Annotated in this window: 87 protein-coding genes and 1 riboswitch (1 of these 88 running past the window's edge); of the genes, 34 read left to right on the top strand and 53 right to left on the bottom strand. The window is 43.2% G+C overall.

Annotated elements, in window-relative coordinates:
• Both AC1XUE_RS01550 and AC1XUE_RS01545 read left to right on the top strand, forming a co-directional pair.
• Nucleotides 1–149, top strand: the end of a protein-coding gene (locus AC1XUE_RS01550) for a ThuA domain-containing protein (RefSeq protein ID WP_483354171.1). 937 nt of this gene lie to the left of the window's left edge; 149 of the gene's 1,086 nt are visible here — the last part of the coding sequence; the start codon falls outside the window, past its left edge; its stop codon occupies nt 147–149.
• Nucleotides 150–381: 232 nt separating this feature from the next.
• Nucleotides 382–3,495, top strand: a complete 3,114-nt coding sequence (locus tag AC1XUE_RS01545; protein ID WP_483354170.1) for a PAS domain-containing hybrid sensor histidine kinase/response regulator — start codon at nt 382–384, stop codon at nt 3,493–3,495.
• Between the two features lie 15 nt (nt 3,496–3,510).
• Here the strand turns inward: AC1XUE_RS01545 and AC1XUE_RS01540 are convergent, their stop codons facing one another.
• A complete protein-coding gene (locus AC1XUE_RS01540) occupies nt 3,511–6,885 on the bottom strand; it encodes a DEAD/DEAH box helicase (RefSeq protein ID WP_483354169.1) in 3,375 nt (1,124 codons plus the stop codon).
• 9 nt (nt 6,886–6,894) lie between these two features.
• Nucleotides 6,895–7,692 carry a 5'-nucleotidase, lipoprotein e(P4) family gene (locus AC1XUE_RS01535; RefSeq protein ID WP_483354168.1) on the bottom strand — a complete coding sequence of 266 codons (798 nt, stop codon included), beginning with the start codon at nt 7,690–7,692 and terminating at the stop codon, nt 6,895–6,897.
• A gap of 93 nt (nt 7,693–7,785) precedes the next feature.
• Between AC1XUE_RS01535 and AC1XUE_RS01530 the strand changes: the two genes are divergently transcribed.
• Together AC1XUE_RS01530 and AC1XUE_RS01525 are read left to right on the top strand one after the other, a co-directional pair.
• Nucleotides 7,786–8,241 (top strand): RpiB/LacA/LacB family sugar-phosphate isomerase, encoded by a 456-nt coding sequence (locus AC1XUE_RS01530; RefSeq protein ID WP_483354167.1) that lies wholly within the window; start codon nt 7,786–7,788, stop codon nt 8,239–8,241.
• A gap of 57 nt (nt 8,242–8,298) precedes the next feature.
• Nucleotides 8,299–8,643 (top strand): hypothetical protein, encoded by a 345-nt coding sequence (locus AC1XUE_RS01525; protein ID WP_483354166.1) that lies wholly within the window; start codon nt 8,299–8,301, stop codon nt 8,641–8,643.
• Between the two features lie 41 nt (nt 8,644–8,684).
• Here AC1XUE_RS01525 and AC1XUE_RS01520 read toward each other — a convergent pair whose 3' ends face one another.
• Nucleotides 8,685–9,209 carry a DinB family protein gene (locus tag AC1XUE_RS01520; protein WP_483354165.1) on the bottom strand — a complete coding sequence of 175 codons (525 nt, stop codon included), beginning with the start codon at nt 9,207–9,209 and terminating at the stop codon, nt 8,685–8,687.
• A gap of 464 nt (nt 9,210–9,673) precedes the next feature.
• On the opposite strand from AC1XUE_RS01520, the gene AC1XUE_RS01515 reads away from it, so the two are divergent.
• Nucleotides 9,674–11,869, top strand: a complete 2,196-nt coding sequence (locus AC1XUE_RS01515; protein WP_483354164.1) for a T9SS type A sorting domain-containing protein — start codon at nt 9,674–9,676, stop codon at nt 11,867–11,869.
• Nucleotides 11,870–11,945: 76 nt separating this feature from the next.
• Here AC1XUE_RS01515 and AC1XUE_RS01510 read toward each other — a convergent pair whose 3' ends face one another.
• The gene (locus AC1XUE_RS01510; protein ID WP_483354163.1) at nt 11,946–12,326 is read right to left on the bottom strand and encodes a hypothetical protein; all 381 of its coding nucleotides are present in this window, start codon (nt 12,324–12,326) and stop codon (nt 11,946–11,948) included.
• Between the two features lie 257 nt (nt 12,327–12,583).
• Here AC1XUE_RS01510 and AC1XUE_RS01505 point away from each other — a divergent pair, with 257 nt between their 5' ends.
• Nucleotides 12,584–14,980, top strand: coding sequence for a mechanosensitive ion channel family protein (locus tag AC1XUE_RS01505; protein ID WP_483354162.1), 2,397 nt, complete (start codon nt 12,584–12,586; stop codon nt 14,978–14,980).
• A 6-nt stretch (nt 14,981–14,986) separates the two neighbouring features.
• Here AC1XUE_RS01505 and AC1XUE_RS01500 read toward each other — a convergent pair whose 3' ends face one another.
• Together AC1XUE_RS01500 and AC1XUE_RS01495 are read right to left on the bottom strand one after the other, a co-directional pair.
• Nucleotides 14,987–16,213 (bottom strand): sensor histidine kinase, encoded by a 1,227-nt coding sequence (locus AC1XUE_RS01500; RefSeq protein WP_483354161.1) that lies wholly within the window; start codon nt 16,211–16,213, stop codon nt 14,987–14,989.
• Between the two features lie 302 nt (nt 16,214–16,515).
• On the bottom strand, nt 16,516–17,043 hold the full coding sequence (locus tag AC1XUE_RS01495) for a DinB family protein (protein WP_483354160.1): 528 nt from the start codon (nt 17,041–17,043) through the stop codon (nt 16,516–16,518).
• 160 nt (nt 17,044–17,203) lie between these two features.
• Here AC1XUE_RS01495 and AC1XUE_RS01490 point away from each other — a divergent pair, with 160 nt between their 5' ends.
• Both AC1XUE_RS01490 and AC1XUE_RS01485 read left to right on the top strand, forming a co-directional pair.
• Nucleotides 17,204–17,848: an SDR family NAD(P)-dependent oxidoreductase gene (locus AC1XUE_RS01490; protein ID WP_483354159.1), complete on the top strand. Its 645-nt coding sequence runs from the start codon at nt 17,204–17,206 to the stop codon at nt 17,846–17,848.
• A gap of 139 nt (nt 17,849–17,987) precedes the next feature.
• Nucleotides 17,988–19,223: a DUF819 family protein gene (locus tag AC1XUE_RS01485; protein WP_483354158.1), complete on the top strand. Its 1,236-nt coding sequence runs from the start codon at nt 17,988–17,990 to the stop codon at nt 19,221–19,223.
• Here AC1XUE_RS01485 and AC1XUE_RS01480 read toward each other — a convergent pair.
• The 5 genes from AC1XUE_RS01480 to ruvC form a co-directional block, all read right to left on the bottom strand.
• On the bottom strand, nt 19,220–20,794 hold the full coding sequence (locus AC1XUE_RS01480; RefSeq protein WP_483354157.1) for a DHA2 family efflux MFS transporter permease subunit: 1,575 nt from the start codon (nt 20,792–20,794) through the stop codon (nt 19,220–19,222). The genes AC1XUE_RS01485 and AC1XUE_RS01480 overlap by 4 nt on opposite strands.
• Nucleotides 20,795–20,859: 65 nt before the next feature.
• Nucleotides 20,860–21,960, bottom strand: coding sequence for an HlyD family secretion protein (locus AC1XUE_RS01475; RefSeq protein ID WP_483354156.1), 1,101 nt, complete (start codon nt 21,958–21,960; stop codon nt 20,860–20,862).
• A gap of 36 nt (nt 21,961–21,996) precedes the next feature.
• Nucleotides 21,997–23,334: a TolC family protein gene (locus tag AC1XUE_RS01470; protein ID WP_483354155.1), complete on the bottom strand. Its 1,338-nt coding sequence runs from the start codon at nt 23,332–23,334 to the stop codon at nt 21,997–21,999.
• Nucleotides 23,318–23,956, bottom strand: coding sequence for a TetR/AcrR family transcriptional regulator (locus AC1XUE_RS01465; RefSeq protein ID WP_483354154.1), 639 nt, complete (start codon nt 23,954–23,956; stop codon nt 23,318–23,320). The genes AC1XUE_RS01470 and AC1XUE_RS01465 overlap by 17 nt, the downstream gene beginning before the upstream one ends.
• A 219-nt stretch (nt 23,957–24,175) precedes the next feature.
• Entirely contained in the window at nt 24,176–24,772 is a 597-nt protein-coding gene (gene ruvC, locus AC1XUE_RS01460) for a crossover junction endodeoxyribonuclease RuvC (protein WP_483354153.1), read from the bottom strand.
• Here ruvC and AC1XUE_RS01455 point away from each other — a divergent pair.
• Together AC1XUE_RS01455 and AC1XUE_RS01450 are read left to right on the top strand one after the other, a co-directional pair.
• Nucleotides 24,771–25,775: a lysylphosphatidylglycerol synthase domain-containing protein gene (locus AC1XUE_RS01455; RefSeq protein WP_483354152.1), complete on the top strand. Its 1,005-nt coding sequence runs from the start codon at nt 24,771–24,773 to the stop codon at nt 25,773–25,775. The two genes, ruvC and AC1XUE_RS01455, sit on opposite strands and share 2 nt — an antisense overlap.
• Nucleotides 25,776–25,787: 12 nt before the next feature.
• Nucleotides 25,788–26,930 carry a glycosyltransferase family 2 protein gene (locus AC1XUE_RS01450; RefSeq protein WP_483354151.1) on the top strand — a complete coding sequence of 381 codons (1,143 nt, stop codon included), beginning with the start codon at nt 25,788–25,790 and terminating at the stop codon, nt 26,928–26,930.
• Nucleotides 26,931–26,989: 59 nt separating this feature from the next.
• Here the strand turns inward: AC1XUE_RS01450 and AC1XUE_RS01445 are convergent, their stop codons facing one another.
• Both AC1XUE_RS01445 and AC1XUE_RS01440 read right to left on the bottom strand, forming a co-directional pair.
• On the bottom strand, nt 26,990–29,053 hold the full coding sequence (locus AC1XUE_RS01445) for a choice-of-anchor A family protein (RefSeq protein WP_483354150.1): 2,064 nt from the start codon (nt 29,051–29,053) through the stop codon (nt 26,990–26,992).
• 343 nt (nt 29,054–29,396) lie between these two features.
• A complete protein-coding gene (locus AC1XUE_RS01440) occupies nt 29,397–30,215 on the bottom strand; it encodes an XRE family transcriptional regulator (RefSeq protein WP_483354149.1) in 819 nt (272 codons plus the stop codon).
• Nucleotides 30,216–30,344: 129 nt separating this feature from the next.
• On the opposite strand from AC1XUE_RS01440, the gene AC1XUE_RS01435 reads away from it, so the two are divergent.
• The 5 genes from AC1XUE_RS01435 to AC1XUE_RS01415 are packed head-to-tail and all read left to right on the top strand — an operon-like array spanning nt 30,345 to nt 34,686.
• On the top strand, nt 30,345–31,229 hold the full coding sequence (locus AC1XUE_RS01435) for a MerR family transcriptional regulator (RefSeq protein WP_483354148.1): 885 nt from the start codon (nt 30,345–30,347) through the stop codon (nt 31,227–31,229).
• 3 nt (nt 31,230–31,232) lie between these two features.
• The gene (locus AC1XUE_RS01430; RefSeq protein ID WP_483354147.1) at nt 31,233–32,738 is read left to right on the top strand and encodes a phytoene desaturase family protein; all 1,506 of its coding nucleotides are present in this window, start codon (nt 31,233–31,235) and stop codon (nt 32,736–32,738) included.
• Entirely contained in the window at nt 32,735–33,571 is an 837-nt protein-coding gene (locus AC1XUE_RS01425; RefSeq protein ID WP_483354146.1) for a phytoene/squalene synthase family protein, read from the top strand. Before AC1XUE_RS01430 ends, AC1XUE_RS01425 begins: the two co-directional genes overlap by 4 nt.
• A 48-nt stretch (nt 33,572–33,619) precedes the next feature.
• Nucleotides 33,620–34,192 carry an isopentenyl-diphosphate Delta-isomerase gene (idi, locus tag AC1XUE_RS01420; RefSeq protein ID WP_483354145.1) on the top strand — a complete coding sequence of 191 codons (573 nt, stop codon included), beginning with the start codon at nt 33,620–33,622 and terminating at the stop codon, nt 34,190–34,192.
• A gap of 23 nt (nt 34,193–34,215) precedes the next feature.
• A complete protein-coding gene (locus tag AC1XUE_RS01415) occupies nt 34,216–34,686 on the top strand; it encodes a sterol desaturase family protein (protein WP_483354144.1) in 471 nt (156 codons plus the stop codon).
• Between the two features lie 77 nt (nt 34,687–34,763).
• On the opposite strand, the gene AC1XUE_RS01410 is transcribed toward AC1XUE_RS01415, so the two are convergent.
• The 4 genes from AC1XUE_RS01410 to AC1XUE_RS01395 are packed head-to-tail and all read right to left on the bottom strand — an operon-like array spanning nt 34,764 to nt 38,531.
• Complete coding sequence (locus AC1XUE_RS01410) at nt 34,764–35,891, bottom strand: NAD(P)/FAD-dependent oxidoreductase (RefSeq protein ID WP_483354143.1); 1,128 nt, start codon at nt 35,889–35,891, stop codon at nt 34,764–34,766.
• A 3-nt stretch (nt 35,892–35,894) separates the two neighbouring features.
• Nucleotides 35,895–36,584: a methyltransferase domain-containing protein gene (locus tag AC1XUE_RS01405; RefSeq protein WP_483354142.1), complete on the bottom strand. Its 690-nt coding sequence runs from the start codon at nt 36,582–36,584 to the stop codon at nt 35,895–35,897.
• Complete coding sequence (locus AC1XUE_RS01400; protein WP_483354141.1) at nt 36,577–37,659, bottom strand: type III polyketide synthase; 1,083 nt, start codon at nt 37,657–37,659, stop codon at nt 36,577–36,579. Before AC1XUE_RS01400 ends, AC1XUE_RS01405 begins: the two co-directional genes overlap by 8 nt.
• Nucleotides 37,656–38,531, bottom strand: coding sequence for a UbiA family prenyltransferase (locus AC1XUE_RS01395; protein ID WP_483354140.1), 876 nt, complete (start codon nt 38,529–38,531; stop codon nt 37,656–37,658). The genes AC1XUE_RS01400 and AC1XUE_RS01395 overlap by 4 nt, the downstream gene beginning before the upstream one ends.
• 192 nt (nt 38,532–38,723) lie before the next feature.
• Between AC1XUE_RS01395 and AC1XUE_RS01390 the strand changes: the two genes are divergently transcribed.
• Together AC1XUE_RS01390 and AC1XUE_RS01385 are read left to right on the top strand one after the other, a co-directional pair.
• Complete coding sequence (locus AC1XUE_RS01390; protein WP_483354139.1) at nt 38,724–39,203, top strand: Lrp/AsnC family transcriptional regulator; 480 nt, start codon at nt 38,724–38,726, stop codon at nt 39,201–39,203.
• Nucleotides 39,204–39,209: 6 nt separating this feature from the next.
• A complete protein-coding gene (locus tag AC1XUE_RS01385) occupies nt 39,210–40,151 on the top strand; it encodes an EamA family transporter (RefSeq protein WP_483354138.1) in 942 nt (313 codons plus the stop codon).
• A 70-nt stretch (nt 40,152–40,221) separates the two neighbouring features.
• Here the strand turns inward: AC1XUE_RS01385 and AC1XUE_RS01380 are convergent, their stop codons facing one another.
• The 9 genes from AC1XUE_RS01380 to AC1XUE_RS01340 form a co-directional block, all read right to left on the bottom strand.
• On the bottom strand, nt 40,222–41,664 hold the full coding sequence (locus AC1XUE_RS01380; RefSeq protein WP_483354137.1) for a choice-of-anchor A family protein: 1,443 nt from the start codon (nt 41,662–41,664) through the stop codon (nt 40,222–40,224).
• A gap of 69 nt (nt 41,665–41,733) precedes the next feature.
• Nucleotides 41,734–43,230 carry a carboxypeptidase regulatory-like domain-containing protein gene (locus AC1XUE_RS01375; RefSeq protein ID WP_483354136.1) on the bottom strand — a complete coding sequence of 499 codons (1,497 nt, stop codon included), beginning with the start codon at nt 43,228–43,230 and terminating at the stop codon, nt 41,734–41,736.
• Between the two features lie 29 nt (nt 43,231–43,259).
• On the bottom strand, nt 43,260–44,675 hold the full coding sequence (locus tag AC1XUE_RS01370; RefSeq protein WP_483354135.1) for a CsgG/HfaB family protein: 1,416 nt from the start codon (nt 44,673–44,675) through the stop codon (nt 43,260–43,262).
• A gap of 75 nt (nt 44,676–44,750) precedes the next feature.
• Complete coding sequence (locus tag AC1XUE_RS01365) at nt 44,751–45,170, bottom strand: curli production assembly/transport component CsgF (RefSeq protein ID WP_483354134.1); 420 nt, start codon at nt 45,168–45,170, stop codon at nt 44,751–44,753.
• A 21-nt stretch (nt 45,171–45,191) separates the two neighbouring features.
• Nucleotides 45,192–45,701: a CsgE family curli-type amyloid fiber assembly protein gene (locus AC1XUE_RS01360; protein ID WP_483354133.1), complete on the bottom strand. Its 510-nt coding sequence runs from the start codon at nt 45,699–45,701 to the stop codon at nt 45,192–45,194.
• Nucleotides 45,698–46,216, bottom strand: a complete 519-nt coding sequence (locus AC1XUE_RS01355) for a hypothetical protein (RefSeq protein ID WP_483354132.1) — start codon at nt 46,214–46,216, stop codon at nt 45,698–45,700. The genes AC1XUE_RS01360 and AC1XUE_RS01355 overlap by 4 nt, the downstream gene beginning before the upstream one ends.
• Before the next feature lie 23 nt (nt 46,217–46,239).
• Nucleotides 46,240–46,647 (bottom strand): hypothetical protein, encoded by a 408-nt coding sequence (locus AC1XUE_RS01350; protein WP_483354131.1) that lies wholly within the window; start codon nt 46,645–46,647, stop codon nt 46,240–46,242.
• Nucleotides 46,648–46,730: 83 nt separating this feature from the next.
• The gene (locus tag AC1XUE_RS01345) at nt 46,731–48,527 is read right to left on the bottom strand and encodes a hypothetical protein (RefSeq protein ID WP_483354130.1); all 1,797 of its coding nucleotides are present in this window, start codon (nt 48,525–48,527) and stop codon (nt 46,731–46,733) included.
• A 70-nt stretch (nt 48,528–48,597) separates the two neighbouring features.
• Nucleotides 48,598–49,662: a hypothetical protein gene (locus tag AC1XUE_RS01340; RefSeq protein ID WP_483354129.1), complete on the bottom strand. Its 1,065-nt coding sequence runs from the start codon at nt 49,660–49,662 to the stop codon at nt 48,598–48,600.
• Nucleotides 49,663–50,423: 761 nt separating this feature from the next.
• Between AC1XUE_RS01340 and AC1XUE_RS01335 the strand changes: the two genes are divergently transcribed.
• Nucleotides 50,424–51,011, top strand: a complete 588-nt coding sequence (locus tag AC1XUE_RS01335; RefSeq protein WP_483354128.1) for an RNA polymerase sigma factor — start codon at nt 50,424–50,426, stop codon at nt 51,009–51,011.
• Between the two features lie 45 nt (nt 51,012–51,056).
• On the opposite strand, the gene AC1XUE_RS01330 is transcribed toward AC1XUE_RS01335, so the two are convergent.
• A complete protein-coding gene (locus tag AC1XUE_RS01330; protein WP_483354127.1) occupies nt 51,057–52,241 on the bottom strand; it encodes a cysteine desulfurase family protein in 1,185 nt (394 codons plus the stop codon).
• An 81-nt stretch (nt 52,242–52,322) separates the two neighbouring features.
• A riboswitch (SAM riboswitch) is annotated at nt 52,323–52,417 on the bottom strand.
• Between the two features lie 100 nt (nt 52,418–52,517).
• Between AC1XUE_RS01330 and AC1XUE_RS01325 the strand changes: the two genes are divergently transcribed.
• The 8 genes from AC1XUE_RS01325 (at nt 52,518) to AC1XUE_RS01290 (ending at nt 66,030) form a co-directional block, all read left to right on the top strand.
• On the top strand, nt 52,518–53,093 hold the full coding sequence (locus tag AC1XUE_RS01325) for an HD domain-containing protein (RefSeq protein WP_483354126.1): 576 nt from the start codon (nt 52,518–52,520) through the stop codon (nt 53,091–53,093).
• 90 nt (nt 53,094–53,183) lie between these two features.
• Nucleotides 53,184–53,336 carry a chryseobasin-related MNIO class RiPP peptide gene (locus tag AC1XUE_RS01320; RefSeq protein WP_483354125.1) on the top strand — a complete coding sequence of 51 codons (153 nt, stop codon included), beginning with the start codon at nt 53,184–53,186 and terminating at the stop codon, nt 53,334–53,336.
• 18 nt (nt 53,337–53,354) lie between these two features.
• Nucleotides 53,355–54,485 carry a multinuclear nonheme iron-dependent oxidase gene (locus tag AC1XUE_RS01315; protein WP_483354124.1) on the top strand — a complete coding sequence of 377 codons (1,131 nt, stop codon included), beginning with the start codon at nt 53,355–53,357 and terminating at the stop codon, nt 54,483–54,485.
• Between the two features lie 574 nt (nt 54,486–55,059).
• Nucleotides 55,060–57,375 (top strand): S9 family peptidase, encoded by a 2,316-nt coding sequence (locus AC1XUE_RS01310; protein WP_483354123.1) that lies wholly within the window; start codon nt 55,060–55,062, stop codon nt 57,373–57,375.
• A gap of 34 nt (nt 57,376–57,409) precedes the next feature.
• Complete coding sequence (locus AC1XUE_RS01305) at nt 57,410–60,922, top strand: PVC-type heme-binding CxxCH protein (RefSeq protein ID WP_483354122.1); 3,513 nt, start codon at nt 57,410–57,412, stop codon at nt 60,920–60,922.
• Nucleotides 60,923–61,047: 125 nt separating this feature from the next.
• Nucleotides 61,048–64,044 (top strand): SusC/RagA family TonB-linked outer membrane protein, encoded by a 2,997-nt coding sequence (locus tag AC1XUE_RS01300; RefSeq protein ID WP_483354121.1) that lies wholly within the window; start codon nt 61,048–61,050, stop codon nt 64,042–64,044.
• Nucleotides 64,045–64,066: 22 nt separating this feature from the next.
• Nucleotides 64,067–65,650, top strand: coding sequence for a RagB/SusD family nutrient uptake outer membrane protein (locus AC1XUE_RS01295; protein ID WP_483354120.1), 1,584 nt, complete (start codon nt 64,067–64,069; stop codon nt 65,648–65,650).
• A 65-nt stretch (nt 65,651–65,715) separates the two neighbouring features.
• Nucleotides 65,716–66,030 carry a hypothetical protein gene (locus tag AC1XUE_RS01290; protein ID WP_483354119.1) on the top strand — a complete coding sequence of 105 codons (315 nt, stop codon included), beginning with the start codon at nt 65,716–65,718 and terminating at the stop codon, nt 66,028–66,030.
• Between the two features lie 259 nt (nt 66,031–66,289).
• Here the strand turns inward: AC1XUE_RS01290 and AC1XUE_RS01285 are convergent, their stop codons facing one another.
• Nucleotides 66,290–67,849, bottom strand: a complete 1,560-nt coding sequence (locus AC1XUE_RS01285; RefSeq protein ID WP_483354118.1) for a GNAT family N-acetyltransferase — start codon at nt 67,847–67,849, stop codon at nt 66,290–66,292.
• 459 nt (nt 67,850–68,308) lie between these two features.
• On the opposite strand from AC1XUE_RS01285, the gene AC1XUE_RS01280 reads away from it, so the two are divergent.
• On the top strand, nt 68,309–70,456 hold the full coding sequence (locus AC1XUE_RS01280; RefSeq protein WP_483354117.1) for a hypothetical protein: 2,148 nt from the start codon (nt 68,309–68,311) through the stop codon (nt 70,454–70,456).
• A gap of 203 nt (nt 70,457–70,659) precedes the next feature.
• Here AC1XUE_RS01280 and AC1XUE_RS01275 read toward each other — a convergent pair whose 3' ends face one another.
• A complete protein-coding gene (locus AC1XUE_RS01275) occupies nt 70,660–72,387 on the bottom strand; it encodes an FAD/NAD(P)-binding protein (protein WP_483354116.1) in 1,728 nt (575 codons plus the stop codon).
• Nucleotides 72,388–72,494: 107 nt separating this feature from the next.
• Here AC1XUE_RS01275 and AC1XUE_RS01270 point away from each other — a divergent pair, with 107 nt between their 5' ends.
• On the top strand, nt 72,495–73,307 hold the full coding sequence (locus AC1XUE_RS01270; protein WP_483354115.1) for an MOSC domain-containing protein: 813 nt from the start codon (nt 72,495–72,497) through the stop codon (nt 73,305–73,307).
• Nucleotides 73,308–73,309: 2 nt separating this feature from the next.
• Here AC1XUE_RS01270 and AC1XUE_RS01265 read toward each other — a convergent pair whose 3' ends face one another.
• The 10 genes from AC1XUE_RS01265 to AC1XUE_RS01220 all read right to left on the bottom strand — a co-directional run bounded on the left by AC1XUE_RS01265 (nt 73,310) and on the right by AC1XUE_RS01220 (nt 84,169).
• Nucleotides 73,310–74,254, bottom strand: coding sequence for a glycoside hydrolase family 43 protein (locus AC1XUE_RS01265; RefSeq protein WP_483354114.1), 945 nt, complete (start codon nt 74,252–74,254; stop codon nt 73,310–73,312).
• Nucleotides 74,247–75,221 (bottom strand): ABC transporter permease, encoded by a 975-nt coding sequence (locus AC1XUE_RS01260; RefSeq protein WP_483354113.1) that lies wholly within the window; start codon nt 75,219–75,221, stop codon nt 74,247–74,249. The genes AC1XUE_RS01265 and AC1XUE_RS01260 overlap by 8 nt, the downstream gene beginning before the upstream one ends.
• A gap of 71 nt (nt 75,222–75,292) precedes the next feature.
• Entirely contained in the window at nt 75,293–76,804 is a 1,512-nt protein-coding gene (locus AC1XUE_RS01255; RefSeq protein ID WP_483354112.1) for a sugar ABC transporter ATP-binding protein, read from the bottom strand.
• Between the two features lie 59 nt (nt 76,805–76,863).
• Nucleotides 76,864–77,496, bottom strand: a complete 633-nt coding sequence (locus tag AC1XUE_RS01250; RefSeq protein ID WP_483354111.1) for a DUF2291 domain-containing protein — start codon at nt 77,494–77,496, stop codon at nt 76,864–76,866.
• 3 nt (nt 77,497–77,499) lie between these two features.
• Complete coding sequence (locus AC1XUE_RS01245) at nt 77,500–78,459, bottom strand: substrate-binding domain-containing protein (RefSeq protein WP_483354110.1); 960 nt, start codon at nt 78,457–78,459, stop codon at nt 77,500–77,502.
• 57 nt (nt 78,460–78,516) lie between these two features.
• A complete protein-coding gene (locus AC1XUE_RS01240) occupies nt 78,517–79,926 on the bottom strand; it encodes a DUF1593 domain-containing protein (RefSeq protein ID WP_483354109.1) in 1,410 nt (469 codons plus the stop codon).
• Nucleotides 79,927–79,963: 37 nt separating this feature from the next.
• Nucleotides 79,964–80,935, bottom strand: coding sequence for a transketolase family protein (locus tag AC1XUE_RS01235; protein ID WP_483354108.1), 972 nt, complete (start codon nt 80,933–80,935; stop codon nt 79,964–79,966).
• 32 nt (nt 80,936–80,967) lie between these two features.
• Nucleotides 80,968–81,792, bottom strand: coding sequence for a transketolase (locus AC1XUE_RS01230; protein WP_483354107.1), 825 nt, complete (start codon nt 81,790–81,792; stop codon nt 80,968–80,970).
• Nucleotides 81,793–81,857: 65 nt separating this feature from the next.
• Complete coding sequence (locus AC1XUE_RS01225; protein WP_483354106.1) at nt 81,858–83,327, bottom strand: L-fucose/L-arabinose isomerase family protein; 1,470 nt, start codon at nt 83,325–83,327, stop codon at nt 81,858–81,860.
• Between the two features lie 74 nt (nt 83,328–83,401).
• Nucleotides 83,402–84,169, bottom strand: coding sequence for a DeoR/GlpR family DNA-binding transcription regulator (locus AC1XUE_RS01220; RefSeq protein WP_483354105.1), 768 nt, complete (start codon nt 84,167–84,169; stop codon nt 83,402–83,404).
• A 228-nt stretch (nt 84,170–84,397) separates the two neighbouring features.
• Between AC1XUE_RS01220 and AC1XUE_RS01215 the strand changes: the two genes are divergently transcribed.
• From AC1XUE_RS01215 to AC1XUE_RS01205, 3 genes are read left to right on the top strand one after another with little or no spacing between them, the layout of a single operon-like run.
• A complete protein-coding gene (locus AC1XUE_RS01215) occupies nt 84,398–86,131 on the top strand; it encodes a PA14 domain-containing protein (RefSeq protein WP_483354104.1) in 1,734 nt (577 codons plus the stop codon).
• A 5-nt stretch (nt 86,132–86,136) separates the two neighbouring features.
• Nucleotides 86,137–88,113 (top strand): plastocyanin/azurin family copper-binding protein, encoded by a 1,977-nt coding sequence (locus tag AC1XUE_RS01210; RefSeq protein ID WP_483354103.1) that lies wholly within the window; start codon nt 86,137–86,139, stop codon nt 88,111–88,113.
• Between the two features lie 42 nt (nt 88,114–88,155).
• Complete coding sequence (locus AC1XUE_RS01205) at nt 88,156–88,914, top strand: 3-keto-disaccharide hydrolase (RefSeq protein ID WP_483354102.1); 759 nt, start codon at nt 88,156–88,158, stop codon at nt 88,912–88,914.
• 324 nt (nt 88,915–89,238) lie between these two features.
• Here the strand turns inward: AC1XUE_RS01205 and AC1XUE_RS01200 are convergent, their stop codons facing one another.
• The 7 genes from AC1XUE_RS01200 to AC1XUE_RS01170 all read right to left on the bottom strand — a co-directional run bounded on the left by AC1XUE_RS01200 (nt 89,239) and on the right by AC1XUE_RS01170 (nt 103,313).
• On the bottom strand, nt 89,239–90,342 hold the full coding sequence (locus AC1XUE_RS01200) for a hypothetical protein (RefSeq protein ID WP_483354101.1): 1,104 nt from the start codon (nt 90,340–90,342) through the stop codon (nt 89,239–89,241).
• Nucleotides 90,343–90,398: 56 nt separating this feature from the next.
• Entirely contained in the window at nt 90,399–93,134 is a 2,736-nt protein-coding gene (locus tag AC1XUE_RS01195) for an alpha-d-galacturonidase (RefSeq protein ID WP_483354100.1), read from the bottom strand.
• 62 nt (nt 93,135–93,196) lie between these two features.
• A complete protein-coding gene (locus AC1XUE_RS01190) occupies nt 93,197–94,672 on the bottom strand; it encodes an alpha-L-fucosidase (protein WP_483354099.1) in 1,476 nt (491 codons plus the stop codon).
• Nucleotides 94,673–94,706: 34 nt separating this feature from the next.
• The gene (locus AC1XUE_RS01185) at nt 94,707–96,734 is read right to left on the bottom strand and encodes an aceric acid hydrolase (protein ID WP_483354098.1); all 2,028 of its coding nucleotides are present in this window, start codon (nt 96,732–96,734) and stop codon (nt 94,707–94,709) included.
• A gap of 34 nt (nt 96,735–96,768) precedes the next feature.
• Entirely contained in the window at nt 96,769–98,625 is a 1,857-nt protein-coding gene (locus AC1XUE_RS01180) for a six-hairpin glycosidase (protein WP_483354097.1), read from the bottom strand.
• Nucleotides 98,626–98,696: 71 nt separating this feature from the next.
• Nucleotides 98,697–100,109 (bottom strand): RagB/SusD family nutrient uptake outer membrane protein, encoded by a 1,413-nt coding sequence (locus AC1XUE_RS01175; protein ID WP_483354096.1) that lies wholly within the window; start codon nt 100,107–100,109, stop codon nt 98,697–98,699.
• Between the two features lie 57 nt (nt 100,110–100,166).
• Nucleotides 100,167–103,313, bottom strand: coding sequence for a SusC/RagA family TonB-linked outer membrane protein (locus tag AC1XUE_RS01170; protein ID WP_483354095.1), 3,147 nt, complete (start codon nt 103,311–103,313; stop codon nt 100,167–100,169).
• 420 nt (nt 103,314–103,733) lie between these two features.
• Here AC1XUE_RS01170 and AC1XUE_RS01165 point away from each other — a divergent pair, with 420 nt between their 5' ends.
• Entirely contained in the window at nt 103,734–104,285 is a 552-nt protein-coding gene (locus AC1XUE_RS01165) for an isochorismatase family protein (RefSeq protein ID WP_483354094.1), read from the top strand.
• Nucleotides 104,286–104,356: 71 nt separating this feature from the next.
• Here the strand turns inward: AC1XUE_RS01165 and AC1XUE_RS01160 are convergent, their stop codons facing one another.
• Both AC1XUE_RS01160 and AC1XUE_RS01155 read right to left on the bottom strand, forming a co-directional pair.
• Nucleotides 104,357–104,653 carry a hypothetical protein gene (locus tag AC1XUE_RS01160; RefSeq protein ID WP_483354093.1) on the bottom strand — a complete coding sequence of 99 codons (297 nt, stop codon included), beginning with the start codon at nt 104,651–104,653 and terminating at the stop codon, nt 104,357–104,359.
• Between the two features lie 5 nt (nt 104,654–104,658).
• Complete coding sequence (locus AC1XUE_RS01155) at nt 104,659–105,048, bottom strand: YchJ family protein (RefSeq protein ID WP_483354092.1); 390 nt, start codon at nt 105,046–105,048, stop codon at nt 104,659–104,661.
• Between the two features lie 390 nt (nt 105,049–105,438).
• Between AC1XUE_RS01155 and AC1XUE_RS01150 the strand changes: the two genes are divergently transcribed.
• Complete coding sequence (locus AC1XUE_RS01150) at nt 105,439–105,978, top strand: pyridoxamine 5'-phosphate oxidase family protein (RefSeq protein ID WP_483354091.1); 540 nt, start codon at nt 105,439–105,441, stop codon at nt 105,976–105,978.
• Between the two features lie 101 nt (nt 105,979–106,079).
• On the opposite strand, the gene AC1XUE_RS01145 is transcribed toward AC1XUE_RS01150, so the two are convergent.
• Nucleotides 106,080–107,672, bottom strand: a complete 1,593-nt coding sequence (locus AC1XUE_RS01145; RefSeq protein ID WP_483354090.1) for a DUF5060 domain-containing protein — start codon at nt 107,670–107,672, stop codon at nt 106,080–106,082.
• A gap of 33 nt (nt 107,673–107,705) precedes the next feature.
• A complete protein-coding gene (locus AC1XUE_RS01140; RefSeq protein ID WP_483354089.1) occupies nt 107,706–109,193 on the bottom strand; it encodes an FGGY family carbohydrate kinase in 1,488 nt (495 codons plus the stop codon).
• A 196-nt stretch (nt 109,194–109,389) separates the two neighbouring features.
• Here AC1XUE_RS01140 and AC1XUE_RS01135 point away from each other — a divergent pair, with 196 nt between their 5' ends.
• Nucleotides 109,390–111,699 (top strand): DUF5703 domain-containing protein, encoded by a 2,310-nt coding sequence (locus AC1XUE_RS01135; RefSeq protein WP_483354088.1) that lies wholly within the window; start codon nt 109,390–109,392, stop codon nt 111,697–111,699.
• An 11-nt stretch (nt 111,700–111,710) separates the two neighbouring features.
• Here the strand turns inward: AC1XUE_RS01135 and AC1XUE_RS01130 are convergent, their stop codons facing one another.
• The 3 genes from AC1XUE_RS01130 to katG form a co-directional block, all read right to left on the bottom strand.
• Nucleotides 111,711–112,175: a hypothetical protein gene (locus tag AC1XUE_RS01130; protein WP_483354087.1), complete on the bottom strand. Its 465-nt coding sequence runs from the start codon at nt 112,173–112,175 to the stop codon at nt 111,711–111,713.
• 46 nt (nt 112,176–112,221) lie between these two features.
• Entirely contained in the window at nt 112,222–112,812 is a 591-nt protein-coding gene (locus AC1XUE_RS01125) for a TetR/AcrR family transcriptional regulator (RefSeq protein WP_483354086.1), read from the bottom strand.
• Between the two features lie 180 nt (nt 112,813–112,992).
• Nucleotides 112,993–115,257 carry a catalase/peroxidase HPI gene (katG, locus tag AC1XUE_RS01120; RefSeq protein WP_483354085.1) on the bottom strand — a complete coding sequence of 755 codons (2,265 nt, stop codon included), beginning with the start codon at nt 115,255–115,257 and terminating at the stop codon, nt 112,993–112,995.
• Between the last annotated feature and the right edge of the window lie 86 nt (nt 115,258–115,343).

The raw sequence follows: 115,343 nt of genomic DNA, 5'->3' as shown, positions 1-115,343 counted from the left end.
ATATTCAAGAAGATAATAATATAGAATTTGTGGGACCATACAATCCAACCAAATTTAATTTTGATGGCTACAAAACCAATGTTAAACCAAGTGATCTTGCGGATTGGAACTCCCTGATCATGCCTGGCGAAGTATTCAAAAAGAAATAGCTTGTGGTATTATACTGATGTCTCGGCTTGAGTGAGGTGATTGAATTCGATGTGTGATTCAGTCACCTTTCTAATTGATGGACATTCGATTATTCTGCAGACTCCATACATTTTATGGAACTAGTTGTAAATTAATATTCCTAATGGGACTAGATGCAGTAATTAAATTACTATGTATCTTGTCGACCAATAGCTAGATTATATCGTTTTGCCATTTCCTACACTTCTATAGATGAACTATCCTACGGAAAAGTTATTTCAAAAAATAACCGGGGACGAAATCTTTATTGACTTTATCAGAACCTATGCAACTGAGGGGCTGATCTATCCGGATAGTAACCAATCTGAAGTATACCAGTCCGATCCATGTTTCCTAAAGAAGCTTAAGGCATTTGGGCTCGATCATTCTGATATTGTCCCCACCATTCTGCAGTCACTTAAAAGGATACAAGATGAGGCTGTCCGCTTTTTGGATAGAGAGAATCGCTTTTTTGAAAACAGCTTTAAGTTCAATCTTAGAGAAGGGAAGTATTTGTCTTTCACAGGAACAGCAGCTCAACTGGATGCCGGAGAAACCGAATTTCCTATATGGGGTATCAGCGGGCTCAATTACTCATTACATGCTGAAGAGCCGGAATTACTGCTTTCCGCGAAAGAATTACTATCTGTAGTAAACAATGCACGTGATGTCTTGTTTATCATTAACAGTGATGGTACCTTTTCCTACATCACACCTAACTGGACAGAATTTTATGGTCATGATTTAAAACATAGCATCGGGCAATCCTTTGCCAACTACATTCATCCGGAAGATCTGGATCTATGCTTGCAAACATTGCGGCATGTAGTGTTGACCGGTGATGCGCTTCCTGGTGTAGAACACCGGATAATGCATAGCAATGGCAAGTGGTCGTGGAGTCTTACAACTGCTAAAATAGATCTGCAAACCAATAAGATAATTCTCACCAGCCACGACATCACTCAAATTAAGGAGTCACGTGAACAGATGCGTGAACTAGCACTTGTCGCTTCCAGCACCAGGGATTTAATTGTAATAGCCGACGGGGCCGGACTCATCACCTGGGCGAATGATGCGTTTAAACAAAAAATGGGAATAAACGATGCGGAGCTGAAGGGAAAAAATCTCGTGACACTCTTCTCAAATCCTAAAAACAATCCCGCGATATCCGACCATCTTAAAACGATTTTTGAAAAAGCAGAAATTATCACGGATGAAATCATTTTATCCACGTTGCTGGGAGATACATTTTGGGCAGATGTGACGCTTACTCCGGTATATGATGAAAGCGGATTACGAACTAACCTGATTGCTGTTTGCCGCGATATATCTGTCAGAAGGAAATCGGACGAGGAACTACAAAGAACCCGTGAAATGCTGGAGCAGACCAATCGTGTTGCAAAAATGGGTGGATGGCAGTATAATCTGGAAACCGGGGAAGTATTCTGGACTCCCACGCTCAAACAGCTCCACGAAGTAGACCTGGATTTTACCCCAACTCTGGAGTCTGCCATGTCTTTTTATCGTCCCGGAGAACAAACGGAACGCTTAAGGACAGCATTCAGAGACTGTATAGAGCATGGAACCAGTTACGATATTGAATTGGAGATTATTACGAAGAATAATAACTCGGTCTGGACACGTACAATCGGTGCCCCTGTTTTCGTGAATGGAAAATGTGTGAGGGTCTATGGTAGCTCACAGGATATTACAGAGCATAAATTGCTTGAGCTGCAACTGAGCACAGCGCGTGAAAACGCAGAAGCGGCCAGTAAGTCAAAATCTGAATTTCTGGCTAACATGAGCCATGAGATTCGTACGCCACTAAACGGCATTATTGGTTTTTCAGACTTGTTGATCAAGACCCATCTTGATTCATCCCAACAACAGTATATTGCTATGGTGCAGCAGTCTGCCAGTTCGCTGTTAGACATTATCAACGACATTCTCGATTTTTCGAAGATTGAAGCTGGCAAGCTCGAATTACTTCATGAAAAAACCGACTTACTCGATTTATGCGGGCAGGTTACAGATCTGATCACATTTCCAGCGCATCAGAAGGACATTGAAATCCTTCTTGACATATCGGCTGATGTCCCTCATTTTGTTTACACTGATAAAATACGGCTCAAACAAATATTGCTCAATTTGATGAGTAACGCTGTGAAGTTTACAATTCATGGTGAAATAGAACTACGGGTAACTGTCCTTGCTTCTGATGAGCCGAAAAACTGGAAATTCCGTTTTTCTGTCAGAGACACGGGCATTGGTATTGAATTACATAATCAAAAAAGAATTTTTGAAGCGTTTGCTCAGGAAGATTCCTCTACTACTAAGCGATTCGGAGGAACGGGATTAGGTATTAGTATATCCAATAATTTACTTGGACTGATGAAGAGTTCCCTTCAACTGGTAAGCGAACCGGGCAAAGGCAGTGAGTTTTTCTTTGATGTAAATCTGGAACCGTCCAATGCTGACGCTCATCTTGGCTGGAGCTATGGTGGGAGCATAAATCGGGTTTTAATACTTGACAAAAATAAGCGGAACGGACAGATTTTATCAGATATGCTATCTCACAAAGATATAGAATCAGATTACTCTGATGATTTAGCCAAGGCTCTCGCGCAAGTGGAACAAGGTACACATTATGATGCCGTTTTGATGGATTTTTCGCCTGACATAGCTGTCATATCTGAGGATGAAAACAGCAGAGCCTTTGTTAAAAAAATTCAAAATATCGCACCTCTTATTCTTTTGAATCGCCCTTCAGAGGTCAACGAGCTCATCAGTATAAAAGAGCTTACAAGCCAAAAGTATCGTCTTTTAAAGCCTGTTAAAATTCAACAGCTGTTTAACGTGCTAGGTGAAATCGCAGACGCAAAGGATGACAAACACTTTAAAGAAAACCAGTTGGATATAGGGCAGGTTATTTCTTCCGTGCCTTTACGGAAACAGTCAGTTACAATATTGGTTGCGGAAGATCATATGATTAACATGTTACTGATCAAAACCATGTTAACAAAGATTAACCCTGATTATAAAATTATCGAAGCGAAAAATGGTATAGAGGCTGTCAATGCATTTAAGAAAAACAAACCTGACATGATTCTGATGGATATCCAAATGCCGGAAATGAATGGGTACGAAGCCAGTGCAAAAATCAGAAAAATGAAGAGTGGCACTCATGTACCTATCATTGCGGTAACAGCCGGCATCGTTATGGGTGAAAGAGAAAGGTGTATTGAATCCGGCATGAATGATTACTTGTCGAAGCCCGTCCTGAAAGAAGTGCTGGAAGAATGTATCAGAAGCTGGCTTCACCTGTAAATGGTACAGGCTCTGCTAGTGACTCAACAACGAAAGCAAATCCTGTCTGCCTAGATTCTTTAGAATGGAAGCATCCGTTTTGACAAGATCATCTGCCAGGTCTTTCTTTGTTTCCTGCAGTGTGAGAATTTTTTCTTCGATCGTGTCAGGGCATATAAGTCTTACTGCGATCACATTTTTTTTCTGGCCGATCCTGTAACTTCTGTCAATCGCCTGGTTTTCGACCGCCGGATTCCACCAGGGATCAACCAGATACACATAGTCTGCTTCTGTCAGGTTCAGCCCTGTCCCTCCTGCTTTTAAGCTGATCAAAAACACCCGTATCTGGTCGTCAGACTGAAATCGTTCAACCCGTTCCTGTCGATCGGTGGTCTGTCCAGTTAAATATTCATAACGGATATTGCTGGTATTGAGCTCATTCCTGATCAGATCCAGCATAGTCACAAACTGTGAAAATACCAGTACTTTGTGATAAGGAGATTTAGCCTGAATCTGTTCTATAAGTACATCAATTTTGGCGGATGCATTACCATAATACAGATCGTCGTTCAACAGTGCAGGTGAGTTGCAGATTTGTCGCAGCTTGGTAAGTCCTTGCAGTACGTGCAAACTCTCTCTTGGGATATCTATTTCCTGCGTTGTGTTCAGGTAGTTGTAAAATTCCCTTTCGTAGGCGTTGTACAATTTGCGTTGCTCCTCTCCCATCTCACAGTACAGAATCATTTCTGTCTTTTCCGGAAGCTCGCTTGCAACCTGTTTCTTGGTTCTTCTGAGGATAAATGGATTGACACGTTTTTGCAGTTCGCGCGCTTTCTCAACATCCTGAAACCTGTCAATCGGCACTGAAAAATAGTTACGGAATTGATTTTTTGTGCCCAATAATCCAGGGCAAGCAAATGAGAGTTGACCATACAAATCAAACGTATTATTTTCAACAGGTGTCCCCGTGAGCACGATCCGGTTCCGTGCCTGTAAAAGCAGTGCCGCCTTATACCTTTGGGAATCAGGATTTTTAATGGATTGCGATTCGTCAAGGAAAATGTAATTGAACCGATACTTTCTCAGATAATCAATATCCATCAGCATGGTTCCGTAAGATGTCAGCACCACTTCATAATGATCAAAATCCTCACTTTCACGAATACGACCCGCTCCGTAGACTGTCAGCACACGAATGGAAGGCGCAAATTTCATAATCTCTGCCTGCCAGTTGAAAATCAGAGAGGTTGGTACAACAATAAGGTTCGTATTAGTTATTTGCTTTTTTCTTTGGGTGAGTATAAAGGCGATGATCTGAACCGTTTTTCCTAATCCCATATCATCAGCCAGGCAACCTCCGAAACCGAAGTCGTCGAGGAAGTTCAGCCAGTTTAGCCCTTCCTGCTGATAGTGCCTTAGCGTAGCATTCAGCTCTTCAGGCGATTTAACTGATTCAATTCCGCTAAAATCACTGAACTTATCATGAAAGAAATCAATCTGAGCTTTCACTTCTCCGCTGAGTGCCTCGGCTTCATACATCTCCTCAATAGCGGCAAACCTGATTTTTTCTGTTCTGATATGCTCTCCTGAAACCTGTCCGGCATCAAAATAGGAAGTAAATCTTTCCAGCCATATTTGTGGTAAAATACCTGTTGTGCCGTCATCAAGCGTGACGTAACGCGTCCTGTTCTTCACTGCTTTGTGAAGATGTTTAAGTGAGACCTTCTGTTTTCCAAAACGGACATCTGCTGTGGTGTCGAACCAGTTGATTCCGCTATTCACATGAACGCTCACCTTGGCTTTATTCATATTCAAACGTTTCTGAGTAAGATTCCCAAAGCCCAAAATTTCAATTCCCTGGTTATTCCATTCCTCGAACGCATCCAGAAACCAATTTTCATTAAGAAGATCCTTTTTATGTAACCAGAAAAATTCTTTCCCCAGTTGCTCTTCAAAATCTCTGTGCTGTTGAAGCAGTGCTGAGATAAATCGTAATTCTTCGTCATCATCGCGTCTGACTTCAAACGGATTGCCGTGTGAATCAACAGCATATACTTGTTTTTTTGAAAATACCGAAACTTCAACATGGCCATATTTCATCACCGGTGTAATCATCACATTGTCTCCGAAGTCTTCCAGATAAAGTAAGCGTTTGGGAAGCGTATTGAACCCATTCTCCTCACGTTGCGCAGGAGTCGCCGGTTTAAGAAAAGAATAGGTAAGCCGGATTTTGTTTTCCAGTCTGGACAAAATTTGCTTCCTGAACTCATCAAACTTCGATTGATGAACTACAATTTTCTGATGATACTGCTTAAAAAAACTGATTACTTTCAGTGCATCAGCGTTTTCAATCAAATGGAGCCCCCCTTCCAGATACAGGAAGTAGTCATATTTAAGAACAACCTTCTCAAGATCCAGAGCTCTATCGTTCAAAACAAGCTTACCGGATATCTCGTAGAAAACACCTCTTCGATCTACGTGTATATGCAGGTCCACAATCGACCTGACCATTTTCACTGCTGTTATGGATGTTGCACTGATATTCTCCGATGATGCGATATTGTGCATGTAGCATTCGATTTCATCCGGGTTATCAACGATTGCACGCAAACCCTCAATATCGGTGTGTTGGGCTGGTTCCCTGTGCGCGTTCTGGAAGCGTGCCACGGCCGACAAGTATTTTAGTTGCGCGGGAGTTTGCGCCTGCCAAAGCAGGTCCAGCGGATTGACGGGCACTAACGGATTTTTGACCCTACCATCTTTGGTGAGTTGCGCATCAAAAATAGATAATTGAAAATGACTGTAATACTTGTGTTGACCAATTACCAGTATTCTTTGCAGAGCCGGTGCGTTGCCGATTTCCTTGACAGGTGCGATTAACTGGCTTGTGAGTACATCAAGAGAAAATGCATTGATCGCTATCAGTTCCTTTTCCCTGGACCGGATTTCCAATTTGCGGTCTTCATAATGAACTTCAAAGTACTGATCCAAATCCTCGGCAGCTTCCAAACCATAATCCTCGGCAACCTTCCTTATTCTATCTTTTCTTTTCTCTTTGTCGAAAAATACCTGTAGATCTCTTCTCTCTACTACATTATACAGTGCACGTGATTGATGTTTGCATAACTTATTTCCTGCTTCATTGCAGGAACAACTGATCCTGATATCAGTATCCTGCTGTGTTATTCTCACCTGAATTACATCAGAATACCCTGCGGCGATCAGAAAAATCACATCATCTACTCTGATCATGTCCGGTTGTAAATCAAGAAAACCTCTTTGATCTGTTTCAGGTGCATAGGCACTCCGAGCGAGAATATCCGAAGTTGACATGGATGCGATAGAATGTCCTGCCCAAACAAATACGTTTGGATCCTCTGACAAATTCAGACCGGTGAATTGGGATTGCATGAAATTCGTTTAATAGCTTTTAAGCAAACCTCTGATCACAGAATCTTTCTGTGCTTTGGTAAGGTCATACCTGAATTGGTAGAGCGTGTTTTCCCAATCTCCGTAAACCGGATTAGGCAACACTATGAATTTTTTGCCAAATTCGCCGGCCAGAGTCGCTACATTGTTATTACGCTGTGTTTCCGGTTTTTTATCGAATAATTGGCTAAAGTCTCCCAGATTGTCGCCTATAAAAAGAGCTATTTCATATTTTTCTGCGATGGACTGACGACGTATTTCTTTAGAAGATATATCAGACTTTAATATCAATTGCTCTGTAACGGCGTCTGGAAAGCCTTTGGTTTTCAAATTTTCCAGTGTGCCTGTCCGCTCACTTTCCGCCCGATTGGTCAGATAAAATATACGTACACCTTTGGAAGCGGCATATTTAAAAAAGGATAATGCACCCGGAATGGTATCAGCCTTGGCCATGGCAGTCCATTCTTCCCACGATTTTTGTTCATAATCCCTGCCTGCCAAAGACTGTTTCACATCGTATGGGCTATTGTCCAGAACTGTTTCATCTATATCCGTAACAATGGCCAAAGGCTTACCATGAGATTCGGCCAGAGCCTGGTCCAGCCGGAGCTGTGCAAGATTATACGCCTGGAAACAGAGCGCACGATATTCCCCGGACCTTTGTTGGAATAAAGAGGCGAAAAGTTTTCCATGTGTTGTGATATTATGATCTGACGCATGGTTACCAGACTGTCTGGAGCTTGAACAACCCATTACGAGGGTTACGAGAAGAATATAACCTATTTTCATGGGGCAAAGTAAAAGATAAAAACTTAATTTAATAAACGAAACTGCGTACTATAACGCTTTCAATTTTACATTACATCAAAACAAAGACATATTATGAAAATAGGAATAGCAGCCGATCATGGTGGATATGATTTAAAAGTAGCCCTTCGTGATTTTCTTGTTTCAAAAGGTTATACCATTCAAGACTTCGGAGCTTACGAGCTAAATAGTTCAGACGACTATCCCGATTTTGTAATTCCCCTGGCTAAGGCAATTGCTGAAGGTGATGTGGATCGTGGAATTGCAGTATGCGGAAGTGGCGTTGGGGCTTCTGTTGCTGCGAATAAAGTACATGGCGTGCGCGCTGCACTTATTAACGATCATTTTTCTGCTCACCAGGGTGTTGAAGATGATGATCTGAATATGCTTTGTCTGGGAGGCAGGGTGACAGGAGTTATGGCGGCTCAGGAATTAATATCAGCATTTTTAAGCGCTCGGTTTACGCACGAGGAGCGCCATTTAAGACGACTTGGTAAGGTAACTCAGATCGAAAATTCCAATCATAAGTAAAGGAGTCGGTATTCCTGGCATCATTATTGAAAGTTTGATGATAAAATATAGATGACCATGAAAAAGCTTACAAAAATACTACTGATTGCTGGTTTGTCGGGCATTCCTATACTAGGGATGGCTCAGGCACAGGATACGATCTACTATAAAAAGAAGGTAAAACGTACTACTACGGGTACAAATGTTCAGGATGTAATTAAGGATACGATTAATAAGGAAACGGGTCCTATACTGAACGACAATGGCACAATCAGCACTACTGGTACGATGGATGGTCGCAGCAGTACTGGTCGTGAGCCGGACAAACGGAACGAATCCAAGATGCGTAAGAAAAAGAAGATCAGCAGAACGGGCGATCCGATTGGTGTTGATACAACCAGAAGCAGGAAAAACCGACCATAAAAAATGCCTGTGAGAATCGAGTTTCTCACAGGCATTTTACATCAGGCTCTATCCCAGAATCCAGGGGGTTCATGCCCTAAGGCACGCATGTATACATACGCCTGACCTCTGTGATGAATTTCATTGTCAATAAGGTACAGGATCGAATTGATCACAATATCTTCATACATGCCAAAAGCTGCTTCCGTTGCTGCTGTCCTTTCTACAGTCATCTGCTTCCAGCTTTCAGCCATTTGTTCTGTTACCTTATCCCACATAGCTAATATTTCCTGCTTCGTAGCAGGTGCAGCCGTGCTGTAATCCAGTCCGGAATCCAATGGCGAAACCCAGTTACCGAATACGATCCCATTTATTCCGGGAGATGTAAGGCCAATCAACTCCATGGTCAGATCAGCGCAGGTGCGCATGCCACCTATCGAAAAAGTATAGAACTGATCCTCAGGGAAACTTTCAATTACCTTTCTCGTCAGGCGGCGATGTCCCTGCCAGTACTCCATCAATGTATCCAGATTCATGATCTCTGGTGAAATGACTACCTCTTTGTCAGACACAGTTCGATTTTCCATTTAGATTTTATTTTAACAGTTTAAAATTTAACTAAACAAATTAAAGCAGGACAGGTGACAACAGTATGTCAGCAGGCGTCTGAGAAAAACGAACTTTTTTAAAACGCCGGACTAATCAGAAAAATATGAAGCACGTTACCAAACTGCGTATATCGAATTGTATAGAAAATAATTACAAAAATTTACGTACGAATTTATGAATTACAGTAGAATGTTTGCTACATTCGCACTCAACGATGTTCTAGTGGATGGAATAGCACGTGAATATAATGTGACCCGTTACATCAATTCTTTGCTTTAATATTCCTGAACACGTTTGTCAGTTAACTACTGAATCTCCTCCCAGCTATCGTTCCAGCTTTAATGATCTTGTCGCGATGTTCGCATCGCTGCGGATAATTACGTTTCAGCAAAATTATTTCTAATCATTAATTACTGAATTATTAACAAATTTTCTACTATTTATGAAATTTCTACAAAAACTGGCCTTCACCGGGGGGATGATCGGGTCTATGGCTATGTTGTCTTTGAATGCCAATGCATTGCATCTGGGCATGACAGAGAAAATTGATTCGACAAGTATTCTCAGTCCGCTTGCTCAGTCTGTTACTATTACAAATCCATATGCTGCCGCAGCACAGTCTTTCACAATCGCTGAACCTAATGCGAGAACCGCAGAAGCCCTGGCAACTACGGTGACATGTGGCGGATATACGTGGACAGACGGACAGTTCCTTGGAACAAACAACGATAGAGAGCGACTGGAAACTGCAATAATTGAAGGAAGAATCTATATCAGAATAGGCGGGCAGATTGCCAGCAACCGTGATCACCTTTTTCACGCTCACGGCACTCCGTTCCCCTATAGCGATGCAAACGATGCCATGTTTAAAAAATGTATCAATAACAGGGACCCGAGTACAGCAGTTGAAAAATTTCTTGGTGACGTCACTAGCGAAGGTATTTATTGTAATGGCAAACTCATTAAAGACAAGATGCCTTTAGGAGTTTACATCGGAGGTGATAACGTTCGCACCTACCAGTTCGCACGCATCAACTGGGAATTAGGTATACTGAGACCTGTTGTTTGGAGGGATAATAATAATTTATGGTTACACGACCAGTCGAACACAAATATCCCCAATTATGACGGATACAGTGATGGGCTTCTTGATGCGACAGTTAAAGGCGAAAATGGTAGTTACATGTACGACAATCCTGGCCTAAAAGAGTTTAAGTATTTCGTTGGTTGTTTCTACAATGGGATTCCTGTATATCCTGATGCAGTGGTTCCTTCCTGTACACCAACCATTACAAATATCACGTCCACATCACAGACTGGTCTTACGTTTACATTTGGAGGTGATGGAGTAGCTTCTGTAAAATGGAGATTGCGACGTGCCTCAGATAATGCTGAATTGGCATCAGGCGTCGCCAACTCGTCTACTTCGAACATATCATTTGGTAGCCAGCCTTATGGAAATTACAGATTGGAAATAGAAGGAAATAACTGTTCTTCATCTCCTGTCAGAAGAGATTTCAGCATTGTACAACCTCAGCTTCCTGCTTGTACTGACGGACCAAGAATCACTGGTATAACCAATGTTACTTCTACTACTGCTACTATTAATTATGAAGGATCAAACTTGCAGCAGTTTTCCTGGAGAATCCTAAATGCAACCGGCCAGGAATTTGAAGCTGGAGAAACAGGAAGACTTTCTTCTAAATCTACCAACATTGCTATTGCACTACCTGCAGGAAATTATACTTTTGAACTTACAGCGAAAGACTGTATTGCACCGGCACCTGTAACCGCAGCATTTGTGGTCAACGGTAATGACAGTCGCGCCGCTTGTAAATTAGGCCCTGCTTTGGAAAGTGTAGTGAATTACAGCCATAGCAGTCTTGCGTTCAGATTTGATGGTGAAGATGTATTTGCCATTGACTGGAAATTGAAGCGAGGAGCGCAGACTGTAGCAGAAAGTCGCGTAAGACCAACGAGCAACACACCGGTTGTCAATTACAATACTCTGATAGATGGTCAATATACGCTTGAAATATCCGGAGGGTCTTGCAGGTCGAATGTAACAAGATCGACATTCCAATTAGGTGCTTTACCTATCCATATTGCTAATTTCAAAGGGAAGTCAGTAGAGCAGGGAGTTGAATTATCATGGGATGTAGTAAGTGAAAAAGATGGCGCAGGATTTGAAGTACTTCGTTTAGACAGTAAAGCACAGCATTCTGAAGTAATTGGTGAAATTTCATTAACTGATAAAAAGACAGGGGCGTATACCTTCACTGATAAAGCTCCTAATCTGGGAACCAACTATTATCAACTGAAACAAATTGATTTGGATGGCACATTCACCAGAAGTAACATTATCGCAGTAACTTCCGCTTCCATTTCCGGAACCATCGTAGCACCCAATCCTGCCAAAGATTACGTGGATGTACAATTCTCATCGCGTACATCAGGAAACGCTGATCTGGAAATCTACAATATTTCAGGTGTTAGGGTGCAGTCTTCAAAAATACAGATTATTGAAGGTAAGAATGTACACCGCGTTGGTGTCAGCAGATTGTATGAAGGAAATTACTTTATGAAAATTTCCCATAATGGTGAAACATCAAAACTACGTTTTGTAAAGGTTAACTAACCGCTTCACGCTTCAATTTAATATCAGAGGCCGCTCCCTGTCTATTCAGGAAGCGGCCTCTTCTGTGTAAGGAAGTCTAATTTTCTCTTCTGGAACTGGTAGAGGTTGTATCAGTACCTTCTGACGTTCCCATTTTCTTATTTTTTTTCATTTTGCCTTTTTTATTTCTTTGTTCACCCTGCATCGTATCCGTACCTCTCATCTTCTGTTGACCACGGATAAGTGTATCCTCACTTGGATTCCCTGTTTTCGGCATATTGGGCGATGTTGTTAATTCGCTAGGCCGATAAACGGGCTCCTGCTGTGGCGATACCGGGGTCGTAGTGGGTGATGTTGGAGTTGGTTGCGTAGCTGGCACCGGCTGACTTGTAGGCTGTTGAGTAGTAGGGGATGTGGTTTGTGCCTGTACTGCTGTGCAAATGCAGGCAGCGGCTATAATAGATGCTAATGTTTTCATGATATCTGTTTTTAGTGTTGGTGATTACAGGCGTTCATGTTAAAAATGTATTCCAGAGCGCAAACACAATAGTCTGGATTGTTGATAATCCTGCATGAGGAACCTGAATGCCTTATTTTAGATAACTTATCAACCCGTTTTCTGTTTCAGCTGATAGTCGAGCCCATTGATTTTCAAAAAGTTGTAGATTTTAATCCGCCGTATACTGCGTGGTCAGCTTTATCCATGATGGCGGATCTTCCGTGCCAGAGCTTACTATGGCATTATTTTTTTGGCCGACGAAGGACGCCAATTCAGATTATATGAGACAAAGTTCGGTTCGCCATCTTACAATACTACTATTCATTGCATTCACAGGGAGCAACATTTTTTTTTCAGAATTAAGTGCTTCACCACAGCAGGATTCGACTCAAAAAGTTCCAATCAAAATCATTCCTGATACATTGCTTTTTCGGATTGAGAAGGTGCAGTCAGAGATTACTGAAATCAATGCAGCCAACCGGCGCGGTTATGGGACTGCTAAGATAAAGCAGGAACTAAATAAAATTCAGACCAGTCTGGCTGAAGTGGAAACAGCCTTGCAGGTTAAGAGTCCCCTGCCCGCTTCAAAGGATTTGGTTAACTTTCGCATTATGCTCACTGATATTCAAAAAAGCAGCGGGCAGATTCGGAATACACTTACCAAATACAATTCTGAATTGCAGCAAAGGTCGGAGAACATCATCGCCTTTTCAAGCGACTCACTGCTTACACTTGAAGATAACGACACGACACAAAGGCAACTGTACGCCCGCCAGATCGGAGAGCTGAAGGATAGACTTCAAAATACCGGAGAAGTTACTGTAGCCCACCTCGACTCAGTCAGCCGTTTATTGGCAGACGTTTCGGCTGTTTACTTTTCTGCTACTGATCTACAGTCCACCATTGATAATTACCTGAAGGATCTTGACAAAAATGTACTGGATAAGGAGGCGAGCTATCTCTGGAAAGCACCTATTGTTGACAAGTCTCAGACAATGGCTAAAATGGTACAATCCTCCTATGCGGGTCAAAACCGCATTCTACGTTATTTTTTCAATTCCACCTGGGACAACAGATTCATATTGCTGTTGATGGCCGCTGGCTTTTTTGCCTGGGTTTTTGTGAATTTTCGGTTACTTAACAAACCCAAGCTGAAGCAACTCTCCACAGAATTTAAACCGCAATTCCTTAGGCGGGTACCAATATTGGCAACGCTGGTTGTTCTTTTTAATCTTACCCCCTTATTCGAACCCGACTCGCCCTCTATATATATAGAGCTAAACCAGTTATTACTTCTGGTCACATTGTCATTTCTTTTTTATTCTACATTTGACAAATCCAAAATGCGTTGGTGGTTTGTTCTTTTGTGCTTATATGTTGGCATTGTGGCACTCAACTTGGTTGTCAATGAAAGCTTTGTTCTGAGAATCGCATTGATACTTCTTAACGGCTTTTCCATTTACATCGCGGCCAGGTTTTACCGCAAAAGTGATGTAACCGGCATTCATTCTACCTTCATTAAGCCAGCCATAATTATACATATTGTCGTCGCAGCTTTATCAATCATCCTGAATGTGTTTGGTCGGCTAAGCCTAGCAAAAGCGTTTGGAATAACAGGAATAAGCAGCGTGATACAATTACTGAGTCTTGCTGCTTTTATTCAGGTACTGAGCGAGGCTATGGAACTTCATATGAAAGTCAGCGCGGCTTCCGGAAGACTGTTTGCAAGAATGAACATCAATAAAAGCAGGCACACATTCAAGCAGGTACTCACGTTCCTGTCCATTTGGGTTTGGGTAGTGGTGTTTTTGATCAATCTCAATTTACTGGGTCCGGTCGGTCGTTTTTTGAGCAATATATTAGAGAAAGAGAGAGCGCTGGGGAGTCTTAAGTTTTCATTTGAGAATGTGCTTTTCTTCTCTGTAATCATTTGGCTGGCCAACTTGATCCAGAAAAACATAGGCCTGTTTTTCGGGGAAGAGGATGTCGATTTTTCCGGTAACAGAATTCAAACGAGCACTAAGTTATCCCTTTTGCGTTTGGTCATTTTTGTACTAGGTTTTCTGTTTGCGGTTACGGTGTCTGGCGTCCCTCTTGACAAGATAACCGTGTTATTAGGAGCACTGGGAGTAGGTATTGGTCTTGGCCTCCAGAACATCATTAATAACTTCGTATCCGGCATTATTCTGATTTTTGAAAAGCCTTTTGGTATAGGTGATTTTATTGAACTGGCTGATAAAAAAGGTAAGGTGCTTGAAATTGGAATAAGATCCAGCAAAATGCTTACTCAGCAGGGCTCCAGAGTTATTATCCCTAACGGAGACCTGCTTTCCGGACGTTTGGTAAATTACTCCACGCACAATGCTCGTCTGAAGATAGAATTAATATTAAAAGTTCATGCTGACAGTAATATCGAAACTGTCAAAAAACTGATTCATGAAATTGTGGAAAAAGGCGAAGGAATTGTAAAGAAAGCTCCAAAACAAATTCTATTCAGTTCGTTGGGAGCGGATAACATTGAAATAAAAACTTTGGTGTGGGTTAATGATGTCTATGCCGAAGCTGATTTCAGAAGTTATTTTCTGGAGAATGTATTTCAAAAATTTAGGGAGAAAGAAATTAAGTTGATGTAAACGGTATCAGGCATGTGAAGGTACTTGTAAGCCACATGGCATAGCTATATAAAAACAGGTACCTTTGCCCTGAACGCTGTCAAACCATATACTTCCATTTTGAGCAGTCACATATTCATGACATAGTAAAAGGCCTAACCCTACTCCTTTTTCACCTCCGGTTCCAAAAGTCGACTTGGCGTTGAGTGAAAAGAGTTCATCCTGCCTTTGTGGCGATATGCCAATGCCCGTATCCTGAATGGTAATGATACAGTCATCATTCCGTCGTATCGACTGAACAGTTATTTTCCCTTCGGCCGGTGTGAACTTAATGGCGTTTCCTACGAAATTCCTGACTACCAATTGCATCATTTCTCTGTCGCCGTATATGGTATGGTCTTGGGGAAAATGATAGTCCAGGGTAATTCTTTTTTGAGCAGCAGCTGCCCTTTCCAATAATAAGGTACTTTCCAGTAGCTCATCCAAACGCATATTTTCACTGCTTACAACGAGACCGTGTGCTTGTGATTTGGACCATGCCAATAACTTGGCGAGCATAGATAAGGTTTCCTTTGTTGAGCTTAACAGATCCTTCTTAATCTCAACCCGCTGAGATTCTTCCAGGTCTAATCCTGACAAAAGCTCCAGATAATTTTGAATATTAGCCAGTGGTGATCGCAGGTCATGTGCGACGATGGTCATCAGCTTGTTTTTTTGTGCATTGAGTCTCTCCAGTTCCTTATTCTGCATGATGATCTGCAGATTTTTATCTTCTATTGATCTGGACTTATCAATGGTTAATTGTTTCTCATTTTCATACGCTCTGCGAATGTAATCGGCACAAAAAAATGCGAGAATCGCGATAACAATATATGCGGAGATTTCATCCACAAACTTAATGAAACGATCATCATACGTATCCGGGATATATGTGGGATTCAGGTATTCGAAAATGTACAGTCCGATAACGATGAGCACATTAATAGGTACCCATATCTTGTTCTGCTCAACAGGATTGATAGCGATGGTAATCAGCAGAAACAGCAAAAAGAACAGTGCTGTAGGTCCGTTAATACCGGAATTAAGAAAGTAATTGACCGTGAAGAGTCCTAAACCTACGAAATTGGATAGGAAAATACTGTTTTTAGTATTGTTACAAAATCGAGATTGGTAATACAGGATGACGACCAATACCAGCACCAGCGCACTGGCCAGCGCCACGGAGCGCAGTCCAACCAAATAGTTGAACGGCACGTTATAGGCCAATCCTAAAACGGAGATTAGCAGTACTGAGTGAAATATCCGAGCATGTAGCGGAAAACGTTCAGAACTACCAGATAGATTGATCCAATATTTAAAGAGTCGGGTCCTTATTGACAACACAGGTCGCATTATATTAAGATGCAAATATAATCTGATCAACAACTTAATTTACAATCGATGTAAAAATATATATAATTTTAGTAGAAAAAATTTTACAAATTTCTGCTAACATTCTAATTTTTATGTCGTTTGCTAATAGAATAAACTTCGACGAAATTTATAATCACCTGATGTTAACTCTCTAAGAGAGGAAAGTATCGTTCCCTGATTACCGTCATATGATGAATAGGATGTCCCAGAATAACAAAACCCAGTGCAAGTGCTGATATTTCACTTTTATAGGCCACACCGGACCTGAGCATCATAGGTTCGCTCATTCCGCGAAACATGGCTATTGTAGCAGCCCTTACTTGGTTAAACTCTTCCATCAGTTGTACAACCGTCCGATTTGCAGCATTGGTATTGGCAGCCAGCGTCTGCTCATCGTAACCAGGCAAAAGCGTTTTGTCATTTCTTGAAAATCTCAAGGCGCGGTATGCCATGATTCGTTCATTGTCAATAACGTGTTGCAGAATATCCGGCACTGTCCATTTACCCGGCTGATAAACACTTGTTCCTAATTTAGTTATTGTCTCCAGGTCGTCGTAAACCAGGTCAGGAGAAAATCGGGCAAAGCCATCAAACAAATCAACATCATCATCGATAAGATTGATGTATCTGTCGAAGAACATTGGCATTGGATTTATAACCGATTTTTTCATAATATGGATGTATATTTCATAATAACCCTGGCAGGGCATAGATCTGCTAAAATATAAAATGATTGCTTAATCAGATATACCGGGAATCTTTTAACGCAATAATATGTCGTAAAAAATAAGATTGTATTCTAATAATCCTTATTCAACAAGTAATTTTCATATGAGTAATTCCATCATAATAGTTGGCGCCGGTCCGGGATTCAGTACAGGAGTAGCAGAAAGGTTTGCTCGCGAAGGATTTCAGATAGGGCTGGTGAGCCGCAATGAAGAAAAATTGAAAACGCTGAGTGAAGCGCTAATAGCAAAAGGATTTTCGGCTATGTATGCCACTGCTGACGCCGGAAACCAAGAGGAACTTGAACGTGCCCTGTCTGAACTCAAAACGCGCCTCGGCGGCGTATCGGTTCTGCTTTACAATGCTGCGGCGTTGAAAAACAAGGATATATGGACTGAAACACCTGACAGTTTACTGAAAGATTTCAGGCTGAACGTGGCACATGCTCTTTACAGTGCACAGGTATTACATGATGATCTGAAGAAAAGTAACGGAGCAGTTTTACTTACCGGAGGAGGTCTTTCAAAGAATCCTAATCCCCAGTATGGCTCTCTTGCGCTTGGAAAGGCAGCTACACTGAACCTTGCCATTCAGCTGAACAAACGTTTAAAGGACGATGGGATTTTCGTGGGAACTATTACTATCAATGGGTTTACAAGACCATACAGTCCGACTCATTCACCTGAAATACTGGCGGAAAAACTATGGCGACTGTTCCGTAACCGGACAGATGTTGAAATTCAGCACTGAAAAGACAGGATATGGATTTACCCGGATACAAAGGCAACCTTCAGCCATTTGTATCCGTTTTTTATTGTCTATATTGCCGGCTTAACATGCAGTACATGCGTGAATTACTTCTAAATGTTCCCATATTCTATAACTATCAATGATTAGTAATGACGCCAGTGTCCTTGGATTACTTATGGTAATCCTGGCGGTTATTTTTTATACAGCCTCACTTACTTCTAAGGGTTGGCGTAAGTTCTATGGTGTTATACCACCATTGTTGCTTTGCTATTTCATCCCTGGTGTTCTGAATTCAATCGGTGTGATTGATGGAAATGCGTCAGAATTATCCCCGGTGGTATCCAGATACCTCCTTCCTGCTTGTCTTGTACTTTTTACAATAGGTATGGATTGGAAATCGCTAATTAACTTAGGTCCACAGGCAATAACAGCCATGCTGATAGGCACAGCTGGCATCATGATCGGAGGGCCGCTTGCCTTGTGGATTGTGGGTACAATTCATCCTCAGACTGTGGCGGGTGAAGGCAACGACGCAGTTTGGCGTGGATTGGCTACCATTGCCGGAAGCTGGATTGGAGGCGGAGCTAATCAAACTGCTTTAAAAGAAGTTTTCAATCCCAGCGATCGCTTATTTTCCCAAATGGTTGCTGTGGATGTACTGATAGCTGAACTGTGGATGGCTTTTCTGATCTATGGAGCTGGAATTGCTACCAAACTGGATTCCTGGCTGCATGCTAATAACGAACAGTTTGATCGGGTGAAGCAAAAGATAGAGCAGGATCAAAGGGGGAAAATGAAAATCCCGAATATGTCGGATTACATTTATCTGGCCGCTGTGGGACTGGGTGCATCCGGGCTCGCTCATTGGCTTGCCGAACACATCACACCCTATTTGTCAGCTAATTATCCTTCTCTTGAAAAATACAGCCTTACCTCTAATTTTTTCTGGGTGATAGGTATAGTCACATTCCTTGGCATTGCCATGTCAGCCACGCCGCTGCGGAAGTTGGAACATGTAGGAGCATCAAAACTTGGCTCTGTATTCCTTTACATACTGATTGCAACGATAGGTATGCAAATGGACCTGGGCGCCGTTGCCGACAACCCCGGTCTTTTTGCTATTGGCATAATCTGGATCTTCATTCATGCTCTCATTTTAGTCGCAGGTTGCAGATTACTTAAAATCCCATTTTTTTTCCTTGCCGTTGGTAGTCAGGCTAATGTAGGTGGTTCGGCATCCGCATCTGTAGTCGCCGCTGCTTTCCACCCGTCCCTGGCAACTGTGGGAGTACTTCTTGCCATTTTGGGTTATGCCATAGGTACTTATGGAGGTTATCTTACTGCACTAATGATGCAATGGGTAAGCACACATTAATGCACAGAGGATGTATCCACTTTACTGCTTCCGCTCTTCGTCCACAGCACAAAAGGAACGCAGATCAGAAAAAGAATACCCAGATAGAGAAATACGTCCATGTAAGACATTACCAGTGCCTGCTTGCTCACCGTGAAGTCAAGAATTTTATAACCACTTTTCAGCGCTATATCCGGGCTCATTCCTTTTGCAAGGAAACCATTTTTCAAACCTTCAACACGTTGCTGAACTATCGGATTATGAATATCCAGTTTGCTAACCAGATCATTACGATGTAACATATTCTGACGAGCGATAAAGGTTGTAATCACGGCAACACCAAAAGATCCACCCAACTGACGCATCATGCCTGTAAAAGCAGCGCCCTCCCCTATTTCACGCCCTTTCAAAGTGGACAAGGCCAGCGTTGTGATTGGTACGAATAAAAGTCCCAAACCAATTCCCCTGACAATTAACATATTAAAAAATGCGTCCTTGCCAGTGTCTGGTGTCAGAATCAGATATCCCCAGTAACTGTAAATAAAAAAGAATATCATTCCCATCGCCACAAGATACTGCTGCTTTACCCCACGTTGAAGCAGTTGCCCCACAACGGGCATCATCATTGCCGTTACAATGGCCGCGGGTACCATCAGCATCCCGGATTGGGTTGCTGTCCAGCCAAGTGTAGCCTGAGTATATAACGGGATGATGAACGTAGATCCGTATAAACCGAAACCAAGTATAAAAGAAAGGACTGTACCAACCCGTAAATTTCCATTTTTCAAGACCCTCAGATTCACAATAGGATTCTTGTAGGTAAGCTCACGCCAGATAAAAAAGAAGAGACCAAGTACAGTTGTTACAGACAGAACGGTGATTATTTCGTCGTTAAACCAATCTTCCTCCTGCCCTTTTTCCAATACATATTGTAACGAACCTACTGTGACAGCCAATAGTATAATGCCAAGATAATCAATTTCACTGGCAGATTGCTTTTGAGCAAATCTTGGACTGCGTACAAACTGCATGGTTAAAAGTGCGGCAATAACGCCAAGCGGTATATTAATGTAAAATATATATGGCCAACTATAATTATCGACAATATATCCTCCAAGCGGCGGCCCTAATGTTGGCCCCACAATTACACCTAACCCGTAAATAGCCTGCGCAATTCCACGTTTCTCAGGAGGATAACTCTCTGTTATCAGCGTCTGAGCAGTTACCAGCAGTGCCCCACCACCGAAGCCCTGGATCAATCTAAAAAATACCAGTTCCCAGATATTATCGGCTTGCCCGCATAAGAAAGAAGCTACGGTAAATATTACAATAGACGCTGCAAAGTAGTTTCGGCGACCAAATTGCTGAGATAACCAGCTTGTCATTGGTACGACAATAACATTTCCGATTGCATAAGCTGTAATCACCCAACTCACTTCAGATAGTGTTCCTCCAAGATTTCCACGCATATCGTTGAGGGCCACGTTAACAATGGTCGTATCTACAATTTCAAGCAGGGCGCATAAAACCGCGGTGATTGTGATGATCACCCTTCTAAACCCGTATTCTACGAGTGATTCGTGTATTTCCATATCAAGAAATTAGTTTCAGCTTCACTTTCAATATAGCTGGCGATGTTGTGTACTGACTATCGTTTTCAATCGAGTTCCACATCCACAAATACGTTCATTCCAGGTCGCAGTTCAGCTATAGATCGTTTATTTGAGTCGTCAAACTCAATTCTAACAGGAAGACGCTGTACCACTTTTACAAAGTTTCCACTCGCATTATCAGGCGGTAAGAGGGCGAAACGTGCACCGGTTGCAGGAGAAAATGAAGCAATTGTTGCCGTGTATTCCTGATCAGGATATGCATCTACATGCAATTTTACTTTCTGGCCCAGCTTCATTCTGGTCAGCTGCGTTTCCTTGAAATTAGCCACCACCCATGGTTTGTGTGTTGAAATGATACTGAACAAAGATTGTCCTGCCTGTAAAAATTGTCCGACCTGCGCATTCACTTTTGATACACATCCGTCTGCAGGAGCGGTAATGATTGTATAGGACAAATTAAGTTCAGCACTTGCAATTTCTGCCTGACGAACTTTGATATTGGCGTTTGCAATACTGGTCTGGCGCGAAGTAGCCTGTGTCTGTGAACCTGCTGCACGCGCCTGACGCTCTGCGGCAGATTTTTGAGCTTCAAGAACAGCAAGCTGGCGTTCAGCTTTTTGTTTAACAGCCTGTGCCTGTTCAAATTCCTGTTGTGTAATAGAACGATCCTTGATTAGATTTTCATAACGTACAAAATCCTGATTTGCTCTCCAAACGTTCACTTTCGCTTCCTCGATCTGGGCAGCCACAACGGAAACATTAGCCTGATAGGTAATACCGGAAGCTGCTGAAGCAGTTGTCGTTGCATTAGCAGCAGTCAGGCTGCCTTCTGACCCTGCCAATCCAGCACGTGCCTGTTCCAGTTTAATGATCTGATCCCTGTTGTCTAATACAAGAAGCGTATCACCTTTCTTAACCGCCTGATTATCCTTCACCCTTATTTCGCTAACGTAACCCGATATACGCGGAATGACAGGGCTGATATCCGCGTCTATCTGTGCATCATCGGTTTCCTCATGGTGCTGCCCATGGTTGTATTTGATAAATCCCCAGGTTCCTCCGCCAATAATCAGGACGGTGAGTATGATGATGAAGGAATAATTTTTCTTCTGAGGTTGGTTAGCCATTTTCTGATCCGTTTCCATCTTATTTAAATGTGTATTTTAAAGTGTTCAGCTCGCTTATTGTAATAAACCTGCTGTCTGTTCCAGTTTTTTAAATGCTACTACGGCATCAGCCTTTGCCGCTTCAAGGTTAATTTTTGATTGTAGCTGAGCCACATCTGCATCTAGTAATTCTGTTGTCGTTACCAGACTGTTTTCGAATTTGTTTTTTGTAATTCTGTAATTTTCATCAGCTTGCTCAATCGCCCTGCCATAAACTTCAATTTTTTTCTTAGCGAGTACATAGTTGTAATAAGCAGTACTCACTTCCAGGTGAATGCGGTCGGAAAGTATACCCTCAGACACCCTGAGTTGCTCTACCCTTGTTTTAGCCTGCGAGATCTTAGCTCCTGATTTCCAAAAGGATGCTATGTCGTAGCGAACTCCCAGACCTGCGTTCATTGCATTAGGTATCATCACAACTCCGGGAATGTTCAACGCTACATAACCCGCCGTCAGAGCCACGCTGGGATAGAGATCCGCCTTTGCTACCTTAATGTCAACATTCGCCGACTTTTGCCGTATGGTGTTTGCAGCGAAATCCTTACGATGCTCCATAGCGTTCTGTTCCCACTCAACTGCCGAACCTTCTTCCTTTAAAGCGTTAAAAATAGTTGAATCAGCAGAAAGAACAGTATTTTCAGGTAAACCCAGCAACAGGTTCATATGAATAATCGTGAGCTTATGATCATTTTCAGCGTTCAAAAGAGCAAGTTGAACATTGGATTCCTGTAACTGTGCTTTCATCAAATCATTTCTAGCAAGTAATCCGTTTTTTTCTCTGTTTGTAAACTCACTCACACGTTCCTGTTCCCGACGAAGGTTTTCCGATACCAAGGCCACAGCTTGTTGGGATTTGTATAAATTACTGTAAGCGGCAACTGTGTTCTCTATGATCGATGAACGTTCAAACTCCACATCCAGTCGTACGGCCTGTTCCAGAAACTTCGCAGATTCTATACCATATTTGAATCTGAATCCTGAGAATAACGGCATTGAAGCACTAACCATCCCATACATCGCCTGATGTACAGAAAGAGCTGATCCGCTTCCATTGGTACTATCCGCTCCCCTATTCATTTTAAGATCAATGTTTGGAGTATTCAGCCGGAGATACGATGCAGATAAACTAAGCGATGGAAGTTGGTTTTCTTTTATCTGTTTGATATTCAGCAATGCCAGATCTATATTTTTCTGACTAAGTTGTAGCTGTTTGCTGTTTTGCACACTGAGCGTAACGGCTTCACTCAGAGTTAATTTTCGGTTTGTTTGCCCGAACGAAGCATTAGACAACAGCATGAGTAAGATACCAACCGGTACATACAATACGTGCTTTTTACTAAGTGTGATTTTCATTGAATACTGCTGATTTAAATAAACTCTTGAGGTGTCTTTTCATTCTCATCTTTAACGAATTGCGAAATTCCTCTTCGGTTAGATCGTCTAAATTGTTAAGTGCCCTGAAGTATTCCTGTGTTGCAATTGCATGGTGTATAGTGCCATACAATGTGATAGACAAGAGACTCATATCGATATTTTTTTTGAAATGCCCCGCTTTCTGACCTTCTGTCATCAGCTTTTTCATCAACTCACTATTCCTGATTTTAAGGTCTCTTATGTATTTGGAAACCAGCGTTGTTCTCTCAGATGACAACTGTTCTCTGATCATAATCTTCTGAAACTGCTGATTATCTATGAGCCTGTCCACTGTACTGTCTATCATCACATTTATCTTTTGCAAAGGAGTCAGATCTTCCAAAAGCAGGATATGCTCGATGCGGAGACGGGATTCAGTAATACGCAATTCGAACAGGGCCTCAATCAACTTATCTTTTGAACCGAAATAATAAGAAATCATAGATACATTTACGTCGGCCATCTCAGCTATGTCTCTTACCGAAGTGCCTTCAAATCCTTTCTTTGAAAACAATTCTTCCGCTACCATGATAATTTGTAACTGCTTGGCATTGTATTCCATAGTTACCTCAATTCTTCAAAATTTACTTTCTTTTCGTTTCAGTGTTCAAACGTACAGGATAAAAAAGTATAAATCAAACGAATGTTTGATTTAGGTAAACAAACGTTTGATTTGCTCAACGTTTTATTGCTTTTATACCATTAAAATTATTTTAATCTCAACAAAAAGGTCTTGGGGAAATACCCCAAGACCTTAACAGCACGACGCACTGGAAAATGATTATTTGATCCTTCCCGGATTTTCAGTTACAAAAGCATCCCAGCCTCCTTTTTTTGATTTTTTGGTTGATTTCCCTGATGAAACTGCCGCGGGCGAGTTAGCATGGTAGTGATGACATATAGCTATTGCGATTCCGTCTGTTGCATCGAAAAATTCTTTGCTCAACTCCATATTTAATATTTTTTCCAACATATAGGCCACCTGCTCCTTCGAAGCATTACCACTTCCGGTTACCGACTGTTTTACTTTTTTTGGAGAGTATTCCACTATAGGTATATCTCTTGCCAATGCAGCAGCCATAGCAACTCCCTGAGCCCGGCCCAACTTTAGCATCGACTGTGGATTTTTACCATAAAAAGGATCCTCAATCGCCATTTCGTCCGGCAGATAATCGGTGAGCAACTGAGATATCCGCTCAAAGATTTTCTTCAACTTCAGTTCGTGAGTCGTATATTTGCTCAAATGAATTACACCGTATTGTACCAGCGTGATTTGCTGTCCTTGAATCGAAATGACGCCATAACCCATAATTTGTGTACCTGGATCTACACCTATAATCACCTTTTCCGGCAATTCGGCTTGCTGCTTTTTAATCATGGTGCAAGATAAGCAAGTCTACAATCCAAAAGAAAAAAGTAATTGGCAGAAGCTACTCTGGTTGGGGAAGCTGCTGATCACTATTCTGATTATTTCTTATATATACAGAACATTTAAAAATGAGCAGAAAGGGGCTGAAGACGTCGGTTTGGTATTTATTCAAATACTGAATAGCGGAAATGCACCGGTGCTCTTATTCATGTTGCTATTGGTACCCGTAAACTGGGCTCTGGAAAGTCTGAAATGGCAGCGCCTGGCCAGGCGAATCGTTGTTCTTAGTTTTTGGGATGCTTTTAGAGGAACCTTATCAGGGCTTGCTATCGGGGTGGCTGCACCTGCTCAGCTGGGCGATACTATTGGTAGACTTGCTGCATTAAAAACCGACAATAAACTTCACGCAATAGGAGCAGCCATTGTATCTAATGGCATTCAGTTCTATGTATCCGTTTTAGCTGGCTCGATAGGATGGTTGCTGGTAAGCAGTAAGCTGGCACTATCCGGCACTGCTACATTCTGTCTTAACGCATTATTGCTATTTACTACAGTGTCGGTATGGGTTATTATGCTATTTCGAAATAAACTGAAGGATTGGAATCCTAAACATGAATATTTGAAAAAAATGCATGCGTATTTGAGAGTGATTGGCGAATACAGTGTTGCCGATTTGCTTTCAGCTACCGGTTTCGGAGCATTAAGGTATATGGTATTTTTAGGCCAGTTTGTTTTAGCGCTTTCGCTGTTTGAATTCCCGGTGAGTATATTGCAGCTAGCGGGATGTGTCACACTGATTTTTCTTGCCAAAACGCTTATACCTGCCATCAATGTGTTAGGAGATCTGGGACTGAGAGAATTTACTGCACTTTTTGTTTTTCAACAATATAATTTGCCATCCGAGGAGATCATCACAGCCACTTTTCTAGTCTGGATTATCAATGTGTTAGGCCCTATACTCGTAGGAATCTATTTGATCTGGAGATCGAAATGGAAGAATCTTATACCCTAAATGCCATATAATATGTCGTATGCCATCAATGGATTGATCATCATTCTGTGGCTGCTTTTAGCAAGTTACTTTCTGTTTACTTTAATACTGAAGTATTTTTGGCACAGAATACGTACCTGCGCGGATCCTGCACAGTTCACCGATTTTATCACGGTGATCATTCCTGTCCGCAATGAAGAAGCCAATATTGAAAATTTGCTTCATGACCTAAGTATTCAGCGCTTTCCCAAATCTCAGTTTGAAGTACTGGTTGTTGACGACAGCTCGACGGATGCTACCGCAACGATTGTGGATCGCTGCGCGGCCCATTTACCGATTTCCATACGACTTATACAACTACCTGACGAAACGACAAGTTCTCCCAAAAAGCGTGCTATTGAAACAGCTCTGATTTCGGCCAAAGGCAATTTGATTGTCACTACGGATGGGGATTGTCGTGTGGGGGAAGGCTGGCTGGCTGCAATGGCTTCTTATCATCAGGCAACGGGTGCCAAACTGATGAGTGGTCCTGTAACTTTCAGCGAATCGAAATCGTTCACGGACCAGCTACAGATCGTTGAATTTGCGAGCCTGATTGGTAGCGGAGCCAGCTCGATTTCGTTTGGTAATCCATCGATGTGTAATGGTGCAAACTTATGTTACGAAAAGGAAGCTTTCAAAAAGGTTAATGGTTATGATGGCGTCCGGCACATTGCTTCCGGCGATGATGAATTTCTGATGCACAAAGTGGCACATCATTTTCCGGACGGAGTCCATTTTGTTAAAAAACAGGATGCAATCGTGCAGACGCAGGCGCACCAAAGCTGGACATTGTTTTTTCTTCAAAGAAAGCGCTGGGCAAGCAAATGGAAACATTATCAGAGCAAAACGCCGCTCTTACTGGCACTATATGTTTTCTCCTGTAATGCTTCCTTACTTATCAGTATCGCGCTAGTACTGGCGGGGTATATTCCTGTTAACCAATTTTGTATCCTTTGCGGTCTGAAAATCGTACCAGAGTGGCTATTTCTCGGTAGCATTCTTTCATTCTTAAAGAAGGAAAAGGCTATTTTGTATATACCTGTAACTCAGATCTTCTATCCATTCTACGTCTGTTTTTTTGGCCTGGTAGCACAAAGCAACCAATACGAATGGAAAGGCAGGAAGTTGGTTTAACAAAAAACCTGCCCGTTAACCAACAGGCAGGTTTCCAATATACTCAACAATATTAAGTGCTACCTTTTAAGAATTTTCGATGAGTGCTTACCTTCCGAATTCGTAACATTGAAGATGTAAGTGCCTTGCTGAAATCCTGTTACATCTACCTTGATTTCGTTTTGCCCCTGACCTGGTGTCGAGCTAAATATAGTCCTTCCTGCGAGGGTTATGATTTCCAATTTTGTTACGGCTGAATAACTTTTAACATAAACCTGATCTACTACCGGATTGGGGTAAAAGTCAACTGACAAACGGTTGTCGCACTGGCCTGCTTCCACACTACGAATAGTGCTGTATGCTACTGACCCGTCCAGATCAACCTGCTCCAATCTGTAATAGTAAACTTGTGCAGGTGAATTCTCAATGGAGAAAGGAGATTCAGTGTAGATATAATCATTGTTCGATGGAGTGTAGCTAAGCTGGCCAACCGTAGCAAAAGTTCTGGAATCCGTAGAGCGCTGAACTACAAAATGTGAGAAATTGCTTGCTTCGGTTACTTTCCATTTAAGCTGAACATTACAATTTACTTTCGTAGCATTGAAGCCTGTTATCTTAACCGGGAGTGCTACAGCCGGTGAAGTACGGCAGGTTGTGGTTGACTGTGGGTAAGTAATGTTTACCGTTTCAGATGTACCTACAGTTACCCGAATTGTAGCTCCCGGATCCAATAAACTGGAGAAGATATCAGTAATCGGTTCCCATTTGCCACTGTTGGCCTGTTGCCATCCCGGATATGCACTTGCAACACCATTCGCATCTACTGCTGCTCCCGGGAAAATGATAGTTCCGGAAAGGGGCTGGCTGTTGTTTGTGTGGATCACCTTTCCGTTGGCATTGATCCATTCAATTTGGGCCGATTCACCAGATGTGTTAAAGTTGGCAGTTACGTTGTAAGATACGTAAGGAACGTCCTTGATACAGGTAGGTGTTGCGGATACGGTTAGTTTTGGCGCGACCGGCTCAGCGATAGAAGGCAGGAATGGGAAGAAGTGGATTTCGCCGCCATTGTGGATCAAGCTTTTGGAGATAACCTGACCATTGATATTATTTGATCCTTTTTTCGTCAGATCAGCATGAGGAGCAAAGATTGTCCCGTTAATCTCCGTATTGCCTGCCAACTTCACTGTGCCTGTTGCATCAGGGAAATTGTAAAGTACAAGTCCACCTTTATCTGAAGAAATGCCACCGAATTGTGGGAATCTCAAATCCTCTCCTTTCGCTGCAAATGCGTCGTAGTTAATGATATTTACGATCAATCCGAAATTACCATTATATGTGGTAGTTCCCTGCTGATAGCCGTTTGGCATTCCTTCCACATTGGAATTAGAGATAATATGCCACACCTCAGCAGATACCGTCAATACATTTATTTTGTTGGGATCTACTTTAATTTTTGGATTACTCAGAATATCACTCGCTTTCAGATATGGTCCGATAAGCTTATTGGGGTTTTCCTTTCCGTTCTGATCCAGAATAGCCAGGTTGTCTTTCATACCAGCCAGTTGGGCAGATCTTGAAGAAAACTTACTGAATGCTCCTTCTATATCAATGGGGTTTGCTCCCTGGGTAAATACGTTTTCACAAACGGGGTTAGTAATGTTATCTGCATTCAGATTAAATGTTCCTACGTTAGCATTAATTTTAATCATCGGTTCAGAGCTGTATCCTTTGTCTGATCCGGTGATATGAATGGTCGAAGTGGCGTTGTTATTATCTTTATACCAAACTTTTAGAGGATTGATGCCGGATTCAGAAGGGGTGCAGTTTCCGATTTTGACATAGTTGTTACCATTTACCATGAGAGCACCGCTTCCCAACTTCACTCCTCCCCGTACCGCCAGCCCGATGGAGAGATCTTTCACTTTATATACTCCAAGCCTTGACTCAAAGCTGATTTGATATTGATTCGTGGTGAGGTTACCGCCTATTGCAATGGGCCCCTCCGATTCATGGCTGCTAAGTGTAGCATCGCCCTTTGTAAAAACATTAAAATTTAAAGCAGCGCTGGTTGGACTTTGCGCTTGAGTTTCATGGCTAAAAACAGCCAGAGACATCAGGAGAGTTAGTTTAAATGGATTCATGAACATTGTTGAATTGACTAGATTTCTTTTCAACAAATGTAGAGTGCGTGCTGTGAAGGGCTATTTTTTTGGGATAACCCCTACCAGTCTTGGGGTAAAATTGATATTACCAGTGGTTAAAAATTTGTCAAAATTGAACATTTAGAATATATACTTACTAAGTAAAATAAACCTTTATACGACCCTTCGAGAGACTTCTATAATTTGAAACATGCCTAAAACTCGAATTGACGAGTTATTTAACACATAAACAAAAATACTTCGACGAGGATACGGTGTAGTACTTCATAAATACTATACGATGTAATTTGCATTTATTTAAGTTTTCGTCATTACAACAAAGTTACTCGCGAGTTACCTTACCCGTAAGTTCCTTGATTTCAGTCTGCATATCCTGTAACATTTTAAGAAGTTGTTGCATGTCCGTTTGCGGCTCAGGTAGTTGTTTACTATGAAAGCTGTAATACTCCCATAGTTCCAAGACATCTGTAATTGGAACCGTATAGCCGAAGTATTGCTTATTAAAAGATTGCAATAACACGGTACCGTTCTCGTTGATTGTAACCTGTTTGAAAACAAAGTCCTGATCCCCTTTCAATATGACGATACAGGGTGTTTGAGGTTTGATTCGCGTCCAATCCTGAACGTACCGCGTTATAATGTCTGCACCCTCAGGAATCGGCAACATGGAGTCACCTGTGGTAGGGAACATGCGAAATGTGCCATTTCGTGGAATATTTGGCAGATTGAATTTTGGAAGTGTAGCCAGAAATTCAGGATCGCTAAATCCGGAACGATATCCGGCCTTTGCTTTTATAGGAACATACTCTACGTTCTCATTATCTTCTCTATCCACTGTTACTGCAAGAACTCTCAGATGCCCCCCCTGCATAAACAATTCACTGCCCGCTTCAAGATCCCTAAGTTTCTGATCAGACAACTTACCGAGGTCGATCTTCAACAAACTGTCAATACTCATCCTGAAAAATTCAGAAAAGTTGATCAGATCCTCAATGGTAGGGTTGGCAGTCCTGCCACTCTCATGAGCATTTAACTTAACACGGGTAATACCAAGCTTTTCTGCCAGAACTTCCTGGCTAAGTTTTTCTCGTAGACGGAGAAACTTAATGTTTACTGACCAATACATTTCCTGAGTTCTCATAACACATTGATATTTTAAAAATCAAACGTAAGATACTTACGATATCAAATGTATGCATCTATTTTTTATAATCACAAATAATCTTTGAAATTAATTTTGTTTAACTATTTTTGAAAAACGTTAAACAAAATGGGTAGCTATTCTATTAAGGACCTTGAACGTATCAGCAATCAGAAAGCACATACCATCAGGATATGGGAGCAACGTTATGGACTCCTGCAGCCCGCCCGCACGGATACAAATATCAGATTCTATGATGATGCTCAACTGAAAAAATTGCTGAATGTATGTACGTTGATCGACAGAGGTATGAAGATATCCAACATCAGCAAGCTGACGCAATCACAAATAGCAGAAGAGATTGATCAGGTTATACATGAGTCGTTGCATTCGGAAATACACATTGAAGCGCTCATTAACCAACTGCTGATAGCCATAACAACATTTGATGTTACGCTGTTTGAACAGCTCCTGGATGACTCGTTGAAACGTCTCGGTATGAAGAAGACTTATCTCCATATTACTTACCCATTGCTTGTAAGGACCGGCCTGATGTGGACCAAAGGTGATCTGTTACCTTCACAGGAACACTTTTTGTCTAACCTTATCAGGCAAAAACTATTTGCAGCTATTGACCAGCTTCCTTATCCGAAGGACTCCAATCAAACCTGGGTGCTGTTTCTGAACGAAGATGAAGACCACGAGATTGGTTTGCTTTTTGCAAATTACTTGCTTCGGCAGTATGGCAAAAAAGTGATATATCTGGGAGCAAGAGTCCCCTATCAGGATTTAAAATCTGTCGTCGAAGCATGTAAGCCGACACATATATATACATTTCTGGTAAGAAGATTTCCCGAAAGGCAGCTGAAGGCACTTTTGGAAAAACTTCAATCAGACTTCGGACAATATAACATACTGGCATCAGGCGGAGACGTATTTCTGAAAGAAGTGATGATGCAAAATGGCATTTTGGCGATCAATGATGTGGATCAACTTATTACCCACTTAACTTAACTAATGAATAATAAAACTATTAAACATCGTCATTCAAAGGTGGCTGTTATCGGATCCGGGTTTGCGGGCATGGCAGCGGCTTCAGTGCTGGCAAGCAACGGTGCTGAGGTAACTGTATTTGAGAAAAATGACATGACCGGTGGCAGGGCCAGAACTTTCCATCATGAAGGTTTTACATTTGATATGGGACCAAGCTGGTATTGGATGCCCGATGTTTATGAAAAATATTATAATCTGTTCGGGAAAACAACGTCGGACTTTTATGATTTGAGGAAGCTCGATCCTGGATTTGCAGTAATTTTTCCGGGTGATGAGGTGTGGGACATACCAGCTGATTTTGATCAGGTTTGTGAATTGTTCGAAAATATTGAAACTGGTGCAAGTGCCAGGCTTAGAGAATTTATCGCAGACGGTGAACATAAATACAATGTTGGAATGAATAAGATGGTGTATAAGCCAGGACATTCCATTACAGAGTTTTTCAGCCTGAGCTTATTCAGGGATGCCCTCAATATCGACCTTTTTACATCTTTCAATACATTCGTCAGGCGCTACTTCAAGGATTCAAGATTACTGGCTTTAATAGAATTTCCTGTATTGTTTTTAGGGGCGATGCCAAAAGACACACCTGCGCTGTACAGTCTCATGAATTTTTCCGGATTAAAACAGGGGACTTTTTACCCCATGGGGGGATTTGGCCAGGTTGCCAAGGCATTTGAAAAAATTGCATTGGACACAGGCGTGCAGATCAAAACATCTCAGGAAGTCAGGCTTTTGGAAGTAAAAGGATCAACCATTCATACCCTGCATGCCAACGGGCAGCAACACCCTATTGACGCTGTGATCGGTTCCGCGGATTATGAGCATATCGAAAGAAGTTTATTGCAAGAAGAATATCGTTCCTACTCTGAGTCTTATTGGGAAAGCCGAACATTTGCTCCCTCCTGCCTGCTTTTTTATTTAGGAATTAATAAGGAAATCAATAAATTAAGGCATCATAATTTATTCTTTGATGAGAGTTTTGAGCTGCACGCAGAAGAGATATATAAAGACAAAAAATGGCCTTCCAAACCATTGTTTTACGTTTGCTGCCCATCCCGGACTGACGACTCAGTAGCTCCTCAAGGCTGTGAGAATCTTTTTGTACTTATGCCTATTGCAATTGGTCTTACAGATACAGAGGAAATACGAAACGAGTACTTTGATAAATTGATGAGTAGATTGGAACATTTTGCTCAGGAAGATATTCGCCCCCACATTATATTTAAGAGAAGCTACGCAAAGGAAGACTTCATACAGGATTACAACGCGTATAAAGGTAATGCCTATGGATTAGCGAATACGCTGATGCAGACGGCCATATTTAAACCTAAGATGAAAAGTAAAAAGATTAAAAATCTGTTTTTTGCCGGCCAGTTAACCGTACCTGGTCCCGGCGTACCACCCTCCATTATATCAGGAAGAATTGCAGCAACTGAGTTACTCAAATCCTTAAACGGCTCACTATGAAACTTCTATTCGACAATTTATCTGCTTCGTGCAGTAAAAAAACTACCAAGCTCTACAGCACCTCCTTCTCATTGGGTATCAACTTTCTCAAAACAGATTTTCATGCGCCAATTTACGGTATTTACGGATTTGTAAGATTAGCGGATGAAATTGTCGATAGCTTTCATGACTATGATAAGTCGTTTCTGATGGAGAAAATCCGACAGGACACCGAGGAGGCCATACGTGATAAAATCAGTATTAACCCTATTTTGAATAGCTTTCAACATGTAGTTCATACCTATAAGATAGAATGGGAGTTGATTGATACATTCCTGAAGAGTATGGAAATGGATCTTCAAAATATTGTTTACAATTCTGATTCCTATGAACAATACATACTTGGGTCTGCTGAGGTGGTCGGATTAATGTGTCTCAGGGTATTTGCTGAAGGTGATGACAAGACATACAACGATCTCAAACCGTTTGCAATGAAACTTGGAGCGGCTTTTCAAAAAGTTAACTTTCTAAGGGATTTAAGAGCCGATTATCTTTTATTGGGTAGAACCTACTTTCCCGGAATTAATTTTGAAAAATTTTCGCAACGGGAGAAAGAGGCTATTCAGGCCGAAATTGAAGAGGATTTCCAGCAGGCTCTTGCAGGTATAAAAAAACTTCCATCAGGAGCACGCCGCGGCGTATATCTGGCTTACTATTACTATCATAAGCTTTTCCTGATTATCAAAAATACGCCTCCAGAGAAGGTTATGAATGCCCGGATACGTATAGCCGACCACAATAAAATAGGACTGATGTTTCGTTCTCTTTTACGTCACCAGTTCGACCTTTTGTAATGATTTTGGGGTTGAAGACAAAGAGATCCCACTTAATAATTTAGACCAATGCTATTAGCCACAGAAAACACCGATTTTAATCTTTTGAATGCTTCTGTTGTACTTGTTGATGCTGAGGATAGGCAAATCGGACTGATGCCTAAGCTGGAGGCACATCAGAAAGGCATATTGCACAGGGCATTTTCTATATTTATTTTCAATTCCAACGGGGAATTATTATTGCAAAAGCGTGCATACGGGAAATACCACTCTGAAGGACTGTGGTCAAATACCTGTTGCAGCCATCCATTGCCGGAAGAAGACACAAAAGATGCTGCTCTCAGAAGGCTGAAAGAAGAAATGGGAATGGAAGCTGAAGTAAATTTTTTATACTCCTTTTTATATAAATCGGAACTGGGCAAGGGGCTTACAGAGCATGAGCTGGATCATGTCTTTTGGGGTATCAGCGACCAAAAGCCAATTCTGAATGCTCTGGAGGTTGGAGATTACCGATACATGAAACCGGAAGATCTTGCCGACGATCTTAAAAGCAATCCTGATCATTACACAGCATGGCTCAACATCTGTTTTCAGGATGTAATGAAGAGAATTCCTCAAATAAAAAAAACGATTCTTAATTAATTGCTTAGGGGCTTAAACAGACTATGAATCAGATACTCATCAATACAGGAATTGTGGTGGCTTCCTTCATCGGCATGGAATGTGTGGCATGGCTCGCGCACAGATACCTCATGCACGGATTTTTATGGTTTTTACACCACGACCATCACCAACGTGATGATGGTGATTTTTTTGAAAAGAATGACTATTTCTTCGTCATTTTTGCTATTCCCGGTATCCTTTGCCTGCTGTTTGGACTCAATGCAGGCTTCAACTTTTTATTCTGGATCGGTGCTGGAATAACGCTGTATGGTTTTACCTATTTTGTAATACACGATGTGTTTATTCATCAGCGATTTAAGGTTCTGCGTAATACCGATTGGGTTTATCTGAGAGCCATCAGAAGAGCGCATAAAATGCATCACAAGCATTTGGGAAAACATCAGGGAGAGTGCTTCGGTATGTTATGGGTTCCGCTTAAATATTTCAGGGAGGCACAAAAAAGTGCAAAATGAATTTATGCTTACGTGTTGGTTGACATAGGAGTGTTAGCTCGATCAGCCGATGGGTAGCGATTCAATTGCGGAGGCCATCAGAATGTTTCTCCATGGGTAAGCGAAATGATTCTAGATGTCAGTCCGGGAAATTTGTCAAGTACCTTCAATGAAAGATCAGTAGTTGCATTTTTACCAAAAAGGTATTGCAAGTAGAAACCGGCTTTTATCCGCATTGAAAAATGAATATTCCAAAGCCGGTCATAATTAAAAACAGTTTGTTCCAGTTTCTGCTTTCCTGACAAAAAGGAAATGAGCTCATTCGCCAATAAATAAGAAGCACGCATGGCCATGCTCATACCATTTCCACAAAGTGGTGTAATCGATCCCGCAGCATCTCCAAGCAAAAATATACCGCCAGCGAAAGTCATTTTTTTGCTGAATGAAATATTACTGATTACCTGTGGCTGGTCAGAGACAAACTCGGATTCGGTTAAGTATTTTTTGAGAAATGGATTTTTGTATAAAACGGATTCCTCCATTGATTGGATATTCTTGCCATTTTCAAGCAAATTGCTGCTTTGGGTAAGGTAACACAAACAATACTGCCCGTCCTCAACCTGAGATATACCGCAGTAGCCTTTAGCAAAATTATGAAGCTCTATACGGTTAGAAGTCAAATCGGCTTTGATGTGGTATTTAACACCAATATAACTCGGATTGATTGTAGCCTTGGATGCCTGAATAAATGCCGGATTGTATTTTCCGTAACTGCCACACACTACCTTAGCCCAAAATTCACCTTTAGCCGTGATGATTTCCTGCAACCCATCATGAACATGTTGGACCTGGTTGACGCGACATCCATCTAATACTGTTACGCCTTTTGTTCTGGCTAGTATGCTTAATTGGTTATCCAGATAAAACCTACTGATCCCAAAACCGCCCATATCCAATTTGTGGTTAAGCATAAAGCCTTTTTGTGAACTGATACCAAGTTCATTGATTTTGGGTAACATCATTTCATTAAGTGGTAGTCCCAGCTTACACAGGAAATCCCAACTTTCCATAGAGATATACTCTCCACACACTTTATGAAACGGATAGCTATTTTTTTCGAATACCACGACCAAAAATCCCGCCTCAGCAAGCTGAATAGCGAGACACAAACCTGACAGCCCTCCTCCTACTATTGCACAATCGAATCGGTTGCTGTTTTCAGACATATCTTATTGAGGATAAACAATGACCAGATGCCGGAATGCCCATCTGTTGTGGACCATATAGTTTTTTGCTCCTGACTCTTTCAAAATAGTTATCCATTCCTTTCTCTTAAAACCCCGAAGGACAGATAACGGCGCATCGTTTTTGACCAGATATGATCTGGAGAAAAGACGCGTCAGGAATTTGATGGAGTAATAGGCTAGAGGATTGCGCTCAAGATCATTCACAATCAGAATACATTGGTGCTGAAGACAAAACTTCACCAGTTCTATTAACTGCTCTTTTGACAAATGATGACAAAAAAGGCAGGCATGAATGATGTCGGCATGTCCGATATGTTCAAAGACATTTCTGTAATCGTCACAAATAAGCTTTACGTTAAGTCCGCTCAGATTGTTTTCTGCATAGTCAATACAAACTGATTTAAGATCGATACCATGCAGACTTAATCCAAAATGTTCCCACTTATTCCATTTGGCAATTCGTTTCAACGTATCTCCTCCCCCGCAGCCAATGTCTACCAGACTAATATTTTTACCCCGAACCAATACTTTCCTGAGTCCTGAGAAGGAAATACGATATCCTCCCAGCCAGTGATTGATGAAATCTAATTCTCTCAGATTTTCATACAGGTCTGCTTCCGGAATAACATCCTGATCCAGGAGTTCCTTTTTATCAGAACGTTCACTAAACATAGGACAACTGCATTGTTTCTATACTCAATCCCGGACCAAAGGCGGCAGCAAAGATACGGTCTCCCAAACTGGATGTATTGTTCTCCGACATCTGTTTTAAAACAAATAAAATGGTTGGGGAGGACATATTTCCATAGTTTTTTAATACATCGTAAGAAGCTGCCAGCCTGTTTACGTGTAGATTCAGGGCCGTGGCAAAATCATCAAGAATACGTTTTCCACCGGGATGTATTGCCCAATGATCCACATCTCCGGCATCCAGTCTTATTGCTTTGAGCATTGCTGCAATATTGCCACTGATCAGTCCCGGTACATAGGATGACAGATTCATGATAAATCCTGTTTCAGATAGTTGCCAGGCCATATCCTGATACCCGTTATGCAATATCAATGAATCAAACCGATTGATTCGTATATTGAGTGGCGATGCATCCTGCGACTCGCTGTTTACCAGCACTGCCGCAGCTCCATCACCGAACAATAAATTAGAAAGCAGGTAGTCCTCATTGTATCGTTTTTGGAAATGAATAGTACAGAGTTCTGTGCAAACAATCAAAACCCTGGCTCCAGGTGAGCTTTTGCAGATAGCATCGGCATTCTTTAAGGCGATTACGGCCGCATTGCAGCCCATAAAATTTACACTACTGCGTTGTACTGAGGGTTTAAGATCCAAATCTCTGATCAACTCAACATCAAGTCCGGGAGCAAAAAGACCTGTGCAGGTTACAGTGATCAGGTGTGTGATCGTACTTTTAATGTGATCAAAGTCCCTTATCTTATTAACAGCTTTCAACGAAAGCTCTGTAGCATAACGTTTATACCACTCCATTCTTTTGGAAAGTGAAGGTTCCGGAAGTAAGGATTCATTAGCTGGAAAAAAAGTATAGTTCGCATAGTTTTTGTCAAAATCACTGATAACCGAATAGCGCTTTTCTATTCCGGTTTTCGAAGCGACTATACGAATCTTTCTTTGATCCGTAACATCAAAGGTGGAACCTGCATAAAATGAAGTGAGCTGCTGCTGTGTATAGCAGTGTTCGGGAACGGCTGTCTCAATAGCGGAAATATAACTCAACGAAAATGATTAATAAAAATGAGAACTATAAAACAACTATTCATGCAAATCGCAGCGATCCAGTTCATACGCATGGTATTACTGAAATTTGCAGCTGAAGTACTTTTGCTAACAGCGAAAAACCAATAAAGGAAATAGACGATTATCGGCAAAAAGAACAACTGAAGCAGATAAAAAATCATTCCATCACCAATTTTCGAAAAGTAGAGATAATAGCACAGGTTACACATCGCGAACATCAGTGCAGTAAAGACAAACGTACCTTTATATCCCAGTTTATAACTAAGCGTTACAACCCCGTCCTTCAGATCTTGTTCATGCTGGTATATCTGAGTAAGCGGATACGCGCCTGCAATTTGAAGGGTACATCCCAATAACAGGAAGATATGAGGGATAATCATAGCTAGCGGCTGTCCGGTTGCAGCCCAGTAGGACATGTAAAAGGTAAAAGCTCCCTGAAAAACGGCTACGATTAAAAAACCAGCATACGGATATTTCTTTAGCCTGATACTCCTACTGCTATAGGCCCTGGATGCCGCAATATAAAGGATCAGACATACGGCAAAAGGAATATGGATCAGTAGGGCTGACAAAATAATGGCTGATGCATCCATCAACAGGGTCAGATGAAATAAAGATTTAGTAGGCATAGGTGGTTTTTCCAGTCCACCGATGCTGCCTTCATCACGATCCACGTAACTGTTATATCCATTACTGGCAGGATAGATCAGAAAATGGATAATCAGAAATGCGATAAAAACCTGTGGATACATGATTTGATTTGCCTGACTCACTGCAAAGAGAAACAGAGGCATCAAAAAAAAGAAAAAGGGTATACGAAGCAGTTTGATCGTGTTTCTGTCAGGCAGCATGAACAAATTAAATAAATATCAACCGGAAAACATTCTTTGATTTATAAAAAGCTTTGCCAGCATGGTTACTGACTACCATTCTATGCATCGTCTAATTCTATCCACGCACCCTTCGATTACTGATTATAGAATCTTATTCGCGAATCAGATAGTAAAATTGAATATTATTCTAAAAATTAATAAACTTGCAGAATGAACAGCGAATCAGAAATTATTCTGGATAAGACGGATCTGGCTATACTCAGGCTTATGCAGGAGAATGCCCGGATTTCCAATGCCGACCTGGCACGCGAGGTGGAAATGGCTCCTTCTGCAGTATTGGAGCGTGTTAGAAAGTTGGAGCAAAAGAATGTGTTGCTCCAATATACGACTCGACTCAATCCGACTGCATTAAATCAGAAGCTATTGGCGTTTATAGCACTTCGTTCATCTGACGGTATGGGATGCAATACCACAGCTACCGAACTTGCAAAGATCCCGCAAGTGCAGGAAGTGCATCATATTGCCGGAGACGACTGCTATCTTGTGAAGGTAAGGACTGCTGATTCATCATCTCTGATGGAACTGATGCGCAATACATTCAGTAAGATCCCCAATATTTTATCAACCAGAACCACTATCGTTCTGGAAACCGTTAAAGAAGAACAACAATTAGTAATCCCGGAAAAATAGACTGATATGAATACCCAGCAGGAAAAAGCTCCTTCCACATTGATGATTGCAGCAGCATTCGCAGTCGTTTACATCGTTTGGGGATCTACCTATTTTTTCATCCATAAGGCTTTGGAAGGGTTCCCGCCATTTTTCATAGGCGCATTCCGTTTTATCACTGCCGGACTCCTCATGATGGCATGGGCAGTAATCCAGGGTGAAAAAGTATTCAGCATCAGGAATATTAAACCCGCCATTATTACAGGTCTTCTTTTGCTTTTTGTGGGAAACGGTGTCGTAATATGGGTTGAGCAATTTTTACCCAGTGCAATGGTTGCAATTATGATTTCATCTTCTCCGCTTTGGTTCGTATTGCTCGACAAACCGAAATGGCGGGAAAATTTAAGTAACAGATCTACCATTTTAGGCTTGATCATAGGTTTTGCAGGAGTAATATTGCTTTTTAGTGAGCGTGTAATGAGCACATTCACCAGCCTTAATAGCGGAAGAGATCTTTTTGCAATGCTTCTTGTCATTTTAGGCTCAATGACCTGGGCAGGCGGTTCTCTTTATTCCAAATATAATTCAACACAAAATACGGCTGTAGTAAACAGCACATGGCAAATGCTGGCGGCAGGTATCGCCTTTGTTCCGGGAAGCATACTTTCAGGTGAGCTCAGCCAACTGGATCTGTCCGCCGTTCCTATGGGTTCATGGCTGGCTGTTCTTTATTTGATCGTATTCGGATCTATTGTAGGATTTAGTGCATATGTGTGGTTACTGAAAGTACAGCCGGTAACAAAGGTAAGTACTTATGCATATGTAAATCCTGTCGTTGCCGTTTTGCTGGGCATCTTTTTCGCCGGAGAATCTATCACTAAAATGCAGATTCTAGGCCTAATCATCATTCTGTTCAGTGTGTTAATGATAAACCTAAGGCAATACAGAGCTGCACGTATTGCGGGCTGAGATAGCTAGTTGAAAAAACAAAATTGAGCAGGAAACAGTCGTCCTGCTCATTTTGCGTATTAACCTCCTGCTACTTTTTAATGAAGCGTCGTGTGGAAACACTGCCGTCAGTGGCAGTGATCCGAAGCAGATACAGTCCGCTGGACAGACTACTGACATCCACTCTTTGATTCTTTTCTTTATTGTTTAAAACCAGATTTCCTTTCTGGTTTAATACTTTCACATTGGCCACTTTACTCCAGTCCGGGAAAGTAATGTAGTCGGTGGCAGGATTAGGTCGGAGTAATGGTTCATTACCAAAGTCAAATTCAGTACTCTCAATAGAACTATATGCATAGGTGCCGTCCAGATCTACCATTTTCAGGCGATAGAGATTGATTCCGGTAAATGGATTGCGATCCGTAAACACATAACTTTCAGTTTCTCTGGTTGTTCCTTTCGCTGTTACATCGCCAATGGCTCTCCAGCCATTTTCCTGATTACGGCGTTCTACTACGAAACGACCTGCGTTAATTTCAGAGGTGGTTTTCCAGGAAAGATTCGTCATCGCAGCCTCCTTTTGAACTTTAAACTCAGCGAGCTTCACTGGTAGCGGATAAGTAAAGCAGGTATTGTTAAAATTGAGTGTGCCCGTTTGATTGATATTTCCCCCTATTACCACAGGCCCGTTAATGGCACTAGGCGAACCGATCGCCGACATATTTGAATTAGGGGCTAGTATTCCTCCTTCAAGCGTAAATCCATTCAGAAGGATCGTGTTGGCATTAGGAAAGTTCAGAAGTGTTTTAGCTCTATGTGTGGCTACCATACCTGTGCCTCCTGAAGCCAGTGATATACTGGTATTAAGTACATTGATCAGTATTCCGGATCCTGTAGGAATGTTTACAAAATTGATAGCCGTTATATTATTTCCTGTCAGTGTTACATTGAAGACATAGTTCTTAAGTGTATTATCACCTGTAAGCGTGAGAGTTGAACCGGAGGAGATTGGATCAGGGGACGAAGTCGCTGGCTGGGATTGGTATCCGGCACTCAGTGTATTGTAATGTTGCTGCATGCCGGTAAAATTAAGTCGGTTTGTCTGGTTGTTTACCGTTCCAGGCGAGGTGACAGTAGGAACGGTCGTAAGGCTACCCAATGTTCCGTAATAGAAATTACCATTCAACGAAACTTGCTGACCTGACGAGTTCTGGTATGTTCCCTGAACAATGAAGTTATCAGACGTAGCCGGGGCATCTGCGCCTACCCCTACAGTGAATCCCTGATTGGGGCTATTGAGCGTGAAGTTGCCACCAACCGCAAGCCTTCCTTCCGAAATACCGGTAACCGCAGCATAATCCCCCAGAACTATCACATTAAAATTACCATCTCCGTTGAAACCTGATCCAAACAAAGCTGATGGGATTGCCAGGTCATTGGTGCATTGTGCAAAAACGAACGAACTATGGAGAGAAGTCAGGCCTGCAGCCAACATAATGACGCAGCACTTTAAAAGCTTATTATAACTTTTCATATTCATGTTGAGGTTAAGATTAAATGCTAAATATGTAGGAATGCTGATTGTATGCCGATTTGATATAAGCTATCGCCAGTAAGGCATTTCAGCATTTTTAATAATTTCAAGTCGGTTTTCGCCGCTCAGGTCCATAGAAAAGAGGTTTTTTTCTGAAAAACCATCATTACTCGTACTTGTGAAAATGATTTTTGCTCCGTTTGGTGAGAAGCGGGCATCGAGGTCATTGGTACCTCGGGCCTTCCCGATAGATATATCCGAAGATATTCCGGTGGCAATGTCCACTGTGAAAATGCGCGAGTCGAGCTGTCGCCCTTCTATGTTTTGAAAATTGCTGACGTCCAGTGTGAACAAAGCCGTCTTTCCATCTACAGAAAAATCCGGATTGCCCATTTTACCCGGACGGCCGGTAACCAGTTTTGTCAGAACACCAGTTGTAGGATTCACCATATAGAGCTCGTTGTCATAGACAGTACTGCCCGTAACCCTGGCAATAATTCTATTTCCCTGAGAAGTCCAGTCGCAGCCTGCGAAGAACCGGCCGGCAGGCGCCTCAGCCACTACCCGTAGTCCGCTCCCATCTGTATGTACTGCGTACAGTTTGTCGTAGTAAGGATACAGAATTTCAAGTCCGTTTGGAGACCAGCAAAATGACAGATCCATCAGGGCTACACCGGCTATTGGAACGACCGTAACGCGTTTGAGCTCTTTACCTACCCGGTTTGAAATATAGATATGTGGATCTGTATTCACATTCGATATAAAGGCAACCTTTTCACGGTTAGGACTCACAACCGGACGCCAGTTTCCGCCAAGTGTTGTCAGTTGAATCGTCTCTGATCCATTTGAAGAGAATATTTGGTAATTCTGATTTACCTGTCTGCTAAATACATAAGGCAGATCCGGAACAGGTCTGGTTTTAAATGACCAGACTTCGCTGTAAACCGGTTTGTTGATACTGTCTGACGTGATTACCTGCCAGTAATAGGTAGTGGCATATTCAAGATTATTGACAGCTAGAGTATCAACGTGTAACCCGGTGACCATCGGTACAGTAGTGGACTGTCCTTCCTTAAATAGTATGACACTGTAGCGCAATGAATCTTTGTCAGGATCAGAAGATTTCCATGCAAGTACTGTAGACAATGCTACATCCTGTGCATTATGAGCAGGCTTCAATACAGTTGGTATGAGTGGTGCCTTATTCTGATTATTATCAAGTATAAGAAACACATCGACAGTTGTAGTTTTGTTTTCTACAACCTCTACGGACGCCAGGTCTGTTTTGTATTTATCTACGGTAGTCTGCACACTGTATTTGCCAACTGGCAGACTATCCACACGGAAATTACCTGCGGAATCGGGTGTGATATTTTTACCGGATGGACTGATACGTACCAATACATTCTCCAGAGGGATTTTACCATCCAGTGTAAGGACCTGTCCCGATATAGATCCGTATAATTTCGGTTCAACAAATATTTCTTCGGTGCAGCCCATCATCAGCAGCAAGATGCCAGCGAAGCAAAAACGGAGTACGATGGAAAGAGAGGTTAATATTTTCACGATGTTTGAGGAATTTAGAATTGGGGAGATTACAGGGATTTAGACTTTGACTTTTTCGCATATCCGCCGCCCAGGTAAATAGACAGCCCGACTGTAGCCCGCCAGAAAGAATCGTTAACAGATCCGCTGATCACCGAATCGAACTCATCTTTCACAAAATAGTTGTACTGACCGGATATATTCAGTCCTACGCCTCTTGCAAGCGCATATTCAATACCTAGTCCTCCATTGATCATCCTGTCTTTCTTACCTTTGAATTCAAAGAATGCACTGTTACGGGTTGCTGTAATGCCTCCGCCTATTTGTAAAAAGGGATTTATTTTTTGCAACGGTAACGTTCTGTATTGCAGATTAACCTCACTAATGGTAACGTCTCTGGAGAAGTATTGCTTGGAGGCGAGTGTTGCGGACGTGACATGTAACTGCAAATTCCAATTGCGTGTAAGCCCCACATTGAGTGCTGCGCCAAACCCAAACTTGTTCACTGGATTTGCATAATCTCCGGAATATCTGAGCAAGGAAACTTCAGGCATAATGGAAATACGCGACCGCTCAATATTATTACGGGCTCCATATACGTCAGTTTCATGCGCCTCTTTTTGTTCAATCTCATAATCCTTTAAGGCGGCACTTAACTTTTCGCCACTTTTTGCATCAGCATTCCATAATCCATCACGCACACCTTCGATAATCATGGATTGAACGGACTTTTCGATCGCTTCTGTTACAGCCATTTGTGATGGCTCGTTGGTAGTATAACCGGTTTCGGTTTCCATCAGGCGCTTAAATCTTACGAATCTGAAAAGACTGGCGTTGACCGATTGGGATAAGATAGTCTTGGAAGTGTATACTGTTTTAAGAATTTTTCCGGTTTTGGTAGCTACAGCACGGAGATACACCGTAACTCTGTCCTGACGATACTGTGCGGAGCCACCTGCACCGAAATATTTAAGTCCCGCGCCACCGGTAATAACGTTGGCGTCATAGGATACAATTCCGCCTTCCAGTATAATTCCTGCGAATAGCAATGGTGGCAAATTTTCATTTTCAGGCTTAAATTGCGCCATGCTGGAGCGTATGATCTTTCGCTCATTCAGCAGATTGCTCACGTTTTCGCGCTCGATAGCAACAAACCAACCACTTTCTTCAAGTGCCTTCAGAAGGATATTGGTTGCGCCCTGAGTCACTGCAGTCGAATAATTGATTCCGTTTTCGGAAGGTTTGTACTGCCCCGTCTGATCACGGAATTTGTATACCGCTGCGACCAGTTTCTCTGTAGGAGGTGGCAGGGTTCTTAATGTAGACGTAAGGCCGGTGTCTTCGCCAAGTCGGGCTCTTTTTTCTTTGGTAGGCTGATGGAAGTACGAGCTGCATCCGTTGAGAATCAGTAAAAAGATTCCGGACAAGACATACAGGCATTGCCTCTTCATGAGTAATGGCTTCATTTTTTAACAGGAAGAATGAGGGTTCTTAACAATTTTCTCCGTTTGGAGCGTACAAGTTCAGTAGCGAGGTTAATCTTAATAGTAAGGTACTGTTATGGAGGTTTCCCCTCCTTTTCCGTCATTGATTCTGACAACAAGACCTTCGGAGCCGGGAGAGACATCTACGACGAAATCGCCATACTGGTAGGTGCCTTCCTTGATTCCTTCTTCACCAAACTGGTTAGAAAAGAGTTGGCGGGAAAGTGTGCTGAGCAGTTGTCTGTTCAAACTACTCGTAAAATCAGCGAGTGCGTCCGTTTCTCTGCCTGTTGAGGATGATTTGGCAGCCAGTGGATCTTTGGTTTTATCCTGAACCTGAGCGGAGCTCATGAGCCAGTTGTAATTAAAAGTATCACCGCCAAAAGAAGGATTTTGTGGGCGGTACACAAATGACTGAGCAAAAGCAGCATGCTGGAGGAGGAAAGCTATAAAAAAGCTGATGTAATATTTTTTCATAACGATTGATGATTGTCTTAATTAAAAGATACCTGTTCCCGACTGGTCCTGGGTACCTAGCTGATTCTGAATTTCCTGGTAACCGATAAAATATTGCAACACATATTGTACGGCTTCGGCCACCTGTGCTTCCATGGCTTCTGAGCGTGGTTGCACAAATTGCTGCCAGACAAGTAAATCGCCTACCTTGATCGCCACCATATTACTTAAACCCGGCGAAGGAATTTCTTCCATTTCAATAATAAGTTCTTCGTTGGCTTTAACGCTTGAACTGAATTGTGCCTTTCCTAATGAGTCGAGCTGCATCCCACCCCATTGTCTGTAAAATTCCTCATACAAATCGCGGCCAATTTTAGTCTTGGTATTGTCGAGAATAAACATCGTGGAACCATTCTCATCAAAGGCAGATTCGTCCAGGGGATCCATGGAGAAAAGGCTGCTGTTGTCCAGCAACGCTTCTTCCAACTCCGCCTGGGCGTAGGCTGGTAATCCATTAAAAAGTAAAAAGATGAATAAACAAATCCGTCTCATGGCCTGCCTATTAGTGCATTGCTCTCAATGATAATCCGCATACCACCAGACTGCTCTATCTTCATGGATTCTAAAGAAGTTATACCTCCTTCAATAGTCAGGTTATTCTTTCCGTCCTTCTGGTTAACCCGTACATCCACTCCATTGGAAGTAATGTTGTTCATTTGGAGTTTGTTCTCGTTACCATCCTGTGTAAGAATATACTGACTGTTTGTTCCAACCAAATCCATATTCAGCACATTTCCATCTCCTGTCTGCTGTGTGAGCACGTTGTTTCCGTTACCGGAAAGGCTTAGATTCAGCGTATTCTGATTTCCTGTCTGAATAACACTGGCATTTGATCCGGCTCGGCCTGTACCGGGATAACCGGTGATGACAGATATTTTGGCCTGGTCAGGCAGGGCGCTCAGCGCCTGAGAAGTTGACCCGAATGAAGCTTCACCCGGGATCTGCTGTGCGTGTAATGTGCCGGAACACAGGGCGGTTGATATTAAGGCTATCAGGAATTTTTTCATAACGTTTCGTATTGAAAATGCAGTTAGTCTTCTTTTTTCTTTTCAGGAACCTGGCGTACCCTTACACTATTCCCTCCCCCACTTTGCCGAACCACAGCACGATTACCGGATCCGGATTGATGTACCTGTGTATGGTTGGTTGAATCTGCATCACCGGAATATACAACTCGGTTGCCATTTTGCTCAATGATCGTGGTTTTTCGGTTGGTGATGACAGATGTTCCTTCGGCAGACTGATTTACCTCAACATGATTTCCACTCCCCGACTGCGTCACTTTGAATCCTTCTGCAGTTACTTTAATTGTATCTTGAGACTTCTGTTGATCCGTCATAGGTTTTTCAACTTTATGCTGACTGAATGCCTGGGGTGAGAGAAAAGCAATAACTATTCCAAGTACACATGTGATATGCAACGCTTTAGTTGTTTTCATCACTTAAAATGTTTTAAAACTGGAATTGGGCGCTCCGGTATGTATTATACTCAGGAGCACCCTTTAAAAACCAGTTTTGGTAATTATGGCAATGAATTAGTTTGAACAACAATTCCAGAGTTCATACCACCTGTTTGTATTATATTGGAAACATGAGAAGAGCCAGATTGATTTAGGCGAGCGATGTTATCATCACCCGTCTGTAGCACCACTGAAGAATGCTGGGAACCATTTTGTCTAACTCTCAATACATTATTATCTCCATTTTGCCATGACTGACTTAGGTTGTCCTCTCCATTCTGACGTATAAATCCTCTGTTACCATCACCTGTTTGTGCCGCGCCATTAACGTCGGAGTCAACTGGTGCCCCTACTCCTGTCACCTTATTACCTTCACCAACTTGTCCGACATTGAACCTGTTATTATTACCGTATTGGAGTAGTTTAGCCCAGTTATCGATTCCATCCTGATTGAGTCTAGATCTATTATCATCACCGATTTGAGTTACAAAAGCTACGTTTCTTTCATTTTGATCAACTTCGGATCTGTTGCGGTCACCCTGTTGCAAAATAGTTGCAGTATTTCCAGAGTTGGTAAGACCATCCTGGTCCACATCAGATTCATTATTGTTTCCTAATTGCTTAATTGAAGCAGTATTGCGGTTATCCAATTGTTCTACGTAGGAATCATTACGATTACCGGTTTGGACTATATTGGAGGCATTACGATCTCCATATTGGTGTTCATGAGAATCATTCCGATTTCCTGTTTGTATCAGCTTGGCTGCGTTTCGCTCTCCCTCCTGATGCTGGTGAGAATCGTTACGATTGCCAATCTGATCTGTATCAGCAGTATTACGGTTACCATACTGGTGTATGTCCGCTTCATTATTGTTCCCATCCTGGAAAATATCACCTGTGTTACGGTTACCTTCCTGCTCCACATCAGCGTCGTTACGATTACCTTCTTGAAGCACGGTTGCTTCATTCAGCCCACCATCTTGGTAGACGTCTGAATCATTACGATTACCATTTTGAGTAACTTCGGCCTCATTACCAACTAAAATCGTACCGTCTTGGAAAATATCCGACTCATTGTTATTTCCGTTTTGATTCACTATCGCGGAGTTACCAAGCACGCTTGTACCTCTTTGCTCTACATCTGAGGTATTCCCATTTCCGGTCTGATTCACATCAGCATAGTTCAAAGCTCCATCCTGTATCACATCCGAGTTGTTTTCATTACCAATCTGGTCAACTTCAGCAGTATTTCCAAAGACAGTAGTACCATCTTGGTCCACAGCAGATGTATTTTTATTCCCGATCTGATTTACATCTGCTTGGTTCCCTAGTACTGTTGTTCCATCCTGATACACGGTTGATGAATTATCATTTCCGTCCTGATTAACATTTGCACCATTAAAGTTATCTTTTTGATTAACGGAAGATGTGTTCCTATTTCCGTCCTGATTTACCCAAGTATCATTGCCTCTATCTTCCTGAGTTGCTGTAGATGTGTTGAGATCTCCGCGCTGGTTAACCTCAGCATTTTGCGAGCGCCCTGTTTGAGTAGCATTGGAAAGGTTTTCTCCACCCGACTGCCAAACATCTGCAGTTTGACTTCTTCCAGTTTGGACAATATTTGACTCATTATCCCCAACAGGATTACCTCCATTTCTTTGCAATACCGTTGCGTTATTCTGTGATCCTGCAGTGGTACTAACGCCAGTTTGAGTTACGTTGGATAGTTGCGAGTTCCCCCTTTGCGTGACATCCGCATTATTGTAATTAGAATTTTGCGTAACATTAGAAGTACTATTCTGTGCAAAGAGGTAGGTCCCTGAGAGAAGGAGTGCTACGGTAAAAGTTAATTTTTTCATAATTTTAGTAAAATGAGAAAGGATTAAAAAAGTGTGAAATATGAAGTAATCTAGACTGATAGATTCAGATTTACTGATCTGCCTGGGTCACACGAGCCATGTTACCCGCCCCCGACTGAAATACGATTGATTCGCTTCCGATACCCGTCTGCGTCACGGTTTGCATGTTGTTGTTTCCAAATTGATCTGAAATGATTTTCAACCCAAAGCCATCCTGAGAAAAAATCCCGGTATTGTTGTTTCCCAACTGTAAAGCACCGGAGACGCTGGATCCTGTGATACGGTTGTCGTTACCTGACTGACGTATATGAAAAGCGTTATCGTCTCCTATCTGATTAAGCAAAATGTTGTTGCCATCTCCTTGCTGAAGCGCATTCGATGAAGCTGTTCCCGCAATTCCCACTACGCTATTGCGGTCTCCCAGTTGCGTAGCGTCGAATCTATTACTACTACCCTCAGTGATGATTCGGGCATTGTTATCATCACCACTCTGCTGGATAATACTATAATTGTCAGAGCTGTTTAGACCAATAATTTGTTGAAATGCACTGTTGCCATCTGATGTCTGCTGTATTCTGGCTTCATTATCTATACCTTCAATACGTTGCGAAGCATCGTTGTTGTTTCCGGACTGTACCACAGCTCCTTTCGAATCAATGGCCTGATGTGCAAGCTGATCAGATTGGTTACCAGCACCACCCTGACTTAAGGACAAATAGGAACCGCCGGACAATTGTCCTTCGATTCTTTGTAAACCAGCATTTTCTGACCCATATTGTTTTGAATAGGTCTCATTATTTTGGTTGAATGCGCCATCTGCACCTATGTACGCTTCAAGTGTGTTATTACCCTCCTGAATAACCATAGTAGTGTGTGAGTGACCAAATTGCTCAACTTTCGAATTACTCTCTTTGAGGTTGTAGGCAGCGATGTCTTTCTGGCTCACATCGGTCACGTTTTCTTGTGAAGGTAGAGCCGAGTTGCTCGTCTGAAGAACAGATGAGGTGTGTGTACCGGTCTGGTTGACGATACTTCTATTGTAATCTCCGGTTTGCGTTACAACCGAAGAGTTGTTTTGAGCAAGCACATGGAATCCACTCAGTAGCGTTGCCACCGTCAAGGTTAGTTTCTTCATATTTTCTTTCGTTGAGGAGAGTTAATATGCACCCCATTCTGTCGGCGCTGTTACATTAGTCGTTTCTGAAGTAGAATTCTCCTGTATTATTCCAAAAAAAAATTTAATAAAATTTAGATTTTGCTCATTTTCAGCGAGTTGTATATTGTAAAAATTGAAATAATATCACTGATATGTGTGTTAATATCTATCGTTAAGGTGAATATATTCTACTAAAATATTTCACTTCTCTCTGTTTTGATAGAAATTATTTTGTATTGATAGAATGAATTTTCATAATTGTTGATATATTTGCCAGTATAAACCCAGTTAATTCTTAATTTATTCCAAATCCTCATGTATGAAAAATTTACTATTCACTAAAATTCAACCTAAGCTGCAGATGACTACCAACTCACATATTCCCAAGTCATCCACATAGTATTTCTGTGTCTGGTCAGCCAGATCAATACTTTCGTAATTACATCAACATCCCAGCCATTCCGGCAACACAACCACTCAACGTTTCTAGTTCTACTTCATGGAACCCGCTTTAAAGGTTCTGATGATATATTTTATATGCTGGACGATGATGTAGTTGAAACAATGATCTGTAAATCCACTGTTTGCGACAGTTTGGCAAAATGATTTGATTGTGTCAAGAATTAACTTTTGATACAAAAGGAATCTGTATGCCGATACATTTCGTTTAAGTTGATTTTCCGCTGGCCGAATAATCCTATCATCAGGACACAATTCGTAACCAAACATGGAAAACCATTATGAATTATTTTCAAAGTAATTATGATGAAACAGCACTGATTCTGGCACTCAGAAATGGTGGTGTTGAAAGAGAAAAAAGTGTTAATCAGCTCATTAACGGATATAAAGGGTATATTTTTAAAATTCATTCAGAGACCGGACTCAACGAAACTGCACTGGGTGATCTATATACCGACACAGTTATGCTGGTATTAAAGCACATTGAAAATGAAACCTTTAGGGGAGATAGTCGCCTTTCTACCTATTTCTACAAAATATTATATTTTAAAACCGTTGACTTTATTCGAAAGCATGCATCAAGTAAAATTGAGTATATGGATGAGGTCCCGGAATTAGGAGATGAAGCGCAGAATATTACCGGACAAATAGAAGCCAGGGAAGAGATGGGTCAGATTATCAGGCTGTTAGACAGAATGTGCTCACCTTGCAGGGAAATAATTATGGATTGGGCTTACTGGGGATTTAAGCCCGAAGAAATTGGCAAAAAAATTGGAGAAACTGACCCGGTGAAGTACTCCAAGCTCAAGTACAATTGCATAGACAAGTTTAAAAAATTATGGCTGCAACGATTCAGTCATCTCAATTAATAACACGAGCCAGTCTGCCTGTATCGCAGACTGGCTCGTACAAGTTTATGATGCAAGCGGAATAGAAGCTTGTAATGACAGCACATCTTCTGCCTGATCAGACTGGTAAATTCTGATGATCGCTTTAATAATGTGATCCACCTCCTCCAATGTGTTAAATTTGCTAAAAGAAAATCGTACGATTTCTTTATCAGGATTTTTATATATAGCGCTGATCACATGTGAACCGCCGGTCCGCAGATTCGAACATGCACTGCCACCCGACACCGCGATTCCTAACTGATCCAGCTGGTTTACCAGGCTTCCTGAAAGTAAAGCAGGAAATGCAACACTTACAATATTAGAAAGACCTTTACTTTCAGAACGGCTTTCACCGTTGAATGTAATCCCGCCGATAGTGAGGTCATCCAAACTTGCTATCAAATGTTTCTTCAAAGTTGCTACGTGATTTTGTACAACCGCCCTGCTTTTGTAGGCCACCTCCAGTGCCTTGGCAAGGCCGACGATACCGGCAACATTTTCCGTTCCGCCTCGCTGTCCGTTCTCCTGACCGCCTCCGACAATGAGCGGCTTAATCTGATTTCGCTTGTTGATATATATGAAGCCGATTCCCTTTGGACCATGAAACTTATGTGCAGATCCTACTAAAAAATCCACATTCACTTCAGAAACGTTGATGAGAAGTTTGCCCATGGTTTGCGTGGTGTCCGTATGAAATACAGCATTGTACTTTTCAGCCAGTTCCCCCACGGTTTTAATATTGGTAATGTTACCTATTTCATTATTTCCATGCATCAGACTGATCAGTGATTGTGGGTTATGATCCAGCAATACCTCCAGATGTCTGAGATCCACATTGCCAAAATCATCCAGTTTCACATAGCTGACCTCTATATCTCCTGCCTTTTCGTGATGCGACAGATGCTGTAAAACAGCTTTATGTTCAATTTTGCTGGTGATGACATGGCTGATATCATTTGATCGGATAGCGCCTGTCAATGCCAGGTTATTAGCCTCTGTAGCTCCCGACATAAAAAATATTTCTTCAGCTGAAGCTCCGATTAAGCTTGCTACCTTTTGCCTGGATGCATGAATAGCCTCACGGGCGGTCCTGCCAGCCCAATGTGAAGACGAAGGATTCCCATAATGATGAGTCAGATAGGGCAATATAGCTTCAATTACCAAAGGGTCAAGGGAAGTAGTTGCTGCATTATCACAATATATCTCCATGTACAATCTAAAAATTAAAATTCCATAAAATCAAGACAACCACCGGTGATTGCCTCCAACACTTACTTTGTGGGATATCGGGATTTATCAATAGAATTAGGTTGGGGCACCTTAATAAGATAATAGGTTGCCAGAAGATCACAGAGCCTAACCTCTCCCTTCATTCTCAATAAATCTACTAAATCGATAGGCAAAGTAATATTAATGTTTTGAGAAACACAAATTTTAGCGGTATATTTTTTTTGGCTTTATAAGCTGAAACAAAAATAGTGTGGTATGGATCTGACTTCAAGACAACATAAACTTTTAGAATTTGTAAAACATTGGCACGGCGATCAGCAGAGAAAGTATGAGCCACTGCCCTACTGGCATCATCTGGTTGCAGTGGCCAAATTGGTGGCAGCTCATGAAAAAACGGAAGGTGCAATTGAAATCGCACTGTGTCACGATTTATTGGAAGATACCGATTGTGCGCCGGCCAACCTGAAGGACCATTTGACCACCACGGGCTATAGCCAGGCATTGGTGTCATTTATTATGGAGGGTGTTATTGGTATTACCGATGTTTTTACGAAAGAAACCTATCCGGACCTAAATCGAAGAGAAAGAAAAAAACGGGAAGTGGAAAGGCTTGGAAAAACCACGGCCATTGTACATTCTATTAAATATGCTGATTTGACGGACAACGCCCGATCCATCGTTGAAGGTGATCCGGGCTTTGCACGCGTTTATCTACATGAAATGGTCAACATCCTGAATCACATGCGGTCAGGTAATATTAATTTATTGATTAATTGTTGTGTAACCCTGGATCGTGCCAGGCAACAGCTTCATTTGAAAAGGACAGAATAATTACAAAAAAAGTTGATTCGTTTACAACCATTACCGGCCGTTCTGCATCATCATTCTGAAACTTTTATAAAATATAATTGTATTGGCCGTATGAAAATTCCGAAAGCAGTTTTACAAGCCGTAGTGGCTGCTGTGGTAGTTACATCAGTAACAGCCTGCAGCGTGAGTGACGTCAATCCGGAAGGAGAAAGAGTCACCAAGAATAAACAGGTAGATCCATGTCCGGGTTGTGGTATGGGCTGATAAGATAAAATCCATTCCATGCGTGAAATTTACTCATCCCTATCATGTAATCTGGACGCCAATATTCTGTTGGCGTCCATTCCTCTTTTTGAGATGGAAAAAATTGAGGCAATCGAATGGTCGTTCGATGCCTTACATAAGTATGAGCAAATCCCTTCGTGGTTCGTAGAACTGGTTGCTGAATACGCTCGCAACAACCGGCTCGTTGGTCACGGTGTTTATTTTTCCATATTTTCCGGAAAGTGGCTGCCTGAGCAGCAACAATGGCTCAATAAACTGGCAAAATTTTGCAGTGACTTTCAATTCGATCATATATCTGAGCATTTTGGTTTTATGACCGGCACCGACTTTCACAAGGGAGCTCCGATCAGCATACCCTTTACTCAAAACACAGTTGATTTAGGTGCAGATCGACTGGCGCGGATTCAGGATGTGTGCCAATGCCCAGTCGGCTTAGAAAATCTGGCTTTTGCTTATTCCTATGATGAAGTGCAAAAGCAAGGAGATTTTCTTGATCAATTAACCGAAAAAGTGAACGGGTTCCTGATACTTGATCTGCATAATGTCTATTGCCAAATACATAATTTTAATATCCCTGCCCGGCAACTACTTGCGGCTTATCCATTAGAGAGGGTCCGTGAAATCCATATTTCGGGTGGAAGTTGGGAACAGGCACTCGCTTCTGATAAGTTGATCCGACGTGATACACATGATGACGCCGTTCCTGAGGAAGTTTTTCAATTACTGAACGAAACCATCCCACTGTGCCCCAACCTGAAATTCGTCGTGCTCGAACAGCTTGGCTCCGCACTGGCCACCGAAGAGAGTCAAATTCATTTTCGGTCAGATTTTAATCGAATGGACGCTATCGTTAAGTCACACTTACGAACATACAACCTGACAGTTACGAACGAATTCCTGCCCAATACTTCCGTCAATATTAGTTCGATGCCTGTCGAGGATATGCTTCTCTATGAACAACAGCAACAACTTTCTCAAATTCTTGAGTGTGCTACGGATTTACAGCACGCTCAACAAATGCTGCACGCATCTTCCCTGCGTTCTTCAGCGTGGCATATTGAACAGTGGGCACCCGAAATGCTTCAGACCGCGATAGCTATTGCCCAAAAATGGAAATACGGATTTTAACAATCCTCCTCATTCGAACCGATGAATAACCTGCTTGATTTTTCTGTATTTTGAAGCTATTCTTCGGTTTTCATCACTTCCCGGTACTTCTTTACAACACTTTATCGAATCCAAAAACAGCATTACTTATTTTATTTTACGTTTTGGCTGATATACGGAATATAATGCCTTCAAATTGGCATTGTACCAAACCTTGCATCCATACAAGTTAATATCGGTAAAAAAGCCGCTAAATACCACCAAGTTTATGGCGTAACATAACGGTAATTTTACAAATAGAATAAAACAAGAATTTATAGGCTATTCGCCAGCCTGGTTATTGTAGATCCGTTCAACCTGACAACTCCGGCGGTTTCAGAGATGAGAAACCACAAGCTTGAGGAATAAAAGCAGAGAAAGGAAATGCATGCAGCAAGCGATGATAGCCCAAAATACTGGCGGAAAGCAGTAAGGTAAAAAAGCCTGACAGCGTCAAATACCACATAACGAAACCTGACTTTGAATAAAAAAAACTTTCCCAAAAAGAAAGACAGGAAAACTATTGCCTAAACAATTCCATACTCACTCATTACAAATGACCGCTTTTACAAAATTCACGAGGAACTCAGTAGCCGGTGTTGGGGCTCTTTTGGCTATTCTGACTGGAATAGAATGCGAAGCACAAAAATCGTTGCCTGCCTACAAGCCAAGCCAGGCAGAGCTACTTGCTTCCTATAAAAGGATGGAGCTTTCAGACTCTTTATCCAAGGGAAGCGTACTCAAATCGAATGTTCAGCCAGGCTGGCAGGCAGATGGCCAGTCATTTTGGTATAAAAACGTACTTAAGGATAGCCTTACAGAGTATATATATGCATCTCAGGGAAAGAAAACCAAACTTTTCGATAATCAGAAAATAGCTCAGGCGTTGAGCAAAGCCACCGACAGCACTTTTTCGGGTCCTAAACTCATGTTACAGGATATTCGCATTGATGAGCCTGGGAAAACCTTGTATATACAAAGTAAAGGGAAATGGTTTTCCTACAACACGGAAACCGATAAAGCGGTTAAAATTGATAAACCTGCTGTAAATAAGCCTAAGGAGCTGGGCTGGACACGCCAGAGAAGCCGTTGGCAGCGCTTCAGAGCTGATAGCATTTCGCCTGACAAAAAGCAAAAAGCATTTGTAAAAAACGGTAATATCTATCTCAGTACGCCAGATGGCAAAAAAACAGCTCAGCTTACATTTGATGGTAATCCGCTCAAACCATATGGTGAGTTAAGCTGGTCACCAGATGGCGCCTATATTGTTTGCTACCGCATTACGCCCCAGGAAGAACGACAGATCAGCATCATTCTTTCCTCTCTCCCTAATACCACAAGAGGCGAAGTGAAAACCCGCGGATACGCGCAGCCTGGCGATGAGTTTACCAGTTATGAAATGCACGTCCTCCATGTAAAATCGGGTAAAACGGTTAAAGTGAAATCGGAAGCGATAGACTTTTTTAATGCACCCGTGATCCGTTGGAGACACAACGATAACACGCATTTTACTTATGAAAAAGCAGACCGCGGACATCAGCGTTTCAGAGTAATTGACGTCGATGCTGCAACCGGAGACACTCGAAACGTGATAGATGAAAAAACAAATACTTTCATCTACCAGAATATGATTTACACGCATTATCAGCCCGAAAAAAATGAGATTATCTGGGTGTCGGAGAAAGACGGATGGAGGCACATATATCTCGTGGATGAACTGACCGGTAAAGAGAAAAACCAGATCACAAAGGGTGACTGGGTAGTGCGCGACATCGACAGTGTCGACACAGCCAAGAGAGAAATATGGTTTCGCGCCAGTGGCATGAATCAGGATGAAGATCCTTATCATATCCATTATTACCGAATTAAGTTTGATGGTACAGGTCTGGTGAAACTGACTGACCATGCCAAGGCCACGCATCAGCTGTCTTTCTCGCCGGACAGAAGTCTGTATCTGGATAACTATTCTACAATGATGTCGCCGCCTGTAACAGAATTACGCCGCACTGCTGATGGCTCATTGGTCAGCAAGTTGGAAGAAGCGGATATATCTGGATACCTCGCGCTGGGTTTCAAACTACCGGAAATTTTCAAGGCAAAAGGACGGGATGGCAAAACCGACATATGGGGTATCGTTTACCGCCCGAGCAATTTTGATCCGAAGAAAAAGTATCCGATTATTGAAAATATCTACGCGGGTCCACAGGACTCGTTTACACCCAAGGCGTTCCGTCATTATGGTGAAATGCAAAGCATGGCGGAGTTGGGCTTTATCGTGGTACAGATGGATGGTATGGGCACCTCCAACAGGTCAAAAGCATTTCATGATGTTTGCTGGCAAAATCTGGCAGATGGTGGTTTTCCTGACCGTATCGCATGGATGAAAGCGCTGGCAGCGAAGTATCCGCATGTTGACGATACTAAGGTAGGTGTATACGGAACCTCTGCTGGCGGGCAGAATTCACTGGGAGCTCTGCTATTTCATCCCAACTTTTATGACGCGGCAGTATCTGCCTGTGGCTGCCACGACAACCGCGTCGACAAACAGTGGTGGAATGAGCAATGGATGGGCTATCCGCTGGGCAAGCATTATGATGAGCAGTCTAACATCACCAATGCCGCCAAGTTACAAGGCGATCTGCTGCTGATCGTAGGTGAAGCAGATACCAATGTTCCTCCTGAGTCGACCTACCGCGTTGCTGATGCGTTGATCAAGGCCGAGAAAGATTTTGAATTACTTGTAGTTCCCGGAATGGGACATAGCGATGGTGGTACGTATGGTCGCCGTAAAAAGCGCGACTTCTTCGTAAACAAACTGCTGGAAGTAGCTCCTCCGAAACGTAACAAGGAAAGTCTGAAAACAAATATCTAAATCAATTACAGCTCCCGGCAAACTGCTCATCATAATGAAAAAGTTACTGTTTATTTTAACCTATTTATTGCTGATCAACAGCTGTACGCAGAAAACCCAGACTGCCCAGCAGGGAGGCCAGTCCTCTGAAAAAGTGGAAGGCCGCCGTCTGGAACTCCTTTTTCTGGGACACGACAGCAAACACCATTTTTCGGAAAAATTCTTTCCGATGCTTTCGTTGCCATTGTTTCAGAAGGGCATCAACATGACGTATACCTCTGATCCTAATTCCTTAAATAAAGAAACACTGGATAAGTACGACGGTATTATCATTTATGCCAATCATAACCTGATTACACCGGCGCAGGAAACGGCCTTGAAGGAATTCGTGGAAGGCGGAAAGGCGATGATTCCATTGCATTCAGCCTCATTCTGTTTTCAGAATTCAGATTGGTATATCAAAGCAACAGGAGGACAGTTTCACACGCATAAATACGGAACTTTCACAGCCCCAATCATCACAGCTGAACATCCGGTGATGGCCGGATTGCAGCCATTTGAGACCTGGGATGAAACCTATGTACATACCAAGCTGAATCCGGATATCACTGTGCTTCAGGAACGTGTGGAAGGCGACCATCACGAACCCTGGACCTGGGTCAGACAACAAGGAAAAGGACGTGTATTTTATACTGCATACGGTCATGATGAGCGCACCTGGAAACAGAAAGGTTTTCATGACCTGGTTGCCAATGGTATTTTCTGGGCAGTGAATGATGAGGCTAAAAAATCGTTGGCAAGCTTTAAATTTCCGGTTGTTGAACTCAAAGATGCGGATGTTCCCAATTATGAAAAGCGCGATCCTGCTCCAAAATTCCAACTACCCCTCTCCCCTGCGGAATCACAAAAACTGATTCAGGTGCCTGTTGATTTCGAGTTGCAGCTATTTGCTTCTGAGCCGGATGTGGTAAAGCCAATCGCCATGGCGTGGGATGAAAGAGGTCGCCTTTGGGTGATTGAAACAGAAGATTACCCTAATGAAATCCGTAATGAAGAAGGGACAGGTAAAGACAGAATCAAAATATGTGAAGATACGGATGGCGACGGAAAGGCAGATAAATTTACCGTTTTCGCAGATGGATTGAATATCCCAACAAGCCTCACTTTTGCAAATGGCGGGGTGATCGTAGCCCAGGCTCCTCATTTCATATTCCTGAAAGATACAAATGGAGATGACAAAGCGGATGTTCGCGAAAATATCATTAGTGGCTGGGGCAAGAGCGATACACATGCTGGCCCCTCAAATCTGAAATACGGTTTGGATAACAAAGTGTGGGGTGTGTTGGGTTACGCAGGATACCGTGGCGAGGTCAATGGCAAGCCTTCCAATTTCAGTCAGGGTATTTACCGGTTTGATACGAATGGGAAAAATCTGGAATACATCGGGCGCACCTCCAACAATACATGGGGACTTGGTTTTTCAGAAGATTTTGAGGTTTTCATTTCTACAGCCAACGGCAATTACAGCGGGCATTTTGGTCTGCCGTTGGAGTATGTAAAAAGATCTGTTTCGGAAGGTTCGGGCAATACCGTTTATAAGCTTGACTCGCATTACGACATGAACTACCTGACGCCAAGCCTTCGCCAGGTGGATTTCCACGGTGGCTTCACTGCTGCGGCCGGACATAATCTTTATACAGCACGTAATTACCCGAAATCGTATTGGAACGCAACAGCGTTTGTATGTGAACCGACAGGTCGCCTGTTGTATCAGGCTTTGCTCAAGCCACAGGGAGCTGGCTACAAAGAGAAGAATGGTTTTAACCTGTTGGCAAGTTCTGACGAATGGTTCTCTCCTGTACATGCGGAAGTAGGCCCGGATGGCGCTGTGTGGGTAGCTGATTGGTATAGCTTTATCATTCAGCACAACCCTACTCCACGTGGATTTGAAAACGGAAAAGGCAATGCCTACATCAATCCGCTTCGAGATAACAAACATGGTCGTATCTATCGTGTGGTATATAAAAATGCCAAACCCTACACGCCTGTGAAGCTGGACAGAAACGATCCTGCTTCTTTGATCGCAGGTCTTAAAAACGATAACATGTTTTGGCGCACTACAGCGCAGCGACTGATCGTAGAGCAGAAGCATACCACGCTGATTCCCGATCTTATCAAGCTGGTCAATGACCAATCTGTCGATGAAATCGGATTGAACAGTACAGCCGTTCACGCATTATGGACGCTTGATGGACTTGGTGCTCTGGACGGGAAAAACGAGCCGGCCTACCACACAGTGGTTCGCGCAATGCGTCACCCTGCCGCAGGCGTGCGGAAAAATGCAGTGAAACTTCTGCCAAGAAATGATAAGGCACTTTCGGCACTGAAATGGACCAATGCTTTAAATGATCCGGATCTGAAAGTGAGATTGGCAGCTATTCAATTGTTGGCGGATCTGCCAGCCTCTGAGGAAATTGGCAGGATGCTGTATCTGGCCGGACAAAACTCAGAAAATGCATCAGACGAATACATCGCTCAGGCTATATTCTCCGGCGTAATCAAACATGAAGCGGGTTTTAAAATTGCAGCTGAGAAACTAAAAGACTCTACCCTGACGGCGAGAATCGAACGCGGTTTGGTTCAGGAAACCTACATGCTAAACCTGTGGTCCCCTCCTATTTTTCCTCCTGTTATTACAGAAAAGGAAATCAACATCAAGGCGATTATTACAAAAGCGCAGGAAGACTTGAATGGTGTTGTAGTATCACAAGGCGACAAAATTAACGGATATAGTCTCTATATGCAAGACGCCAAGCTGCACTGGCTGATCAAACAGGATGGTAAATCTTATCAGGTTACTTCCAATCAAAAGCTACCTGGCGACCGCTTCACTGCAATAGCAACACTATCCGAAGGCGGCGTGATGACCCTGGCGATTGAGGACGAAAAACCGGTGACCGGAAAAGCTGCTTCCCTGTTCTCAAAACCATTCGTCCCGGATGATATCCGTTTGGGGAGGGATGATCGCAACAGCCCTGTCGGTGACTACGGAGGCAGTTCAAGACTCATGGGTTGGCTGGATGTAAAAAGTACATTGAACCTGAACCAGGTGGTCAAAAACAAACATGATCATAAAATGACTGCTGTGACCCCAACCGGGAAACCGGCCGAAGTAAAAACCGGCAAAGGAACTCCGGTAACAATTAATCTTAAAGTGATCGAGCATGAAATGAAGTTTGACAAAAAGACCTTCACAGTTAAGCCGGGGCAGAAAGTGACGCTTCGTTTCACCAATCCCGATTTCATGCAACACAACTTACTTATCGCTTTACCGGGAAGTCTGGAAAAGGTGGGCAATGCAGCCGATGTGCTGGCACGCGAGCCAAATGCACTTGAACTAAACTACATACCTAAAATGAGGGAAATTATGCACGCCACAGAACTGGTGAGTCCTGAAGGGAACGCGACACTCGTATTCATTGCACCTGAAGAACCGGGAGAATATCCTTATCTGTGCACCGTGCCGGGCCATTGGCGCATTATGAACGGAATCATGAAAGTCCAATAACAATAATTAGTAACAGCCGCAAACCACCTTAAACCAACATGCCCATGAATAAATAAAGTACGAACTACCAGGCTTTCCCGAAAGCATTCAATCCAAAAAAAGTGAACATCTCTAACCTAATCAAAATGAAAAGAAAATTATTGAGGATTACACAGCGTATTCCCGCCTTCCTGTTGTACAGCATGGGGCTCATTCTGTTGCTTTCTGGTGCAGTAATGGCCGCCGACCGCCAGATCACCGGGACTGTAACTTCTACAGAAGACAACAATCCTTTGCCGGGTGTTTCTGTTGTCGTGAAAGGAAACAGCACACTCGGAACTGCCACCGATGCGGAAGGTAAATTCAGATTGACAATTCCCGAAAATGCAACACTTGTGCTGAGTTACATAGGATATGTAACTCAGGAAGTCGCAACTGGCAATCAAAATACTTTCAACATTGCACTCGAATCCGACCAGAAGCAACTGACAGAAGTCGTTGTGGTTGGGTATGGTACGCAGAAAAAAGGCGATGTTACCAGCTCAATTGCGAGTATTAAAAGAGAAGATTTTATTCAGGGAGCCGTTCGTGATGCATCTTCTCTGATCCAGGGAAAAGTGGCAGGATTGCGGATTACAACGCCAAGCGGATCTCCTACTTCGGAGAATCAGATCAACCTTCGTGGCATCAATTCCATCAACGGAACCAGCAATCCGCTCATCCTGATCGATGGTATTCCAGGGGGATTAAATACTGTAGCTCCGGAAGACATTGAATCTGTTGACGTATTGAAAGACGGTTCTGCGGCTGCAATCTACGGTACACGGGCTACAGGTGGTGTTATTTTGATCACGACCCGTAAGAATCGGTCTGCTGCGAACCGTACCACAGTTGAATACAATAACTATGTGAACTTCCAGACTATCGCACGTCGTCCCGAGCTTCTAACTGGTGATGACTATCGTCAGAAAATATCGGAAGGTATTGCTTACACCGATTACGGTGGCAACACGGACTGGCTGAAAGAGATTATGCAAACGCCTGTCAGCCATAACCACAACCTTACATTCTTTGGAGGTAACAACCAGACCAACTTCACGGCCTCTGTCAACTACCGTAATTGGGAAGGGATTTTCCTTCGCTCCGGCCAAAACCGTTTCACCGGTCGTGCAGATCTCAACCACTCGATGTTCAATAACAAGTTAAAAACGAACATCCAGATTATCAATCAGGTCAGAAGAACCAATGGGGCTGTGAGTCCTATAGACAATGATGCTGCTTACGGATACATCTACCGTCAGGCCATCATCCGTAACCCTACTGACCGCGTAAGAACGGAAGCAGGGGGCTGGCAGGAAAGGGATGGATACTTCTACGAAAACCCTGTATCGAGAATCATGGAGTCCAACTACGATGCGACTTTCAAAGAGATGCGGATGAGTGGAAGTCTGGATTATGCTCCGATCGACGACCTGAATTTCAAATTGCTTGTATCTAATGTACGGAATGACAATCTGGAAGGTAGTTCTACCACATTCAATCATACCAATACAAGACTAAGTAATCAGAATGCTACTGCATTCAGAGGCACTACTGCCAACAACGAAAACTTACTGGAATTTACAGGGAATTATGCCAAGACATTTGGAAAACATCGCTTCACGGTACTGGGTGGTTATAGCTGGCAGGATGCTACCAACGAGTGGTTCGATGCAAGCAACTGGGATTTTCCGACTGACGCATACGACTGGAACAATCTCGGAGCAGGTGGTGCTTTACAAAGAGGACAGGCTTCTATGCGAAGCAATAAGAGTAAATGGCAGCTTGCCGGATTCTTTGGCCGTTTGACTTACAGCATTGACGAAAAATACCTTTTCATGGCAAGTATACGCCAGGAAGGTTCGTCACGTTTCGGCGAAAACCATCAATGGGGTACTTTTCCAGCCGCCTCTATCGGATGGAGACTAAGTAAGGAGAAGTTCATGCAAGGCTTCCAGAACGTATCTGAGATTAAACTACGTGCAGGTATCGGAGTAACCGGTACCATTGCAGGTAATCCATACTTATCACAGATCAGCTATAATTTTGATCGTGCACAGGGTGCATTTGTAGGTGGTAAATGGGTGCCTGGCTTCAACCCGGCGCGTAACTTCAACCCAAACCTGAAATGGGAGAAAAAAGAGGAAATTAATGCGGGTATCGACTTTGGTTTCTATAAAAATCGCGTCAGCGGTTCTATTGATTACTACAGCCGTAACGTGAAGGATTTGCTTTATAATTTCCCTGTACCTGTTCCACCCTACCTGACAGCCAATATGCTTATCAATGCAGGACGGATGAAGAATGACGGTATAGAGGTATTACTTAACATCGTTCCTGTTCAGAAGGATAATTTCCAATGGAATACGGGCTTTACCTATTCAAGCAACAGAAACAAACTGGTCAGCCTTTCTAACGACCAGTTCCAGGCAGCGAATGATTTCTTCGATGCAGGTGCTACGGGCGAACCTATTCAAACGTCGACACATCGCGTACAGGTGGGTCAACCTATTGGCAGATTCTTCGTATGGAAAAGTGTAGGTATCGATGACAATGGAGGATGGCTCATTGAAAACAAAGCGGGTGAAGTTATTCCTATCGTGAATGCCAAACCGGAAGATCGTCAGTATTATGGAAATGGTATTCCAAAACACAATGCAGGCTGGAACAACTCCGTGCGTTATAAGAATTTCGATCTATCAGTAAACATGCGCGGAGCTTTTGGTTTCGACGTACTCAACTTCCAGAGCATGTATTACAACAATACCAGAAACAAAGCCTACAATATGCTGAAGACTGCATATGATCCTATCGATGGCAAGGTGCTGAATAATGACCTGGTATATGTGTCGCATTATATTGAAAAAGGAGATTATTGGAAAATTGACAACGTGACGTTTGGTTATTCTTTACCTGCCAATACCATCAAGGGCATAAAGAATGCGCGCATTTTCGTATCAGGACTTAATCTTGCCACGATCACAGGTTACACCGGTATCGATCCTGAGGGTGTTCGTATCACCGGCTTCGACCCAGGCAATGACCACCGCGACAAGTACCCTACCACGCGTACTTTCACCGCCGGACTTAACGTAACATTCTGATCAACAAAACCTTTTTGAAAAGATGAAAAGTAACAAAACGAAAATCATTATGCTGGCTTCACTGTTCGGAGCAGCAACGCTATATTCCTGTACAGACCTGAACGAAGAAGTATATTCTGAGGTTCTGGCCAGCAGTTACCAGCCTACCGAAAGGGATTTGCCAGCTATTGTAGCACCGGTATATTCATCACTGCGTTCTTTGATGCTGGGATGGCATGGCTACTTTGACTTGCAGGAAGAATCGGCAGATGCCATTGTAACACCTTCCCGTCCGAATGGGTGGGATGACGCCGGAACCTATAAGCGTATGCATTACCACACGTGGACGTCCCTGCAGTCTCAGCCAGCCAATGCCTGGGGCAGTTCTTACAGGAGTATTACCACTGCCAACCGGGTACTTTCGCAGATTGCAGATAACGAAATACCCATTACAGCCGGGAAAGAAGCAACCATTGCGGAACTGAGAGCAGTACGTGCACTCGCCTACTATTTGCTGCTGGACAACCATGGCAATGTTCCCATAGTAACCGATTTCAAGGATATCAACCTGCCAAAGCAAAGTACCCGCAAAGAGGTTTATGATTTCATTATCAAGGAACTTACGGAAGCCATGCCTAACCTGAGTGAAAATGCATCAACCACTTACGGACAGATGAACAAATGGGCAGCCAAGGCGTTACTTGCAAAAATTTATCTGAATGCGGAAGTATACACAGGTACAGCGGAATGGGCTAAAGCGATAGAGCAGGCGAATGAAGTGATAAACAGTGGCAAGTACATTTTGGATCCTAATTATTCGGACATATTTACCTGGAATAACTTCAATTCCAAGGAGATCATCTTCGCAGTTCCTTATGACGAAATTTACGGAACCGGAAATCAGATCCACATGAAAACCCTTGATCCGTTAAGCCAGTCGGTGTATCCGATGAACGCCGGACCATGGGGTGGAAACTGTGCCGTTCCTCAGTTTATCGATACGTACGACGCGGCAGATTCGCGTCTTGCTGATACCTGGATCATGGGTGCCCAGAGAAGTGCTGCAACCGGAAATGTTGTCATTACTTATGGCAAAGCCGTTCCTAGCATTGAAAAAACGGCTTCCACTGACGGCTACAGAATCGGCAAATACAAGATCAAGCCAAACGCAACCGGTTCACTTGATAATGATTTCCCATTGCTCCGTTACGCGGATGTGCTGATGATCAAAGCCGAAGCATTACTAAGAACCGGAAAGGCGGATGAAGCTGCAGTCATCGTAACAGATGTTCGCAAAAGAGCATTCAAAGCTAACCCTGCCAAAGCAACCGTAACGGGTGCTGATCTTGCCAAAGGAAGTAAGTATAACTACGGTATACAAGCAGTAGACGGTTCGATTACAGAAGTTCAGGGAGGAGACGACGTAAAATTCGGCCGCTTCTTTGATGAGTTGGGATGGGAATTTGCAGCAGAGGCGCACCGTCGCCAGGATATGATCCGCTTTGGCGTTCATCAAACGAAGAAGTGGTTCAACCACCGTCCGCAGACACAACAGCGGACATTGTTCCCTATACCACAAGGTGAGCTGGACAAAAACACAAACCTGAAGCAAAATCCGGGTTATTGATCAAGGATTAGTAGCGTACATTGAATAAGCATTTGTTTAATTAATCACTTATAAAACCAGCGTTTATGAAAAGTTTAAGAATCATGCTTGCAGCTGTTATGCTGCTTTGTACAACTCAGTTCAATACCAGTACGTCCAAGCCGATGGCATCATGGGCAAACGGAGCCTATTGTGGATACAGTGGATTACCGTTCTATGCAAAAATCAACGTTTTCAATGATGTACCAACCATTGTTGAAATCAGAAATATGTCGGGTGCGGTGGTTCCATACACTCTCCATTCCCTCAGCATACAGCCAACAAGCGAAGGTGTATTTTCGATCAGTATCACCGTTGGCGGAACCCATTACGTAGGAGCAATCTACACAAGTTCCTGCTAGGATTAGCCCTAAGACAAGACAAGTTAAATTTGGTTAGGTGGTTTATAATCCTGTTCTGAGACGTCAAAGTTTAGGAGCAGGATTTTTTTGTGGAAACAACTTCATCGCCTACTGCGATTTGTAATCGGAGTCTAAATGGTCTAGCGTTTGTAGCGCGATTCTCGCAAACAGGGATCTCATACATGTTTTAAACATATATGAGATCCCTGAAATAGTTACCTTAAAGAAATTTTTACAGGACATTTATTCCAAGCCATCTCTACAATTTGTCTTTGCTCTCGATTCTGCGCATGATTGAATAAATGTCGGTTCTTCGGTCTTTCAAATTCCGTACACTTCCAAACTGGTTCAGTTCCCGTAACATATCAATATCCACGTCTGCAATCAATATCATTTCTGTATTTGGGGTCGCTTCGGCTTTTATACCATTGGTTGGGAAAGAAAAATCGCAGGGAGTAAATACCATGGACTGCGCGTACTGAATATCCATGTTGTGAACCTTTGGCAAATTCCCAACACTGCCGGCAATGGCTACATAACATTCATTTTCAATAGCCCTGGCCTGGGCGCAGTTCCTTACCCGTGAATAGCCGTTTTGCGTATCAGTCAGAAAAGGGACAAACAAGATATTCATCCCTTCATCTGCCAGGATGCGGCCAAGCTCCGGAAACTCAACGTCATAGCAAATGAGTATGCCAATTTTTCCGCAGTCTGTATCGAAGGTTCTCAGCGTGTTCCCTCCCTGCATACCCCATACTTTTGCTTCGTCGGGCGTTACATGCAGCTTCTCAAATCGTTCGATACCACCGTCTCTCTTGCACAAATAACCTACGTTATAAAGGCTGTTCCCTACTACCTCGGGCATGCTTCCGGTAATGATATTGATATTGTAAGAGATGGCGAGTTCAGAAAACCGGCTAACAATTCTGTCTGTATATTCCGCAAGCTTTCTGATTGCGTCGGGTTCGGCCAGATGGTTATAATCCGACATCAAAGGAGCATTGAAGAATTCGGGAAACAGCGCAAAATCACATCTGTAACCAGACACTGCATCCACGAAATACTCTACCTGCTGCATGAGTTCGTCAAAATCGTTGTACAGCCTCATTTGCCACTGTACTAAGCCTAACCTGATAATTGATTTTTTGAAAGCAGCCTGATCCGAAAGTTTCTCGTAGTAAACATTGTCCCACTCGAGTAACACCGCATATTCATTTGAATCCTTATCGCCCTCAAGATAGCCTTGCAATATTCTGGCAGGGTGAAAATCGTTGGACAGCTGAAAATTCAGAACCGGGTCGTGTATGTCTTTGTTACGTACCTTTTCAATATACTCTTTCGGGGAGATTGTGGCCGAATATTGATGGTAATTTGGGATGCGGCCCCCAAACACGATCCCTTTTAGATTTAATTTCTCACAAAGCTCTTTTCTATAATCGTATAAACGTCTTCCTAAACGCAGTCCACGGAACTTCGGACGTATAAATACATCAATTCCGTATAAAATATCTCCTTTGGCCGTGTGCGTATTGAAACTATAGTTTCCGGTAATTGCCCTGTAGGTATGTTTGGAATCAACTTTTTCATAGTCGACAATAATCGATAATGCACACCCGGCGAGCTCATTATCAACTCTTATACCTACCTGGCCTTCGTGAAAAATGTTGATCAGGGTGTTGATGTGATGTTCCTTCCAATACGCATTTGGCATGCTGGAATAGGTCTCAATCATCATCTCTTTTATTTCTTCATAGTCAGAAGGCTTTAGAAAAACCAACTCAATATTCTCGATTGATTTGTTGTCTTTGTTTGTTTCCATATTTTATTTTGTCCATAATCGTCTATTTTTCAGTCGATTAAAGGTGATTGGTTTTTGCTGTTACAGCTGATTAATTTTAAATTTTTAGCGATCATTCTATCAGGACACCCAATTGGGCCTTCTACAAAATAGCAGGGGCGATTTAGATCATGCGTCACGAAAAGAGGTTAGAGGGAAACACTAATGAGGTGATAATAAATAAGCAGATCCGGCGGATGATAGCATTTAAATATAATTGTACATAAGGACCATTGTGGGCAATACGCTTGAAGATAGCAATTAATACGGCCTGAATCAAGCTCCGAATCGACTAGGCCCGAACCGTGCTCGCCCTCGCTTGCCCCGATTAGCAGCTAAAAAGATCAGTAAAAAAAATGTCTTCTAACGGGTAATTATCCGACGTATCTTCTTTTGTGGTTCTATTATGGCATAGCCACAAAGAACACAATTCATTCTGCAATGATTACCAGTACATTACAAAAAATCTGCTTTGGCTTACTCATTCCCTTCGGAATATTGACACAAGTCAACGCCCAAAAAATCAACCGGAAGCAGGTCGTAGACCGGCATAAGGTGGTTGTCAAAACTGCTGACACGCTCAGTTCGCTCACAGTCGGAAACGGCTCGTTCGCATTCACAGCCGATGTAACCGGACTTCAAAGTTTCCCTGAGTATTACCAAAAAGGCGTGCCTCTTGGGACGCAATCGGAATGGGGATGGCATAGCTATCCTAATCCGGAGGCGTATAAGTTTGAAGAGACCCTGCAGGACTATGAACAGTTTGGTAGAAAAATATCCTACTCGGTACAGGGGAAAAGTCAGGAGCGAGGAAAGCAGGCTACCGAATATTACCGTGTCAATCAACACCGGTTACAATTGGGTAATATTGGTTTGGATATCCTTAAAAAAGATGGTTCGCTGGCAAAGATCGCAGACATCAAAAATATCAACCAGACACTTGATCTCTGGACAGGTAAACTTACAAGTCAATTTACTGTAGAAGGTGTAAAAGTAGTGGTAACAACAGTGGCCCATCAGCAGTCAGATGCCATTGCATCCCGCATTCAGTCTGATCTTTTAAAACAAGGCCGTATCAAAGTTCGTCTCCGTTTTCCCTATCCCAATGGCGCCTTTAAGGACGAGGGCAGCTTTTATGGAAACAGCAACAAACATCTTTCAGATATTCGTAGCCAAACCCAAAACGGAGCGGTGATTCAGCATCAGCTGGACACAACCATTTATTCCATATCTACCCGGTGGACCGGCATTGCAAAAGCAGAACAACAATCCACACATTACTTCACGATCAGTCCGGGAAAAAATAAGGGCACTTTTGATATAACATGTCTGTTCAGTCAGGAAGCACCTACCTCGGTTCCGTCTTTTGAACAAACCAATGTGAGCAGTCAAACAGACTGGGAGAAATTCTGGCTATCCGGAGCAGCTGTAGATTTCCAGGGCAGCACCGACAAACGGGCCAATGAACTGGAACGACGCGTGGTTTTATCCCAATATCTGACCAAAGTACAATGCAGCGGCAACTTCCCTCCACAGGAAACAGGACTTACCTACAACAGCTGGTATGGCAAACCACACCTGGAAATGTACTGGTGGCATGCAGCCCACTTCGCTTTATGGGGGAGAGCACAATACCTGGAAAAAAGTCTCGCCTGGTATGATCAGATTGCAGACAAAGGAAAAAAACTTGCACAGCGACAGGGATTTGAAGGTATTCGGTGGCAGAAAATGACCGATCATCAGGGAGAAGAATCACCTTCCTCTGTAGGTTCCTTTTTGATTTGGCAGCAACCGCATTACATTTATCTGGCAGAACTGGCTTATCGTGACGAAAATGATAAAGCGAAACTTGAACGCTATAAAGACCTTGTGTTCGCCACTGCCGACTTTATGGCATCCTTTGCACATTTTGATTCCACAACCCGGAAATACAATCTTGGCAAAGGAATCATTCCGGCCCAGGAGTGTTTCGATCCGATGGAAACTTTCAATCCTACTTATGAACTCGCTTACTGGAGTTGGGCCTTGCAAACAGCCCAGCAATGGCGCACACGCACGGGACTACCCCGAAATGAAAAGTGGGATGAAATTATCAATAATCTGGCTCCTTTACCTGTGAAAGATGGCGTGTACCTAGCAACGGAAAGTACACCCGATTGCTACGAGCCTGGAAACAGAAGACTGAATGACCACCCTGCCGTACTAGGGGCTTTCAGTACGCTGCCAGCAGTACATCAACTGGATGAGCCCACGATGCTTCGCACATTCGATCTGGTCGAAAAGGTGTGGAACTGGGATCATACGTGGGGATGGGATTTTCCTTTGGTTGCCATGACTGCAACACGTTTGAAACAACCGGAAAAGGCCGTGAACGCCTTATTTAAAAATATCACCACCAATACCTATTTACCAAACGGACACAATTATCAGGATGGACGCCTGACTATATACTTACCGGGTAACGGAGGCATCCTGGCTGCCGTTGCACTGATGTGCGCAGGGAGCGAAGGACAATCAGATATGAATCCGGGATTCCCAAAGGATGGTAGCTGGAAGGTGAAGTGGGAAGGTTTGCGCAAAATGCCGTGAGGATTGGTTCTGATTAAGCGAAGTCTACAAGTTGATGTGCAAGGAACCCAGCAAATCCGGGATTACCTTATTTTTATCACGAAGCACTGTGATGTGTGAATCGTTGGTAATCCCGGATGGGCTACAGTAGAAATGGTAATCTTCGGTACCATTATCCATCCTATATATTGCCGAACAGAGGATATTGATACCACAAGCTTAATTCAAACCAACTTTTCAACTTTCTCAGTACTTAGCATTCGGTCTACAATTTTATTCGATGCCTCTTCACAGAAATCTAAACCCGAATAATCAGGGTTATAGCCTCCTATATAAGGGACTGCCATGATGTATATACGCTCATTCGGTTTTGAATCTTTACCTACAACCTGGAACTCATCGGTAATCGTAACACCAGGAACTGTAAGATAATAATGTTCATCACTGCCCTGACTAACTTTTTTACTTCCCTCAGCTACTTGTTTACTTCCGGCGTCATCTGACTTAAAGCGGAGCTTGGCAGGACTGATCGTGTCGTTTTCCAACATACTCTTAAATGGGAAATCATCATAAGACAAATGAGGTTGGCCCACACAATCTATAAATGTCTGATAGTAAATTTTAAGCTGATGACCTTGTTCATCTTCATAATGATAAGTAGCACCACCGTGTTGTTCGGGAACCACTTCGCTATCGTCACCTACAGACACTATTTCAAGCCTGCCCGCATCATTCAACGCAAGCAGTTCTTCACATGAACTTTGAGGTACAAACGCGATGACAATAGAGATCAATGGCATAAGAGACTTTTGCAGCCTTTGCATATCTTCAGCCGAAAAATACTTTGCAGGGTAATTCAATGCAAAACTTAACGTAGCAAGCATTTCCTTCCAATGTATTGACTCTCTTTTGTCGATCGATTCCTGCGCTTCAGTATATTCTTCCCTAAACAAGTCAAAAGCTTCCCTCCGCTCCCGTCTGCCCATCATGGTTTCTACGAAATCCTCCAGGTTCATGTGTCGGATCTTCTCATAAAACGCTGGCTGCTTTTCTATAAATTGTTCCTTAAAATCTTTGTCAAAAACGAAATCAAGAGAGAGGAAACCTCCATTTTGTTTCCTGTTAGCATCCAGCTCCTCTTCTGAAAGCAAAGAGTCCATAGACAACAGCGGCTCTTCAAGGTGAAAACGCACTGCCGGCAGCAATCCGTTGCGGGAATGCATCACGATCCTGAAATCCTCAGAACCATCTGCTGCTTCAAATGCTGTTTTACCATTAGGCAATTTTTTAAATTCTCCGTTCGATCTGCCCAATGTCCTGATCGCGTCTATAGCAGTTAATGATGAGCCTCTGACTGCGATGGCATGATTGAGTTTTAGTCTCAGTTTCGAAGGCGGATAGGGAGAATCAAAATAACCGGTAATTTTTTTTTCATTCTTATTCGGCCATTTATGACCTGTACATATCACAACTTTGTCAAATGTTTCAATCTCTTTTCCTTCCACCTTCACTCCTACCTGACCATCCATGCTGTTATCAATAATATCTACCACCTTAGATCCGTAATGTATACGGGTGACTAAGCCTATTTCTTCAGATTTCTCAATCAAAAGATGAAATTGAGCATTCAGATATTGCCCGAAGAAAAGTCGGGGTAGCACCTTATATTCATTGAACTTATCTTTGTCGATATGAAAGGTGGTAAGTTGCTTATCTTCCAGTGTTTGTACCCACTCTTCAATGGAGGTGACGATCTCCGGAATTTCATTATCCGAAACATTGGTGATATGCTCTTTATTAGCTCCTTCGGTGCTGTAGGGCATTCCCGATCCAAGTTGGTTTTTGGATTCAAATATATCAACTTCAATGTCTGGCTGTGCTGACTCAATCAGCTTTTTATAGAGGAATAGTGCACTCGGACCGCCGCCGAGAATCGCAATTCTGGTTTTCAATTTCGTTTGTGTTTATTGTGATCGTATAGCCACCGGGCCTCTAAAAAGCTGATGTAAACAATTGTACCAGCGTTCACGCAGGAATGATTTTTTAATCCGTTCAAATCATGAAAAGCCTGTCAGAAACCCTTTATTTGTCCCAAATATGGATATATCCCGTCAAGTCATTGGCTGGTATTCGTTTATCGTCAGCTCAAATAGATTATCAAGGCTTGCGCTATGATCGTAATTGGATGATTGTGGATAGTAACGGGACATTTCTTTCTCAGCGAAAAGTCCCTGAAATGAGTCTTTTACAGGTAGCGATGCATGCAGAGGGAATTGAAATATTCTTAAAGAAAGAATCGGATCAGCGTCTTTTTGTACCATTTCAAACCGGGTCATCAGCATCTATGGAGGTAAAGATATGGGACGATCATCTTTGGGCGGATCATGTGAGTGAGCAAGCTGACAATTGGCTTTCAAATCGCCTCAATCGGGATGTCAAACTCGTGGCTTTGAACCAAAATGCTAGAAGAGTAACACAAGTCCATTTCGGAAAAAGCGTTCCTATTCGTTTTATGGACGACTATCCGTTACACTTAATTTCTGAAGCTTCCTTAAATGAACTGAACACACGCCTTTCTCAAACGATAGGAATAGAACGCTTCCGGCCCAATCTGGTCATTGCAGGCAATTCACCCTATGAAGAAGATACCTGGCAAATCCTTTCTGTCGGAGATGCTATAATAGAAATGGCGACATCTTGCGAGCGTTGCGTTATGATCAATATTGATCAGGACACTGCAGTCAAAACCGTAGAACCGCTTAAAACCCTATCCACATTTAGGAAAGAGGATAAAAAGATATTCTTTGGCAAAAACGTATTTTGCCTTCAGGTGGGTAATATTGCGGAAGGCGATGTAGTGAAATTAAGCTGAAATCAGGGAGTTTGTCTGAAGGATGTCTTCAATTGATGCAATAATTTCCTGCTTACTGCAGAGATGGTGCCATGCTTGTGATCTTTGGGTATATCCACCTGTCCGGATATGTTTTCGAATTGAACAAAGTCTCTTGTTTTTACAATGCCATACGTTTTATCTCTGTATTGATCAAAGTAAATAAGCCAGTCCTTACCCACTTTTTGAACGGTAGGCCCTTCGGTAAGAAATCCGGTAAAAGGGGCTGATATATCTTTATAGGGTCCGAGCACATGATCAGCGAAAGCAACTTTGATATTGCGGTTTGGTCGTGTATTGTCTTTTAAAACCAATACATATTTCCCTGCCTGTTTTTTAACGATGACGGCATCTATCACGCTAAAACCCGGATCCATAAACAAGGCGGCTTTGCTGAAGTTGACAAAGTCTTTGGTTTTGGTGTAATACATCCGATGGTTATTCTTTTCATCTTCCTCCCCTTTCTCAAATTTAAAAGGAATCGTCGACGCCCAAATGATGATAAACTCCCCGGACTCATCATCATAAAACAGCTCCGGAGCCCAGACATTTACTACCTCGGATTCATGTTCCATGACGGGAATAAATCGCTGCGGCGACCAGTTGAGAAGATCCTTTGAACTGGAATATCCAAAGCCCTTATCGCCTTTCCAATTGGTGGTCCAAACCAGATGAAATGTACCCTCGGGCCCTTTTACGATAGACGGATCCCGCATGAGTTTCCCTCCAACTTCCGGTTTCAAAAATGTACGGTTGAGGTCTGTCCAGTGATAGCCGTCATGGCTGTAGGCGATATGTAAACCGTCTGTAGCTGGCTCCCGAAACGAGGTGAAAATGTAGCTTTGCTTTTGGCATGCTCCAAGAAAAAGCAGCGTTACCAGAGCGTAAAATCCGGATAGACGCATAAAATTTCCAAAACGCTTAATCATTTTTCGAATTTGACTTGTCAATAATAACGGCCAGCAAAATCACCATTCCTTTCACAACCTGCTGCCAGAAAGGGGACACGTTCAGCAAAACCAGACCGTTGTTCAGCACACCAATGATGATTGCCCCCTGCACCGTGCCTAAAATACTTCCGCGTCCGCCCGAGAGCGAAGTGCCCCCAATTACCACAGCAGCAATTGAATCCAGCTCATAACTCATACCGGCATTGGGTTGGGCAGAATCCAGTCGTGAAGTCACCAGTAAGCCGCCAATGCCTGCAAGTGCACCCGCTATGGTATAGACGATAATTTTAACCTTGCTGACATTGATGCCCGATAATTTCGCTGCACTTTCATTCCCTCCGATCGCGTAGATGTAGCGACCTAAACGCGTTTTGTTTGTAACGAATAGTGCAATGGCTACGATGATACCCGAAATCCAGACCGGAACAGGTATACCCAAAAACCAGCCGGTTCCAAAGAATAGAAATTGCTCACCCAAACCACTGATTGGAAAGCCCTGCGTCCAGAGCATGGTAAGTCCGCGTGCGACGGTAAGCATCGCCAGTGTTGCCACAAACGGAGGAACTTTAAATCTTGTGATCGTAAATCCATTAAAAGCGCCCATTGCAGAACCTGTTAGTACTCCTGCCATTGTAGCTCCCAAAATCGTAAAGCCGATATAAAGATTACTGGAGGGAATCTCAATTCCATTTTTTAAAAGGCCTGCGGTTATCGCTCCGCACAGAGCCAGTACTGAACCGACCGACAGGTCGATCCCGGCGGTGAGAACGATCAGGGTCATTCCTGTTGATATACAGATGTTAACCGAAATCTGCCGCATTACATTCCACAGATTGGAAACGCTCAGGAATTTATCCGACAGTATGCTCAGACCCAGACATAGGATAAAGAGCGCAATTAAGGACTGAAACTGAACAACTTTGGACTTATATAACGCTAAATTCATTTTACTGTCAGCTATAAACCGGCGATCTTCCGGCCAATGGATCTGTTTAATTCATTATTGATAGGTAGAGATCAGGCAGCATGTAAGGATTTGGGAATGGCCGCTTTCAGAATAGCATCCTCGGTCGCATCATTAGCAGAAAACTCAGCGGTTAGCACACCTTCGGCCATAACCAGCACCCGGTCCGAAATCGCCAGAATTTCGGGCAGTTCCGAAGAAACCATCACGATCCCCAGGCCTTCGTCGGCAAGCTGCATGATGAGCCTGTATATTTCCGTTTTCGCATTGATATCGATCCCCCTCGTAGGCTCATCCAATAGTAACAAGCGGGGTTTGGTAGCCAGCCATTTGCCTAACACAATCTTTTGTTGATTACCACCGCTCAAATTTCCCGCCAGTTGTTGTTGTGAGGATGTTTTGATTTTGAGATCTCCGATATAGCGGCTCGTCAGGGCTTCTTCTTTCTTTGCATTCAGCGTCCCGAATTCCTCCATGTCCTCTAATGTAGTCAGGCACATGTTCGTCTGCACATTTAACCCCAGTACCAAACCGTCTTTTTTTCTGTCCTCGGGAACCAGCGCAAGCCCTGCTCGTATCGCATTAGATACCGAATCCATCATAAAGGGTTGTCCATGTATGATCACCTCTCCTTCCACTCCTTTATGTAATCCGAAAATGGTTTCCAAAAGCTCCGTCCTTCCCGCTCCCATCAAGCCGAATAATCCCACTATTTCTCCTTTTCCAACATGGAAACTAATGCCCTTCAGCAGTTTTTCACCTGCTCTTACGGGATGTTTAAGGTAAATATTTCTGACTTCCAGTACGGATTCGACGCATCTGTTTGCGTCCTTTTTTCGGATCACTTCAATCTTCCGACCCACCATTTTCTGGATTAGAAGATGCTGACACATTCCTTCCATGCTCCCCGACTCAATAGAGCGTCCGTCTCTCAGCACCACATAATGATCAGCAATTTTGAAAAGCTCATCCAGCTTGTGCGATACATATACAATTGCCTTTCCTTCCTTCTTCAGATCGTTGATAATACCAAAAAGCACTTCAACTTCACTTCCCGTAATAGCCGAAGTAGGCTCGTCCATGATGATCAGTTCAGCATCTGTCAGAAGTGCTTTTGCGATTTCCACAATCTGCTGCTGGCCGACTTTAAGCTTGACCACAAGTGTTTCCGGATTCACGTGCAGATGGAGCTTATCCAGTAATTCCTGCGTCCGTTTCCGCATACGATTTTTGTCCACAGTACCATATTGCGTAGTCAGTTCTCTTCCCAGGAAAATATTCTCAGCCACACTTAGATACGGGATCAGATTCAGCTCCTGATGAATGATGGCAATACCTTTCTGCTGTGCATCAGCAGGACCCGAAAACCGCACAGACTCTCCTTTGAATAGCACCTCACCTTCGAAGTCTGCATAAACACCCGACAGAATCTTCATTAAAGTTGATTTCCCGGCACCGTTTTCTCCGACCAACGCCGTTACCTTGCCTGCCTCCAACGACATACACACGTCCTGCAAAGCAAGCACTCCCGGAAACCTCTTGGTTATGTTTTTGGCAATCAACATCTTCGATCAGTTTAAATCATCTTATGACAGATAAATTCAATATCTGCTATGCAAAATCTTCATTCTTCATTCTTTCTGACTAACTTAATCGGAATCACCTCAATAGTTTTGAGATCCAGATGCTCCCGGTTCAGTTCGATAGCGCCGTGAAAAACAATGACGTCCCCCTTTTTAACCGTTGATTTAAAGGGAGGAATCACGCTTTCGCGGATCACCTTATTGATTTCAGCGGATACATTATTAAAATCCATCGAATTATCAAATTCATTAATATCCAGAGTTCCGGATGCATCTCTCACCGCATTACCGAATACATATTCTGTTGCCAACCGAAGCTGTGTTCTTTGGTCAGCAGAATCAACCTGCACAATGACCTCGTTTTCATCAACCGAGGTTACTACACCCTGGCCTTTAACCAAAAAATACCTGATGTTGCCAATTCCTAATGCATTGGAATACTGATCGAAAGCTTTGTCTTTATCAGTCTGCAATAGCGGCAGCAGTTTATTGAACGAAACAGCTCTGCTAAGTGAAGGAACCAATCTTTTTGTCCAAAACGCCTCCACATATTTGGCAGCATCAAATGAACTGACTCCTGCCTTCAACTCGTCAAGTGCTTTGAAATAAACAGAGTTGTATGCTACAAAGCCTATAATGACCAGGAAAACGATGTATTTGACTCCTCTTTTCATGTCCTATTCCTTTTTACCATAAGCGGCATAATTTGCAACATTGTCTTTCCTCACCAGCTCTACCGCCACCGGCATTTTTTTCGGAAAGTCTCTTTTTCCTTTAAAATAAGCATCCGCAAAGTTGGCAGCCGTTTCGGCCATTACCTCCGGAAACTGCATACCTGTTGCCATGATCTTACCCTGCTGAATGGAAAGCACAACATCTTCTGCTCCGTCGAAACCGAACACCTTTACTTTGTCCGCTTTACCTGATGCTACCAGCGCCTGATATGCGCCCATGGCCATCGCATCGTTTCCACAAAATACAGCATCAATATCCGGTTGTGCCTGTAAGATCGACTCTAATACTTCCATTGCTTTATTACGGTCAAAGTCGGCACTTTGCTGAGCCACCATCTTTAATTCAGGATAATGGTCCACGACACTGTGAAATCCCTTTGAGCGGTTCCATGTATTATTGTCACCAACCATCCCGAGAATTTCGACATATTTGCCTTTCTTATTGAGCGTCTCGACAAAGTACCTGGCAATAGAAACACAACCCGAGTAACTATCCGAAAGAATCTGCGAGGTAGCTGCATCGCTGGCGTTGACCTCCCTATCCATACAAAATACCGGTACCCCTGCTGCAGTCGCATTTTTCACGTTCACGATCGAGCCGTCGGCATCCGTTGGATTAAACAAAATCGCATCATAACCTGTAGCCAATGCATTTTCAAAATGGTCTGTTTCCTGTGCTGTATTATTCTGAGAATCGAATACCTTGGACTCGTAACCAAGCTCACTGGCTTTCGCCTGAGCTCTTTCTGCAAGAAAGACAAACCACGGATTGTTTAATGTAGATACGACAATGGCTATCTTTTTTGGCTCATCTGCGCTTTGTCTTGTTTTACAACGGATTAGTGCAAATCCAAAAAGGACACACCATAGCGCTGTCAGACATAATTTTAACAACTTGCACATTGAATGTTCGGATTAGGAAAAATACGTTAAGACATCAAACCTCGGATCCTAACTATATTATTCAGGAAAAACTGTAACAATTACACGTTGATAGCGTGTTAATGCGGGTACACCATCATCGGTTACGGCCAAAATAATGTGTAAAGTTTCCGGTTTTGAAACCTTTGGAGCTATAAAGGACGTTTGGGGCGCTTCTGTTTTTTGGATCTTAATTGGTTCTTTTATAGCATAACTACCTACTTCCGGATAATAGATCCATTGATAGGAAAGCTTGTTGCCATCGGGATCCCCAGAGGCTGAGCCATCGAGCATAACAGACTGACCACTTTTCGCTGTCAAATGATTTGAATGTTTCAACTCTGCTTTGGGCGGATGGTTTGCGTCTTTGTAAGGTTTAACTGTCCAGTCCATTCTGGCAGCAAAATCATTTTGAAAAGCCTCTCTCCACCTCCATAGCGTTGCTTTGTTGCTGGTATGGAAGTTTCCATCCACACCGATAACTTCATCAACAGCATCTGTGTATATCGGGCGCGTTTCCGATTCATAAAACCATTTTTGTGTTCGCGGAGTGTAAAGCTCATAACGTCCCCCCCATCCACCGTACTCAGGGTGCTCGGGATCGTTCAGTCCGTTAGGAATCAAACCAAGAAATGAAGGTGTATCACCTTCCATCAGGAATTTGGTAAACGGATATTCCGCTCCTAAAGGACCATGGTTACGGACATGTATATCCAGCCAGGGATTATCTACTATTTCAAAGTTAGCCCCTGTAAAACGACCGTGAAATTTGTCACCGCTGATTCCTGACCAAAGTGCATAATGATACGCTCCGGCTCCATGGTAGCCTGGACTTCCGACAAAGAACAGATCCGGAAAAGTTTTACGAATCCATGGACCCGTATCATCCTGATCGGAAATGGTGTACATGCGGATTTTGGAAACAAACTTTTGAAGGTCTTCAGCAGAACGCGTCATCCGTACTTTCCAAAGCGCCTGAGCGAGACAGTTTGCTCCACCCCAAACCGGAATCCATACCGGACGGTTATCCGGCTTGTCGATCACACTGATAATCCATTCAGATCCTTCAGAGTCCTTGCCTTTTCCAATGGCTTCCATGCCAAATGCAGGCAAACCGGATTTGGTAATACTGTTGAGATACTGTTCTGTTGGAAACCCCTTTTCGTGTAATAGCAAATTGCCCCGAACTTTTCCATACGCGGTAACAAGCTGTTTTATTTTTTCCGGAGCGACCCTGTTTTTCTGGTGAACCGAGGTGGTCGCAACAATTCCTTCTATATCCCATTGATTGGAATAGGTAAGAAACCGGACGAGCGACTGTGTATCATCGGGTTCATTTTCAATATCAGTCAAAATCAAAACTCTCCTTTTTTCTGTATCCGTCTGTGCATGACCTGGCAGCGCAGAAAAAAACAGTAATACAAACAGATAAATTTTTATCAAATTCATGAGAAAAAGGAATAGGTTAGGAATTCAAAAACCAGTTTTAGATCTGATCTTTCAAAAGCGCTAATGCCACTTCAGCAATACCACTTTCTGAGATTCCATAATGATCGAAAATCTGCTGCTGCGAGCCTGTAACGGTGTATTCATCAGGAATACCCATGATACGAAAACGATTGGTAAAATTGTTTTGCAACAGGAAGGAAGCACAAGCTTCACCCAATCCACCATACACGCTATGCTCTTCTACAGTGATGATCGGTTTACCTTCAAGTGCAATATTTTCAAGTTGTGTATAATCGAGTGGTTTGATTGTGTGCATGCTTACGACGCGCACAGACAGATCCGACTCTTGCTGCAATTTTGCGGCGGCCTGGATGGCCGGATAGACCGTTTCTCCTGTAGCTATGATCGTCAGGTCATCACCTTGCTTTACAATGCGTGCTTTACCAAAGTCGAAAGTCTTTTCATCCTCTGAAAGAAGCTGCATGGGTTTTTTACCGAAGCGAAGGTAAACCGGAACGTCACTTTCGACAGAGAGTCTGATGGCCTGTTCAGTTTCAAAATTATCTGCCGGTGCTACGATGATCAGATTATTGATTGTACGTAGAACGGCAAAGTCATGCAAGCTGTGGTGGGTGGATCCAAGCGCCCCGTAACTTACTCCGGCACTTATGCCGACCAGCTTCACCGGGTTATCAGAATAGGCTACATCGTTTTTGATTTGTTCAAGAGCGCGGGCAGTTAAAAAACAAGCCGGAGATACGGCAAATACCTTTTTCCCTGCCGACGCAAGTCCGGCAGATACACCTACAAGATTTTGCTCCGCTATTCCTACCTCAACAATCTGCTCCGGAAATTTCTTTCCGAAAGGAACGAGTTTACCCGATCCGCGCGAATCACTGGTAACAACTATGACATCCCTGTCGGTTTCTGCCAGTTGCTGCAATGTTGCCGAAAAAACTTCCAGATTTGCATGATAACTTACGCGTATATTTTCGATCGTTGCATCCACTTTTTAGTCTTTTATATTGAAGAGTAAAACCATTATACCGACGCCTCTGACGCATTTAATTCACGCATTGCCAACTCATATTGGCTCGTATCAGGAACGCCATGATGCCATTTCAGCTGGTTTTCCATATAACTGATTCCTTTGCCCTTTACAGTGTGTGCAATAATAAAGCTCGGCTTACCTGCTTCAAAAGGCACCGCATCGAGCGCAGCCTTGATTTGCCCAATATCATGACCATCCACATGGCGGACGGCCCACCCAAACGCCTCCAGCTTTTTATCTACAGGGTCAGTATTACATACACTGTCGGTCGAACCGGTAATCTGCAAATTGTTTTTATCCAGAATCGCACAGAGGTTATCCAGTTTGTAGTGTGCTGCAGTCAGTGCTGCTTCCCAGTTGGAGCCTTCTGGTAGTTCACCATCACCAAGCAATGTAAAAACCCTGTAGTCTTTTCTGTCTAGTTTTCCGGCGATCGCAGTACCGACACTGATAGGCAAACCATGTCCTAGTGCGCCGGTATTTTGTTCCACACCATGGACTTTTCTTGTCGGATGCCCAATGTAGTGTGACTTATACTGGCAAAGGGTATCAAGGTCCGACTCAGGAAAAAAGCCTTTTGAGGCAAGCACTACATACAGTGCTTCCACCGTATGGCCCTTACTTTGAATGTACCGATCGCGATCTGCTGAACCAAACTGGTCAGGATCCACATTGAGCGTGTGGTTATACAGCACATTGAGGATGTCAATACAGGATAGGCTTCCGCCGGTATGCCCGGCTTTCGCCTGGTAAATGTACTTGAGTATTTTACGCCGGTACTCTACCGATTTGCGCGCAAGTTCCTGATCCGACATGTTGTTGTTGGAGTTAAAGTTCCGGATGTTTATACCGGGAGTATAGATAAAGCCTTTCGAAAAAATCAGTATTCTGTCACCATTTCCTTATCTGCGTATTCCGCCCCTGTTGGTTTACTGGCTGGCTCCTGAAACAATTCAACCTCCCAGCCCATATAATTGCCCAAAGCTTCTTTCAGAATGGATGCCGTTTTAGAAGCATTCATAACCACATGATGTTCAAAACCATTACGGCAGATGTAATTCATTAGTTTTTCCAGATTTGGTATTTCTGCCACAGCCCTGTTGCCGAAGGTTTTCAGTGTATCGTCTGTTAGTCTTCCTTCGCCCACATACGCTTTCATAATGCCTTTCGGATCATCCGTACTGATTCGCCCGAATGTGAGCGGCATGGCGGGTGTACGTCCTGAAAGCGCCCCATAGGTATTGTGTTCACCGACTGTCGTTCCCAATATCGGAGCAGTACTGATTTCTATATCAGGCAAAAATGATTTCGCCCAGTTCCCACAGTGGAAAAGAACACATTTATTTTCGTCATCCGCATAGTTGTTATTCCAATCCACCAGCGCGCTGGGAGAACCCGAGGCCAACTGCATCGCATACATACTCAATGTACCTGTCACATCTACTTCACACCCACTCGGCAGACCGTTTTCGCTCATAATGCTCATACTTGTACAAACATTACAGCCATAATTTTTTTGTATGGAAGTCCAGCACTGAATGGCCGTTGCATCCAAGGCATTTTCCTGCATAAAATCAGAAAGCACCACATCAAGCTTAGCCATCTGGATCAGCGCCTCATTCGGCGTCCGGCCGGTGGGCGCATAATCTCGGATGCGCTGCAATCTTTGCTGTACACTGGCATCATGCTGAGTAAGTTTTTGGGCGTTGCCAAGAATCTCCGAAAGGTCCACCGTGACAACAGATATACCATTTCGCTGTAATATTTTCTCACTGTACCTAACGGTATTAAATCCGCCCGGTCTTGCTCCGATGGCGCCAATCCTAACGCTATGCAGACCCTTTGCCACCCGGCATACGCCCATAAATTCCTTCAGATCCCTGATGAAAGCCGGATCGGTCAGGCGCATTACATGTTTGCTTGTCAGCGTATATTTGATACCGAACTGATACAGATTGTTACAAGCAGAAATTTTTCCACACCAGGAATCGCGTCTTCGTGCTACATCCAGCTTATCCAACTCATCTGGGTATCCCTGCACAAGTACGGGGACATTCAACTCTGCTAGTTTGAGCGTTTCGGCAATACCGCGCTCGTCGCCGAAATTAGGAAGTATGACAAGCACGCCTATCATCTCATCGCGGTGAGCACGAAACAGGGCTGCACACTTTTGGGCGTCCTGAAACGTTTCTACGCCACCGAGTTTTGTTTCCGCTGCATCCAGCATTATTCCGCTGATGTCCATACGCTTCAGCAGGTCAATGACTTCCACCCTTGCCTCGGCTACAAGCCGGTCAGGGAAAAAATCACGATTACCGATAATTACGCCAATACTTCCTTTTTTGCTCATGGTGATTTAACTGTCAGTTGGATTTGTTTCCGCATGCAACTGGAATTTATTAATATGATCTATGACTGAACTTGTCAGCCTGCTATAATCAGCTCAATTTCATTATCCTGAAAGAGTTGCTTGTGTTTCTCTTCCACCCCTGCATCTGTGATGATATAATCGATCAGAGATAAGGCACCCAAACTTGCAAAAGCACTTTTCCCCACCTTGGTCGAATCTGCGACCAGATATGTCGTATCAGCAGCATCAATCATCGCTTTTTTTACGACAAGATCACTGATGCTGGGATAAGTAAGTCCTGCTTTCAAAGACAATCCTGCAGTGGCAAGAAAAAGCTTCTGAACGTTAAGACCCTTAAAGAAATCAGCGGCCTTTTGACCGGTAAGAGACAATGTCGGCGGCTTGAATTCACCTCCTGTCATAATGACCTCTATACCTGTCTCAGCACCTAGCAGTAAGGCAATATTCAACGCATTGGTAATCACTGTCAGATGACGATTACTGCCTCTTAACTTCTTGGCAATCTCGGTGGTAGTAGATCCTGAGTCCAGAATGATCGTATCACCGTTATCTATATATTCAAGGCACTTTGCGGCGATAAGCTCCTTTTTATCGAGGTGTTCCTGATTGGCCAGCGAGAAATTCCTCACCTGATCCTCGACGTTTTTCAAAAATGCACCGCCGTGTTCTTTAATGACAAGTCCGTCTCTTTCAAGTTTGTCGAGATCCTGTCTGATGGTTACCTCAGTTACTTTGAATAGCCTGGCCAGGTCTACCACTTTTGCTGACCCGTCTTCTTTTAACAATTCCAGTATCTTATCTCTTCGTTGATTTGCCAGCATTGTGTATTTTTTGTTTTGTTGACCTTCTGTTTTACACCTAAAATTAGAAGGAAAACAATTAATTCGTAATACCAATCTAAAAAATAAACAGACTAACATTACAAATAGAGATATTAAACTCAACAAAAGCAAATTTACGAAAACAAAAGAAAATAAAAAGTAAAATTTAAAAATGTTCTGGTATTTTTGTGATATAATTTCCTCGTTTTTGCACACTACTATTTACTGATGCATATTGATATTTACCCAAAATTTCTGATCCTGCTCATTTTGCTTTCGATCAGTATCCCCATCTCGGCACAATCTGTCACCACCGACCTGGACAGTGACAAATTACCGTTATCAGATCTTTCCCATTTTAGGAACCCAAACTCGGCTGCATGGCAAATAGCTGGAAATGTGTCGGCCAGCAGACATAAGCCGGGTAATTACACATACTCATCAGGAAAGGGCATATTGATCTATACGCCGCAGGGAAAGCCTTCTTCTGTGACCAGCAAATTGGAATTTGGAGACATGGATCTGGAATTTGACTTTCTGCTGAGCCGGAATGCTGATTTTAAAGTTACGCTGCATGATCAATTTCAAGTCAATCTGCCGGATGCCTGGATGAAGCCTGGCTTCGATGCATTTAAAGCGGCAGGACTATGGCAACACGCCAAAATTCGGTTCAGAGATACTAATGGAAGCAGGAAAATAGAACAGGTGCAGCTCAATGGACAAGATATCACTGCCCTGGAAGGTATCACTCATGTTAATCAACCTGCATCCAATACAAAGGCATTTTCCATCACCGGAAATACAGTAGGATTTGCCATCAGAGACATCCGTTACAAAACGTACGGACCACAGAGAATAGCGCTTTCTGATATCACATTCAAGGTGTACAACGGATTGCATAAAAATCCTGACACACTCCAATTACTACCCATCAAAAGGAGTGGAAAGACCGATACACTTTCTCATCGTGTTGGTGACCGAAAATCACAGCTGGTTTTCGATGGGATGATAGATGTTCCCGCAACGGGTGAATATCTGTTTAAACTGACTGCCGGCGGCGGGGCGTGGTTCTATATTGATAACAAGCTTGCAATCAGCAATAAGGGTTCCCGTGATTTTGAAAGAGCGTTTTACCAAAAGGCCATACTGAAAAAAGGAAAGTATCCCTTTAAGTTGGTGTACTCCAACTCAGACGAATGTCTGGTATTGCATTACCAGGGACCGCATATTGGTTGGCAATCGCTGACTACGCCGGCTTCAGTGCGGCTCAGTGAACATTGTGCACCACTTGAATACCAAGTCAAAAACAAACCGATCCTGCAACGTGGATTTATGATGCAAGGCGGGAAAGTCAATCCTTATACGGCTTCGATAGGATTCGGAGCCAATAATTATGCATATGATATGCACACCTATAATTTGATGGCAGGCTGGCATGGAAGATTTATCGATGTTGCTAATATGTGGCGCGAACGTGGCGAAAAACAGCTGGAAATTCCGCTGGGTGCCAAACTGGAGTTTTCAGAAAAGCCTTTGCTGGCAAAGTTACAGCAGGCGGGCAACAGCTGGCCGGATTCAGCACAGACGCCTAATGGTATTTTTAATGCCAGAAGTTATAGTCTGGATGCAAACCAGGTTCCTGTTTTTTCGTACGCGCTGCAGGATGTACATGTCGAAGACAAGATCACAGAGCTACAGACTCATGAAGGACTTTCAAGAGAGATTAAGATTCGAAATACCAATAAAAGAACGCAATATTATATACTGCTCGCAGAAGGAAAGTACATTGAAAACCTTGCAGACGGCAGCTACGCAGTGAATGACAAAAGTTACTATGTGGAAAAACTGACAATTAATAACGGCATTGCTATGATCCGAAAAGCCAATGGTATTCAGCAGTTGATCGTGCCTGTCGCTACTTCTACCTCTATTCAGACTATCAAGTATAACATTGTATGGTAAAGTTTATGTCTCAAACACTTCCAGCAGCAGTGTTCACCAGATTACTTTCTGCTGCAGCGTTGCTGTTCTCAGTTTCCGCATTCTCCCAAAACGACATTTCTTCGAAGGAAAACAAGTTTTATAAAATGAGTGATGTGCCCATTCCCGATAGCGTCGTGCTGGAAGTAGGCGGACTTGCTTTTACGGAAGATGACCGGCTCGGTGTGGCTACCAGACGTGGTGAAATATGGGTGATTGACGATCCTTATCAAAAGAAAAGTACCCAACCGAAATACACACTATTTGCCAGCGGATTGCATGAACCGCTGTGGCTGGCGTATCGCAAAGGATCATTTTATACCACGCAACGGTCGGAACTGACTAAAATTACGGATACCAACAAAGATGGAATAGCCGACAAATACAGTACGGTATATTCCTGGCCCATCTCCGGCAATTACCATGAATATTCATACGGGCCGTTGTTTTTACCCAATAGCGACATGCTTGTGACATTGAATCTTTCATGGGTAGGTCGCGGTGAAAGTCTTACCAAATGGAGGGGCTGGATGCTCAAAATTACCGAAGATGGAAAAATGACACCATTTGCCACCGGCATGCGCTCGCCGGCAGCATTTGGTCTGAATCAACAGGGTGATATATTTTTGGCTGAAAACCAGGGAGACTGGATTGGCTCCGGCCGTATCACACATCTGACAGTAGGTGACTTTGCAGGACATCCTGCAGGACTCAAATGGTCGGATGAACCTGGCTCAACTGTTCATCTGAAAAGATCATCTTTCCCTGATTCTGTTGGCATTATGTATGACTACGCACAGGACAAACCCCATTTCAAACTTCCGGCTATCTGGTTTCCGCATACGGTCATGGGTATTTCAACCTCAGCCATTCTGTCTATGGATTCAGACGATTTCGGGCCATTCAAAGGTCAGCTGCTTGTAGGTGACCAGGGACATAGCAAGATTATGCGTGCCTATCTGGAAAAGGTAAACGGACAATACCAGGGCGCATGCTTTCCGTTTCGGGAAGGATTTAGTTCTGGTATCCTCAGAATGGCCTGGGGAAGTGATCAGTCGCTGTTTGTGGGCATGACGAGTCGCGGCTGGGCATCCACAGGAAATGCGCTTTACGGTCTGCAAAGGTTGGAATGGACAAAGCAGGTTCCTATGGAGATCAGATCCATGCACATTACTACTACTGGCTTCGAACTGGAGTTTACCAAGCCTGTAGACCGCCAGGAAGCTGCCAATTCAGATCATTACAAAATGACTGGTTTTACGTATAGTTACCACAAAAAATATGGTAGTCCGGTGATCAATTCTGCGCCATGCCAGGTGCAAAAAGCGGAAGTTTCCGGGGATGGATTGCGCGTAAAGTTAACCGTTTCCGGTCTTCGTGCAGGCTATATCCACGAGCTGAAGATCAATGATTTAGGCACTAAGGATGGAGAAGCTATGCTGCACCCGCTAGCTTATTATACCATCAATTCTTTTCCTGAAGGTACACAGCAAACGCATCATCATGCTGACCATCAAGACGGACAGACAACAGCCACTGCCTGTGGAAACGATCCGGGCAAATCGGTTCAGACTCAGCCTGAGGCGTGGACAAAGGGAGCCGATACAACCATCGTTATGTCGACCAAACCAGGACTCAAATTCGACAAAGAGTTATTAGAAGTAGAACCAGGACGTAAAGTAAAACTCAGCTTCAACAACAACGATGATATGTTGCATAATCTGGTTATCACGACGCTGGGAACACAGGAAAAGATAGCCCAACTGGCCATGGATATGGGACTCGACGGTGCTAATGCCGGGTATATTCCAGACAACGAATCCGTATTGTTTCACACTTGTCTGATACAGCCTGAAACTACACAGAGTATTTATTTCACCGCACCCGAGCCAGGTGATTATCCGTTTCTTTGTAGCTTTCCAGGTCATGCTTTCGTGATGAAAGGAATTATGCGCGTTCGTTAAACCGAGGATATAGAACGTTTGGGTTGTCAGCTTAATAAATATATGAAAGTAAAAACAATTCTCGCACTGATCAGCTTATCAGTAGCCTGTGACTTATACGCGCAGGATCAACATGTACTTCCTCCCGTCTCTGCAACAGAAGACTGGACAAGAAAGCCTACTTTGGTTACTCCGGGCAAGGCCTACGCGGAACCACCATCTGATGCCATTATATTATATCGGAGCAAAAAAGATATAGATAAATGGCAGCATCCAGATGGAACTCCTACAAAATGGCAGGCTACGGATGATGCGCTGACCATCGTTAGAAAAGCGACCGACCTTCAGACCAAACAAAAATTTGGAAATATACAGCTACATCTGGAATGGAAAACACCGGATCCGTCTGAAGATAAAAGCAACAATAAAGGAAATAGCGGCGTATTCCTGATGGGATTGTATGAGGTTCAGATTTATGAATCCTATAATTATGATACGAGAATATATTATAACGGTCAGGCAGGAAGCATCTACAAGCAGCATGCTCCGTTGGTGAATGCTGCAACAAAACCGCAAAGCTGGCAAACCTTCGATATCGTCTTTAAAGCCCCTGTTTTCAAAGAAGATAAGACTTTGCAATCACCGGCTTACATCACGGTTTTCCATAACAACGTATTGATCATCAACCACGCCGAAATCAAAGGACCGATGGTGTATCAGGGCTATCCCAAATACGAATACCATGAAGCCAAACTTCCTTTGCGACTTCAGGAACACAACAGCCGGGTAAGCTTCAGTAATATATGGGTGCGGGAGTTGTAGTGTGACTATATCTTTTCGTATTTGAAATTACAAGTAACTGTTTCACCCTAATCTTCTCCTGCCATTTCCAGAACGTCAGACCTCAGCTCTTCGAAAACTTCATCTTTAAAGAGGTGGGCATACCTATGATTTTTCGTTACATCCCTGCTGGATTTTGAACCTGTGTATGCTGTACATTTTACCTAAATTACATCGCTACGCCATTTTGAGACATTGAGAACACCATCTCTAAATGCCTTTGGGGATGCAATATTGGTAGAAGGATTGGTGCAAAGAGTACATCAAATGTCGTCAGGCATGTAACATTGGAAGAAGAAATAACCGCTACTCCTTCACATAATCATACTTTCTTTTAGAGCCGGATAAGCCTACTGATAATTTTAAATTCACTTGTGTACCTGCATAATTCCTGATGTTATTCCAGGGCGTAACAGCGACACTTGCTCTGGCGAAATAAGTTGTTTTTTCATAGAAGTTTTCAGATTCCTTAAACTTCTTATTGAATTCCAAGCCTATCACCGGACTATATCCTCTTGCTGCCCGTCTATCTCCTTTCTCTGTTTTGGAAGGTGTGAATTCCGATACTCCATAACCTACATACGGTACCAGAACAACACCTTTATTGACGACTTTCCAACCATAAGTAAGATCTGCTCTGACATGTGTAGCCCGGGTCCCTTTTTCCCAATAACCTCTGGCATCAATTTCGGTTTTTGTTCGGCTGGCGCCTATACCCATATCAAACATAAACCTTGACCGTTTCACATCCAGGTACAGACCCATTCCCCCACCAGTTGCATTATTAAAGACTTCCCTTGTATTATCCGAAAAAAATTCCTGACTGAAACTTAGAAACACACCCAACTGCGCCTTAGGTGCTCGTGCGACTTCTTTTATATCAGGAGTGCTGTTCAATAAATCAAGAACATTTGATTCCCAGACAGGCAGCGATGTATTGCCAAAAAACTGCGAATCCTCACGGAGCTGTGTATAAAGATTGCCTATTTCATCTCTGGTTTGCAGGTAAATCGTATCCATTTTGTTTTGTAACTCCCGAAGTGATCCACCTTTAACTCCAAGCTCATATACCCTCAATTTCAGTAGTTTGCTATGGTATCCACTCAGATCAAATATAATTTTGGCGCGTCTGAGCGTTTCCGCTGTCGTGTCCGGCAGAAAGGATGTTCGATAAGAAAGTACTGCATCCGAAACCAGACGAGGGCGAGGTTTGCCGAAATTATTGGTATCAAACCAATGCCGGTACCTGACATTCACATCCAGCATTTGGCGTGCGGTCGATGTATCTACATTAAACCTTTTAGCATCAAGGATTACATCTTTATGCCACCGTAACATATCAGACTGAGCCAATGTCGTGAACGAAATAGAAAGAACCGATAATAACAGGCCCAAACTTCTGAAAATCACTGTAGAGGAATTTAAGTTGAATCGCAAATTAAGAAAGATCGCCTCCAAAAGTCAAATCAATCCGGCTCAAATAACCAATCAATATTTTTAGTCTCGTCACTGCTCTGAGAACTTATGCTTTTCAAATTACTATCAGCCTCAACAAAACCCAATACTAGAGCCTTCCCTTTACCTAACGCCAGCTTGTGTTTTCCGGCAGAAAATGTATAACTGTGTATGTTTACAGGTATATCTGCCACAGAGAATGCATTAGCCACCTGTACCTCTGCCTGCCCATAATCATTAGCTGTTGCATCTGTTTCCAAGTCAGGGGGATTAAGAAATTCGGGTTTATCCGATTGAAAATAACCAACTAATAATTTTACAGGAACATCCGTTTTGAACTCAATTTTTGTGGATTTCACCTGCTGATCTTTTGCGTCAATGCGAAGCGCTTTAAGTGCTGAAAATGAAGTCGGTAAGTCGGAAACGATTGAAGAGAAATTGTTATACACTTTTTCCCCGTTTTTCAACTGAAACAGTTCAAATTTATCAAGTAATGTCACAGTTTTTGGCACTATAACCTTAGTGGTATTTGCATTGATCTGCCCTGTTTCAAACTTTTTTAAATTGAGTTTGAAGTTATCAAGCTCTTTTTGATAGAACGGTAATAATTCAGCCCAGGTTTTGTTCCTGCCACCGTCGCCGGCTACGGGAATACGACGCTGTCCGGTCTGCATACTATTCGCATACAAGTAAGTACCTTTGGTTAGCTCAACCAACCGTTGATAGTACGTTACGCTATGCTGAAGATGTGGCAGCGCTGCTTCAAGGTCAGACAATTTGTTGGTATAGGTATATTTTAAAACGAGCGCTGCGGCCTTCACTTTCTCAGCGAAAAAATCAGCCAGCGCTTGATTGCAGTATACGTCATTTTTCACCCTTTCAAATTCATCCCTATTGCTGGTCACATACGGCGCTGCACGGTCGATTGCTTCTGCAGCCAGTTGGCCATGAAGCGTTACTTCATCAGTAATCTGAACAGGCGTTTCTCCGATGTGTTTCAGTGATCTGAACTCTTTGTCGACATATTCAGCCAACGTCTCTCCTTCCGGCCCATCCGAATTATAAAGCTCCGGCCATACCCGGTATTTCTTCGGATTGACCAATTGGCTCATGGTCATCCCCAATGTCAGCGTTTGCCGGTTCCCATTCGTGATCCCGAAGCGACGTAATAATTTAGGAGTGATTTCCCCAGCCTGCTCGTATGCTTCCAGTATATCTTTGCCATGCTCGCCACATCCAAAATCGGCTCCGAGCTGATCCGTCCAGTAGCTGATTTCCTGTTTGCGATCGCGTCTGCAGTTCCATGCATAACGTGCCCACGCCTTATACCACACCCGGTCCCTGTCGATTTGAAGCAAACGAGGTGAAGTATTGTCTGCACTGTAGGGCCAGTCCCAATAGGAAGATTCCGGATACAAATGCAGTCCGTTCGCACCGTGTACCTCATGCATTGCCTGCACACTTTTCTGTATGAAATCCGCCGAACCGTAGCGAAATGGTTCCAGGTTTGCAAGGATGTGGACGTTGTCTATGTGCGTGGATCCAAGCTCACTCATCTCACGATGCATTTTGGCCCACGGTCCGCGTGGCTGGTAGGTGGTGAGCGCCTCACCATTGTATTTGTTCATTGTAAACAGCGACTTGTACAATGGCAAAGAAGCTTTCATGACCATTTGAGGATTCGTATCGTGTCCCCGCAAAACGATTGGTGGTTGTACGGTTGAACCCAAAGCGGCCAAACCATCTTTTACACCGGGAATAATCGTCTTCGTAAACCATTCCACATCATTTTCGTCGCCCTCCATCGCTTCTCCCAACGTGATTAACAGGCCCACGTTCGGATATTTCTCTACAAAGGCTGCTATGGATTTCCGGGTATAGTCGGTTAGCAAGGGCGTAATTTCCCTCTTCCGCTCCTGGGTTGGTATATTGTGTTTTTCGGCAAATGGCTTTGATACGATGATGTTGTAGAACATCTGTATCACCCATATTCCACGCTTGTCAGCTTCCCGGGTAAGAAAACCAAATATCTCCTCATTCTTTTTAAACGTTTCCTCATCCACCTCGACGGCATAGGGATAATCTTTGAGCTTGACCAGAGATGCAAATGGATGTCCGTTCCATAGATACAGCGAATTGAGCCGGTTCTCAACAAGCATATCCAGGTATTTAATCCACAGCCGCTTATCGTAGAACCAAGGGAAGTTTTGCGGTGTATAAGGATATTCATACACCGTTCGACCGGGCAGATATTCCGTTTTCTGTATACCGATACAGGTGCCACGAAGCACCATTTCAGGCTGATCAATCAGCTTAAAGCCAGTTGGTAAGTTCTTCTCTACTAAAATTTTTTCTGCCAAAGCCAGACAACCATACAGTATGCCGGATTCGTCGGCACCGGCAATCACAACATCTTTCTCGTTAGAAATAATGACAAATCCTTCTTTACCAGGTGCAATGGTATACTCACTCTTGAACTGACTAAATTCCTTTTTGATCAGTGCATCGGAATACAAGCCGACTATGACTTTCCGTGTACTCAACTTTGAGCCTGGTTTGTCCAAAGTAGTCTTAGTACCAATCTTGTCAAATGCTGCCACTAACTTCTCAACACCAAATGCTACACGGGGTACAGCATCTTGAGGTGTGATAATCGTTACGGTACTGTTGGTGAGGCTTTGCGCACTGCTTCCATTTGAAACACCAAAAAATACCAGAAATAGCAAACTAAGGCAATAAGTTTTCATTGCGTTGTAGATTCAAAACTGCAGAAATTTATTTGATGCAAAGTGTCAGTAACGGGCATTAACTACTCCGTTTCGATCCTGAATACATGTGCAATATCAGACGGCACACGGGTTTTGCCAGGAATCGTAATGCTCAATCCGCTATCTGTCAGAGTGCTTTTACAAGCCACCAGATTTTTCAAACCGAGCAAGTTTACCGATTTTATTTTTCTATTGATACCGCTTTTGTTCAATGTTTTCAGGCTGAACTGAATATCTGTTGGGACACCAGTTGCTGCAATATCTTTCTCGGTTCCTCTGGTTTCCGTAGCCGCCGCGGGCCAATCCAGCAAAATGGCGTATATCGTCTTTCCCTTCTGTGTGTAGTATACCTTTTTTCCCGAAGCCATTGTTTCACCAAACACCTTGTATGGCCGTGTTTCGTAAATTGCTTCTCCGAACGTCCACATCCAGCGACCCACTTTGTGCACCACCTGCTTTTGTTCTTCAGGGAAAGTGCCGTCTGCCATAGGAGATAAATTGAGCAACATTTGACCATTTTTACTGACGACATCAATCAATGTGTGCACAATTTCTTTGGCCGTACGTATCTCCATGCCTTCGGTGTATCCCCAGGAATACGACAAGCCTGTTCCTATCGAATAATCACAAAGCCACGGTTTTGCAATGATCTTGTCCGGATTTGAATTTTCATGGTCTTCCATGCCGACACCAGCCGGCAGATCCTCCCCTTTGTAGGTTACGATCACATCCTGCTTGCGCTTTTCAGCTTCGTTGAAATAATGTGCCAGGTAAGACTGTATATTCTTTTCGGGCACCTGTTCCAGCCAGGCGTCGTGGTAGATCACATCAGGATGGTATTTGCTCACCAGCTCTTTGCACTTATCCATCCACATCTGATCCCACTCATTTTTGTCCATCGTTGAACCATATAACTTGGCATATTTCGGATCTGCTCCGGCCCAGCTAGGTTTCAGTTTAACATTGGTATAGTTGAGCTCGTGGTGCAGGGAAGTAAAAAATTTGAGTCCGCGGCTTCGAATTGATTTTTCCAGTTCACCTACCACATCCCTTTTCGGTCCCATGTCCATGGCATTAAAGGGTGTAAGTTTACTATCCCACATGGCAAAGCCATCATGATGTTCAGCAACGGGTCCGGCAAATCTGGCTCCGCCTTTTACAAACAAATCTGCCCATTCGTCGGCATTGAAGTTTTCTCCTTTGAATTTCGAAATAAAGTCGTGGTAGCCAAATTTTTCCAACGGACCGTACAAAGCCAGGTTACGCTTATAGGTGCCTAGTTTGGAGTAATCCTCTTTGTCGTTATGCATATGCTGAATGTAGTGCTCATTGTTGTACGCGGGCACAGCATATACACCCCAGTGACAGTAAATTCCGAATTTGGCATCGCGCATCCAGTCGGGTACCTCGTTGTGTTTTTCCAGGGATGCCCAGTTGGCCTGATAGCTCTGAGCCTGTATATATCCGAAAGAAATCATATATGCGGCCACAGAGGCCAGCAACATTTTGAAACGCATGTTTTTCTCAGTTAGACGATTTCAACATTCAAGCTCACCTCGCCAGAGGCAACCACACCGACATATCATTATGTCCTCTATTTCCCCATGTATAGTAAGGCACGAGCCGCACAGGTACAGTTTGAGGCTTGCCCGTTGAGACTTCGCGATACAGATTCTTATTCCATTGGTTAGGGCTAATCAGGATACCATCTCCTGTTAAGCTTATAACCGAACTGTTTTCAATGGTCATCTTAGCCGGTTTCAGATTGTTATTGATAGCAATAGCCACGTCAAAAATCGTTTTCCCTTTTGGCAAATCCGTCGACTCCAGACAGTATACAATCGGCCCTCTTTTTACAGCTACCTGGTTGCGTGTTTCCTCCACCAATGGATTCGACTCAATCAGTTTTACAGGCATAGGCAAGTTTAGCTCTATTTTATCTCCCGCTTTCCAACTACCATTGATCTCTGCATAAGTCCCTGCTTCCAATTTCACTGGGGATATTTTACCATTTACAAGCAACTTAGCGCCGCTGCACCAACCGGGAATCCGGAAATACAAAGCCAAAGCCTCCTTTGGAGCCTGATGTATTTTGATTGATACCTTACCGTCCCATGGGTAATCCGTGGTTTGGGTCAGCTTTATTTCCTCATTTTTAAAATCCGTATCCAGTGTGTTGCCGCCGTATAGATTGAAGTAAATACCTTTATCCGAAATGCTGTAAGCATATTGGTTTACTTCGGCAATAGTCCGTACGGTATTGGGCGGACAGCAGTTGGATTTACCAATGTAACTCACCCTGTCTTTCGACCAGCGCTGTTCAAACGGCAGAGCATCCGAATAGGCCAGCGGATTGGTATACAGGAATTTATCGCCTTTCAGATTAATGCCGGAAAGAACACTGTTGTACAAGGCAAGTTCTACTACATCCGCATATTTGGCATCGCCGGAGATCTGAAGCATCCGCCAGTTCCACAGTACGTTTCCTATGTTTGCACAAGTTTCATTATGCGCTGTAAAATTGGGAAGTTGGTAATCGCGTCCATAGGCCTGGTGGATCTTCTGCACATCATCCGGTTTGTAGGAAGTACCGTCCGGTGAAACACCATCGTACAATGCTCCGCATCCTCCGGTAACATACATTTTATGTTGCATCAAATCATCCCACATCGTATTCAATTGTTTCAAAAGCGCCTTGTCTCCCGTTTCGGCATACACATCGGCCACCCCTGCATACAGATAATTGGCGCGTACAGCATGACCCTGTACTTTTGTTTGTTCCAAAAATGGGATCCGATCCTGATTGTCGTCAGTACCCTCTGTAGACCCTTTTATACTGATCAGATGTTTGACCAGCGTCAGGTATTTTTCTTCATGGGTGGTTCTATAAAGCTCACTCAGCCCCATATAGTGCGCCGGACAAATTGCGTTGCGTGACTGCTCCGGCGTAGCCGATGCATAAAATCCGATCAGGAAATCCGCAGCCTTTTTGGCTACTTCCAGTAGGGAGGTTTTTCCGGTAGCTCTGTAATGCACGCAGGCAGTCGTCATCAAATGCCCGAAATTATAGGCTTCAAAGCTCAGCCTGCTGTCGAACATTTTCGCCGCGCCTTTTTTATTTTGATCAATAATCGCTTTGGTATAGATGTAGCCGTCCTTGCGTTGTGCTTTGGCAATTACCTCAATGGCGTGATCCATCAAGGCATCCAGCTTCGGATCTCTGGTCACTGCATACATGCCTGCAACAGCCTCAAGCGTTTTGTAAAAATCACCATCATGGAAGGAAGGACCTTTAAAATTCCCTTCTTTCAAACCGGCTGCGATTTCAAAATTCCGGAATGAATTACTAATCTCCGGATCGGTATAGACCTTCCAGATATTAGGCACCATCGTTTCCTGACAAACCTTAAAACGGTCCGCCCAAAAACCCTGCGTCCATTTTACAGCATCCAGATCCGTTCCATGCAAATGCGCATGGGAACTTTGGGATGTATTTACCAAACCTTTGCCTTGTGCGATGGATTTACCTGAGACGGCAACAAATGCAACCGTTGCCAGCAAAACATTTAATTTATTCATGCTTACTATTTTATGCTTCAAAACATGGCTTCACTTAAAAGGGCCTGGTAGTCAGGTATTTTAAACTATATACTGCCTCTTTGTCTTTCCTTCCGGCATCCGGAAGATCATACATTTGGTCCGTAGGCGTATCTGCATCAGGAAAGCGACGTGTATCACCCGTTCGGAAAGCGATTCGGCTGAATGATTCCAAAGGCGCAAACAGGATATTATTACCCAAATCTTTTCCATTTACACTCACGGTATAGATACGTGTGGTCACATCCGCCTTGACAACGACCATGTACGTTTTGCCAGCCTCATAGGATATGAGTTTCTTGTTTCGGTATCCCGCCTTGGTTCTGAAAGTCGCCGTTGAATCAAATGAAAGGCGGATGCCAGGAGTGCCTTTGGCATCCAGAAATTCAATATCCAGTAATCCGTGCTGATCCTGAGATGGTGTAATACTGAATTCGGCGATCAGTTTTTTGGCAGAAGGGATAACCCGTTCCGCCTTTGCATAATCGAAGGGATCTGCATCTTGGAGTATTAGTGCTTTACGGCTACTACTCTTCGAAACAGACACCGGCGCCCATTTTGGACTGTAGATGTTCCAGTCTGAAAGCTCGTTGCCATCTGCCATTTTTTCGAAATGATCATCGGCATGAGAAGCAGCCTTATCCCTTATCGGTACGGGGACTGTTGAAACCCACATATCTTCTTTGTTGGTGCTGTATGTAAGCCATAAGTTTCCATCAGGTGGTGTACCATCGCCTTCAGAAATCCCCCTCACATACTGTGGACCATACGATTTGTAATTTCCCCCATAGCGCATGGAAGAGATCTCTCCGTTTACCAGCAGCAGATTCTTGTAGTCCAATCCGTCATCACTTACCGACAGCGCCAGTGGCCAGCGGAACTCAGATGGATTATAGACAGTCACGTATTTACCGTCTGATGTTTTCTGCCCCCAGATTTTTGCATTGCTGTTTACGAAACCCGGAGCACGTTTTGGCTTGTACAGCCACGTTCTTCCTTTGTCCTTGCTGACACTCGTCAACGCATTCTTCCAAAGACCCACCACGCGCCCATCAGGTAAAAAATAAGAACTGAATGCTTTGTATTCACCTTTTAAAGCGACTAACGGATCATCCCTATCCGCCTCCTCAGCCCACTGTTGGGTGGTGAGTGTACTGGCTAGTAGCTGCTCACACGCCTCTATGAAACCTTTATCCTTACTTTTTTTATAGAGCGGATATGCAGCCGTTTGCTTCCATGATTTATTAAATCTGATGAAATAGATGGGTCCAAGTCTTCCGTCCTTATAAATCTCACGCACCACTCTGCCAATCCCATTCCCATCATTGGGGTCATCTTTGGCGTCCAGGGCAATACCATAATATCCGAGGGTAAGCAAACGATCATTTTTGGAAACAAAAAAACCCATACGCTGATGCATAACAGCATACAGATTTCGGGCAATACCTGGATAATCTTTCTTGGTGGTACCGTCAGGAATTTTATAGGGTGGAAAGATAACCTCTGCTTTTGACCAGATACGTCCGTCCTGCGAAGTCTGCAAAAGCGTTTGTCCGGGTGGAATATGCTCACCTACAGGATTACTTAAATAATTGAGGTAAAAGCGGTTATTCCAATAGGCAAGCATGGGCGCATGGTTGTACGTCCATGTTACGGCAGTATCACCTTCTGAATGAGTCCTGTTGGCGCGAAGTGTCTGATAGGAATGTACACCGATAGCAGGACTCAGTTGCCCATGGTGATAGTCAATATTGACAAGCGTTTTGCCGGTGTACCTAACGGTATCCTGTGCCTGGGCTCTATTTGCCGTGAGCGCAAGTATTAAGAACGAAGCGATCTTATGTTTTCCAGTCATGACCGTTGAGTAGTTCATTGGTAAGTCACTAAAAAACTATTTACAGATGCGTACATCTGTAAATAGTGCGATGAAAAATAGTCTGTTACTTAATAACCCTGATTCTGGGTGATCCTGTTGTTTTGATCCCTGACGATATTGGGAACGGGCAGCAATAGTTTCGTATCTGTAATGTTCTTTCCTTTGCTTTTCAATACTTCAACAGCACGTCCTGTTCTTTTCAGATCAAACCATCTTTGAAACTCAAATGCCAGCTCTACGCGTCTTTCGTGTTCAAGTGCCAGAGCTACTGTACGGTATTTCGCGGGATATCCTGCTGAGCCGTACAAAGGAAGGTTTACGCGTTTACGAACTTCATTCAGATAACTTACATCGCCGGTAGCTTCAGTCAGAAGCAATAATAGATCGGCATAACGCAATACCATAAAGTTGTTGTTCGCAGCAATATCCTGATTCACCAGCGGCGCGGATTTATCCAACCATTTTTTAGGGAAACGTGCGCGTGTAAATGCACCTTTGGCATCAACAAAGCCTGTATCAATAGAGGCAAATTTTCTGTTGTCACCTGTCTCAAATTCATTCCAGATATCGTCCACCGCCTGATTCATACCTGACCCGTAGAATCCCAGTGCATTGGAATTTGGAAAAAATTCACGGTGGTATACGCTAAAAGGATGAATAGCTGATCCGCCCAGAAACTGTATTTCGAATATCGATTCTTTTGTATTTTTTACCTTTGGATCCCAAAGCGTGGCATAGGCAGGTAGCAATTCGTATTGTTTGCTGTCATATACTTCTTTAAGTTCTTTTGCAGCATTGGCTTTATCACCATTCATCAAATGCGCCTTTCCCAGCAATGTTTGCGCTGCACCTTTGGTAGCTCTGCCAATGACAGATGGTGTGATACCGAGTTTTGCTTTCGATTCTGTAAGATCTTTGATTATTTGCGCTTTTACTTCGGCTGCAGGTGCTCTAAGAATATCGTAACTTCCACTGGCAGTAATCGGCTTGATCACCAAGGGTACATCTCCCCAGATCTGTACCATGTTGTAGTAGTAAAGTCCGCGAAGGAAAAGCATTTCACCTTGCAGTTTGGATTTGTAATCCGCATCCAGCGTCGCTACTTCCAACTTGTCCAGTACAATATTGATGTTGTAGAGGGAGCGATAAAAATCCTGCCAAAACTGATAAACGATTGTATTCGCTGGTGCCAGTGTATAATCACGGAATTGCCATTTATCTGCCTGATTACCTGATATGTTGTAAATCGTGGCGTTGTCTCCCATCAGTTCACCGGCATAAGAAACAGGTCCCTGAGGATGATATACTGTATACAGGGTATTGTAAGCGGCTGTAGCGGCAAGGTCAAAATCTGCCCTTGTTTTATAGAAATTTTCGGCATTTGGATTGGATGCCGGAGCGAGTGTCAGAAACGACTCTTTGCAGCCCCATGAGCCTACGGTCAGGCTGACCACCACCAACAAAAGAATTAGCTTTTTCATCGTATATCGTTTTTTAACCTATGCATCAACATGCGCAGGTTGTTTGATAAATCTTTCTTAAAAATCAGCTTTAATACCTACCGTGATCACTCTTGGAAGTGGATACGAACCATAGTCAACTCCTGCGAATGCACCCGGAACCGGAGCATTACCACTCGTATAAAAACCTGAGGTTTCCATGCTGCTGCTGTATGAAGTTGTTCCGTAAGTCGTGTTTTCAGGATCGTATCCTAAATACTTGCTGAACAGGTGCACATTTTCAGCATTCACATAAATACGAGCATCTTTCATTTTGAGCTTGCCAGCCCATGCAGATGGAATGCTGTAAGACACACGTATGTTTTTCAGGCGGACAAACGACGCGTCTTCCACCCAATAGGAAGAAAATTGCTTCTGAAGTCCCTGATAATTCACACTTGGCTTGAAATGCTTACCGTCACCAGGGTTGCTCTCTGATCGCCAGTACTGATACATGCTCTCATAGAAGTTACGTCCGTTGTCCCATGTCCCCAGGAAGCGTACATTGTTGTTGGCAATTTCGCCGCCGAAAGATCCCTGAAACAGAAACGATAGCTCAAAGCCTTTGTAACCCACCGTATTGGTGATACCGGTTATAAAATCAGGTTGATTGTTGCCAATGACAGTGCGGTCCGCATCTGTGATCTGGCCGTCTCCATTGACGTCGCGCACACGCGGATCTCCCGGAGTAGTACTCGAATGGTGCGGGTAAGCATCAATTTCAGCCTGGTTCTTAAATACACCGTCAAAAATATATCCGTAGAAGTTGGACACGGGTTGGCCTACTTCTGTTCTCACGGTCACCACATTGTCGACGTATTGGATCGGCGCATTGCCGGGTCCGAGTTGCAGCACTTTATTTCGGTTACTTGATATGTTGAAGTCCGTTGTCCAGGTGACAGGACCGGTCAGATTTTTGCTGGAAATATTCAATTCGACACCGCGGTTACGCATTTTACCGATATTGGTCAGCTGGGAAGAAAAACCGGTAATATCCGGAATCGGAACAAACAAAAGCATGTCTCTTGTTGTCGAACTATACACCTCAGCTGAGACATTCACACGGTTGTTGTATAAACCAAGATCCAGCCCTAGGTTAAACTGATCCGTTTTCTCCCATTTTAAGGTAGGATTAGATAATCCGCTTACTTTCAGTCCATTTGCTAAAGCTCCTCCGTTTACGTAAGGTGCAGAACCCAATAAACTGATGGCTCCATAGTTGGGAATCTGGTTGTTACCTGTTACTCCATAGCTGGCTCTCAGTTTAAGATTGCTCACAGCAGGAATGGCCGACATAAAAGTTTCGTCAGATATTAACCAACCGGCAGATACCGAAGGGAAATATCCCCATTTATTAGCTTCGCCGAAGCGCGACATCCCATCTCGACGGATCGCTCCTGTCAGGAAATACTTTCCTTTCAGATTGTACTGTACACGAGCCAGGTAGGAGATCAACGACCATTCGCTTGCAGTTGTATTTCCGGCTGTAACCGTTCCGGCATTCAATGTATGCACAAGGTCATTAGGGAAATTGTTGGCAGCTACGTACATGGTTTCATCACGTTGCTTCTGCACGGTGTAACCCAAAAGTCCGGTTAGTGCATGATCACCCAATTTCTTGTCATACGTAAATGTATTTTCGCTCAGCCAGTTAAACATGTAATTGCTACCCGCATTGGCCTGCGCTGCCAGTACAGACGAGTATCCATATTTCTGCTTGTCGTTCCAGTAGAAATTGTTTCTGGTGTTATACAAATTACCACTGAGGCTTGTACGAAAACGAAGATCCTTGATCAGTTCATACTCTAAAAATCCGGTTGCCAATGTATTAAATGACTTGCGACCTTTGTCCACTTCACGCGTGAGCGAATAAGGATGCCACAGGTTCATGTCGGCATAGGAAGTAAAGCGGAACCAGGTAGAATTTGGGTCGCGAAAACCATAATTACCATTTTCGTTATAGACCGGGAAATGCGGATTACTTTGTAAACCAAGGCTGATCACATCACTTTTTCCTTGTGTTCCCTCTGTGCGGTCAAATATCGAAGTAAGACCCAGATTCAAGCCAATGGTCAGTTTATCCGTAACCGAAGTTCTCACGTTCGAACGAATCGCCAGACGCTTATAATAGTTCTGATCCAAAACAGCAGTCTGATCCAGGTAAGAACCTGAAAACATGTATTGCGTTTTCTCGGTCCCTCCGGAAACACTCAACTGCGCATTTACCGAAGGTGCTGTACGGAACATGGCATCCTGCCAGTCGGTACCTTTGCCGAACTGTTCGGGATTGTTCACAAAGTCCTCAGGTATTCTCAAAGTTGCCGGTCTAACGCTGTTTGGATCACTCGCCTTGCCACCCTGTGCGGTCCAGGCATTATTCTTAGCGTCTTTATACGTCTCGATAAACTGCTGTGCATCCATCATTTTCACACGACGCACTACTTTTTGTGAGCCATATTCAATGGTAGCACTTACGTTTACTTTTCCGGCCTTACCCAGCTTGGTCGTAACCAATACTACCCCACTCGATCCACGCGAACCATAAATGGCAGCTGAGGATGCATCCTTCAAAACTTCGATAGATTCAATATCAGACGGATTAATCAGGTTCAGGTTGAAGTTTTCCAACGGAACGCCATCTACCACAATCAGCGGATTGGTTCCTGCAGTAATCGAACTTACACCACGTATTTTAATAACAGGTGAAGCACCCGGAGCACCCTGAGACTGCGAAATATTCACACCAGGAAGCGTTCCGGCCAGCGATTGCGTAACATTACTAAAGGACCGGTCCTTAAATTTATCATAGTTAATCGAAATGACAGAGCCCGTAACAGCACGTTTGCTTTGCGTTCCGTAACCTACCACAACCACTTCCTCCAGCGACTTATTTTCAGGAGAAATACGAACATTTATATCGGTTCTGTTTCCCACTGTTTCTTCCACCGATTTATAACCCACAAAACTAAATACCAGTACCGTTGAAGAGCCCGGAACATCAATTTGAAATGATCCATCAGCATTGGTGGTCGTACCACGTTGCGTACCTTTGATCACCACGCTTACACCCGGAAGCGCATCAGAATCGCTGACACCCGTCACCCGGCCCTTCACTGCCACGGTTTGAGCCTGTAATACAGGAACCGCCAGTAAGCAGGCAAGAATTATACGTAAGATTGTTTTCATAAACAGTTAATGGATGGAGAACAAGATGGTATTTTTCTTTATTTTCTATTTCTTTCGAAAATTAAGTATTTAATATTTATCAAAAAACATTTTAAGTTATTTTATGTGTTTTTTTAATAAAAAATTGACCAATCAGCACTTCCTAATCAAAACAATCACCTTATAAGAATAGGAATGGCAAATAATGAATAGTCATCAAAGGAAATAAAAGAAGATTTTGTATAGCACCAGAAATTGGATGTAAATCCAAAACAGGCAGATTCCGACTCATCCGATTGTACAGGTAGTTATACAATTAACCAAAGTGTGATATCTTTGACCTGGTGCCGTATACGATGCATCAAGTATCAGGAAAAGCATGAGGGAGTTTCGAAATCGATTCGAGCCGTACCGTTACCATTATTCCTATTGTAATAATTCATGATAAATAGAAAAGCATTTCTGGTCATTGACATGAAGAAAGGTTCGTTTACTGAACTTACACCCCGTTACGATGCAGCCGGTGTGATTAAACGCATAAACCTGGTTGCGAATGCATTTCGCGTCAATTCCTTACCCGTATTTTTTATTCAACACGACGGCACAACTGCAGGCAATTTTGTACCATATACCGAAGAGTGGTTATTATTGGACGACCTTCATGTGGAAGCTGGTGACAATTTGATTAGCAAGTACGCCAATGATGTTTTTTATCGTTCTGATCTTCAGTCACAACTTGAACAGCATTACATTGATGAATTAGTCATATCCGGATGTGCGACGGATTTCTGCGTAGAAGCAACAATCCAATCCGCGTTATCAAAGGACTATAAAATAACAGTTCTTGAGGATGGCCACACAACCGGAGAAAGGCCGCATTTAAGAGCAGATCAGGTGATAGAGCATTATAATTGGGTTTGGAAGAACATGATCCCTACAAAAGGATCTGTAAATGTCAAACCGCACCACCTGGTTTTAGAAGAATTGTCATAGAGTTGCGAACTACCGAACGGCTCCATTTTGCGCTACATATTTTTTGATTTCGTCAATTGTTGTGGCGCTAGTTACTGACCTTCCTCTCTATTGATCGTGATGGCATGAATGATTTTCTGCAGATGCAGATCCTTTTCCCGAATTTCATCCTCCAACGCTGCTATTTTTTCAGCGTTAAGCTGATCCTTTTTTTCTAACTCTTCACGATGCCCGGCGTTCATTTCCCGCAGGATGTACAAGGTCAGCATAAAAAGTCCAGCTGTTATTAGCTGAAAAAACTTGTCATAAGACAACACAGCCACCATATAGGTAAGAACAAAAACGATAAATCCGATCATGAATCTGGCAATGGCATACTGTCTGAACATTGTAATTATCTGTTTATATCCTCACCAAAAACTCCATCTACATAATACCATCGATCGTTCTCGTAGATAAAAGAAGACTTTTCATGGTGGATATGCAGCTTGCCGTTTCTGCTGCGGTAGTGCGCTTTGAACTCTACGGTATTGCCTTCTGCAGCCAAAATTTCCAATTGCTTCCAGTTGTTTGTTTTCGCCCATTGTTCTATATCTTCAATCGATGTGGCAGCTCTTTGTGAGCTATAAGTAGTTTCAAGGAGATACTGGCTGGCTGCCATCACATAGGCGCTGTACCTGGACCGCATCAGTTTTTCAGGAGAATCAGCTTGGACAGAATTAGATATTAGCGGGGCACAACAACGTGAATAAGGTTGTTTATTGCCGCAGAAACAATTTTTCATATTAATACTTATGAAGTACAAAATACCCGGGGATGACCTTGATGATTAGCAACTTGCCAAACATCCTGACTTGCCGCTGGTGTACTTATAATAGAGTACAGATACGAAAATACCTATTTTTATAGTATTCATCCTAAATCTCATCACAATATGGCTGCTGCAATATATATATCCCCGCTCATCCTGCTATGGTATGGTATCAAGGAAGCAAAAAAAAGTAAACCCAACTGGCACCGTGCTGTTGTTTCTACCATGATGTGGCCCTTCACGATTTTATATAAAAAAAGATAAATCGGTTACTTCAACGGATAGCCGCTGATAGCTTCGGTGTGGATATGTCGATGGAATGATCTTTGTTATAAAGATGCTGTATTTAATCAGCGATAAAACATGGACAGCATTAACCAACAACAACCCGAGGAAAACTATAAGGATTTATTTTCCAGCGAAGCGGGAGAAAAAATCAAAGAACTGGCCAGTTCGGCTAATACCTGCTTTTTTTGTACAGACATCAAAACCGGAAGTCCATTAAATGTACGTCCTATGTCTATTCAAAAAGTACAGGACGATGGTGTATTCTGGTTTCTCAGTGCCGACGATAGCCATAAAAACCAGGAGATACACGAAAATCCCTATGTTCAGTTATTGTTTCAGGGATCTAAATATTCTGATTTTTTGAGTATTTACGGAACTGCAACCATTTCAAAAGAAAAAGAAATCATCAAGGAGCTTTGGGATCCCATGTTGAAGGCCTGGTTCACTGAGGGAATTGACGATCCGCGTATTACGGTCATCAAGGTTGAAACCAAAGATGGTTACTACTGGGATAACAAACACGGAAACGCTATTGCATTTGCAAAGACACTTTTCAGCGCTATGGTTGGAAAAACACTGGATGACTCTATTGAAGGTCGTCTTGTAACTGAATAGTTATATAAGCACACACCCTACAAAAAGCCTCCCTCGCATGTATGTTAGCGAGGGAGGCTTTTGTTTTGAATCCATTTCACATCAAGAGATCATCAATAATCTTACCTGCCGTCGACAGCCGTAATGCGTAACGCCAGATAAGGCTTCATAGGCAATTTCATTGACTGCCGGTTTTTAGCAAATACACGGTATGTCTCAGGTTTATCCGTTTCAAATATTTCATCAACTTTCCGGACGGTCATATCCCATGTATCAAGGATTTCAACCTGAAATTTTTGATCAGCGCCGGGACCCGACTTTCTGGGCAAACTGAACGTCCATTCAGCATTCATCTGCTTTCCCAAATACACCAGGTAATATCCTTTGCCTGCAGTCGCAGTATGATGGTCTTTCCAAGGATCAGCCAATTCAAGAGGGCCAGGAGCTTCTTCTAACATTTTTCTCAAAAAGCCTATCCGAGCCGGGCTGCTTCCCACGAGCTTTCCTCCTTTTGCCCAAAATACAGTGTTGGTTTCATTCTTGTAAGTTTCACCATGTGTCACATACGTCCCCGCGATTACACCTTGCCAAAATGCCTCAGTCATCTCCTCGCCGCTCAGGTGCCCCCATCGTTGAGGTAGATCCCCTTCGTAACAGACTTCATCGTAAACCATGGGTCTGAAAAATACATCGCGTAACAATACGGCTCTTCCAAAATCTTCTACGACAGAACCGTTCTGGATGCTGACATGCGAATACTCAGGCTTCCAGTTGTCGTAATAAACACTACCATTATGAATGGAACATAAGTGCTGGTATGGATCATTGGCCACGATTGCTTTGGTATATACATCCCAGGCTTCCCTGGGTTTGGTTTTGATATAATCGAATTCATTGGCGAGTGACCACCATACGTTCCTGAACGAAGAAAGGCGGGCTGTCAGATACTTGATATATCTCAGATCATTGTTCATTCCAAGACTATCGAAGCCCCAATGGCCTTTATCATACGGATGGAAAATGATAATATCTGCTTCAATACCGAGTTCTTTAAGATTGTCAATTCTTTCTTCCAGATGAGCAAAAAAATCAGGATTGAATTTTGAAAAATTCCATTTGAACTTCACCTTTCCATTAGGACTCTGGGTGTCTCTGAGTTTCTCGAAAGGATAATGGTCCGGCTCATTTTCAACATTAGAATAGTATTTTGGAAAAACACACATCCTTACTTTGTTGAATGGATTCGCCTCGAGTGTTGCTAATGTGGTTTCTTCCAATTCCCTTGGCTGGTGCGTAAAAGCATATATGGTTGTACCAAAAGGATAGTACCGCTTGCCATCCGCGTATCTGAAATGGAATGTGTCGGCTACCTGAACCGGGCCGTGGTTATTGCCCGTTGCTGCTATACAATTAAAACTACCCGATTTCGCATGAAGTGCTTTTGTCTTACTGATCGTTTTATAGGTCCATTTTCCAATTTTGTCAGGCATAAAACGAACTTTATATTTGCCTTTTCCATCGTAAAAACCATCGACAGTCTTTTTAGTGGCCCCGTTTGTAAATTCCGCAGAGAGTATGACGTCATCAAATGGATTTCCTGTTTCAGGACCGTTCAGGGTAACTTCAAACCTATCCCAAACTTGAACAGCTTCCTGTGAGCATGCAGGATAGGTTAAAAAAGTAACAAATGCAATTAGATAAGCGATGAACTTCATTTTCGAATTTTTATGATTTAATTGCAAATATTTTCAAGCTGTCCGTCCGTTATCGACAGCGTCCTGCCAGCCCTTATAATTTACAGCAACTTGTGATACCTCCGTATTCGGATATGTGATCGTACGATCGGCAGATAACTCCTGCAAATGTGTAATACCTGGAAACACACCTGATTTTAATCCGGATAGATAAGCAGCTCCAAGAGCCGACAGTTCTGCCAGCCCCAGATTTACGACGGGTTTTTCCAGTAAGTTGGCAAGAAACTGGACCACAAAACGATTGGAAGTGAGACCTCCGTCAATCATGAGCTCTTCAAGTACAATGCCTGTGTCCAATTCCATGGCGGTAATTACATCCCTGATCTGGTACGGTATTGATTCCAATCCGGCTCTGACCAGGTGTGCTTTTTCAGTTTCGAAGCTGATCCCTACTACCGATGCCTTTCGATTCATATCCCAATGTGGTGCTCCCAAACCGCTAAAAGCCGGCACCAAATACACTCCACCATTATCCGGAATGCTTTCTGCCAGCTGCTGCGTTTGGGAAACTTGCTCGAATATGCCTACTTTTTTGAGCCATTCGATCGTCGCTCCACAGGTGACAATGACACCCTCCAAAGCATATTCTACATGTGATTCGGTACTGTAGCCAATGGTGGTTACCATGCCGTTGCCCGACTTTTGCGGATGGCTGCCAATGTTCATCAAAATCGAAGAACCAGTACCCATAGTCGCTTTTGCGATGCCTGCACTGAAACATCCCTCTCCGAAACCCGCAGCATGGGAGTCGCCAATCATGGCCGTGATAGGTAGTTTCAATGGAAATAGTCCACCAAAATCAGTGTCACCAAAATGGCTTGACGATGCCTGGATTTGTGGTAATCGCAGATCTGATAATCCGAGATCCTGCAGTAAATCGGTGTCCCAGGTAAGCGTATTGATATTGAAAAACAGCGTCCGGGAAGCATTGGTGTGGTCGGTCAGGTAATTGCCGGTCAACTTATAAAGTAACCAGGTATCTACCGTACCAAAATAAGCCTCTCTGTTATCTACACTTGTCCTTATCCTCTCGTTATGCTCATAAAGCCAGATTACCTTTGTAGCAGAAAAGTACGGGTCTATGAGCAAACCTGTGTGCTCATTAATTCTTTCAGACAAACCATTACTCCGCAGACGATCGCAAATGGCGGTGGATCGCTTGCATTGCCATACAACAGCATTGTGCAAAGGTTCTCCAGTCTCATCCCACAGCACGAAGGTTTCCCGTTGATTGGATATACCACAACTTACAATATCCTCTGCCTTTCCTCCCACCCTCGCAAAATCTTTCAGGCACTTGGACACTGAGCTGACTACGTTACGGTATATTTCCTGCGCGTCCTGCTCTACAAATCCATCCGCCAGATACATCGTTTCCAGTGGCTCTGTACCTCTGGCAATGGGAGTTCCGTGTTGATCAAAAATGACCGTTTTCGTACTGCTGGTACCCTGGTCTATGGCAAGAATGTAAGATGACGGCATATTGCAATGTAACTAAAAAGAGATGGAGTAGATGAAAATAAAAGCAAATCAAAGAAAATTATTCGAAAATAAATGAAAATATTTGTTTCTTTTATGGTAAAATATTTATTCGGCAACCTGCTATAATGATATATTTGCCAAAATAACACACCGTCGAATATGTGCTGCAAAGCATATCACTTATGGATACTTACTGATGAAAATTCAATACTTTTTAGAAATTGTTCTTTTACCTTTATTAGGATTAGTTTCCTGCAGATTGTCAGCACAACCTGCTGCGCTGGCAAGGTATGATGTAGTCTGGGAAAGTCAGAGTAAAAACGCATCTGAATCCATGCCTTGTGGTGGTGGTGATATTGGTTTGAATGTGTGGGTCGAAAACGGTGACGTTCTTTTTTATTTATCCCGCAGTGGCACATTTGATGAAAATAATCAGATGCTAAAGCTAGGACGGGTACGGCTTTCTATCTCGACAGACCCTTTCCGTTCTTCTTCTTTCGCACAGCGACTACAGCTATCAACCGGTCATGTTGTGATCAAAGGAGACGAAACCACCCTCAATCTTTGGGTTGATGTCTTCAATCCGGTCGTACATATAGATGTGCAAAGTACAAGAGATAGCCGGCTCACTGTATCTTACGAATCCTGGAGATTTAACGACCATTTGATTAGAGGAGCAGAGTTCAGAGCCAATTCCTATAAAATTCCCCAGAAAGAAGATATCTATACCCGCCACGACAGTATCAGTTTCAGAAAGAACACTATTCAGTTTTTCCATCGTAATGATCCGTCTTCAAGAAATGTATTTGACCATACAGTGGATTTACAAGGAATGAGTACCGTAAAGGAGCAGATGTTCAACCCACTGAAGAACAACACATTTGGAGGCATGATCACCGGCAGGAATCTGAAAACCGGACAGACCAAACAGGGTACCTATGCAGGCACAGCATACCAATCCTGGTCGCTGGAAAGTATCAAAGCTTCGGGTAATCACCTCGTTTCCATTGCTATGCATGTAGCGCAAACCCCAACCCTGAACGACTGGCAAAAACAGCTCGATGATATAGGGGTGAGAGCATCAAAAAATCCGAAGGCCGACTGGAAGAAAACGAAGGCATGGTGGGCAGAGTTTTGGGAGCGGAGTTACATTTTTATTGATGGTGCCGACAGCATGGTTTCCCGTAACTACCAGCTTTTTCGCTATCAGCTTGCGTGTAATGCTTATGGGAAATGGCCAACCAAATTCAATGGCGGCCTTTTCACATTTGATCCGGCGTTTGTTGAAAAAAAATACGCTTTCACACCAGATTTCAGATTATGGGGTGGCGGAACATTTACTGCCCAAAATCAGCGACTGGTGTACTTCCCCATGTTCAAAAGTGGCGATTTTGATATGCTCAAACCTCAGTTTGATTTTTATCTGAACACATTACGAAATGCGGAACTGCGGAGTGAAATCTACTGGAAACATAAAGGAGCGAGTTTTACCGAGCAGATCGAGAATTTCGGTTTGCCCAATATTTTTGAATACGGAACAAAACGTCCTGCGGGCTACGACCCTGGTATGGAACATAACGCATGGCTTGAATACCAGTGGGAAACGGTGTTTGAGTTTTGCCTGATGATGCTGGAAACTCATCGGTATGAGAACCGGGATATATCAGCCTATATTCCCTTTATAGAAAGCTGCCTCACATTTTATGACGAACATTATCAAATGCTGGCACTTCAAAGGGGCTCAAAAGCACTGGATAGCGAGGGACATCTTATTCTCTACCCTACATCTTCGGCAGAAACTTACAAAATGACCAATAATTCAACAACAGTGATCAGTGGAATGAAGGTAGTTTTAGAGCGTTTGCTTGCCTTACCGGAACCCTTTTTGTCTGATGTTCAAAGGCAGGCCTTTCAAGTACTGGCCAAGCGGATTCCTCCGGTTCCTTTACAAACGATTAGCAGCTACACGACACTCGCCCCCGCCAAAACCTGGGAAAGGATTCAGAATACAGAAACGCCCCAATTGTATCCCGTGTTTCCATGGGGCATTTACGGAATTGGTAAACCTGATTTGCAAACCGCAATCAATACTTATCAATATGATCCTGATGCGGTTAAAAACAGAAGTCATGAAGGCTGGAGACAATATAGCATTTTCGCAGCCAGACTAGGACTCACAGAGGAAGCTCAGGAGCTTACCAAAAAGAAATTAAATAACGGCCCTCACCGTTTCCCTACTTTTTGGGGCCCGGCATTTGACTGGACGCCGGATCACAATTGGGGAGGTTCGGCGATGATTGGGTTACAGGAAATGCTGATGCAGGTAGATGACAGGAAGATTCTGTTGCTCCCGGCCTGGCCGAAAGCGTGGAATACTTCTTTCAAACTGCATGCACCTTATCAGACAACTGTAGAAGGACGGGTAGAAAATGGCAAAATAGTAAGATTGACAGTCACCCCGGTATCAAGAGCTGGTGATGTGAGTATCCACCAATCAGAGCAATGAAAAATGCACACTCAAAAAACGCGGTAATAGGGACGGCTCACCAACGGAGAAAACTGCCAGGGAATGTTGAGCAGGATAATTATAAGTGCGCTGATGAACCAGATTGCCAGGGTTTTAAATTTCTGACTGTCTGTTTGTTTTCGTTTTGCAATTGAAGAGCCAACGCTTACGAGTATGACGGCTACAAGCATCATCAGACTATGTTCCATGCCGAAAAAACGCAGCTCCCTGTTATGAATACCCTTATCAAAATTATTTCGGAAGTAAGTAGTGAGCGGGCTCAGGTAGTAAACTGTCAGACCGATCGTCATTTGCATCTCAGCGATAGATTTGGTCCATTGTCGCAATATGTCATCCCTTTTCGTGTACACTTTACCCGACTTCCAGCTGCGGTATGCATGAATTGAAGCTGTCACCAAACTGATCAAAACAAACCAGCGTAAGAAAGAATGTAAGGCAAGTAGGATTGCATACATGCGTGAGAGACCCTTTTTATATGTTAATTTAAAAACTTTGCGTAGCTCAGCGCAGGGAATTCAGGTAGCCTTTAAGCTCTTTTAAATACGGTAAATATACCGATTTGCTATTGGCCAGTTTTCCGAAATTTCTAATACCCCAATAACCAGATATCACAAACACTGTCACCTGCTCGGCAACCACATCCTTTTGTACGTAACCAAGCTGTTTTCCCTGTTCAAGTGCAGCGCACATTTGTTGATGCCACTGCATGGTAAGCTCATCCAGCACCTTGCTGAAATCAGCATTCCAAGGAGTCATTTCCTGTGTAAAATTAGCTGCCGGACAGCCGTATTCCACTTTTAAAAACTCATTTTCTATAAGCAGGTTATGCATCAAATTGTATATAGCCTTTAAAGGATCATGTTCAGTTGTCAAGGGATCAATGAAACCTGCTGCGAGTGCAGGCTTTAATATTTCACTGATGATGGCAAGCCCCATTTCATCCTTATTCTTGAAATGATAATAGAAAGCTCCTTTCGTAACCTGGGTTGTAGCCAGGATATCATCTATACTTGTTGTCTTATATCCATTTTTATAGATCAATTCAAATGCTTTCTGTAAAATGTTCAGCCTTGTGGCCTCCGCCTTTTTCATACCTACGATATCAGTTTGCCGATGCAAAGGAAAGAGAAAATGAGCAATAATGAGAACATTAATGAAATGACATGCAATTCCAAATTTATAAAGAAGAAGTAAAAAACAAAGCGGTCATTCCGAAACCGGAATGACCGCTTTAAGCGTGGCAAGGGATTAAGAAATACCTTACTTGCTAAACTACTTCAGATCAAAACGATCCAGATTCATCACTTTGGTCCAGGTTGCTACGAAATCTTTCACGAATTTATCCTGAGCATCAGCACTGCCATATACTTCAGCAATAGCTCTCAATTCGGCATGAGAGCCAAACACCAGATCTGCACGTGTTGCAGTCCATTTGGGCTGGCCTGTGCTACGGTCCGTACCAAGGTATTGCTGACCGTCATGTGCAGTAGCTTTCCATGCAGTACGCATATCCAGCAGGTTCACAAAGAAGTCGTTGGTTAGCTGACCCGGTCTTGTAGTGAACACCCCGTTTTTCGATCCATCATAATTGATGTCCAACACACGTAATCCACCTATCAGTACAGTCAATTCAGGGGCAGTTAACGTGAGAAGATGCGCTTTATCAATCAAAATCTCTTCTGTCGATACGCTCAGTCTGCCTTTACTATAGCTACGGAAACCATCCGCCAGCGGCTCCAGATATCCGACAGATTCTACATCAGTCTGTTCCTGCGTTGCATCTGTACGGCCCGGCGTGAACGGAACAGTTACAGTAAAACCGGAAGCCTTTTCAATCGCCGCACCACCTGCAAGCACGATTAAATCGGCCATGGATATTTTTTTACCAGCAGTCTGATTCGTATTGAAGTCATTCTGGATACCTTCCAGTACCTTCAGTACCTTCTGAAGTTGTTGAGGGTTATTGACTTTCCAATCCTTCTGAGGAGACAAACGAATACGTGCACCGTTGGCACCGCCACGTTTATCAGATCCACGGAATGTACTTGCCGATGCCCATGCGGTAGAAACAAGCTCGGAAATGCTCAAGCCGGATGACAATATAGTCTGTTTCAGATCGGATGCATCATTGCTGTCAATCAACACATGGTCAATCGCCGGAATCGGATCCTGCCAGATCAATACTTCTTCAGGAATATCCGGGCCAAGATAGCGTTCACGTGGTCCCATGTCACGGTGCGTCAGTTTGAACCAGGCACGTGCAAAGGCATCCGCGAATGCTTCAGGATTTTCAAGAAAATGTCTTGAAATCTTTTCATAGGCCGGATCAAACCTTAATGATAAATCTGTAGTAAGCATGGTTGGAGCATGCTTTTTAGAACTATCAAATGCATCAGGTATGATTCCCTCAGCATCTTTAGCAACCCATTGGTGTGCTCCTGCAGGGCTTTTTGTGAGCTCCCATTCGAAGCCAAAGAGGTTTTCGAAGAAGTTATTACTCCATTGCGTTGGCGTCTTCGTCCATATTACCTCAAGACCACTCGTGATTGTGTCAGCACCGTGTCCGGTACCGTATTTGTTAGCCCATCCAAGTCCTTGCAATTCCAAATCAGCTGCTTCCGGTTCTTTGCCAACATGATCGGATGGTGCGGCTCCATGGGTTTTACCAAAGCTATGGCCACCAGCAATCAAAGCCACCGTTTCTTCATCATTCATGGCCATTCTGCCAAATGTTACCCGTATATCATGCGCCGCGGCAACAGGATCCGGATTACCATTAGGACCTTCAGGATTTACATATATCAAACCCATATGTGCGGCTCCTAGTGGTTCCTCCAAAACGTTGGAGTGCATGTGCCCATCCGCGTCATCGTCTGAAACCAGCACACCGTTGTCGTCTACGCCCTTGGATCCGTGCGCATAGCGCTTGTCATTACCCAGCCATGTCGTTTCTGAACCCCAGTATACGTCTTCGTCAGCCTCCCATGCATCTGCACGACCGCCCGCAAAACCGAATGTCTTGAAACCCATGGATTCCAAAGCTACGTTTCCTGTCAAAATAAGCAAATCGGCCCAAGATAGTTGACGACCATATTTTTGCTTGATCGGCCACAACAAACGGCGTGCCTTATCCAGACTTACATTGTCGGGCCAACTGTTGAGTGGGGCAAAACGTTGCTGTCCTGAACCTGCACCTCCTCTACCGTCGGTTACCCGATAAGTTCCTGCACTGTGCCATGCCATCCGGACAAAAAGCGGGCCATAGTGACCAAAATCTGCCGGCCACCAGTCTTGAGAGTCAGTCATTAAGGTATGTAAATCCTGCTTAACTGCTTCGAGATCGAGACTTTTAAATGCTTCAGCATAGTTGAATTCTTCTCCTAGCGGATTTGAAAGTGAAGAATGCTGACGAAGGATATTAATTTTAAGCTGCTTGGGCCACCAGTCATGATTTCTTGTGCCTCCTCCTGCTACATTGTGGTTGAGTGTACCGTTATGAAATGGGCATTTACTTATGTCATTTGATTCATTTTCCATTATTACAAGTTCATGTTTAAAAGATATGGTTCGCTTCTACTATTTTCAGGAAGAGCAATAAAAGTATACCATTCAGTTTTATAATC

Source organism: Dyadobacter sp. HNCC25DJ187 (genome assembly GCF_056895255.1).
This window is presented reverse-complemented; position numbering and strand designations above follow the sequence as displayed.

Bases quoted from the DNA above. Each gene is read 5' to 3' on its own strand.
- AC1XUE_RS01240 (WP_483354109.1), bottom strand. From the start codon at position 79,926: ATGAATTTGATAAAAATTTATCTGTTTGTATTACTGTTTTTTTCTGCG.
- AC1XUE_RS01175 (WP_483354096.1), bottom strand. From the start codon at position 100,109: ATGAAAAAGCTAATTCTTTTGTTGGTGGTGGTCAGCCTGACCGTAGGC.
- AC1XUE_RS01520 (WP_483354165.1), bottom strand. From the start codon at position 9,209: ATGGAAAATCGAACTGTGTCTGACAAAGAGGTAGTCATTTCACCAGAG.
- AC1XUE_RS01475 (WP_483354156.1), bottom strand. From the start codon at position 21,960: ATGGAAACGGATCAGAAAATGGCTAACCAACCTCAGAAGAAAAATTAT.
- AC1XUE_RS01285 (WP_483354118.1), bottom strand. From the start codon at position 67,849: ATGGAAACAAACAAAGACAACAAATCAATCGAGAATATTGAGTTGGTT.
- AC1XUE_RS01250 (WP_483354111.1), bottom strand. From the start codon at position 77,496: ATGAAAAGAGGAGTCAAATACATCGTTTTCCTGGTCATTATAGGCTTT.
- AC1XUE_RS01390 (WP_483354139.1), top strand. From the start codon at position 38,724: ATGAACAGCGAATCAGAAATTATTCTGGATAAGACGGATCTGGCTATA.
- AC1XUE_RS01265 (WP_483354114.1), bottom strand. From the start codon at position 74,254: ATGATTAAGCGTTTTGGAAATTTTATGCGTCTATCCGGATTTTACGCT.
- AC1XUE_RS01260 (WP_483354113.1), bottom strand. From the start codon at position 75,221: ATGAATTTAGCGTTATATAAGTCCAAAGTTGTTCAGTTTCAGTCCTTA.
- AC1XUE_RS01245 (WP_483354110.1), bottom strand. From the start codon at position 78,459: ATGTGCAAGTTGTTAAAATTATGTCTGACAGCGCTATGGTGTGTCCTT.
- AC1XUE_RS01535 (WP_483354168.1), bottom strand. From the start codon at position 7,692: ATGAAAATAGGTTATATTCTTCTCGTAACCCTCGTAATGGGTTGTTCA.
- AC1XUE_RS01415 (WP_483354144.1), top strand. From the start codon at position 34,216: ATGAATCAGATACTCATCAATACAGGAATTGTGGTGGCTTCCTTCATC.
- AC1XUE_RS01485 (WP_483354158.1), top strand. From the start codon at position 17,988: ATGATTAGTAATGACGCCAGTGTCCTTGGATTACTTATGGTAATCCTG.
- ruvC (WP_483354153.1), bottom strand. From the start codon at position 24,772: ATGATTAAAAAGCAGCAAGCCGAATTGCCGGAAAAGGTGATTATAGGT.
- AC1XUE_RS01300 (WP_483354121.1), top strand. From the start codon at position 61,048: ATGAAAAGAAAATTATTGAGGATTACACAGCGTATTCCCGCCTTCCTG.
- AC1XUE_RS01470 (WP_483354155.1), bottom strand. From the start codon at position 23,334: ATGAAAATCACACTTAGTAAAAAGCACGTATTGTATGTACCGGTTGGT.
- AC1XUE_RS01440 (WP_483354149.1), bottom strand. From the start codon at position 30,215: ATGAGAACTCAGGAAATGTATTGGTCAGTAAACATTAAGTTTCTCCGT.
- AC1XUE_RS01330 (WP_483354127.1), bottom strand. From the start codon at position 52,241: ATGGAGATATATTGTGATAATGCAGCAACTACTTCCCTTGACCCTTTG.
- AC1XUE_RS01345 (WP_483354130.1), bottom strand. From the start codon at position 48,527: ATGAAAAAATTAACTTTTACCGTAGCACTCCTTCTCTCAGGGACCTAC.
- AC1XUE_RS01425 (WP_483354146.1), top strand. From the start codon at position 32,735: ATGAAACTTCTATTCGACAATTTATCTGCTTCGTGCAGTAAAAAAACT.
- AC1XUE_RS01385 (WP_483354138.1), top strand. From the start codon at position 39,210: ATGAATACCCAGCAGGAAAAAGCTCCTTCCACATTGATGATTGCAGCA.
- AC1XUE_RS01465 (WP_483354154.1), bottom strand. From the start codon at position 23,956: ATGGAATACAATGCCAAGCAGTTACAAATTATCATGGTAGCGGAAGAA.
- AC1XUE_RS01455 (WP_483354152.1), top strand. From the start codon at position 24,771: ATGGTGCAAGATAAGCAAGTCTACAATCCAAAAGAAAAAAGTAATTGG.
- AC1XUE_RS01340 (WP_483354129.1), bottom strand. From the start codon at position 49,662: ATGAAGAAACTAACCTTGACGGTGGCAACGCTACTGAGTGGATTCCAT.
- AC1XUE_RS01310 (WP_483354123.1), top strand. From the start codon at position 55,060: ATGACCGCTTTTACAAAATTCACGAGGAACTCAGTAGCCGGTGTTGGG.
- AC1XUE_RS01290 (WP_483354119.1), top strand. From the start codon at position 65,716: ATGAAAAGTTTAAGAATCATGCTTGCAGCTGTTATGCTGCTTTGTACA.
- AC1XUE_RS01325 (WP_483354126.1), top strand. From the start codon at position 52,518: ATGGATCTGACTTCAAGACAACATAAACTTTTAGAATTTGTAAAACAT.
- AC1XUE_RS01480 (WP_483354157.1), bottom strand. From the start codon at position 20,794: ATGGAAATACACGAATCACTCGTAGAATACGGGTTTAGAAGGGTGATC.
- AC1XUE_RS01405 (WP_483354142.1), bottom strand. From the start codon at position 36,584: ATGTTTAGTGAACGTTCTGATAAAAAGGAACTCCTGGATCAGGATGTT.
- AC1XUE_RS01225 (WP_483354106.1), bottom strand. From the start codon at position 83,327: ATGAGCAAAAAAGGAAGTATTGGCGTAATTATCGGTAATCGTGATTTT.
- AC1XUE_RS01185 (WP_483354098.1), bottom strand. From the start codon at position 96,734: ATGAATAAATTAAATGTTTTGCTGGCAACGGTTGCATTTGTTGCCGTC.
- AC1XUE_RS01255 (WP_483354112.1), bottom strand. From the start codon at position 76,804: ATGTTGATTGCCAAAAACATAACCAAGAGGTTTCCGGGAGTGCTTGCT.
- AC1XUE_RS01295 (WP_483354120.1), top strand. From the start codon at position 64,067: ATGAAAAGTAACAAAACGAAAATCATTATGCTGGCTTCACTGTTCGGA.
- AC1XUE_RS01130 (WP_483354087.1), bottom strand. From the start codon at position 112,175: ATGTATGCAATCCTACTTGCCTTACATTCTTTCTTACGCTGGTTTGTT.
- idi (WP_483354145.1), top strand. From the start codon at position 33,620: ATGCTATTAGCCACAGAAAACACCGATTTTAATCTTTTGAATGCTTCT.
- AC1XUE_RS01395 (WP_483354140.1), bottom strand. From the start codon at position 38,531: ATGCTGCCTGACAGAAACACGATCAAACTGCTTCGTATACCCTTTTTC.
- AC1XUE_RS01505 (WP_483354162.1), top strand. From the start codon at position 12,584: ATGGCATTATTTTTTTGGCCGACGAAGGACGCCAATTCAGATTATATG.
- AC1XUE_RS01315 (WP_483354124.1), top strand. From the start codon at position 53,355: ATGCGTGAAATTTACTCATCCCTATCATGTAATCTGGACGCCAATATT.
- AC1XUE_RS01530 (WP_483354167.1), top strand. From the start codon at position 7,786: ATGAAAATAGGAATAGCAGCCGATCATGGTGGATATGATTTAAAAGTA.
- AC1XUE_RS01210 (WP_483354103.1), top strand. From the start codon at position 86,137: ATGTCTCAAACACTTCCAGCAGCAGTGTTCACCAGATTACTTTCTGCT.
- AC1XUE_RS01270 (WP_483354115.1), top strand. From the start codon at position 72,495: ATGAAAAGCCTGTCAGAAACCCTTTATTTGTCCCAAATATGGATATAT.
- AC1XUE_RS01135 (WP_483354088.1), top strand. From the start codon at position 109,390: ATGAAAATTCAATACTTTTTAGAAATTGTTCTTTTACCTTTATTAGGA.
- AC1XUE_RS01280 (WP_483354117.1), top strand. From the start codon at position 68,309: ATGATTACCAGTACATTACAAAAAATCTGCTTTGGCTTACTCATTCCC.
- AC1XUE_RS01160 (WP_483354093.1), bottom strand. From the start codon at position 104,653: ATGTTCAGACAGTATGCCATTGCCAGATTCATGATCGGATTTATCGTT.
- AC1XUE_RS01525 (WP_483354166.1), top strand. From the start codon at position 8,299: ATGAAAAAGCTTACAAAAATACTACTGATTGCTGGTTTGTCGGGCATT.
- AC1XUE_RS01320 (WP_483354125.1), top strand. From the start codon at position 53,184: ATGAAAATTCCGAAAGCAGTTTTACAAGCCGTAGTGGCTGCTGTGGTA.
- AC1XUE_RS01545 (WP_483354170.1), top strand. From the start codon at position 382: ATGAACTATCCTACGGAAAAGTTATTTCAAAAAATAACCGGGGACGAA.
- AC1XUE_RS01335 (WP_483354128.1), top strand. From the start codon at position 50,424: ATGAATTATTTTCAAAGTAATTATGATGAAACAGCACTGATTCTGGCA.
- AC1XUE_RS01515 (WP_483354164.1), top strand. From the start codon at position 9,674: ATGAAATTTCTACAAAAACTGGCCTTCACCGGGGGGATGATCGGGTCT.
- AC1XUE_RS01365 (WP_483354134.1), bottom strand. From the start codon at position 45,170: ATGAAAAAATATTACATCAGCTTTTTTATAGCTTTCCTCCTCCAGCAT.
- AC1XUE_RS01170 (WP_483354095.1), bottom strand. From the start codon at position 103,313: ATGAAAACAATCTTACGTATAATTCTTGCCTGCTTACTGGCGGTTCCT.
- AC1XUE_RS01350 (WP_483354131.1), bottom strand. From the start codon at position 46,647: ATGAAAACAACTAAAGCGTTGCATATCACATGTGTACTTGGAATAGTT.
- AC1XUE_RS01215 (WP_483354104.1), top strand. From the start codon at position 84,398: ATGCATATTGATATTTACCCAAAATTTCTGATCCTGCTCATTTTGCTT.
- AC1XUE_RS01145 (WP_483354090.1), bottom strand. From the start codon at position 107,672: ATGAAGTTCATCGCTTATCTAATTGCATTTGTTACTTTTTTAACCTAT.
- AC1XUE_RS01220 (WP_483354105.1), bottom strand. From the start codon at position 84,169: ATGCTGGCAAATCAACGAAGAGATAAGATACTGGAATTGTTAAAAGAA.
- AC1XUE_RS01355 (WP_483354132.1), bottom strand. From the start codon at position 46,216: ATGAAAAAATTCCTGATAGCCTTAATATCAACCGCCCTGTGTTCCGGC.
- katG (WP_483354085.1), bottom strand. From the start codon at position 115,257: ATGGAAAATGAATCAAATGACATAAGTAAATGCCCATTTCATAACGGT.
- AC1XUE_RS01125 (WP_483354086.1), bottom strand. From the start codon at position 112,812: ATGAAAAAGGCGGAGGCCACAAGGCTGAACATTTTACAGAAAGCATTT.
- AC1XUE_RS01180 (WP_483354097.1), bottom strand. From the start codon at position 98,625: ATGAACTACTCAACGGTCATGACTGGAAAACATAAGATCGCTTCGTTC.
- AC1XUE_RS01430 (WP_483354147.1), top strand. From the start codon at position 31,233: ATGAATAATAAAACTATTAAACATCGTCATTCAAAGGTGGCTGTTATC.
- AC1XUE_RS01190 (WP_483354099.1), bottom strand. From the start codon at position 94,672: ATGCGTTTCAAAATGTTGCTGGCCTCTGTGGCCGCATATATGATTTCT.
- AC1XUE_RS01155 (WP_483354092.1), bottom strand. From the start codon at position 105,048: ATGAAAAATTGTTTCTGCGGCAATAAACAACCTTATTCACGTTGTTGT.
- AC1XUE_RS01410 (WP_483354143.1), bottom strand. From the start codon at position 35,891: ATGTCTGAAAACAGCAACCGATTCGATTGTGCAATAGTAGGAGGAGGG.
- AC1XUE_RS01230 (WP_483354107.1), bottom strand. From the start codon at position 81,792: ATGTCGGATCAGGAACTTGCGCGCAAATCGGTAGAGTACCGGCGTAAA.
- AC1XUE_RS01380 (WP_483354137.1), bottom strand. From the start codon at position 41,664: ATGAAAAGTTATAATAAGCTTTTAAAGTGCTGCGTCATTATGTTGGCT.
- AC1XUE_RS01195 (WP_483354100.1), bottom strand. From the start codon at position 93,134: ATGAAAACTTATTGCCTTAGTTTGCTATTTCTGGTATTTTTTGGTGTT.
- AC1XUE_RS01510 (WP_483354163.1), bottom strand. From the start codon at position 12,326: ATGAAAACATTAGCATCTATTATAGCCGCTGCCTGCATTTGCACAGCA.
- AC1XUE_RS01370 (WP_483354135.1), bottom strand. From the start codon at position 44,675: ATGAAGCCATTACTCATGAAGAGGCAATGCCTGTATGTCTTGTCCGGA.
- AC1XUE_RS01305 (WP_483354122.1), top strand. From the start codon at position 57,410: ATGAAAAAGTTACTGTTTATTTTAACCTATTTATTGCTGATCAACAGC.
- AC1XUE_RS01360 (WP_483354133.1), bottom strand. From the start codon at position 45,701: ATGAGACGGATTTGTTTATTCATCTTTTTACTTTTTAATGGATTACCA.
- AC1XUE_RS01435 (WP_483354148.1), top strand. From the start codon at position 30,345: ATGGGTAGCTATTCTATTAAGGACCTTGAACGTATCAGCAATCAGAAA.
- AC1XUE_RS01490 (WP_483354159.1), top strand. From the start codon at position 17,204: ATGAGTAATTCCATCATAATAGTTGGCGCCGGTCCGGGATTCAGTACA.
- AC1XUE_RS01540 (WP_483354169.1), bottom strand. From the start codon at position 6,885: ATGCAATCCCAATTCACCGGTCTGAATTTGTCAGAGGATCCAAACGTA.
- AC1XUE_RS01205 (WP_483354102.1), top strand. From the start codon at position 88,156: ATGAAAGTAAAAACAATTCTCGCACTGATCAGCTTATCAGTAGCCTGT.
- AC1XUE_RS01445 (WP_483354150.1), bottom strand. From the start codon at position 29,053: ATGAATCCATTTAAACTAACTCTCCTGATGTCTCTGGCTGTTTTTAGC.
- AC1XUE_RS01140 (WP_483354089.1), bottom strand. From the start codon at position 109,193: ATGCCGTCATCTTACATTCTTGCCATAGACCAGGGTACCAGCAGTACG.
- AC1XUE_RS01495 (WP_483354160.1), bottom strand. From the start codon at position 17,043: ATGAAAAAATCGGTTATAAATCCAATGCCAATGTTCTTCGACAGATAC.
- AC1XUE_RS01150 (WP_483354091.1), top strand. From the start codon at position 105,439: ATGGACAGCATTAACCAACAACAACCCGAGGAAAACTATAAGGATTTA.
- AC1XUE_RS01165 (WP_483354094.1), top strand. From the start codon at position 103,734: ATGATAAATAGAAAAGCATTTCTGGTCATTGACATGAAGAAAGGTTCG.
- AC1XUE_RS01450 (WP_483354151.1), top strand. From the start codon at position 25,788: ATGTCGTATGCCATCAATGGATTGATCATCATTCTGTGGCTGCTTTTA.